The organism is Methanocaldococcus sp. FS406-22 (assembly GCF_000025525.1).
Classification (GTDB): domain Archaea; phylum AGJL01; class Methanococci; order Methanococcales; family Methanocaldococcaceae; genus Methanocaldococcus.
In genome coordinates, this window is the sequence record NC_013887.1 from 459,410 (window position 1) to 574,752 (window position 115,343).

Here is a 115,343-nt window from a genome sequence, read left to right on the forward strand (position 1 = left end):
ACAGGAGTTTTCCCACTCTATGAGATTGAAAATGGGGATTTCAGAATTACCTACAAACCAGCTAAGAGGAAACCCGTTAGAGAGTATCTAAAGATGCAGAAAAGGTATAGACACTTAACTGATGAAGATATTGAAAGAATTCAGAGATATATCGACGAAAAGTGTAAGTTATTGGGGCTTTAAATTAAAAATTCCCTTTTTTATTTGGATTATAAAATAATAATTTTTTGTGGTGATTAGGATGAAAAAAATAATAATGACAAACTTTAACTGTGACAACTGTGGGGATTGTGTTAAGGCATGCATGGAAAAGAATAAAGTTGGAAGAATAGCCATAATGGAGAAGGATGGAAAATATATTCCAATTATATGTCAGCACTGTGCTTCAGCCCCTTGCAAGGAGGTTTGTCCAGTTTCAGCAATTGAGCATAAAGATGGTTATGTGTATTTGAATGAAGAAATCTGTATAGGTTGTGGTTTGTGTGCCTTAGCATGTCCATTTGGAGCTATAATAATGGAAGACAAAGCTTATAAGTGTATTTTATGCAATGGGGATGAACCAGCATGTGTTAAAGCTTGCTCAAAGAGATGCTTAGAGCTTGTTGATGTAAATGACTTAATATTTGCTAAGAGAGATAAATCTTTGGATTTATTTAGTAAGATGACTCTTCCAACACAAAAAACAGATAACAGTTTAATTTCAAAAATAACCATAAATGCTAAGGTTCAACCTTAATTATTAATAATTATTTTTTGGTGAAATAATGGTAGTAGTTAATGTTGGCTCCTGTATTGGATGTAGAAGATGTGAGAGAAGTTGTCCAGTAAATGGAATAACTTTTAATGAGTTCCCAATAAAATGCATGCATTGCGATAAAAATCCCTGTCTATATGCATGTCCAGAGAATGCAATAGAGAGGATTAATGATAAAGTGGTTGTTATAAAGGATAAATGTATCGGCTGTGGTTTGTGTGCCTTAGCATGTCCATTTGGAGCTATAAGAATTGATGGAGTAGCAATAAAGTGTAATGGATGTTATAAAAGAGATGTTGAAATTTGCAAAGAAGTATGTCCAACTGGAGCTATAAATAACCTTGAAGAAATATTGAGTAATAAGTTGTGTAATACTCTTGATAAGTTCAGTAAGTTGTATGCCATATATGGAGGATTTAAAGGAGCTGCTAAGTGATATCATTAGTATGACTGTATTATGATTATTTTTCTTATTTTTATGATAACTTTTGGATTTTGTTTTTCGAGGTTTATTTTATTCAACATAATTGCCAGTTTCCATTCGAAAATCTTCCAAAAAGTATATAAATCCAAACTGTACTTAAAATAACTTGTTTTCAATTTAATATCAATAGATGCTTATTAATGAATTCAAATTAATGTTAAAAGTGTGATAAAAGTGATGTAAATGGAATGTGAAGACATGATAAAAACCCTTGAAATCCTAAAGAATGTAATTAAAGCAATTGAATTTTCTGATAAAGGTGAATTTGAAAATGCAATCAAATGTTTGGATGAAGTGTTATCTTTAGACCCAAAAAACACATTAGTTTTATATGTAAAAGGGATTATTTTAAAGATTATGGGAGATATGGACAAATCAATGGAACAATTTGAAAAAATAGATAATAATAAAGAGAAATCTCCACTTTCTTGGACGAATTTAATATGTTTAAATTTTGTTAAGGGAGATTATGAAAAGACATTGAAATACATTGATAAACTCTCAAAAATCTCCTCAAAATGTTATCTTTCCCCATTTCATAAAGCATTAATATTTATTGAGTTGGGAAAGTATGAAGAGGTATTAAAGTATTTTGATGAATTATTAAAAGTAAATGATAAGTTGTCCTCAATATGGAGACAAAAAGCTATTTTATTGGGAGATTTGGGAAGATTAAACGAAGCTCTTGAATGTTTAGATAGAGTTATTGAGATTAATAAAAATGACACATACGCATGGTATTTAAAAGGAAAGATGCTGAAAAAATTGGGAAATTACAAAGAAGCACTCAAATGCCTGTACACTGCTATAGGATTAAATAAGGACTGGATTCATACTTACAAAGATATTGGATATCTTGAGTTATTGTCAGGAAATTATGATGAAGCATTAAAATATTTAAGTAAATATTTACAAAAGTTTCCTGAAGATATTGAAGCGAAATTCTATAAGGCATTAGTTTATGAGCATTTAAACAAACTTGACGATGCCTTAAAAATTTATGATGAAATTATTTCAAAATTGAAGGACAATAACTTTATATTTAAAAGCTCGTTAATAAATAAAGCGAGAATCCTCGAAAAACTTGGAAAAATTGAAGAAGCAGTGGAGACCTATAATAAAGCTCTTGATAATAACATCTAAATAAAAAATAAAAAATAGTTTATCTTCCCCAGAATATGTTGTTGGTTAATTTTTGCATTAATTCCATGTATCTTAATAATGCTTCTTTTTCATCGTTTCTTAGTCTATCCATGTATTTATGGTAGAGTTCTCTAACATGGCTTTCTGGAACAGCCACATACATACAATCTCCTTCATCAACATGCCTTTTTAAAGTTATCCTACCATCTATAGCTATCGAAACTGCCTTCCCTGCCTTTGCTTCTTTAACATTCTCCCCTCTATCCTTTATCTCTCTAACATAACCTAACTGCATTCCATCCTCTCTCATTAGTGGAGCTCCAACTCTCAAAGTTCCACAGAGAACTTCAACTCCACAAATTGCAGGGTCTTTCTGTCTAAATATACAATCTGGTAAAATTCTAACAATTGCTGGTTTGATGAGTTTTTCAAACTCACCATATTTAATTCTCTCTTCCTCTTTCTTAACCCACTCTGTGAAGTCTTCAACTAACTTATAGATAATGTTATCTACAAATACTTTTATGTCATATTTCTCTATTTCTTTCTGAGCTTCTGGTAAAATTTTTACGTTAAAGGCAACTATCGCTCCATGTAATGGATTACTCTGCTTGTATGATGCAACTTCAATAACATCCTTCTTGGTTACATCTCCAACCTCTGCCTTCTTAATCTTAACTCCCGCCTTTCTTAACTCATTAGCTAAAGCTTCCAAAGAGCCGAGAGTATCTGCTTTTATTAAAATTCCTTCATCATCAACCTCTATCTTTGCCTCTTCAACTTCTTTCATAACCTCTTCTTTTGCTTCCTCTATCTTATCTTTTGGAACAATCCTTATTGGACATCCGGCTATAACTTTATCCAAATCTGGGGCGGCTATCTTAACCCCTGCAGCAGCTGTAACTTCATTTACTGGCTTAAACTTATCTCTTGGGTCTCTCATCTCATCCAATGGCTTTGGTTTTAATAAAGCTTTAACTCTTGTAACTAAAACATCATCAGGCAATCCCACAACTAAATAATCTCCCCTTCTTGCAATTCCATCATAAATTATGGCATCTATCGTTGTTCCTAATCCTTTCTCTTCCTTAACTTCCAATATTGTTCCCTTTGCATATCCTTCAACATTAAGCTTTAATCTATCCTCTAAAAACTTTTGGGCTAAACCTGCAACCATCATCAATAAATCAGGAATTCCTTCTCCAGTAACTGCTGAGACAGGGATGATACAGACAGTTTTTGTTACATCTTGAACTCTTGAATACAAGTCAGCATCAAAACCAAGCTCATTTAATGGTTTTATTATGTTTTCATACAACCTTATTTCAAATTCAGTTAAAGCATTTGGGTGTTGAGCCTTTTCATTAAAGTTTAAGATAAACGGCCCTTCCTTAGAATTCCATCCAGGGATTAAGTCAATTTTATTTGCTGCCACAACAAATGGGGTTTTACATTGCCTTAATATATTAACTGCCTCAACTGTTTGTGGCTTAAAGCCCTCGTTTATATCAACAACTAATATGGCTATATCAGCCAAAGCTCCTCCTCTTTTTCTTAAAGATGTGAATGCCTCATGCCCAGGGGTGTCTATAACTAACAGCCCAGGAATTTTTAACTCTGCTTTTAACATCTTTAATAAATCTCCACATAACCTCTTTATAACATCTATTGGAATCTCACTCGCCCCTATGTGTTGGGTAATTCCACCAGCTTCTCTTTTAGCAACTCTTGTTTTTCTAATCTTATCTAAAAGTGTTGTGTTATGCACAATTATACCATTTGCTATGAAGTTGTGTGTTTCTGTTGTTAAATCATAGACGTAGCCATCATAATCAATAACTTCAATATCTTCAACTTCAACAAATGCAATATTTTGTATTAATGATTTTATATATTCTATGTCTTCTTCTCCAAAGTCCTGGTTTTTCCAAATATTTAATGCTTCTTTACCCAGTTCAGTTAATTTTCCATCTTTTATTAATCCATCACTTTCAAATGCTTTTAAATAATTAACATCTTTTTCTTTTCCTTCTAATACCTTTATTTTTTTATCTAAGTTATTTGGTTTTAACGAGTTCAAAAACTTTTCAACAATCTCATAAGAAGGAATCTCTTCTCCATTCTCATATTTTGAGTAATATGAGATATTTACCTCATTTTTAGTCATTCCAAACAGGATTCTCAATCTTTTCATATCTTTATTTATTGGATATTTTTCACTTTTTTTACTCTTTTCAATGATTTTGTTTAAATTTTCTTCTTTATATTTTATTGAAAGTCCTATGTTTTTGAAGTTTTTTAAGTTTCTTTTACCTACGATATTTAATTGATAGTATTTCTTTTTAACTCCATTGTAAGATTTTTTAATCTCATAGATTTTTGATGTTATTTCAAATCTTAATAAAAGAACGGAAAGTCCTTCAATAAATTCCTTTGATGCACTTACTATTTCAATTCTGTTTTGTCTTAAATTCACATGCCCATCGGCATCAAAATAACCTCTGATAAACTCTGCAACGAGTTCTTTTGGAGCAACGTATAATATTTGTGGTATTTTTATGTTATAAGATTTTTTTTCACTTGGATAATCAAATAAGACTTTAATAAGATTAATTAATGCATTTTTCCCATTTTTAAATATTATTTCATAAGAACTTTTTCTTTTTATTCTCTCAACTTCAATTCCTAAGCTATTCAATGATTTTAATTTGTTAAATACCTCCTCATCGTTATTTGCTATTTTATCTTTACAACCGTCTCCAAACATAACTCCTGCAAGGTAAAACAAACTTTTCCATTCATCTAATGATTTTGGAAGTTTTATGTAATGCTTAGGTTTTCCACATCTGTGAATTCTCGGAGAAAAGGCAATTTTTTCAATATTTAGGTTATATTCTATAACATCTTCACTTCTGAAAACATTTTTCTCTTTTTTGTAGCTCTTTGCTGAAGGTAATTCAATATTTTCCAAATCACTTTCATCAACTTTTGCAATTAATTCACTATTTAATATCTTTGAATTTATAAATTCAATGAATTTCTCAAAGTTATCATTTCCATAAACTTTCCTTGGTATTGCAATGTAGGTTCCTTTTTTGATATTTTCTGCTTTTACCCACCCATTATTGGTTAAGAATGGATGTTCTGGAGTTGTAGTTATTGAATGCCAATTCTTTAATTTTATTTTTATCATCTTTCCTTTATGCTTTAATCTCCATACGTAAGGGGCATTTATTAACTCAATCTCTCCATTTTTATTTAAGCTACAAACTTTTATATCCAACTTTCTTATTTCTTTTAACTCATCTTCCTCAATAACTTCATTTCCTTTTTTAAATAACTCCTCAATCTTAACTTCTCCATGCTCAGTTAAAACCTTCTCATAAGGCATTAAGCACTTTCCATGGTCCACGTGTCCTAAAACACAAACTATTGGACATCTGAGATTCTGATTTCTATTATCCTTCTTAGTGTTTTTTTTAGCCATAATAATCCCTCTTAATGTGTTTTAATCACAATATATTAATAAATTTATAAATTCAAGTTGTCAGTATTATATTATGTTAGTGAAATTACTACTTCCTTTGATGTTTAACTTATATATATTTTATTTGCAAATTATTTAGCAAATAGAATTCTTATAATATAGTGATAGTTATGGAATTTAAAAATAAGAAATGTGAAATTTGTGGTGAAAAAGCAGAGATTTTTTTATTTGGGAGATTTTTATGCAAAAATGAAAAATGTATAGAGAAAGCTAAAAAGTTGAGCATGGCAAGGCATAAGTTGAGAGTAGTTGCTGTTGGATCTACAAATCCAGTGAAGACAGAGGCAGTTAGAGAAGGTTTTGAGAAAGTTTTAGGGGCTGTTGAAGTAGTTGGAGTTGATGTAAATAGCAACGTCTCGTCTCACCCTATTGGATTAGAAGAAACTTATTTAGGGGCGTTAAATAGGGCTAAAAATGCATTTGAAAAAGTTCAATGTTCTTATGGTGTTGGAATAGAGGCAGGATTAATAAAAGTGGGGGAACATTATATAGATGTCCATGTATGTGTAGTTTTTGATGGAATTAGGGAGACGGTTGGTTTATCTCAAGGTTTTGAATACCCAAAAATTGTAGCTGAAAAAGTTTTGGAAGGAATTGAAGGAGGAAAAATAGCTGAAAAAATTTCTGGTATTAAAGATATTGGGAAAAATATTGGTTTAATTGGTTACCTAACAGATAATAATATAACAAGAAAAGATTTATGTAGAGAGAGTGTAATAATGGCTTTAATTCCAAGGATGATGAAAAATGCCCATCTATATTAAAGGGGTGGAATCATTAACCTAAAAATCAGTAAAAAAGATGTTGTTGAATGGATAATATTCTTGGCTGTCTTGTTTTTAATTTGGAGCCATGTAAATGTTGTTGTCTCTGACAGTATGTATCCCATTATGAAGAGGGGAGATTTAGTTATAGTAGAGAATGCTGGCTTTGAATTTAATCCAAACGATGTTGATGTTGGAGACATAGTTGTTTATAAAGCTCACTGGCCTTATTATCAATATTTGCTTTCTGAGGCAGATTATAAGCTTAACTTAAACCCTTACAAAACTTTATGCATATTTAACGAAGGAGATTTTAAAGATATATCGATAAAAGTTTTGGGTGAGATAGAGACAGATAACGGTGATTATAAAATATTAGAGGCAGATATTCCAAAAAGTCCAACAAAACCAGTAATCCATAGAGTTATTGATAAGGTTGGGTTTAACAATAAAACTTACTTTATAATAAAAGGAGATAACAATCCAATCCATGACCCAGAACTTGTTTCAGTCAACCAAATAAAGCAGAGAGTTATAGTTATAGATGGACATCCTTTAGTAATTCCTTATGTCGGTTATTTATCAATATGGGTAAAAGAATATTGGTATCTAGTAGTTTTATTTATTCTGCTCTATTATACATACAATTATCTTAAAGGAGGGAGAAAATGAAAAAAATACTGTTAATTATTGGGATAATTGCACTAATAACTTCAGTGTCTATGTGTTTAAACAATAAGTATAATAGCTTAAATAACTTAAATTTAAAAAAAGAAATTGTGATTGAAGTTAATGGAACTCCAGTAGAAATCCCATTAAGAGCAACCATTGGTGAAGCAAAGGAAGTAAAGTTGGTAAATACAACAGATAAAGAGATTTATGATTATTACCACTCAAAGATATTAATTTACATCTATGGAAATATGAGTCTAAAGCCAGATGAAGGTGGGGTCTCAATAGTTGATTTAATAACGAAATTAGAATGGTTTAATCAATTTTACCCACATAATATAATTGTTGAGCTAAATAGAACAAACTCCACAGTAAATATAAAAGCCATTTTTGCAAATGGACAGACATCAATAACTAAGCTTAAGATAAACCAGAGTAAATATTTAATGCATAACAACAAAACGATGGTTATAGAGATTATAAAAACTCAAAATAATGCAACAATAACAAAAATAAATAATACATTTATAATTGAAGGAAATTCATTAAAAGAGATGGATAAAGCAGAGACGAGGTTTATTATTGCTCTGTTTAAAGGTGGTATAAATTAAATAGAAAGTGGGGTTGAACGAAGGAAGCCCCGCTCGTTTTGGTGAAGCTTTTACTAAAAGGTTCAAGTAGAGATAAGATTTGTTATTGCTCTATTTAAAGGGAGCATAAATTAAAACTCATAAAATATCCTTTTTTTGTGGTGTTTTTTATGTTGATTATCGATGTCAATCATGGAGCTTTAACGTTGGCTGAGGAGTATTTAAATTTGGGCTATGATGTTGATGTATGGGATATTTATCAAAAAATAAAAAAATCAGAAGATTTTAAAGTTAAATATCAAAGATTAAAAGAGAAATTTGAAAATAAGTTAAATCTATTTTTTGAACAACCAAATTTTGAAAAATATGATAGAATTATAGCTCCAATTCACTGCCCAATAGATGTTAATTTTATCCCATTTACAGATGCTGTGTCTGAAATATTAAAGGAGAAATTTGGAGATATCTACAAAAAAATAATAAATATTACTGGAGTTAAGGGAAAGACAACAACAACATCTTTAATAAATCACATTTTGAAAGATAAATATTCGACATATCTGCATAATTCAAACTCTGGTTCTATAGCTCCACCAACTATTTTAAAGATTTTGGATAACTTAGACATTGATAAATATGACTTTTTTATATTTGAAACATCTTTGGGATTAGTTAAATGCAAATATGGGGCTATAACAAATGTATTAGAAAATTATAAAACAGCTGGTGGAAGGAGGGATGCATTAACTGCAAAATTCAGCTCATTAAAAAATGCTGAGATGGCTTTTATAAATAGGAGAGATATTAAAAGATATAACTTAAATATAAGCCATAAATGCCTAAATGTTGTTAATGTTGATAGAGCAAAGATTTTGAATGAATATCCTCTAAAATTTGAATACTTTGATGAGATATTTGAGTTCAGTAAGAACATCTTTGGATTACATTTTGTAGAAAACTCATTATTTGCCATAGAGGTTTGTAAAAATTTGGTTGATATGGATGAGATAAAAGAGAGATTAAAAACATTTACTATAAAAAATAGAATGGAAATTAAGGAGATAGATGGAAAGGTTTTAGTTAAAAATATCAACCCTGGTTTAGATGTAAAAGCTATTTCCTATGCTATAAAAGATTTTTTAGAAGTATTTGGTGGAGATATCTATATTGGCGGGGATTTTGGAGTTGTTTGTGAAGAAATTGATGTAAAAAAGCTGGCTGAAATATTAAAAAACTTTAATTGTCAATACATATTTGTTGGAGAGATTGGTAGAGAACTTTTAAATTATTTAAATGGAGAATATATTGATAGATTTAATGAAAATAAAATAAAGAAGAATTCTTTAGTTATCCTTAGAGAAAAAATTGGTTAATTTAACTATTCTAAGATTTTTACTTTCAAACCAAACTTTTCAAACAATTTAAAATCGTTATCGTAGGTTAATAAAAGCACGTTGTTTGATATACATATTGAGGCTATTAATAAATCCTTTACTGGTGGAATTTTTCCTTCTTTTTTTAGTTTTTTAAATATACTACCAGCAATCTTTGCAGATTTGTTATCAAAATTTAATTTTGGTAGATTATCAATCATTATCATTTCATTTTCTTTTAGATTCCCACAATGTAGTTCAAAGACAGTTATAGACGTTATTTTGCAATTGTAATCACAAATTTGATATAGGGTTTGGAACAGTTTCTTAGTTTTTGTAGCATACCATAACATATAAATACTTAGTCGTAGCATTATTTTTATATTATGGTCGATGAGGAGGCTCTGCCTTCGAGACTAATGTAATTGTATTCAATTTGATAAAAAGTTTTACGGGGCTGTCTCCGTTCAGCCCGAAGTCCAATGAGTCTATAGTTGAGGGAACGGTGTTCCCGATGAAGCTATAGGTTGAGGACAACCCGTTTCCATAGCTTATCGGTTTGTATAATAAATTATTAAATGCTATGATAAGCTATGGAAATGGGAAACGGTATCTTTATTTCCTCTAAATATCTCTATTATTACACTTGTATCAATGACTGCATCCATTTTTCAACCTCTTTAAGTTCTTTCTTAAGTTTTTCTATCTCCTCCTCACTCCTTGAACCAAATGCAATCATAAACACATCTAAGTTTTTTCTCTTCCTCTCCTCCAACAACTCCCTTATGAATTCTGAAACCGATTTATTACCTTTCAATTTTAATAATTCTTTATAAACATCATCATCTATAGATATAGTTGCCATTTTATCACCATATTAAAATTTAATTATTTTATTCTTCAAAAATCTTTGGATTAATTTTTCTATTCTCATTTTGCAATAACGCCACTCTACTATCTTCACTATCATCAATTAATTTGTATGAGCTGTTTTCATCTAACATCTTAGCTAATTTTAGGATTTCATCATGTTGTAACATATCTTCTTTTTTCAATCTTTTTTGAGAATAGCCAACATGCATATAAGATTTTAGCTCAATGAAATGGACATTAGCTCTTTCATAAAGCTCTACAAACTTTAAGATATCATCATTACATCCCCTAATTAAAGTAGTTCTTATGCATGTCCTCTTCTTCTCTTTTAAAATGTCTAAGGTATTTAAGATACTATCCCAATACTCTTTCTTTCCTCCACATATTCTTCTATAGCTATCCAAATCATAGGCATCTAATGAGATATACAGTTGAGTTGGCTCTATTTTTTCAATAACCTCTGTTAAGATACCATTTGAGACAACAAATGTTGTAAATCCATTCTTATGGAAGATTTTTATTAACTCATCCAAATATGGGTATAAAGTTGGTTCTCCAGATAGAGATATAGCCACATGCTTTGGCTCTAATGCCTCTTTAAATTTTTTTTCTCCAACTCTATCTAACACTCCAGCATAACCCATAATTATTCTTCTATGCATAGCTAAAATTTTCTCATATACAACCTCTGGCTCTTCCCATTCTGGTTCTTTAATTTCTTTTATGTTTATGCCTATATCTCTTGGCAAGACTCTCCAGCAGAATATACAATTTTGCTGACACCAAATAACTGATGGTGTGCATTGGATACATCTATGTGTCTCAATACCATAAAATTTTGATTTATAGCAATTTTTATCTTCTAACATCTTTTTTCTAACCCATCCACATAGCTTAACTGCTGTGTGATTGTCTATTTGATATCTCTGCTTCCTCAAAATCTTGTAAATTTCTTCTGGAATCATAATCCCACTTTAAAAATTTTATTTAAAAATGATTATTTATGTTAATTTAATTCTTTTTAATAGCTTCCATGAACCTATATTTCAAAACAACAGGCGGAATTTCTATATTAGGACATTTTTCGTTATATGGGATTGCCTTAGCAATAATGACTTTACATTTCTCTTCATTTAAAGCCTTTTTAAACTCTTTTTCAAATTCTTCTAAGCTTTCTGTTGTTATTGCATCTAATCCACAGCCCTTAGCTATTTCCTCCAAGTTTGTATTTTTGCTGGTATGGGTTTTTTGATTACCTGTAGAACCATAAGCAGAATTATCTATTATAACCAATATATAATTTTTTGGATTCATATAACCAATTGTTGATAAAGAGCCGAGGTTCATCAATATAGAACCATCACCATCTATAACTATAACCTTATCTTCACAATTTAAAGCTAATCCTAAACCAATTGAAGAAGCTAATCCCATTGAACCGAGCATATAAAAGTTTCTTTCTCTATCTTTTACATAATACAGCTCTTTAGAAGGAATTCCAATATTGCTAACTATTATTTCTTTCTCTCCAATGTTTTCAACGATTTTTTTGATTATCTCTATTCTCTTTGGATACATGGTATCATCTCTTTTTACTCTTCTAAGTCATACTCCCAATATAGTGCATCAAACAACAAAGCTACTGGATATGAGATTTTATACATATAAGAGGAGGCATATTTTATTAATTTATAAGCTTCTTCTGGTGTTTTTGGTTTATAAGTTGGGATTTCACAAACATCTAACAATTTTTCAATCCATCTTCCCATAGGTATTTGGGCAGGTATTTGCTCTTTCAAATCCCCCCTATGGCTAATTATTAATAATGTAGGGATTTGGAAGGTTTTGTATAATGAGGCAATGGCATTTATTGAATTTCCAATACCTGAATTTTGCAGTAATATTGCTGTTTTCTTTCCCGCTAAATACGCTCCAGCACATATTCCAAATGCTTCTTCCTCTCTTGTTGTTGGTATGTGAGTCAGATTTTTATCTTCATCAATCAATTTTAGCAAATTTTTTAAGTTTGCACATGGAACAGAGCATATAAAATCTATATTAGCTTCTTTTAAAGCATTGTAGATTGCTAAGCTACCTCTCATCCTATCCCTCTATATTTTTACTATTTGGAAATAAATCACAAAACATATATATCATAATCTAATATCAATTTTTATAATTTTACACTGGTTTTATATTATGAGAAAATTTTTGTATAAGAAATTTCCTATAAGAAATAAGGTGATTATATGAGAGCATTTGAATTCTTATATGAGGATTTCCAAAGAGGTTTAACGGTTGTGTTAGATAAAGGTTTGCCACCAAAATTTGTTGAAGATTACTTAAAAGTTTGTGGTGATTATATAGATTTTGTAAAGTTTGGTTGGGGAACTTCTGCAGTTATTAATAGGGATGTTATTAAAGAGAAAATTAACTACTATAAAGATTGGGATATTAAAGTCTATCCAGGGGGGACATTATTTGAATATGCTTATGCTAAAGGTAAATTTGATGAATTTTTAAATGAATGTGAAAAACTTGGATTTGAAGCTGTTGAAATTTCAGATGGTTCTTCAGATATAAGCTTAGAGGAAAGGAAAAAAGCCATAGAGAAGGCAAAAGATAATGGATTTATTGTATTAACTGAAGTTGGCAAAAAACTACCAGAAAAGGATAAACAACTAACCATAGAGGATAGAATCAATTTAATAAACTTTGATTTAGATGCTGGGGCAGATTACGTTATTATTGAGGGTAGAGAGAGTGGTAAAGGTATAGGGCTGTTTGACAGAGAAGGAAAGGTAAAGGAGGATGAATTAGATATCTTATCTAAAAATGTTGATATAAATAAAGTTATATTTGAAGCTCCGCAGAAGAGCCAGCAAGTAGCATTTATACTAAAATTTGGCAGTTCAGTTAATTTGGCAAATATTGCCTTCGATGAGGTTATAAGCTTAGAGACGTTGAGGAGAGGGCTTAGAGGAGACACATTTGGAAAGGTTTAGTCAATAATCTCTATTCCTCTCTCAACTATTCTAAATCTTACTTTCTCCTCTCCAGCATGTAGATGTTTTTCTAATATGGCTAATCTATCTCCATTGAGTTTTTCCAATCTAACAATACACTTACTCCAATACTCTAACAACCTTCCTCCAGATGCTTCAAAGCCATTAACTGTTTCCCTAACTTGATTGGTTATTATAACAGCTAAGTTATTTGTTTTAGCTAACTTTAATAAGGTTCTTACTTGATTACCGAGCATTTTATTGAGCATGATGTTTTTATTTGCCTCATCACTTAACTCTAATCTATATAAAGATGTTATGTTATCAACCACAATTAAACTTGCGTTATTGGCAATTAATGGAAGCTCTTTTTGTATAATTTTGTCTTGCTCATAAAAATCAAAGACATTATATATAATCATACTTTCTAAAACTTTTTGGTAATTATCTGGAGCAATCTGTTTAATTCTCTCTATTGATAATCCGCCTTCAGTATCTATATAAATTACTTTTCCAAAATCAATGGCATTTATTGAGTTTATAATACATATATTTGTCTTCCCTACTCCTGGTAGGCCATAAATTTGAGTTATTATCCCTTTTTCAACATTTCCTCGTAAAATTTCTCTAAGCATATAAACCCCTAAATCTTATTTATTTATCTCTTCTAAAATCATCTCTATGGCTTTATCTACAGCTTTAGCAACTTCTTCAGACAATCCTGGCTTTATATCTGGCATTGTAAATTCTTTACCTTGGCAACCAATAACCACAACTTCTACTCCATTATCATGTAAATCTTTAAGGAATGGAGCTAATGGGACATTATGGGCATCAAAGGAATATTTTTTAATGTTTGGCAATTCATCAACATCTATCTTTTTTATTGTTCCAGGCTCTAAACCAAAATCAATGGCATCAACAACGATAATCTTCTTAATGTCTTCGTCAACTAAGGTCATTAGATAGTAAGCTCCACTAGCCCCAGCATCAATAACCTCAACATTATCTGGTAGTTCCATTTTTTCTAATTTGCTGATAACTTCACACCCAAAACCATCATCTCCAAACAACAGATTTCCACAACCAACAATTAGTATATCTTTTTTCTTCATTTTATCACTTGTTTAACATTTCTTTATATTTTTTAGCTGCTTCTTTTGGATTTTCTGATTGATATATTGCCCTTCCAACAATAACGTAATCGTTATCATCCAGAATATTTATTATGTCTTCGACCTTCCCTCCCTGAGCGCCAACTCCTGGGGTTATTATTGGTAATCCAGCAATATTTTTAATTTCTTTAAGCCTTTCAGGCCTTGTTGATGGAGCTACAATAGCATCAACTTTAAGCTTTTTAGCCATCTCTGCTAATTTATCGGCTATTGGTTGTAGAAATTGAATAGCTCCAGGGTGGCTCATTTCAGTAACCATTATTACTTTTTTGTTTAGCTTTTTAGCAACATCTTGCACAGCTTTAACAGAATCCTCTCCAACAAAACCATGAACTATTATTCCATCAGCATATTTTAGTGTTATTTTTGCTATCTTCTCGTTTGTTGCTGGGATATCTGCAACCTTAAAATCACATATAACTTCTTTATTGCAAAGTTTTTTTATATCTCCTATAATTTCTATTCCAGAAGATAAAACTAACGGGTATCCAACTTTTATGGCATCAACGTAATCCTTAACATCTTCAGCTATCTTTAAAGCTTCTTCTTTATCCAAAACATCGAGAGCCAACATTAACTTTGGCATCCTATCCCCGCAATTTTTTGCGTTATAGTTTGGATAAAATTTATATAAAAAAGTTGAGTATCTTATATCAACATAACTATAATGAATTTTAAGAATACTTTACCTTTTCGAGGTGAATATTTTGATAAAGGAAATCGAACTTTTAAAGAAAATAAGGGAATTTCTTATCTTAAATTTAGAGATTAAAAAGCTTATGCAAGAATTAGATGTAGATAAAGACATCTATGAAGCTTATGAAGAAGTAACAAAAATTGTTAGAGAACCAAATATTAAACTTTATAGACAGTATTATGATGCTATAAAAGAGATGTTTTATGAAGAATATGGAAAGAAGAGAAAAGATATTCCTTGGTTTCCAAAAATTGATTATAGTAAATGTAAAAATTGTAAAAAATGTATCTCTTTTTGTCCAAGAGGAGTTTATGATGTAGAAAATGGCAGGGTTGTTGTTAAATATCCATATAGTTGTATAGTTAATTGTAATGCCTGCTCTATAATGTGCTGTGAAAATAAAGCTATAACTTTTCCAGATGAAAAAATATCTTAATATCTTAATTTTTAATTTCATAGGAGGCAGATTTTTAGTCTAAATTTGTAATAATTTTTAATACTGGTTGGAAAATTTTCTCGGGATTTTTTCTTTTTCAGTATTACTAACTTAAATAGTTTGTTATATATTCAGATATATAAGTATTACTAAGTTTAAGAATAAAAATAGGTTTTTACTTTTGGTTTAATCCTTAAAAGAGAATGAAACATCTAAGATGTCTGATTTTAACTTTTATGCAGTAGTATATGGCAAGGCAAACAAGTGTAGTTTCTATCCTCCAAGAGGTCTGATTTTAACACTTATAGGAAGTATCATAGCAGCACAAGCCTTTCCGGGGTTTCCATCCTCTAAGAGGTCTGATTTTAACTATGATATTAGGTTAAATACAATCGAACCTACGGATTTAATGTTTCCATACCGAATCGGTCTTATTTTAACAGCATGTTAGGGAGACTGTAGATTCTGAAAAACTAAAGTTTCCATACCGAATCGGTCTGATTTTAACTCATGCTATTAAGTGTTTCTGCAAGAGCCTCAACGGTTTCCATACCGAATCGGTCTGATTTTAACGGAAGAGAATGACATAATTTATGAAAAGGTTGTTGAGGAGGAGGTTTCCATACCGAATCGGTCTGATTTTAACTTAAAGAACTTGACAAAATCAGAAGTCGTCATCTCATCGTTTCCATACCGAATCGGTCTGATTTTAACAGCAGAAAATTAAAGAATTGGAAGAAAGAGAAGCTTTAGTTTCCATACCGAATCGGTCTGATTTTAACTAGACAGTAAAGGAAATACAAAAATGTTTAAAAGCTTGTTTCCATACCGAATCGGTCTGATTTTAACATGCTAGATATTGACGTGCGATATGATAGATTTTTGTTTCCATACCGAATCGGTCTGATTTTAACGGAGGTTTTTCAACTGCAAATCTATATTGTTCTCCCCTGTATGTTTCCATACCGAATCGGTCTGATTTTAACAAAACTAACAACCTGCTCCTTATCCTTCACCAAATAATAAAAGTTTCCATACCGAATCGGTCTGATTTTAACTAAGTCATTCGGAGAGTTACAGAAAGCTCTAAATATCCAATCGTTTCCATACCGAATCGGTCTGATTTTAACGAGGGGGCAACAACATACATCTGGAAAACAACAGTAGATTCGGTTTCCATACCGAATCGGTCTGATTTTAACCTTATGAGCGTATGTTCGATTTTTCCAACTTTGCAACACTGTTTCCATACCGAATCGGTCTGATTTTAACTAGGATTAGAAGCGTTGGGGCTATTATTGGGGGATTCTTGTTTCCATACCGAATCGGTCTGATTTTAACAAAACCCCAATTGATTTTTTATCAATGGGAATGGGGGACTTCGTTTCCATACCGAATCGGTCTGATTTTAACAGGGCAATCATTCACAAATTATTTTTTATTATTCTTCTTATATTTAAGCTTTTCGGAGTCATATTTTTCTAAGTATAAATAACTGTGTTTATTTATAAACCTTCTGATATTTAAATCTTTCCCTTTTAACGAAATTAATTATTCTTATCTTTCTAAATTTGAAAATTTAACTTATTAGTTAGAGAAATCTCATTTAACTTACTATTCAATCTTAACTTTTAAAAATCTAAATAATTTAATAAACATAAATATTCCAAATAATTAAATCAATAAACCCTTAGAAATTAAATTTAAATCCTCTAAATTGATAAATACTATCTAATTAACAACCTCATCAAATTCCAAGCCTATTCAACAAGACAAACCCAACACCACAATAAAACAAATAAAAACATCAACAATAAAAATATAAAGAAAATCTAATATAAATACGTTGCTGTTATTCAATTTTAACTGCATGGGCACATTTTTCGGCCAATTCTCTCGCTTTTTCTACAGAATCGGCATAAGCTAAAGCAACACCCATTCTCCTACCAACTTTTGCATTTGGCTTACCAAACAATCTCAACTTAGTGTTTGGCACTTTTAAAGCTTCCTCTATATGGTATTTTGGAGCATATTTATTTATCTCTGCCTTTATTACATGGCTTGCCCCTGGATGAATAAGTTTTGTTGATACTGGCAACCCTAAAATAGCTCTAACATGAATCTCGAACTCACTCATCTCTTGGGTTATCATTGTAACCATTCCTGTATCGTGAGGTCTTGGTGAAACCTCGCTAAATATAACCTCATCCCCTTTAACAAACAACTCAACACCAAAGATTCCATATCCTCCTAATGCATCTGTAACCTTCTTAGCTATATCTTGAGCTTTCTTTTTCAACTCATCTGACATGTCATGAGGTTGCCAGCTTTCGTGGTAGTCACCATCTATTTGTATATGCCCTATTGGCTCACAAAACTTAGTCCCTTCAGCAGTTCTTGCAGTTAATAAAGTTATCTCATAATCAAAGTTTATAAACTCTTCAACAATAACTCTATTTCCTATTCCCCTTGCTCCTTCTTTAGCTATCTTCCATGCTTTTTCAATATCTTCTTCACTTCTAACTACACTCTGCCCCTTTCCAGATGATGACATGATTGGCTTAACTACACAAGGCAAACCAAGTTTTTCAACAGCATCTCTCAACTCTTCTAAAGAATCTGCAAAAGCATATTTAGCAGTTCTTAATCCCAATTTTTCAGCAGCTAATCTTCTTATTAACTCCCTATTCATGGTTATTTTTGTAGCTTCAGCTGTTGGGACAACGTTATATCCTTCTTTTTCAGCATCTATTAATGCATCTGTATTTATTGCTTCAATTTCAGGAACAATATAATCTGGTTCTTCTCTCTCAATAATTGCCATCAATGCATCATAATCTTTCATATCAATAACATAGCTTTTGTGAGCTACTTGCATAGCTGGGGCGTTTTGATACCTATCAACAGCTATACACTCAATCCCCAATCTTTGAGCTTCAATAACAACCTCTTTTCCTAACTCACCACTCCCTAACAATAAAAATTTCACACTTCCCTTTAAGAGAGGTGTCCCAATTGCCATAAATTCCACCAAAAAATTTTTAGCATCAAATTTTATTTTATATCTTTAGCTTTTAAAGGAATCCTTAATATAGTTTTTGTTAATTATCCCTTATGAGGATAAATCTTTTTAGGGATTGGCATGGAAGAAAACACTGCTTTGGTAGTTTATTATACAAAACTACACAAAAACAGTTTCAATGCATTGATTGGGGCTTTGGAAGTGGATGAATATTTTGATAACTTCCCAATATATTTTGCTAATAAAAAAGACATTTTTAACTTAGAGGGTATTTTAAAAAAGCATGATAAGGTTGTTATTGCCATATCTTTCTTTACAACTGAACTCTGGAAGACTTATGATTTAATTAATGAACTGAAATCTAAATATCAAAATTATAGAGACAAAATTATCTACTTAGCTGGGGGACCTCATCCAACAGGAGACCCAAAGGGAACATTAAAGTTAGGATTTGATGTTGTTTGTATAGGAGAGGGAGAAGAGACATTTCCAGAACTTATTAAAGCAGTTAATGAAAATGAAGATTATAAAAAAGTTAAAGGAATAGCATATTTAGATGATAACAAATTTATTTACACTGGAAAAAGAAAACATGTTGATTTAAATAAATATCCGCCATTTCCTGTAAAGCATAATAAATTTGGACATATAGAGATAACAAGAGGTTGCCCTTATGGCTGCTATTTCTGTCAAACACCAAGAATATTTGGAAAGAATGTAAGGCATAGAAGTATTGAAAATATCTGTAAATACGTTGAAATAATGGCTGAAAGAAATTTGAAAGACATTAGGTTTATAACACCAAATGCCTTTGGCTATGGTTCTAAAGATGGAAAAACATTAAATATTGATAAGGTTGAAAAGTTGTTGGAAAATATTAGAGAAATTTTAGGTAATAATGGGAGAATATTTTTTGGAACATTCCCTTCAGAAGTTAGGCCAGAGCATGTTAATGATGAAACTGTTGATTTAATTTTAAAATATGCTGATAACAAAAGTTTAGTTGTTGGAGCTCAATCTGGTAGCCAAAGAATATTGGATTTATGCCATAGAGGGCATACAGTTGAAGATATATATAACGCAGTAACTACTGCAATAAAAAAAGGTATTAGTGTTAGTTTAGATTTTATTTTTGGGCTTCCAGGAGAGACTGAAGAAGATGTAGAAAAGACGATAAAGGTTATGAAAGATTTAATAAAGATGGGTGCTAAAATACATGCTCATACTTTTATGCCATTGCCACAAACACCTTTTGCAAAGGCAAATCCTGGGGTAGTTAATAAAAAAATAATAAGAGCTATGAGACATGAGATTCCTAAAGGTATATTCTATGGAACATGGCACAATCAGCAAATATTGGCCGAAAAAATATCAAAATATTTGCAGACTGGGGAGTTATAAAAATCAAAATGGTAGATATTATGAGAATTGGTATTGTTGGAGCTGGATTGGGAGGTTTATTGGCTGGAGCTTTGTTATCCAAGAATCATGAGGTTGTTGTATTTGAAAAACTTCCATTTTTGGGAGGGAGATTTACAAACTTAGAGTATGAGGGATTTCAACTAACAACAGGAGCTTTACATATGATACCACATGGAAATGATGGTTATTTAGCTCAAGCATTAAGAAAGGCAGGAGCTAATGTAAAAATTGTAAATTCAGAACCAGATGGGACATTTTTAGTTAATGGAAAAGAGTATCTATATAGAGAGCTATTTTCACTCTTAGGATTTAAAGAGAAAGCAAAAGCAATTGCCTTAGCTACAAAATTAAAGTTAGGGAAGGTTGATAAAAATATCTCATTTGGAGAGTTTTTGGAGGATGTTGATTTAGCTCTAAAAGTAGGAAATGCATTTACTGGATGGGCTTTGAGTCTAACAGCTTACGAAACACCAATGAGTGAAATTATAGAGATAGCTAAAAACTACCACAAATTTGGAGGACCAGGAATCCCTATAGGAGGGTGTAAGGCAGTTATTGATGAGCTTTCAAGAATTATCAAAAACAACAATGGAAGAATTATTAAAGAATATGAGGTTAAAAGCATTGAGATTGATGAAAAAGCTTATATTGATGACTATGAATTTGATGTGGTTGTAAGCAACATCTCTCCCGTTGAAACACAAAAACTCTGCAACATTAAATTTTTAAAATCAAAACCAAAGCCATCTAAAGGAATAAAGATAAGCATAGCCACAAAAGAGGGGATTATAAAGCATAGTGGTGTTTTATTTACACCAGAATGTGAGAGAATAAACGGATTAAACCAGGTAACTAATGTAGATAAATCCTTAGCCCCTGAAGGATGGCATTTAGTCATGACTCACCAAACACAACTAACCAACAATATAAAAAAGGAAATTGATTTAGGATTAGAAGATATTGAGAATCTCTTTAAAGGAAAAGATTATAGAATATTGCATATTCAATCGTATAGGGATGACTGGCCTGTAAATCATGCCTCAAATGGAACTGATATTGACAATATTGTTAATGATAAGCTTTATTTGGTTGGAGATGGAGCCAAAGGAAGAGGTGGAATTGAAGTTGAAGGTATAGCTATGGGAGTTTTAAAGGTTGTTAATTATATAGCCTAAATTTTTATTCCTTTTTATATCAAACATTTCTTTATGATTATATCTTATTATATAAGCCATATTGACATTTAATCCCAACTTTATAGTTTTGTTTTATTAGACATAATTTGAACACGTATGACTATTTTTAACTATTAAATTACCAAAAACCGAAACTTTAAATACTTTGGATTGATTAAAAACGATTAAACACATACTTCCAAAAAAGGTGAATCGAATGAAGGTAATCACCAGAATCTACATCTATGACAATCGAGTAAAAAACATAACCTCCTTTATCATACAATTAGCACACTTTCGAAACATGTTAATAATTCTAATCCACAAGTTAAAAGAGCAATTAGGATATTATCCAAATAACGAGGCATTACTGTATTCGTTATTAGCTGAGAAACTAAACTTAAAAAGAACAAAGGACAAAAACAAAATTGAAAAACTAAACAAGTTGTTAGAAATTATAAAATCCGATAACTTTTTATCCGAATTATTAAACAGTATGAAAAAACTAAAAAACGAATTAAACAACAATCCTGCCCTTCAATCGATTATAAGGCAGGTTTGCAAGGATTTCAAATCTTATCGAAAAGCTTATGAAGAATACTTAGCAAACTCAAATAAATTCACTGGAAAACCGAAACCTCCAAAAGCCAAAAAACTAAAAAATATCGATAAATTTACTATCGAATTAAACAAAATGAGTTTTAAGGTAAATAATAAAATCTTACACGTTAAACTTCATAAGAACAAGCAAATTCGAATAAAACTACCAGAGTTTATTAAAAAACCAAGCAGTATTCGAATCACATACTACTTAGGATTTGCTTATGTTGATATAGTTCATGATAAGTACATCGGAGAGTTAAAGCCATTAAGTAATTATAAAGCTGGAATCGATTTAGGAGTTGAGAATTTTGCAACAATCGTTTCTACTAACGATAATATCCCATCTATTGTAATAAAATCCTCTCATCTTAAAGCATTCAACCAATGGTATAATAAACTATTAGCAAAACTTAGGAGTCGAATTGATAAGGTTAAAAACTTATTAAAAGAAAATTCAGAGGATAAGAATCTATTATCGGAATTAGAAGTTTTAACAAGGAGGATTAGAAAATTACATTTATATCGAAAGAAGTGGATGGAAAACGTGGCTCATCAAGTATCGAAGGCTATTGCTCTCTATCTGCATAAAACAGGGCATGATAAGGTTTTTATCGGTAAGAATATTTTAGAGGCTAAGAATGGCAGTAATTTGAGTAAAAGAGTCAATCAAAATTTTGTCCAAATACCGTTTAGGTTGTTTATCGATAAGTTGGCTTATAAGCTTAAATGGTTTGGAATTAAATTGGTAGAAGTGGATGAGAGCTTTACCTCTAAGTCAAGTTGTGTTTCTGATGATATTATCGAAATACAAAAAAGTAAAGGAAAAGTCTCCATGTCGGGAGACAGAATATGTAGAGGATTATATTTTGATAAAGTTATAAATCTAATATTTCATGCAGACGTTAATGGAGCTTTCAATATTTTGAGAGTCGGTTTAAAGAGGAAGAGGTTGTTTAAGAAAATCGATAGGATTGCTAAGGTTAAACTCTGTCGTCCTAAGACTGTTAGGTTGTTTGAGTTTTGTAGGGTTGTGTTAGGCAACCTCTGCCCCCCAAATTGGGCGGTGGAGGTTGGTCTGTCCCGTTAAGGGAGCGGGTGCCGATGAGACGACAATTCAGACCTATGTCGAATGTAATCGTTTGAAACGTCTAGTATAGTCTGAATAGGTTTCGAGGCACCTAAATAGTTTAAATACAGCAAATGAATAAATAGAACAACCACTAAATAAATATAATAAGATTAAAAGCAAAATCATAACTATTTTCTTTAAAATTTCTCTTTATAATTTAAAGAAATTGACTATAAAACACGATTTCTTTGTATGGGGATGTCAATATGGAATTGAGAGATGAAGATTTAATTTTAGAAGAAGTTAGGGATTATTTAACTGCCTATCTAAGAAATATTCATCAAGAGGATATTATATTAGACAGTGAAAGGGTTGTAGTGGATTTAAATCAGCTTTATAACTCTGGACTAATGGAATTTGTAGAATTTTTGATAAACAAGCCGCAAAAGGGAATTGATTTTATAAAAGAGTGCTATAATGAAGCATACTATACATTGAGGAATGAATACCCAACAAATGTAATAATTGCAGTAAAAAACCTTCCAGAAATTTTTAAAACCACAAAAAAAGGGAGAATTTTTACAATAGAAGACATTAAAAGTGATACTTTAGGGAGATTGATAGAGTTTGAGGGAATTATTGCTAAGGCATCAAAAATAAAGCCAATGTTAAAAAAAGCTTATTATATTTGCCCAAAATGTGGAAGAGAAGTTGTTAAAGAAATTGACATATTTATTACCAATCCTGAAAAAGCCCTTTGTGAATGTGGAGCTGAATTAAATTTAATTGATGATAAATGCAGTTATACAGATTTTCAAGAGATTAAAGTTCAGCAACCACCAGATTTAATGGAAAATCCTGACGACCCGCCAAAGTATATTACAACATTCTTAGAAAACAGCCCTGGAATATATGCTGGGAGGGTAAAGATAACTGGCATTCCAATAAGAGTTAAAAAGAGCAAAAAACTGCCAATTTATGACATTTATGTTAAGGCAATAAACTGTGAAGTTTTGGATGGGGAAGTGAAGATTGATTTAACAAATTCAGATATTGAAAAGATTAAAAAAATAGCTAAGAGAAAAGATGTTGTTGATTTATTGGCAGATAGATTAATTCCAGAGATTAAAGGGCATTCAGCAATAAAAAAGGCAGTTTTCTTGCAGCAAATAAAGGGGGTTAAAAAACCAGGAAAAAGGGCTGATATTCATATATTATTAATTACAGACCCTGGGATTGGGAAGACAGTTATTTTAAGAAAGATTGCAGAGATTCCAGGTAATTTATATGGTTCTGTAACCACTGCCACAGGAGTTGGTTTAACTGCTGCAGTTGTTAGAGAAAAGACAGAGATTGGTGAAGATACTTGGGTTATTAAGCCAGGTTTGTTAGTTAAAGCCCATAAAGGAACTGCATGTATAGATGAGCTAACTGTTAATAAAGAACTGCAGAGCTATGTTTTAGAGGCAATGGAGAGCCAGACAATCCATATTAGTAAAGGAGGAATTAATGCTAAATTGCCAGCTGAATGTGCAATTTTAGCCGCTTGCAATCCAAGATGGGGAAGATTTAATCCAGATGTTTCTGTAGCAGAGCAGATAAATATCCCGGCACCTTTATTAAGTAGGTTTGATTTAATATTCCCAATTAGGGATGTTTCTGATAAAGATAGGGACAAAGATATAGCCGAATACATTGTAGATTTGCATAGGGCTTATTTAGATGAGGAGATAAATAAAAAGATTGGATTAGATTACCTTGAGGTTGATGGAGTTAAAATAGATAAGGAGTTTATAATAAAATACATCTACTACGCAAGACAGCAGAAGCCAATAATTAGTGATAGGGCAAAGGAGTTGTTCGTCAATTATTATGTAGAGATGAGAAAAAAGCATCAGATAACTGCAAGGCAGTTAGAGGCTGCTATAAGAATAGCTGAAGCTCATGCAAAGGCAAAGCTAAAAGATGTTGTTGATGAAGAGGATGCTAAAGAGGCAATAAATATAATCACTGAATGCTTAAAAGAAATTGCCTATGACCCAGAGACGGGAATATTTGACGTTGATAAGATATTAGGAGTGTCTAAGAAGGAGAGGGATAAGCTAACAACTGTTTATGAGATAATTAAAGAGCTGTCTGAAAAATCTGAACTTGTTGAACATGAAGATATTGTTGAAATGGCTAAACAAAAGGGTATTAAAGAGGATGAGTTAGAGAATATTATTAAGAAGTTGGTTAAGTATGGGGATATAGATGAGCCAAAACCAGGGAGATATAGATTATTATGATTAGTTTTTTAATTGTTGATTATTAAATGGGATGTGGTATCATGCTGTTAAAAAACTGTAGGATAGTGAAAGATAACAAAATCATTGAGGGAGATATTTTAATCAATGATAATGGAGTTATTGAGAAAATAGCCAAAGATATTAAAGTAGATGATGAAACAATAGATATAAGAGGCTATTTAGTTATTCCGGGAGTTATTGACGCACATGTTCATTTTAGATGGGGAGAGGAAGAGAAGGAAGATTTTTTAAGTGGGAGTTTGGCTGGGATAAATGGAGGAGTGTGCTTTGCCATAGACATGCCAAATAATAAGCCCCCTATAGCAACTAAACAGCTTTTTTATAAAAAACTTAAAGACTGCAAGAGATACAGCAAAATAAACGTGTTTTTAAACTTTGGTGTTACAGAGAAAAACTATTTTGAGATTATAGAGGAGGCAAAGGCATATAAGATATTCATGGTTAAATCCGTTGGAGATTTGTTTATAGAGGATTATTCAAAATTAAAAGACATTTTAAACCAAAATAAAGTTTTTTGTATCCATGCTGAACATAAGGATATAATAAATGAAAATTTAAAAAAATACTCCTTAAATAGCTGGACAGACCACTGCAAAATTAGGGACAAAAAATCAGAGGTTGAAGCAGTTAAAGAAGTTATAAAAAATCTAAGAATTATTGATAAATATAATGATAAAAAGCCTCACATACACTTTTGCCATATCTCAACCAAAGAGGCATTATATTTAATAAAAAAAGCAAAAAAAGATCTAAAAAATATCAGAATTACTGTTGAAGCTACTCCTCACCACATCTATTTAAACAAAGACATGGCTGAAGAACTAAAGGGCTTTGGCAAGTTTAATCCTCCATTGAGAGATAAAGATGACAACATAGCTTTAATTAAAGGTATTATAAATAGAGATGTTGATATTATAGCCTCTGACCATGCTCCTCATCTGTTGGAGGACAAGCTTAAAGATGTTAAAAACTGCCCTTCTGGAATTCCGGGAATTGAGACTATTGTCCCTCTAACTCTAAATTTGGTTAATAAAAAGTTAATAACTTTATTTGATGCAATAAGGGTTTTATCACAAAATCCAGCCAAAATATTTGATATAAACAACAAAATTGAAGAAGACAATTTGGCAAACCTAACCATTATTGATTTAAAAAAAGAAGGAAAAATTAATGTTGAATTATTCAAATCAAAGGCAAAGTTCAGCCCGTTTGATAAATGGGAAGTTAAGGGCTTCCCAATCTATACGGTTGTTAATGGAAAGGTTTATGAAGCTTATGGGTTTTATTATTAACCATATTTAAAAATAGAAAAATATATAAAAATTAAAAGATAAAATTTTAATGTTAAATGTTATAAAGAAGAAAATTTTTGGTGAAAGATATGGTAAGTTTTGACCAGGAAAAAATGTTAAAACCAGCTATAATTGGGGGAATTATTAACATAGTTCTTGATGTTGTATGCTGTTTGGGGATTATAGTAGGTGGAGCTATTGCAGCCCATCTTTATGTTAATGCAGGGGGAGTTTGTGATTATGAAAATTGTGGATTAGTTGGAGCAATCTCAGGAGTAATTGGAGGATTCTTTGGGAGTATACTAAATTATCTATTAATGGCACAACTTATGGTAATGTTTGGAGGATATCATCCTTATGGTATGGGAACCTCTTTAATTATCTCAATGATTTCGGGTATAATCTTTGGAGCAATATTAGGAGCAGTAGGGGGAGTAATATATGTTGTTATAAAAAATAGATAAGTGATGCTATGAAAAAATATTATGTACTTATTCTTGTCTCTTTTCTCATTTTCTATTTAGGAATTTTTTTGGCCCCTTATTTTGCATTTTTAGGAGAACATTCAAATTTTTGGAAGTTAATTTCAATATGTTTTTATTCTATATACTCCCCCATATGTCATCAAATGCCACAAAGAAGCTTTTTTATTTTTGGACATAAGATGGCAGTTTGTGCGAGATGTTTTGGAATTTATACAGGCTTTTTAATTGGAATGCTTATTTACCCATTTTTCAAAAAATTAGATGATTTTAAAATCCCCAACAGATGGTATTTAATAATTTCATCAATTCCTATGGCAGTTGATGGAACTACCCAACTAATTGGGTTAAGAGAAAGTTTTAATGAGTTGAGATTTATAACTGGATTTATTGTTGGTTTTACTATAACTTTTTATATTTTACCGATATTCTTTAAGCTTCTATCCAAATATAAAATCAAACATGCCAATATAAAAATTTACAAATAATAGAAAATTATATATATAAGTTTTGCATTAGTTTAGGAGCTTCACGCTAGCATCTTTAGGTTTTAACTTCCATATCCAATATAAAACTGCAAAAGCTCTAAAGATAGGAGGTGATTTCAATGGAGGGTGTTAAAATTAAAGAAATTAAGAGAATAGATGTGTTATCTCTTGCAGTATTTGGTGGAGTATTTAACACACTTTTGGTAGTTATATGGTGGTTATTATTGATGCTAATACTTAGTCCGCTCTTAGCTTATTCTGGAAGTAATGTTGCTGTAGGTTTTTTAGGTTGGGGAATCCTTGGTCTTATAATATATTCCATTGTTGGTTTTGTATTTGGTTTTATAGGAGGGGCAATTACTGCTATTATCTATAATATTGTAGCATCAATAGTAGGTGGCATAAAAATAGTGTTAAAGTAATTTTGCTATTTTTAATAATTTTCAATTAATTATGTTATTAATAAATTATAAAATTTAAATAGAGTGGAATTTATGAACTACGACCAAAAAATAATAGAAAGGGGGAAATTATATTACAGAAACAATTTGGTGAAATACTGTATAAAATACAAAAATTTTTTGTTTGGGGAGGTTATAGGTTCAGAGACATACAAAGTTAAAGTTGATTTAGATGATAACTATTTTGGTTTATGCACCTGTCCATACAAATACAACTGCAAACACGCCTATGCCCTAATTGAAGCGTATAAAAACAACAACTACATAGATGCTGAAAAAATTTTTAAAGAAATAGAAAATAAACCCAAAGAAGAAATTTTAGAAGTTTTAAAAAATCTAATCATTAAATATTATCTATGGGATGAGTTTTTAGATACAAATAGTTTGTTAAACAAAGCTATTGGGTTAATAAAACTAATTCCATTAGAAAAAAAGAATATCCACACATTTAAATCATTTTTAAGGAATCAGTTTGTTAAAAATGCTGATGATGAGGAATTAATAAAAATTATTGATGAAATGATAAAGGCAGATTTGGATTTTAATAATTCTGATATTATAGAAGCATTAACAATAATATTAGACGAAATCTTCAAAAGAGAAAATAAAGGAATCATAAAAAAGCTTATAAATTTATATAGGAAGTATAAAAAAGAGTTATGGATTGTTGGAGATTATTTAATTATACATTACGATAATTACTTTGATTATGAGGGTTAGAGATAGAGATGTTGTGGAGCTTCCCTTCTATTACTTACAATCTTCTTTAAAGCCCATTCTAAATCTTCTTTACTAATATAATCTCTATCTTCTAATATAGCCTTATGTAGTGCTGGCTTTAAGAATTTCTCTTTAATATCTCTACCACTAAATCCTTTTGTTTTTTCAACGAATTCTTTTAAATTAGCTTTAACAGGAATTGGCATCTTTTTAGCATACAATTCCATAATCTTTAATCTCTCTTCATCATTTGGTAATTTGAACTCAATCTCTTCTTCAAATCTACTTCTAATTGCCGGGTCTAACATGGCTGGGTTATTTGTAGCCGCTATAGTTACAACTCCTTCATTTTCTTTAATTCCATCTAATTCAGTTAGTAGAGCATTAACTACTTCAGAAACATCTCCTCTCAATGATTGGTACTCTCTACTAAGTCCTATTGCATCTAACTCATCAATAAACACAATACATGGAGCATTTTCTGAAGCTCTTTGATAGAGTTCTCTAATCATTTTAGAGGCATCTCCAACATGCTCTCCAATAAGTTCTGGAGCTTTCACTAATATGAATGATGAGTTAGTCTCTGTAGCTAAAGCTCTCGCCATCAATGTCTTTCCAGTTCCTGGAGGTCCATAGAACAATACATTCTTTGGAGCCCACTCTCCAAAGAGCTTTGGATTTTCTAAATACTTCATGATAATCCTACATTTCTTCTTAGCCTCTTCCTGCCCAATAATCTCGCTGAACTTAGCTTTTTTAAACTGTGTTCTAAGGATTTTTTTAGGAGTTTGTAATTTAAATACTGTCTCGCTTGTAATCATACCTCCTTCTTTTGGGTAAGTTGAAATAACCTTGAAAGCATAATCTGGAAGGATTGAGTTATCAAATAAGTAATCTCCCTCTTTAACAATCTCGCCAATCCACTGGTCTCTCGCATAGATGTTGAATAATATAGGGTCATCAGTAGAAACTTTAACATTCTCGCTACTAACCCTAATTGGGAATCCCGCAGGCTCTAATACAACATACTTTAATGATGGTAATGTATCATCATAAGTTTTAATCTTTGAAAAAGATTTTATTTTTATTGGATTAAATCCAATTTTACTCATAATCTCTCACCAATTTAAATGATGATAGTAAGTAGTAAGGCAACTATATTTATATTCATGAAGTGATATTAATAATTTACTTTACCAAAAATGTAGGGGGATGGAATGACATCGATGGATATGCTTTTCTTCTTATTCATATTCCTATTGTTTATTTATCCAGAGATGATGTTGAGATATAGGATAATGAGAAGGTTGAGATGTATAAGGGAGATAGAGAGAGAAAGAGGAACGAGAGTTATAGCTATGATACATAGGCAAGAAGCATTAACATTCTTAGGAATACCGATATATAAATTTATCACTATTGAAGATAGTGAAGAGATTTTAAGAGCTATTAGATTAACACCAGAAGATATGCCTATTGATTTAATCATCCATACACCTGGAGGTTTAGCTTTAGCGAGTGAGCAGATAGCTTTAGCTTTAAAAGAACATAAAGCTAAAACAACAGTTATAATCCCACATTATGCTATGAGTGGAGGTAGTTTAATAGCCTTAGCGGCTGATGAAATAATTATGGATAAAAATGCTGTTATGGGGCCAGTAGACCCTCAAATTGGGCAGTATCCTGCCGCATCTATCTTAGAAGCATACTATAGAAAAGGAGAGAAGGTAGACGATGAGACATTAATATTGGTTGATATATCAAAAAAGGCAATTAAACAGATGGAAGAGTTTGTTTATGAGTTGTTGAAAGATAAATATGGGGATGAAAAAGCTAAAGAAATTGCAAAAAAACTAACTTCAGGAACATGGACACATGACTATCCTTTAACAGTTAATAAATTGAAAGAGCTTGGCATTGAAGTTAATACAAACGTTCCAAGAAAAGTTTATGAGCTGTTAGAGCTTTATCCACAACCAATGGGTGCAAAGCCATCTGTCTATTACATCCCTATCCCATATAGCAAAAAAGAAAGTGAAAAAAATGCAAAATAAGAAAATTAAAAAAGTTAGAGTTGGGGAATTAGAATTTGATGTTGTATTAGCAGATAATTTTATTAAAAGAGCTTTTGGTTTAATGCTTAGGGATATTGGAGATAAAGCTATGCTATTCCTATACAAAAGAAGAAAAATAGCTATGCACACATTCTTTATGCTTTATCCTATTGATGTAATTTTTATTGATAAAGATGTGGTTGTTGAAGCTGTAAGATTAAAACCATGGAAAACCTACAAATGCAAAAATTACTCAACGGCAATGCTTGAATTTAAGTGTAGAGATGTTGAGCTAAATAAGCTTATTGGGAAAAAAGTAGAATTTATGAGAGGATAATTATGGATTATTTAAAAATCTTAGAGGATTTAGTAAAAATCAGAACTGACAATAGAATTGGTGTTAAAAAGGCATTTAAATATTTATCTAATCTTTTTAATAACTTAGGAATAAAGAATACTACCATTGAGAATTGTTTTGTAGCTTATAAAGAAAAAGAAAACTTTGATTTGATATTAAATTCACATATAGACACTGTAAAAGTCCAATCAAATTTTAAAAAGGATGATAACAATTTTTATGGAACTGGAGTTATAGATGCCAAAGGGAATGTAGTTTTAATGATTCATGCTTTTTTAAATAGTAATAATTCTTTGTTGGTTATATCTCCAGATGAAGAAACAGAATCAAATGGAATCTATAATTTTTGTCAATATTTGAGGAATAAAAATAAAATTAAGAAAGATATTAAATGCATAGTTGGAGAGCCAACAGATTTGAAAGTTTGTATTGGACATAAGGGGAGGTTTGAGTATATTGTTGAGGCATTTGGTAAAGCGAGGCATGCTTCATCTCAAGGCCTAAATCCAATAGAAATCTTAAGCAGAGTTATCTTAGATTTAAGACAAATGCCTTTGGAAAAGATTAAAGTTGATAAAATCTACAGTTCTTCAATAACTCCAACCATAATAAAAGGCGGAATTCAAAGTAATATAATTCCTGACTATGCTTATGTCTTATTTGATGTTAGGAGTGTTGAGAAGGATATAATAAAAAAGATAGACAATTTTTTATCTCAAAAACATTACTCAAAGCATATAAAAAGTGGATTAAATCCAGGAAGACATTATGCTGATTTCTACATGCTTGAAAATAAAGAGTTGATAGATAAGTTGTCTAAACACTTTAAAATATCCTTTTTCAATGCCACCTGTGAAGCATATTACTTCAACAAATTTTTAAAGGCAGATACTGTTATTTATGGCGTTGGAAGATTAGAGCTTGCCCATTCTAAAGAAGAGTATTTAAATTTAAATGATTTTGACAAAGGAATTAAAGAAGTAGAGAAGCTTGCAGAATTGATGTTAAGTTAAATTTCTAAATTTGTAATTCTAATTCCTGTTCCTTTTGACTTATATTTTATATTTAATCCAATTAATAATGGTGTTATTGCCTCAATAATTCTTGATTTTTCTAAATTACCACAATCAATTGCCCTAACTCCATCTATTTGATTAGCTAAATCAATAACAACTTTCTTTGCCTCCTCATCATTTCCACAAACTAAGATATCACAATCAACTGGATTATCTAAATCTTCCAAAACAGCATGACAAACATTTTGAAATGCACTAACTACCTTACTCTCTTTTAATACATTTTGAACCATTTCAGCAACTGAGCCATCTGGAGGAAACAACAACCTTGTTGGTTTATCTCCAATAGCTGTTGCTAAAGGAACACCAATAGAAACTACTATCTTCCCCTTTAAATCTTCTTTCAATTGTTTTATTGTTGATAGAGTGTATTCATAAGGTATTGAAAGGATAACGACATCTCCTTCTTTTGCTGCCTCTTTATTTTCTAAGCCAATGATATCTGCCTCAATTCCTCTCTGATTTAATATTTCTTTAGCTTTTTTAGCGGCTTCTTCTGCTTTTTCTTTCTTTCTTGAACCTATGATTATCTTATTATTTTTAGCCAATCTTAAAGCTAAACCAAATCCTTGGTCTCCAGTTCCTCCCAATATCGCTATTTTCATTTTTTCACCTCTACAATTTCTTTTTTTATATCATAAACCATGAAATCTTCACTGATAATAATCTTAAAGCTCTCATTATACTGTTTAACGTTCATTTTATATAAGTTGAAATACTCCTCCTTATCATACCTTGCTGAGATATGAGTCAAAATTAAAATTTTTACATCTGCCAATTTTGCTATATTGACAGCATCTCCTATTGTAGAGTGCATATTCTCTTTGGCAATATCTTTGGAAAAATCATCAAATGTCGCTTCATGAATTAAGACATCACATCCCAACTCTTTCAAATATTTTCCAAAATCTTCTAATGGAATGGTATCTCCGCTGTAAGCTAAACAAAATCCTTTTTTTGGAGGTAACAAAACGTCTTCTGGCTTTACAATTTCTCCATAAATATTTTTAACAGCCTCTCCATTTTTTAGTTTTTTTAAATCCGGCCCTATCTTAACTCCAAGCTTTTTAGCTTTCTCAATATCTAAACGTGGTTTTTTTATCTCTTTAAATATGTATGCATAAGAAGGAATGCCGTGTTCAGTTGGATAGGCAATTATCTCATAATTTTCTTCATTATAAACAGTTATTGGCTCTTTTGCATAAATTTCATAGACTTTTATTGGAAATTCTATATAATGAGCTCCAAGCTTTAATGAGTTCTCTATAACTTCCTTTGTTCCTTCAGGGCCGAAGATTTTAAGCTCTTTCTCTCTTCCAAAAAATCCCATACTCTGTAAAAGTCCTGGAATGCCTAGTATATGGTCTCCATGTAGATGAGTTATAAATATATGGTTAATTTTCATTGGTGATACTTCAGTAAAAAGCATCTGCCTTTGAATATTTTCACCACAATCAAATAAAAAAACCTCTCCTCCAAATTTAAATGCTATCCCTATATGATTCCTATTTTTTGATGGAACTGCCGCCCCAGTTCCTAAGAATATCAGTTTCATAATAATCATCACTTATTCTTCATTTTCTAAATATTCTTTAACAACATCTTCAAATTCCAATTCTTCAACCCATTTTTTCATATTGTTGCACCACTCTTCCATGGTCTTTTTTATAATCTTTTTGGTTTCTTCAAATGGAATTGCTTCATAAACGTAATAATATCCTCCATCTTTTATATTTACTTGCTTTCTCTTAACTAAACCTGCATTCATTAAATTTTGGACAGACCTTTGAACCGTACTTCTATCCCTATTAATTCTCTCAGCAATGTCGTTTATTTTTGATGGGCCGTTTTTTAAAATATCGAAATAAACTTTAACATCAGAAACCTTTATACCAAAAACACATGCCATTAAGCTATCAAACGTCCAAGTTGTGCATGGAGTCTTTAATAAAAGTTTGCTCATATTACCACCAATCATAATTGTGACACTAACATTAACTATACTATATTCATATTTAAAATTATTCGTTAATATTGTCCATAATATTATTCATGAGAATTTTCACAATTTTCTCTCCACTCTTCCCATCTCCAAATGGATTTTTCCAATTTCTCTTTTTATTGAGCATTATTTCAACTGCTTTAATTAATTTTTCTTTATTATCACCAACTAAAATATTTGCTCCAACTTCAACTGTTTCTGGTCTTTCAGTATTGTCTCTCAAAGTTATGCATGGGATTTTTAAAATACATGCTTCTTCTTGAACCCCACCACTGTCTGTTAAAATTATCTTAGCATTCTTCTCCAACATTAAAAATTCCAAATAGCCAACTGGTTCAATAATTTTTATTTTTTTATTGCTCTTTAATTTACCAAATAGATTAAACTCTTCCAATCTTTTCTTAGTTCTCGGATGGATTGGGAAAATAATAGTTTTATTATAAATTTCAGTTATTTTTGCTATCCCTTCCACTATGTTCTTTAATCTTTCTTTATTATCAACATTTTCAGCCCTGTGTAGGGTTAATAGAAAATAGTCATTATCAACAATATTATTAAAAAAAGCTTTAATGTTTTCATTTTTTTCAGCAATCTTTAAATTTTGTAAGGTAGCATCGACAATAGTATTTCCAACAACAAAAATCTTATTTTCTTCAATTCCTTCTTTCAGTAAATTATTCTTAGCTATTTCAGTTGGAGCAAAGAGATAACTGCTTATATGGTCAGTTAAAACCCTATTTATCTCCTCCGGCATGTTCCTGTCAAAACTTCTTAAACCAGCTTCAACATGGGCTATATCTATCTTTAATTTAGAGGCAGTTAAAGCTCCAGCTAAGACAGTGTTTGTATCTCCCTGAACTATAACAACATCTGGCTTTTCATTTAAAAGGACTCTCTCTATCTCTATTAACATCCTTCCCGTCTGCTCTCCATGAGTCCCAGAACCAATATTTAGATTATATTTTGGTTTCGGTAAATTCAGCTCCTCAAAGAATATTTTATCCATGTTTTCAGAGTAGTGCTGATTAGTGTGGATGATATGCCAATCTATGTTAGTTTTTTCTAAAATCCTAATTATTGGAGAGAGCTTTATAATCTCTGGCCTCGTCCCTAAGATTATTGAAAGCTTCATGTTATCCCTCATATTCTGCTGTTAAAACCTCCCTAATCTTCTTAGCCCTCTCTTTTCCAACACCCTCAACCTTCATTAACTCTTCCTCTTTTGCTGTAAATACTCTTTCAACAGTTTTAAAGTGCTTTAACAGCCTTTCAGCTAACGCTCCACCAACATCTGGCAGACTTTCAACAATGAATTTCTGCTGTTCCTTTAAAGACATAGTAGTTTTTCCATATCTTACCATAACAGCCCTTTTTTCTTTTAATTGCTCTTTCTCTGCAATCTTTATTAACAAATCTGCTGTTTCTTCAGCATTTTTTGTAAATATTATTGGGATACCAAAATCCAATATTATTGATAAAATAGCTCCTCTAAGAGCATTTTCATGAATTCTACCAAAGTTATCTCCTTCAACTATCAATAATGGCTTTTCAACCTTTCTGAGGTTTTTTAGCTGGCTAAATAATCTTTTATCAATTATTGAATTTACAAAATCCTCGGCTGTTTTTCTCTCAACAACAACTCTATCACTCAAAACATAATCTCCAACTTCTAAGGTTTTTAGCTCAATGTTTGCATAGTTATGTAAAAGCTTAGCCATATTTTTTTCTCTAACATCTACAATAATTTTTATTGGTTTTTTTGGGACTTTTATATCTTGCTTTATTTTATCTTCCTCTGATTTAGATTTTTCCTTAACTTCAATCTGTTTAATAAAATCTAATATTGTTACTGGTTTTTTGGCTTTTTCTTCCTCTTTTTTAATTTCTTCTTTTGTTGCAGTTTTGAAAATTGGGTGGGTATCTTCAATATCTGCTTCTTTTATTTCTTTTATCTCTTTTTTTGTTTCTTCTTCTCTCTCTTCTTCAAATTTTTTCTGTAACCTCTTATTTAACAAATAACACATATTTTTTAATAATCTCTTCATCTCTTTCTCTCTGTATAAAGCACTTCTATAGTATGCTTCATCAGCCGTTCCCTTAGCTATTAAAACATAAACTTTTCCTCCTTCTCCTCTCATTGCCCTACCTCTTCTCTGAATAAATCTAATCTCTGAAGGAACCGGCTCATAGAATATAATGTAATTTACCGTTGGAATATCAATCCCTTCTTCAGAGACACTTGTTGATACCAAAACACTTCCCTCTTTTTTAAATTTCTCTATCGCTTCTATCTGCTCTTTTTGACTCATCCCCTTTCCTTCTTTATTTGCCTGCCCTATAAATCTTATTGCCTTAATCCCATTCTGGGTTAAGAGATTAACTATCTTCTCTACAGTATCTCTATATTGGGCAAAGATAATAATTCTTTCATCTTCATTTTTTTGTAAAATACCTTTAACTATATCAACAACCTTGTCTAATTTTGGATGCTCAACATTAGATTTCATTAATAAATTAACCGCCTCTCTAACTTTTTCATCATTAACAATAGATTTAGCTGATTTTGTTCTCTGCATGGATAATTTATTTATATAGTTTAGAAATACACTCTTTCCCTGACTTTCTAAAAGTTCTTTAGCATGCATCAACTTTAAAGCCTCTGAGCAAACTCTTATAAGCTCATACTTCACTTCCTCATCATAAGAAAATAGTTTATTATTTAATTCAATAAGTTCTGTTTTTGTTGTATTTGAGATAGAGTCTATAACTCCAGCATCTTTCAATATCTTTAATCTCTCCTTTAAAGCTTCATTTATCAATTTTAACGCTCTTTTAAATTCATCTGGTAAATCAATTCTAATTGGAGTTAATTTCACTTTAGCAATATATGGCTTTACATCCTCATCATCTTCAGTTCTAACTTCAACATGCTCAATCCCTAAGTTTTCACATATTTCCATTACTCTATCAATATCAGAACCTGGAGAGGCGGTTAATCCTAAAACATGGCACTTATCTTTAAATTTTTTTGCTACAAAGGCATAGGCATGGTCTCCTGTTGTGTGGTGAGCTTCATCAGCTATCAATAAAACAAACTCATCAATGTTTATTCTTCCAGCTATAATATCGTTTTCTATGACTTGGGGAGTAGCTATGAAGATTTTCCCTTTTTTATATAATTCAACTCTTTTTTTTGGCTGAATTTTTCCAGTTAGGGCAATTATTTTATCCTCATCAATGTTTAAAACCTCTTTTAGTCTGTTATAATGCTGCTCAACTAAGGGTCTTGAAGGGGCTAAGATTAAAATTTTCCCATCTTTTTTTGTTAAAATTCCTGCTATAACCAATATAGCTATAGCTGTCTTCCCTAAACCTGTTGATAAAACACATAATGTCTTTTTCTTTAAGGCATTTGCTGCTATAATCTGCTGATACAATCTTGCCTCCAAAGTTTTTGATTTTATTAATGGATGCTCAATAAACATAATCATCCATCTCTTTAAATTGTTGTGTTTTTATAGTGTCTTTTAAAATTAAAAAATTTATTATTTATTAATATTAGATTATAAAAAATAAAAATAAATTAATAATTTTTAAATTTCTTCAAATTCTTCAAACTCTTGACGTCTCTTTCTTTTTCTAATATATAAGATAAGTATTATAACAACAATTACTCCCCCAATTATATATATTGGTCTTAATGATTCTTGTTTTTCTACTTTTTCAACATGTATATTGAATGTCTCTGTAGTGTTATATTGGTTGTGGTAATCATCAAAGTATGTAACAGTTACCTTAATTGGAATATCTCCAAAATCATTTATTTCAAAAACTGACGTGTCATAATCATCTTCATCCAAATCTCCAATATACTTAGTATAATTTTTCCCATTCACAGTTAAAGTCATTACACAATGTCTAATCTTTGTAGTCCCTCTATTTGCAATTCCAATGGTTATCTCTACATAATCTCCTTTATTTTTTACATCATCTAAATAAATGTATGGCTGATTTTCATAAATTTTCTTCACAACTCTTATATTTAAAGGAATTGTTAAATTATACTGTCTACCATCTTCTCCAATCCAAAATAATTTTGCATTAATTGAATATATTCCATTTTCAATCTCTGGAACTGCATATATTTTTATAGGGATGATATATTGATTATTTGACTTTAAACATCCAATAAAAACTGAACCTCCCCCTAAGATATTGATTTTATCATTTCCAATTAAATATAAGTTTAAATATTTTGCATTTCCCGTTCCTACATTCTTTACATCCAATTTTACAGTTTTAGTTTTTCCTGGAATTATTGATGTATCGTTTATTTTCAATTGAAAGCTCGCTATTCCATAAACAGGTAGGTAATAGACCTTAGTAACTTCGTAGTGGTTTATGATTTCTTTGCCATTTTTATTTTCAACTTCATCATAACTAACTTTTACATCTATTCTATAATCTCTTGATGGGGCATTCTCATCAACGTGTAGTTTGAAATATGCAATATCTGATTCTCCAGGGTTTAAATGGCTAATTTTTGCTTTTCCCTTAACTGGATTAACTTGCTTTAACTCAAATGGGTAATGAGGAGATACCTCAACAACTACATTCCTTACCTCATTATCATAATTATCATTGGTTATTTTAATCCACAAATTTACATCATCCCCCGGATGAATAATATTCGGCTGATACTGAGGATTATCTATTTGAATGGCAGAGATGGAAGACAGCAAAATAAATCCAATTAAAATCATTAAAAATTTTTTAAACATATTATCCCCCAAAAGTTAATTTATATATAGAAGTTAAGATTATATTTATATATAAAGCTTTAGATGTTTTTGGGGAAGTCTATGAAAGTTGAGGATATTATTACATTTGCATTTAAAAACATGAAGCAAAAAAGAACTCAGAGCTTATTGACGATTGTTGGTATTGTGATAGGTGTTTTAGCAATAGTTAGCTTAATCTCTTTAGGATATGGTGTTCAAAACTACATACATGAGGAGATGATGAAAATAGGTTCTAATAAAATAACAATTCTCCCTATGAAACAATTTGGTGTTCCCCCCTCTCATTATTTCACAAAAAAAGAAGTTAAAGCTATTAAAAAGGTTAAAGGTGTCGATACAGTTATGTATGGTTGGTATGGAGGGTGTGAAATAGAATACAACGGAGAGAAAAAGTTTGTATCTTATTATTATGCAATCCCATCAAAATTAAGGGAAGTTTATAAAGATAGTGGTTACGATATTGAAAAAGGTAGGTGGTTAGAGGATAACGATAAATATGCATGTGTCATTGGTTATGGAACAGCTCATAACCTATTTAATAGAGAGATAAAGGTAGGAGATGTAATAAAAATTAAGGATAAAAAATTTAGGGTTGTTGGAATATTGAAGCAGGTAGGAAATCAGCAGGATGATAATTCAATTATTTTAAACATAGATGTTGGAGAAAAATTATTTGGAAATGAGGGAGAGTATAACTTCATTTCTGTAACTGTGAAAGAGGGGGAGGATATAGAAAAAGTTTCAGAGGAAATTAAAAAAGCTTTAAAAAAATCTTTTGGAGATGAAGAGTTTTCTGTTTTAACTGCTGAGCAGTTAGCAGAAACTGTTAGTTCAGTCCTTGGAGTTATAACCATATTCGTTGTTGGGGTTGCCGCTATATCTTTATTAGTTGGAGCTGTTGGTATCTCAAACACTATGCACATGAGCATCTTGGAGAGGAGAAAAGACATTGGGATATTAAAAGCATTGGGGGCGGAGACAACTGATATTTTGGCAATATTTGTTGTTGAGTCTGGATTTTTAGGTTTATTTGGGGGTGTTGTTGGTTTAGTTTTAGGGGTTTTATTAGCAGAGATTATTGAAGCATTAGCTCACAAAATGGGTTATTTAATGGTTAATGCTTGGATTTCTTATGAGTTGATTGTTGGTGTTTTGATATTTTCCTTTTTAGTTGGTGTTATAAGTGGATATTTCCCAGCGAGAAGTGGGGCTAAATTAGACCCAATAGAGACATTGAGAGGGGAATAAATTGATAGAAGCTAAAAACATCTGGAAAATCTATGGTAGAGGAGAAGCAAAAACTATAGCTTTAAAAAATATTAATTTGGAGATTGAAGAAGGGGAATTTCTTATGATTATGGGGCCGAGTGGTTGTGGAAAATCTACTCTATTAAATATTTTGGCTCTCTTAGATACTCCAACAAAGGGAGAAGTTTATTATAAAGGGAGAAGAACGAGCTCAATGAGTGAAAATGAAAGAGCTATTTTTAGGAGAAAGGTTAGTGGATTTATCTTTCAGCAATTCCACTTAATAAAAACACTAACTGCCTTAGAAAATGTGGAATTGCCAATGATGTTGGATGAGAAAGATAAAAGTTATAGGAGGAAGAGGGCAAAAAAGCTTTTGGAGATGGTTGGTTTGGGAGATAGATTAAATCATTATCCTTATCAATTAAGTGGAGGACAACAACAAAGAGTGGCTATAGCAAGAGCTTTAGCAAACAACCCAAAGATAATATTTGCTGACGAGCCAACAGGGAATTTAGATAGTAAAAGTGGAATAGCTGTTATGAATATTTTAAAGGAACTGAATGAAAAAGGAATAACTATAGTTATGGTTACACATGAGCAGGAATTGACAAAATATGCCTCAAAGATTGTTAAGTTGAGAGATGGGGAGATAGTTGAGATTGTTGAAAAATAATAATATTTAATAATATAAATTAAATATGGGAACTACAAAGGAAACCTTTATATATAAGTTTCGCAAAGGTATGTTTTGTTAAGATTAAAAAATGAAAGAGGTGTAAAAAATGGCTGAGATGATAATTCCATACCCACAGCTTAAAAAGATAATGAACACAACCTGTGAAATCGATTTGTATAAAACAGAAGCTGAAGACATGATGGATGTTGTTGAAAAGAAATTAGCAGATTTGTTTGAGGTGGCATACAAAAATGCAAAAGAAGAAAATGCCAAAATCATAAAGATGAGACACATCCCATTAACAAAAGGATTTTTAAACTCAATGGAGTTGTTTAGAAGCGTTATTGAAGAGGAAAATATAGTAGCTGAAACAATTAAAAAGTATGTTATGAAAAAAATACCTGGAGATTTACCTTTGGATGACATAGTTGTTGATAATCTTCCACTAATAACAGGAACAATATTTATTGTAGTTGGTAGAGTAATTAAAGCATTACACGAAGATATTGAAAGAATAAGAAAAGAGCATATCGAAGAAGCTAAGAAAGTATTGGACTACACATTATAAATCCATGTTATTTTTTATTTTCTTATTTTAGCTCATCTAATCTATTTGCCCATCTCATTAAAATTTCTCTTGCTCTTTTAAGTTTAGAGTTGCTATAATCCAGTAAAAATTTTAAGTAATCATTATCAACAAATATCTCCCCATCCTCACCTATTGGAGCATCTACCTTATAAGTTGTTAAAATCTCAACAATAACTCTTTTTTCTGAAACTGATTTTATAGAAGAAGCTTTTAAACCAGAGTGTATAGCAAGTTCAAGCATCTTTTTTGCTGAGCTAATGTCTTTACATGCAATATGTAGTATAGGAGAGTTCATAACAAAAACTATATAACCCTCTTTTCTATTTTTTAGTGCATCAAACATCTCCTCATAAGTCGCATAGTGATGCCACTTTCCAAGCCATCTCGAGTATAGCTTTGGATTCTTATCTTTAGGAATTTCCATTATTCCAACTCTGCCAATACAGCTCGAAGTTGTATAATAATTATCAATTTCATTGATTTTGTTTAGTATTGGAATTATCTCCTCATCTACTAAACCTTCTCTTATAGCAAGTTCTAAATTCATTAGAGTCCTTTTTTTATCCTCTAAAAACCCCATTATTTCCCTCAATTACGTTATATTTATAAATATAACTGTGCAAATTTATGCCACTATTGTTTTTCATACATTCTATTAGTAAATCTAAAATTACATGTTTTATATATAATAAGTTTAATTATGTATAATTGTGGCTAAAATACCACACAAACATACACAACAATACACAGGTGATAATATGGCAGAGTTCGTTCCAGCAGAAACCATGGAAGTTGTTAAGAAAAATTGCCCAGAGTTCTATGAAGCAGTAGCAAATCTACAAAAAGAAGTTTTTAGTGGGAAAAAGTTAGATGAAAAAATGCAAAGATTAGTTTTATTGGCAGTTGTTGCAACTTTGGGAGACGAAAAAGCAGTTAAAAGACAGACAAAAAAATTATTAGAAATGGGGGCTACAATTGAAGAGATTCAAGACGTTATGAAAGTTGTTTATATCGGAGCAGGTATGCCAAGATTCATAAAAGCAGTTGAGGCAATCTTAGAAGTTGCTGGAGACCAGTGCTAAATCTTTAAGGGCTATTTATCCATTCTATTTTTTATTATTTTGTTTTTATGGATATTTATATATTTAAATTAAAGAATATAATTTTAACTATAGCAAAAAGTTTTTAAACCCCTAATAAATCAAAATGAACATAAAAATAAATTATAATTATTAAGATTTCTAATTAAATATTCATTTCTAATTAAATATTCATTTGTTGGTGTTATTATGATACCGATGATATATAAAGAAATGTGTCCTAACTGTAACGGAGAAATAACAAGTGAAAGGTTAGCTATTGGAGTTTGTGAAAAATGTTTAAAAGAAAAAAATGTTTTTGAAAAGCTAAAATTATGTGAAAAACTTAGAGAAGAGAAAACTTTAAAGGAATTAAAAAGCTATTGCATCATTTGGAATGAATTTAAAGAGTTTGAGGAATTTGCTAAGAGTTTAGGATATGAGCTTTTAAGCATACAAAAGATGTGGGCAAAGAGGGTTTTAAAGAACAAGAGCTTTTCAATTGTAGCACCAACTGGAGTTGGAAAGAGTTTTTTTGGAATATTGATGTCTCTGTTTTTAGCTAAGAAAGGGAAAAGATGCTATATTATATTGCCAACAACACTCTTAGTTAAACAAACCTATGAGAAAATGCTATCCCTTGTAGAAAAAAATAATTTAAATATAAAAGTAGTTGCATATCATTCAGAACTATCAACAAAAGAAAAGAAAGAAGCAAAGGAAAGAATTGAAAACAACGATTATGATGTTTTAATAACAACATCCAACTTTTTAACAAAAAACATGCCAAACTGCAGATTTGATTTTGTGTTTGTTGATGATGTCGATGCATTGTTAAAGGCTTCAAAAAACATCGATAGAACTTTAAAGTTATTGGGATTTGATGAAGAGATAATAAATGAGGCATATAAAATCATCTACCTAATAAAGATTGGAAAGATTGAGGATGCAATGAAAAAGAGAGAGATTTTAAAAGAAAAAGTTGCCAAGATAAAGCATGGATGTTTAATTATTGCCTCTGCAACTGGAAAGAGTTATGGAGATAGGGTTAAGCTCTACAGAGAGCTTTTGGACTTTGAAATTGGATTTGGAATGAACAAGCTTAGGGATGTTGTTGATATTTATGATGAGGAGTTCAGCAAAGAGAAGATTTTAGAGTATATAAAATTATTTGGCTCTGGAGGAATTGTATTTGTTTCAATTGACTATGGTGTTGAGAAAGCCCAAGAGATTGAAAAATATCTGTTAGACAACAACATTAAAGCAAAATTGATCCATTCAAAGGATAAGAAAGGATTTGATGACTTTAGAGAGGGAAAGATTGATGTTTTAATTGGTGTTGCATCATACTATGGGGTTTTGGTTAGAGGTTTAGATATGCCAGAAAGGGTTAGATATGCTATATTTTATGGCATTCCAAAGTTTAAAATTAGGCTGAAGGAGTATATAAACAGTTTAAAAGAAAAAGGAGAGTTAAAGGAAGATATTGACATTGAAGGAAAGACAGAGGAAGAGATTAGGCAAATAATAACTGAAAAGTTAAAGATAAAGAATTTCTCTCTAAGGAAGGAAGATGATGAATATCTCCTATTAATTCCAGATGTAAAAACCTATATACAAGCATCTGGAAGGACTTCAAGGATGACAGAGTTTGGTTTAACTAAAGGAGCAAGCATTGTGTTAGTAGATGAAAAAGAGATTTTTGAAGCTCTCAAAAAGTATATGCTGTTTATGTATGAGAGTGAATTTAAAAGAATAGATGAGATAAACTTAGAGGAGTTAATCAAAAAGATTGATGAAGATAGGGAGAAGATAAAAGTCGGAAGGGCTAAAGGAAAAGTTCCAGATTTGCTAAAATCAGTTTTAATGGTTGTAGAGAGTCCTAACAAGGCAAGAACCATAGCTAATTTCTTTGGAAAACCCTCTGTTAGAAAGATAAACAACAGAAATGTCTATGAAGTCTGTATTGGAGATTTAAACCTAATTATAACTGCAAGTGGGGGGCATGTCTTTGACTTAGTTACAAAAGAAGGATTTTATGGGGTTAAGATAGAAGATAACTTATACATCCCAATATATACATCAATTAAAAAAGTAAATGGAGAGCAGTTTACTGACCAAAAGGATTTAGAGGAGTTGATAAGGCAGTTGATGGAGAAGGGAGAGAAAGTAAATGCAATGGATGCTAAAGAGAATGTAGAGATTATTAGGGAGATAGCAGATGAGGTTGATGCCATATTTATAGCAACAGATATCGATACAGAGGGAGAAAAAATAGGCTATGACATAGCTATAAATGCCCTTCCATTCAATAAAAACATCTATAGGGTAGGATTTAATGAAATCACAAAAAGGGCTATACTAAAGGCTGTAGAATCATTTAAGAAAGGAGATAAATTAGAGTTAGATGAAAATAAAGTTAGGGGGCAGATAGTTAGGAGAATAGAGGACAGATGGATTGGATTTAGGTTGAGTCAAAAGTTGTGGGAAGTATTTGATAAAAACTATCTGTCAGCCGGTAGGGTCCAAACGCCAGTATTGGGATGGATTATAGAGAGATACAACGAGCATAAAATAAAAGTACCTTATCTCTCTTTAAAATTAGAAAATGACATCTATATTGGAAAGATTTGGGAGGATGAGTTTGATAAGGATGAGGTTGAGGTTGAAGTAAAGGTTTATGAGAAGGAAATTCCTCCTCTCCCACCATTCACAACAGATACTTTGTTAGAGGAAGCTACAAAGAGATTTGGCTTAAGTACCGATGAAGTGATGTCTATAGCTCAAGAACTGTTTGAATTGGGTTTGACGAGTTATCACAGAACCTCTTCAACAAGGGTTTCATTAGATGGGATGAGGGTAGCAAGAGAATACCTAAAGCTAAATAATATGGAAGATTATTTAAAAAATAGAGAGTATTTCATGGAAGGAGCTCATGAGTGTATAAGACCTACGAAACCAATGGATACTGAGGAGTTAATAGAGTTTTTAAAGGAAAACAACATAAAACTAACCAAAAACCACATAAAGGTTTATGATTTGATATTTAGAAGGTTTATTGCCTCTCAGATGAAAGAAGCAGTTGTTGAATATGAAGAGATTTATATAAAAGATTTGGATGAGAAGGTTGAGGGTTATATTGATATAAAGTTTGACGGTTGGAGCAGAATTTATAATTTAAAGTTAAAAAAGCTTCCAAGGATTGAGAAAAGTACTTTAAAAGTTTTAGATAAAAAACTTAGAAAGATTCCAAAAGTTCCATTGTATGATGAGGGTGAGGTTGTTAAGTTAATGAAAGAGAGGGGTATTGGAAGACCTTCAACCTATGCTCAAATTATCAAAAAGTTGTTAGATAGGGGCTACGTCATAAAAAGTAGGGATAAAAATAAACTAATTCCAACAAAGTTGGGAATTGATGTCTATAATTATTTGATAAGTAATTATCCTCACTTAATATCTGAAGAGAGAACGAGGGAGTTAGAGGAAATTATGGATAAGATTGAGAATGGAGAAGTTGATTATTTAGAGGTTTTAAAAGCTTTACATGAAGAGATTTTGAGTATAAAATAATTGGGGTTATCCAACATAGTTTAATAGCATTTTCCCTTTTTCACTGATTCTTACATACTTTGACTTTCCAATTTTTTCTGGCTTTTCTATCAACTCCAACTCTAAGAGTTTTTCAACGACATTTTTATTAATCCAGACCAAATCACTCTGTTTAGTAGAATTAACTGAACTTCTACACTTTTTTCTCCAATCAATAATTTTCTTTAAATCATCAATATCACTGCCAACAATATCCTTTAACTCTTTAACTAAACTCTTCATTTTTTTAACAGAACCTCCTACCGCCTTAATTAACTCTTTTATACTCCTCTCATCATATACATCAGCATTCAAAAACTCTTCTTTTGTTAAAATGCTAAGCTCTTTTATTGTTAGCCCCCTACTTCCAGCCCTACCAATAAACTTTAAAAATATTAATAACTCTTCCCTCGGCAAACTAACTTCAAATGGATAAATCAACCTAATTCCCCTAACTCCAAAACTCCTCGGTAAATAAGAGCAATCATACTTTTCCTTATATTCCTTCCTTAATTTTTCCCTTTCTTTTTCAGAAATATCATCTAATAACCTTTCTGGAATTACATAATAAGGAATAATCTTCGAATTTTCTTTGTTTAATATCATTGCACAAGTTGTGCCAGCAATACATCCAATTGTAGAACCAGACGATACATTAATATAAAATCTAACGTCCCCAAACTCCTTCCTCTCATGAGCTATAATATCTTTCATCTTTTTAACAATATCATCCAAATCAAATAAATCTGCTTCCACAACCTCATAATTGACCCTTTTTTCTTCAAACTTTTTAATAATTGCATTTTTAAATGCTTTTCCCTGTTCTGAATCATTATTCTCAGGCATGCAAATTAAATAAACCTTTTCAGCTCTTCTCATTATCGGAACTTCAGTAATTCTATCCACTTCATAACCTTGAACTGCTATATGGACTCCTCCTCTTATTTTTTCTAAGTCATTCATCATTTCACTCACCTCATTAAAAACAGTAAGCATAGTATGCTTAATCAATAGTATGTAATATATTCTTTTTGCCATATATACATTATTGGCATCGTAATCTTCGAGATAAGAGGGATATCATGGGTTCTGCAAATGCTTTTATAATTGTTGGAAGGCCAGATTTCTTGCATAATGGGATTTATCCGACACACTGTTTAATTCTCCACGAGAATGACAAACCATGGTGGGTTTTAACTCCAATCATGAGATTTTCAAAAGATAAGTCTAAAAACTGTGACATAATCGTTTGGATTCCAACTGTTGAGCATATGCTTGAAGATGCCTTGCTAATGATTGGAATATACATAATTAAAGACAAAGAGCTCGTTTCACTTGCTAAAAAGTTCTTCAAAAATATGGAAGGGAATAGAATCTGGCTGTATGAGGATATAGAAAAAGAACATTTGGAAAAACTTAGGGAAGTTTGTAAAAAAGTGTTATCAAAGTATAATCTCAAAATTGTCATGGCAATAACTTTGGATAGCACAATACTACACCAAATTGATGTTTTAAAGGACTATAAAATTGAGTGTGAAGTTTGCACTACAAGATTTGGACGATGGAGGAAAGGTTGGAGGGGAGAATTGAAAGAATTTGAAGAATATGACATTTTAAACAAAAGTAGAAGGTTACTGGAGTAATGATAGTAAGCATTGTAAGGTTACTAAGGTAGTAAGTATTATTTATCACTTTGTATATTACATTATTCATGAGCATTACAAACCCCAAACAGTGATACTATGGAGTATGTGTTTGTCTATGGGAGTTTAAGAAAGGGCTTTTGGAATCATGAGGCTTATTTAAAAGATAGCAAATTCATTGGAAAAGGCAAAACCAAAGAGAAATATGCCATGTATGCCAATATCATTCCCTACGTTGTTGAAAATGAGAAAATCTCTCACATTGTTGGAGAAGTTTATGAAGTTGATGAAAAAACCTTGGAGAGGATTGATTGCCTTGAAGGACATCCACACTTCTATAGAAGAAAGAAAGTTCCAATAATTTTAGAATCTGGGGATGAAATAGAGGCTTGGATATACTTCTATCCGGAACCTTGTGGAGTTTTGGTAGAATCTGGAGATTATAAGGACTATAGGGGATAAATATGTGTGAGTTACTTGGAATTTGCTTTAATAAGAAAGTTAATGTTAATTTATCCTTGAATAGCTTTAAGCATAGGAGTGAAGAGCATCCGAACGGTTGGGGAATTGCATTCTATCCAGATGGCTTTGTTAGATTGATAAAAGAGCCGATTAAGATGAATGATGCTTTATTAGCTGAATGTGTTAGATGGACTAAGATAAAATCAAAGATATTCATTGCCCACATAAGAAAGGCGAGTGCTGGAAGTGAATCTTATGTTAATACCCACCCATTCATTAGAAGATTAGATGGTAGGGAGATTGCCTTTGCCCATAATGGGACTTTACTTGGATATGAGGATTTAGAGCTTGATGGGTATTATCCAATTGGAGAGACGGATTCAGAGTATGTATTCTGCTATCTGCTATCTCAAATTGGAAGGAGAGGGATTGAGTGGAATAAGGAGGGGTTTGATGAGTTATTGGATATATTAAGAAGGAAAATTAACAAATATGGGGCTTTTAATTGTTTATTCTCTGATGGAGAGTATTTGTTTGCTTATAGGGATTGTAAAGGTAGGAGAAAGTTGCATTTCTTAAAGAGAAAGCCACCCTATGGAAGAATTAGGTTGGAGGATGAGGATTATGTTATAAACTTGGGGGATGTTAAAAGTGCAAATGAAGAGGGGTTTATTATAGCTACAAATCCTCTAACTAATGAGAATTGGATGAGTTTTGAAAATGGGGAGTTGATAGTGTTTAAAAATGGGGAGATGATTTACTCTAATAAGAGATTAACTGACTTAGAATTGAAAATATTAAAAATCCTTAGAGAAAGCCCACATAGGGTTAGTTTAAGAAATATTATTAAAAATCTCAACCGTTTATCTCGAAATATAAGATATGATAGTTCTGTTGTGAGAATTGGGATTAGAAGTTTGTTGGATAAGGGATATATTAAGCAGAATGGTACGGATACTGTAAGTTGGAATCATTTAGATGCAACGTTTTATACAAAACCAGAGAAGAGGGAAGAGATTGATAGAAGGCTTAGAGAATTTGAATGGTAGGAAAGTAGGAGAATTTACATTGATTTATCAATAAAAATGGGGTGATGAGTTATGGATGAGATGGAGGCAATGCAGATTAAAGATTTTGTAAAGGATATGGATAAAACTCAGAGGATTGTTTATTATGAGCAGAAAAAGAAGAGTGTTGGCATTGCAGTATTGCTTAGCCTTGTAATTCCTGGAGCTGGGCAAATGTATCTTGGAAAGGTTGGAAAGGGGATTATAATACTATTAACATTTTGGCTTATCATACCATATCTTTATGGGATTTATGACGCCTACAAGTCTGCAAAGGATTATAATGCCCAACTTTATTCGATAATTTTTAGTAAGGAGAAAGATGAGGAAAATAAATCCTGATAAAGTGGAAGTATGGGCTACAGTTCTTTAAAAACTTTCTTTATATTGCTGACTTTGTCAATTATTGGGTTTATGTTAGGAGTTGCTGTGGGAAATTATTGGTTTTGGTTTTTGGCTGCAATTCCAACAATTGTATTGGAAGTTTGGATTGTTTATAAATTTATTACTTGGAAGCACTTCTGGAAGGTTGTTTCACCATTTCTAATAATCATGTTTATCTTCTGCCCAATAGATGCTATAATATTAGCCTTATCATTCTATATTCTAAGGATATCCCTCTTTGCTCTAAGAGAAGCGTTAAAAGGTAAAAATAATAGAATGTGATGATTATGAAGCTATGGAGTGAGAGGATTAAGGGGAGAGAAGTTCTTGAAGTTTTAGGGTGTGAGAGAGTTCCATTAACTGAGGCTTTGAATGAAATTATTGCCTTATCAATTGAATATATTGAAAAGGAGTTGTATGATATTGAATTGATGGATGATGTTTGTGATTACTACCAAAAGGATATTTTAAGTATTGATAAGCTTATTGAAGGTAGTGCAAGGATAAAATTAGGCTTAGATACAAGAAATCATGCTAAATATTGGTTGTTAGAGGTTGTTAATTGGTTTGCTGGAAATAGGTATGATTTGAAAGATGATGAGATTAGATTAGGCAATAGATTAAGGGATTGGATGAATATTGGTGTCTCTTTAGTAATTCCTAAGGAGTTAAAGCCAAAGTTTGATGAGTTTTATAAAATGGCTAAAGAATTTGATTGGGAGTTGGAGATTAGGGATAATGTCATGTTTAAAACAACATTGAATTGTAAGGAGGTTTATGTTGTCATGTTGATGGGGGATGTGGTTAATGAGAGGTTGGATAGCATTTTAGATGGTGGGGGAGTTTTTGATTTGGGAAAGAGGGTTGTTTGTGATGATGAATGGTTTAGTGGGTGGTTAGTTAAAGATATTGATGTTAATAAAAAGTATGTTGGAGGTTTTGGGAGTGTTGTGTTTGAAGAGCCGGGTAATTCTGGATATTTCAGTGGAGAGTGTTTTAATAAGAGGAAAGATTACAAAAATAGGAGGGATTGTGACGTTGATGATATACTTTGGCTTGTTGAACGTATTTTATCTCCAAATGGAATAAAATACAGAAATTTTGGTAATGGAATAGATGATTTGGTTAGAGATGTTGAGAAAATCATTGAATTGGTTGAAAAATTGTATAAAACCATTGAAAAACTAAAAAATGATGTAAAGGTTGGAGATATATCAAAAATTAATAAAAGTTTGGATGATTTAGAGTGGAATGTTTATAAGATTGAGGATTACATTGATTCAATTAAAAATAGGCGTTATAAACCAATATTTGAGTGCATAATCAATTCATTAGCAGATAATAATAAGATAAACAATGATACAATTAAGTGGGCTGAAAACAGACATTTGAGAGTTAATAAGAACCTTAAAATAGTTTATGATTTGTTCATTGCTATTTCAGAGGTTATTGAAGGTTGTAAAAATGTAGTAATGAATAAAAATCTTCCAGATTTCATTGTTCGTAGGTTGAATATAATAAATACCTTTATTGAAAAGCTATGCAACGATATTTTAAGCATAAGAGAAAATGAGGGTAAAACGTTGGGTTGTGTATTGTCAAAGTTGTATAATTCTGACAATGGAGAGAAATTAGCTAATGAGGTTAAGGAAATAGTTGATTCGTTGTATTTTGATTGCTATGATGCCTTTGTTAATACGATTGGAGAGTATGAGTTTAGATTTATAAAAAATTTGGCTTCAATGAGTTTGATATATGATTATGCAAAGGAGTTAAAGAAAGATGATGAAAAGGAGTTATTTAATCATATAATCTTTAAAATTTTAAAAATAATGGATTTGATGTTAAGGAGTATGATATTATTGAGACATTATTGAATATTAGGAAGAATTTATCATTATTTGATGATATGGAAGTTAGATACTTTGATATAGAGTTAATGGAGATTGTTAGGGGATTTTTAGAATGTTCTAAGAAAGAGGAGTTTTATAATAATGTAATGATGTTGAAAGAGTTTGTTGAGAATTTAAGGGATGTAGATATGAGGTTGAAAATGTTTAAAGGCAATTTTCCTATCAAATTTGAGGAAATTAAATATTTGTTTGAATAAAAAGAATAAAATTTATAAGTGGAAATATAGGGATAATATTAATTGTGAGAGAAGTAATAATCATAGGGGGATTGTTATGGAGGGGAGGGAGTTTTGGAAGTTGTTGGAAGAAGGTTTTTAGAGGAAGCAAATAGAAAAAAGCTGGATATTTCAGAGAATCAGTTAAAATCCGTAATCTGATTTGATAATAATTTTTGAGAGGTGGGATTGTGATAAATAAAGAAGCTCTAAAAGAAAAAATAATAGAATATTTTAAAAATAAACATAAAGATGAGTGGGAGCGTGATAAAGAGAGGATTATAAGAGATATTGACGCATTGATTAAAGATGGAGAGTTGATTAAAAGTTATAATGATGAGTCTATTAGAACATTAGGAAAAAATCTAAATGATAATGTTCTTAAAATGTTAGAGAGTGGAGAAATAGACAGAGCTAAGGAATTTGTAATGGAGATTATAAATCATCCAGAATATGAAAAAACTACAACCGTATACTATGCATTAAAATTGCTAAAAGAAGAAACCATTAAAAGAAATCTACATATAACTCCATATCAAAAAGATTCATACAAAAATGCCACATTTTTTGAAGTTTATTTAGATGATAAAATTTTATCAGATAGAAGATTGTTTATTTCATCATTTTCTAAACTTGAGAGGTTATTCTATGAGGTAATGTATATTGCTAAGGTAATTAGGAATAAAAGTGGGGCTAAATGGAGGGGAATTACTAATAAAGAACTTATAGGTATTGTTGCAAAAGTTGCGTGGTCATTTAATAGATGGAGAGGGATAAGCCAAGATTTAAAGGAATTTCATCTTAGAAATAGATACGGTTATGATTTTGTAAAAAAATTTGGATATGCTCATGAATTTTGGAATTTTAATGAGGAATTTGATTCAGAGTATTATTATGGATTCGTTCAAACAACAAATAATCCAGTTGAATTTATTGGAAAAAATGGGTTAATAGTATTTATATCAAAGAATGTTGTAGATGGGAAATGGTATTTTGTTGGATTTTATGGAATAGGAGAATACTTAAGAGATGAATATGACACTCAAAAAAGGATAATAGATTTACTTCCAGAAGAAATTAAAAAGAATATTAAAAACCATATTGAAGAATCAGAGGGTAAAGAAAGAGAATATCTTGAAAGAGTGATAAGTGGTGAAGAAACATATAAAGCAAATTTACGAAGTAAAAAAGAATATTCTACAGTTTTTGATGAGGATGCCTATGTGGAGATTTCTACAAAGGACATTTCAGTGGGGCAGGTAGGATTTTCATATATTGGACAAAATGAAAATATAAAACCAGAGACAATAAAAAGGATTCTAATGAAAGCAAAGGAAAATCATGAAAATCTTTTAAAACAGAACTTAGATGAAAATAGAAGAAAAGAAATAGAAAGAATTATTGAAAAAATAGACAAAGTTTTAGAATTGTATTTTAAAGATATTGAAAATAATAGTGGGGGTGGTACTATTCCAGAAGAATTAAAAGAGAAAATAGACAAAATTTTAGATAATAAAGGACAAATTATACTTTATGGTGTTCCTGGAACTGGAAAAACATGGTTAGCATGGAATTATGTTAAAGAAAAAACTGGAAATGATGATAGTAAGTATGAGTTTATAACATTTCATCAATCCTATTCCTATGAGGACTTTATTGAGGGCTTTAGACCAAAAAATGATAAAAATGGAAATATTACCTATGAAGTTGAAGACGGAATATTTAAGAAAATGTGTATTTTGGCAATTTGGGAGGTTTTAAAGGATAAAATTTTTGAGAATGTTAATTTTTACAAAGTATCATTAGGAGAAAAACATGAAAAAGAAATATTTGATTATTGCATTGAAAATAATGAAATAGCAGTTGGTTATAATGATGATACCGATTATACTGGATGTAAAACCATAGAAGAATTAAAGGAAAAAAGAAATAAAGATGAAGGATTTGAATCAATTAAAAATATTGTATTGGAAATGAAAAAAGGGGATATTGTATTAGTATCTTATGGTTTGGATAAAATACGGGCTATTGGTAAGGTTGTTGGTGATTATGAGTATAGAAAAGATTCACCACTTAATAAATATGGGTTTTATCAATTTAGAAAAGTGAAATGGCTTTGGATTGGGAAAAATGAGGATGAATACATTAATGTAAAAGACATACGGGATACCAACTTTTGGCAAAATACCCTATACAAATTAGATAAAAATAGTTTGAATATTGAATTCCTCAAAGAATTTATAATAAATAATCTTCCTTATAAAGAAATTAAAGAAATCGTTGTTAAAAAACTAAAAGAGCATAAAAAATCAAAAAATGTATTCAAAGAAGGGTACTTTGAAAATGCACCAAAATACTACCTAATAATTGATGAAATAAACAGAGGAAATATATCAAACATCTTAGGAGAGTTAATAACACTCTTAGAGATGGACAAGAGATTAACGGGCAAAAATGAGGTTATAGTTACATTGCTATATTCAAAAGAGCCGTTTGCAGTTCCACCAAACTTATACATTATTGGAACAATGAACACAGCAGATAGAAGCATTGCCTTATTAGATATTGCCTTAAGGAGAAGATTTGGATTTATAGAAATTGAGCCAGAAGGGGAATTATTAACAGAAAATAAGTTATTAGAAAATTGGAGAAAGATATGTAAAAAAATGAGGAATATCAAAAAATTGAAAATGAGATTAATGAATTATTTAATGAGTTAGGAAGTGCTGAATTCCTTAAAAATCTCTTAGAATCTATAAACAAAAAAATTGTTAAGTTAAGAGACAGAGACCACAGAATAGGACATTCATACTTCTTAAAAGTTAAAAATATTGAGGATTTAAAGTTTGTTTGGTTCTATGAAATTATTCCATTGTTGGAAGAATACTTCTACAATGATTGGAAGGGTTTAAATGATGTCTTAAAAGATTTTGTTGAGGAGGAGAGAGTTGATAATGAACCAATATATAGAATAAAAGGATCTGAAGAATTTGATGATGATAATTTCGTTGAAACCTTAAAAAAATTAATTTCGGAAAAATAACAGTAATCAATCATCGAACAGCCAATAAGGGGAGGGGAATGACTAACTTAATTACTTTTTATGAACATCAACTTATAAAGTTTGGAGATAAAGAGTTATCAAAGCTAAATTTGGGTGAAAATGAAATTATTGAACTTTTTAAAACAATAAATAGCAGAAATACTTTGGTTGAAGATGTTGAAGACAAAGAATTTGATAGCATATTTAGAATTTATCCCAATGGAATAAAAGCAAAACAATACGTTGGATTTGTAGCAGTTGATAATAAAGTTATTCAAGTCCTACCAAAAGTTTTCCAATATTGTAACTATGAAAATAAAGATAAAATACTTGCCTTTATAAAAATGATGAACTTTGCATACGATTTAAATATCAAAGAGCAAGAATTAGCAAAAGTTAAAGATATTGCTTCAACTCCAGTAATTTATGAGATTTTTATCTATCTCTTTGCCTATTCTCTATTAAATGAAATTAAAAGAGGATTTTATAAATCTTATATAAAAGTTAGAGAAGAGAAAAAATTCCTAAAGGGAAAATTGCTGATAGATAAGCAAATAAGAAAACTACCACATCAAAGGCATAAATTTTCAATAGAATATCATGAATTCACTGAAAACAACCTTTTAAATCAAATATTTTACTACACAACATATATTTCATTGAAAAAGACAAAATGGAGAGAGAATAAAAAGCTTCTTAGTGAGTTAATGTTAATCTTTGAGGGCATTAACCTAAGAAAGATAACTATCCATGATTTTAAGAGGGTGCATTTTACTCGGCTAAATGAAAGGTTTAAAAAGCCATTCAATTTGGCTAAAATTATCTTATCAGCATTTGGAGAGATTGATGGAGAAGATGCTATTGGATTCTTTGTAGATATGAATGATTTATTTGAAAAATTTATTTGCTCAATATTATCAAAGAGTTTAGGCTTTGAAATAAAATATCAAAGCAAATTTAAGTTGTTTAAGGAAGTAAAAGGGATAAAAAATATTGAACAAAAACCAGATTATGTTGTTTATAAAGATAACAAGCCAGTATTAGTTTTAGATGCAAAATATACTGAAATTAATAGAGAATATGAAAAACCAAAACTACCTTCCGATATGTTAAGGCAAATCTATACCTATGCAAAATACTACACTTTAAAATGCAATTATAAGATTAGATCAGTTTTAATATTCCCAAAATCTAAAAAATACAATGATTTTAATAGTAAAGCAATAATTGGAGAGGCAACATTCTTTGATAATGAAATAAATCTATATGTATTGACCTATAACCTTAAAAAGCTGATTGAAGGAGACGGAATTGATGAAGAGTTTATAAATTGCATTAAAAAATTAACTGAAAATAAAGGGGAGGGCTTAGAATGAAAATAACCATTTATGATGGAGCTGACACTATAGGAGGAAATAAAATCCACATAGAAGAGAATGGCAATGGATTATTCTTAGATTTTGGGATGAACTTTGTCAAATATTCAAAATACTATGAAGAATACCTTAGTGAAAGACCTGCAAGAGGCATCTATGACCTATGGCATCTCAACTTAATACCAAAACTAAACATTTATAGAGCTGATTTAATCCCAAAGGATTTAAATATAGCTCAATATCCAAAAATTCCTATTAATGCTGTTCTAATAAGCCATGCACATCTCGACCATGTTGGAAATATAGCAATCCTCAATGAAAAAATTCCAATAGTTGCATCTCCAATCACAATAACAATCTTAAAGGCATTAAGAGATACTTCAATCAGCAACCACTTAGGAATGGATTTACCATACTACAGCATTAAAAAACAGAAAGAAAATGGCTATGTCCTTGAATCAGATAGAAAATCACCATATCTTTCAAGAAAAGTTATTTTGACAGAAGATAACAATAAAGTTGAGGATTTTATCTTCTACAGACCCAGGCAGAATTCATCTTCAAGGGTAAAAAAGATTGAGAAGAATGATATTAAAACCCTCAGCGAAGAAGATTTAGGCTTTGAAATTAAAGCATTTAACATAGATCACTCAATCTATGGTGCTGTTGGTTATATTGTTGAAGGAGATACTGTTTTAGCATACACTGGAGATTTCAGATGCCATGGAAAGAACAAAAATGAAACAAAAAAGTTTATTAAAGAGGCAAAGAATGCAAGCATCTTAATTACTGAAGGAACAAGAGTCAATAGAGATAACGATACAAATATCACTGAAGAAGACGTTTATAACAATGCATTAAAGATTGTTGAAAATGCTAAGGGGTTGGTTATTGCCGATTTCTCACCAAGAAACTTTGAGAGATTAGAGATATTTAAAGAAATAGCTAAAAGAACTGGTAGAGAGCTAATTATAACTACAAAAGATGCGTATTTCTTAAATGCCCTAAAAGATGTTGCGGGCATTGATATAATTGATGAACATATAAAAATCTATAAAAATCTTAGAAGCACACAGCAAAAATGGGAGGAAGAGATATACAATTTATATGAAAGCCATTTTATCTCCCCATTTGAGATTAGAAATAACCAAGAAAATTACATTTTATGCTTCTCATTCTATGATATGCCTCATTTATTGGATGTCAATCCAAATGGTGGGGTTTATATTTATTCATCAAGTGAGGCGTTTGGAGAGGAGCAAGAATTCAGCTTCCTAAGATTATGGTACTGGCTTAAACACTTTGGCTTTGAGATTTATGGTTTTAGAGTTAATGAGTATGGAAAGCCAGTCTTTGATAAATCCCTACATACTTCTGGGCATATTTCAAAAGAAGGGCTAAGAAAAGTTATAGAAAAGATTGACCCAAATTACATTATCCCAGTTCATACAGAAAACCCAGAGTTGTTTAAATGGGCTTTTGGAGATGACGTTCTATTACTAAAAAATGGGGAAAGTTTAAAATTGTAAATAAAAATTTTCATAACAAATCTCTTAAAATTCTAAATCCTAATCCAATATTTAATGACTTTAAAACCTTTAATGCCAAAGATGCCTGTCTATCCATATCTCCATGCTTGTTTATGTAGTCAATTAAATCACTTCTTGCCAACTTTCCAATAAGCTCATCTAAAGTGTCATTTCCTAATTTTAAAAACAATTTCCTAACTAATAATCCATTCTTTATCTCATTTCCGAAACTCTCTTTCCATTTTTTATCATAGAGTGCCAAACTATTTATCTCTCCATTTAAATATTTGCTGATAACCTCTCCAGCTATCTTTCCTCCAATCGCACCAAAATACAGCCCTCCCCCACTTAGGGGCTTTATATGACAAGCGGCATCTCCAACAAGCAGAACGTTATCTTTAAAGGCTTTATCTAAATAACCAATTGGCAAAGAACCAGTAGAAAATTCTGTTATTATAGCATTTTTTAAAATTTCCTTTGCTATCTCATGTTCAGTTATAAATTTCATGAGTTTGTTGTAGCAGTTGCCTTTATCTATTAAACCAACCCTAACCCTATCCTTCCCCATTGGAATAATCCAAGTAAAAAATCTCTCTGAATATCTTCTATCTAAAAAGATATATACAAAGTCATCATCTACCTCAGCATTAACCATTTCAAACTGACAGCTTGACAAAATCTCCCTATTTTTGTTATTTACCAATCCCAATCTTTTACCAGTTATTGTTTTAGCACCATCAGCTCCAACAATAACTTTTGGTTTTAGAACTATATTTTCACCAAGATGAGTTATTTTAACTTTATAGCCGTCTTTATCTTTCTCAATTTCTCCATAAGCCTTTAACAAAAAATCACATTTTTTTGCTGCCCTAATGGCTATATCCTTATCCATAACCTTTCTTTCAAAAACATAAGCCCTAACTTTTTCATTCCCAATCTTTACCATATTGTTTTTTGTAAATATATAAGCCCCTCTAATCTTATTAACTACTCCTTTAGGATTTCCAAGCTCTTTAACTCCATTTTTGCTAATTAAGCCAGCACATTGTAAAGGGACTCCAATGCTCTGATGCTCTTCAACAATCAAAACCCTACCATTTTTTATATATTCTCCCGTTATACAACCAACTGGCCCCCCTCCAATAATTACAACATCATAATCGTTGCTATTCATTTCCTCACCAACGGAAAGATTTATATACTTTCTAAATGTAAAGTTAATGCCTGTATATTTGGATATCCAAGATTAAAGAATTGGTGAAATTATGGATACAGCGTTATTTCTTGGTTATTTGTCAATTCTTTTTGCTGGAGGTGCCATAATAGCAAAGATTGCTAAAAAGATTGGCATTCCAGATATCCCTCTCTTGTTGATATTTGGGCTCATACTATCTATATTTAACGTTATACCAAAAAATATTGTTGAAAGTTCTTTTGATTTTATTGGAAACTTTGGGTTGATAATTTTACTGTTTATTGGTTCTTTTGAGATGGAATGGAGTGTTATGAAGAGAGTATTGGATGTTATTGTAAAGCTCGATATATTAGCTTTATTAATTGTTTGGGTTATTTCAGGAATCGTATTTAACTTTGTGTTCCATCTACCAATTTTATCATTAATTGGTTTGCTATTTGGAGCTATCGTTTCTGCTACTGACCCAGCTACTTTAATACCAATATTCTCTAAGATGGACATAGACCCTGAGGTTGCAATAACTTTAGAAGCTGAAAGTGTATTTAATGACCCATTAGGTATTGTTGTAACATTAATATCTTTATCACCTCTAGGATTGGCTAAAGCAGAAAATCCTTTACTTGAGTTTATTTCACTGGCTGTTGGTGGAATTATACTTGGACTAATTGCTGGTAAATTCTATGAATGCATTATATCAAAAATCAGGTTTGAAGATTATATTGCTCCATTTACATTGGGATTGGCTATTGCTTTTTGGTATTTTGGTGAAAGTATCTTCCCATCAATAACTGGATATGAAATCAGCGGGTTCATGGCTGTAGCTATAATGGGGCTTTATATTGGTAATGTTATAGTACATAAAGAAGAACATAAAGAAGACATGGAAAAAGTTGCAATATTCTTTGATGAGGTATCAATATTTATTAGAATATTAATCTTCGTATTACTAGGAGCCAGCATTTCAATTCCATTATTAGAAAAATATGCTGTCCCTGCATTTATATGTGCATTAGGTTCTATACTTTTGGCAAGACCCGTTGGTGTTTTGATAGCTACAGCTATTCCACCAATCAGACCACTTGCTGAAAGGATATATTTAGCGTTAGAGGGGCCGAGAGGTGTTGTTCCAGCAACATTGGCGGCAATGGTTTATACTGAAATCATAAAACATCCAAATATAGTCCCAAAAGATATAGCAGCTTTAATGCCTCCAACAGAACTTGCTGGAACTATATTAGTAGCAACCTTTATGACAATAATAGTTAGTGTTATCTTAGAGGCATCATGGGCAAAACCATTGGCAAATATATTATTGAAAAAAAAGAACGTCTCAAGTTCCCAATAAATTTTTTCTAAATTTTTTTCTATTTTTAACCTAAAATTATCTAAAAGGGATATATTTGTGAAATTATGATTTATATAGTTGGAATTGGCCCAGGAGATAAAGAGTATTTAACCTTAAAGGCAATAAAAATCGTTGAAAATGCTGATTTAGTTGTTGGTAGTAAGAGGGCTTTAGAATTATTCAATATAGAAGATAGCAAAAAAATAATCCTAACAAAAAATTTAATTGATGAGTTAAAGGAGATAATAAAAAAAGATGAAAACATAAAAAATAAAAAGGTTGCCATATTATCAACCGGAGATCCATGTTTTAGCGGGCTATTAAAAACTCTATTAAAGATTGGAGCTAAAAAGGAAGATATTGAAGTTATCTCTGGTATTTCATCTATACAAATAGCAGCTGCAAAATTAAAAATCTCCTGGGAGGATTATTATATAATAACCCTACATGGAAAAGAAGAAAATAGGAAAAAGCTTTTAAATTTAATAAAAAGTCATGAAAAAGTCATCTTTTTACCAAACAATTTAAAGGAGGATGCAAAGTTTTTAATAGATAATGGCATAAATCCAGACGCAAAAATCTGGGTTTTGGAGAATCTAACTTACAAAAATGAGAAAATTAGTTTAAAATCTTTAAAAGAGATAGTCAAAGAAGATTTTTCCTACCTAACAGTTTGTGTTTATACTGGAGAAAACGATTAAAAAGACAATAGAGTTTAACTTTGTGGAAACATCTAAAAGCTTAACATCCTTTTCCTAAAAGGTTGAGGAGGAGAATATGATTAGAGAGCTGTTATTAATAGGAGTTGGGGGATTTTTTGGAGCTATTTTTAGATATTTAATCAGTGGGATTGTTCCAGTAAAATTTGGCATACCAACTGGAACATTAATAGTTAATTTAATAGGCAGTTTTATCTTAGGGTTTTTATTATATTGCTCTTTATTTGCTCCAATACCAACTGAATATAAGCTACTTATTGGAACTGGTTTTTGTGGAGCTTTAACAACATTTTCCACATTTTCTTATGAAACCTTTGTGTTAGTTGATGAGGGGTTGTTATTTAAAGCCCTACTAAATATATTAATCAATGTAGTTGGTTGTTTAGTTATGGTTTATTTTGGTAGGGTTTTGGCTTTAGCTATATTTAGGTAGGGTGGAATCGATGATAAAAGCAAAGATTCTAAAGATTTATTTGAAAGAAGGAGACAAATTTAAAGGAGAATTAATGTATAAATACATTATGAAAATACTAAAGAGGGAGAAAATTAGTGGAGCTACTGTTTATAAAGGAATATGTGGTTATGGGGTTAGAGGAATAGCTGAGTTTGATATATTTCGGTTATCTGTAAATCTCCCGGTGATTATTGAATGTGTTGATATTGAAGAAAATATAAATAGGGTTTTACCTAAGTTATATGAAGTCATAAAAAATAATGGGTTGATAGTAATAACTGATTGCTATGTGTATAAAGGTGAAACTCATGAGTAACGCATTAGAAAAAATAAGTAATTTCTTTAAAGAGAGAAATTGGATAAAAATCCTTTTAATAGTTTTAATGCTCATGTTTATGAGTTTTCAGTTAAGGGCTCAGACAGCAGATATGAAATTTGCCCAAAATAATGAATTTTTAAAGAAAATGTTTTCAGATGAACATGGAAGGATGTATCTCCTTGCTATTGATCCTTACTACTACTTAAGGTTGAGTGAAAATCTCTACGACCATGGGTACTGTGGAGACACAATAAAGATTATTAATGGGAAAGAAGTGCCTTATGATTTGTATCAATATGCTCCTCCAGGACATCCAATACCTTGGGAGCCACCAGTTATCTGTTTGGCAACACTAGCTATTTACTATATATGGCATTCTATTGATGCAACTGTAATCATTATGAACGCTGCCTTCTGGGTTCCAGCAGTTTTGGGGATGTTGTTAGGAATACCAATCTACTTCATAGTTAGGAGGGTTACAAATAGCAACATCGGAGGAATAGTAGGGGCTATAGCCATAATATCTGCTCCTGCTTTATTATACAAAACATGTGCTGGATTTGCAGATACTCCAATATTTGAAATTCTACCAATACTCTTTATAGTCTGGTTTATCCTTGAGGCAATACATAGCCAGGAAAAAACAGCTTTATTTAAAAAAGATTTAAAAAATCCAATATCTTTATTTGTAATAGCTGCATTAATAATTGAGTTAATATTTGGGATTTATCTGAATATAGCTTCAGGAGAAAGCATAGTCATCGCCTCAGTATTCTTTTATGCCATCTCCTTAGCGTTTGTTTTGGCAGGTTTAGTAATAGCAGGAATTAAGAAATTAAAAGGTAAAGATGTAGAGTTTGAATTATTTGCTCTATTGGCAGTGATATTAACAGCCGTAGCTCCAAAAATGTGGGGGGCTTGGTGGTATGGATTCGATGTAATTACTGGTTTCTTGATAACCTATATTATTGCCTTAGCACTGCTAAAATCACAGGTAAAGATTAAAGAGTTCATTGATATCGGAAACTTCAAAAATGTTGTTTGTTTATCAATATTTTACATTCTTGGGTCAATTATATTATTAACAGCAATATATGGAGTAGGGACAGCAATTTCACCAATTACCTCACCTTTAGGGTATAATAAAATACTTTCAAGTTACACCCTAACAACTGGTTGGCCAAATGTCTATACAACAGTTGCAGAACTTGCAAAGCCGAGCTCATGGGGAGATATATTTACAAACGCTATTGGTTCAAATACAATAGCAATTGTTGGGATACTTGGAATAGTTTTATCATTCCTATCTTTAAGACATGAAAAAATTAAGTTTGATATAAAATACGCCATATTATTAGCTATTTGGTTAGTAGTAACTTTATATGCTGCAACAAAAGGGATTAGATTTGCATCTTTAGCAACCCCTCCATTAGCAATTGGTTTGGGAATATTTGTTGGGCAGTTGGATAGGGTCTTAAAAATGAAAAACGATACTGCAATAGTCGGAATAGGTATTCCTGCCGGGCTATTTGGATTACTGATGCTTTCAAAATACTCTGCAAAAATCTCCCAAATATTGCTACCAACAACTTATGTTCCAGCAATTGCCTATGGATTTTTAATTGTCTTAGCTTTATTAGCCATTTACAAAATATCTGACATAATCTCAACAATAAATGATAAAAAAGAAACAATAATAAAGATATCTGCCTTACTGCTTTGTATTGGAGTTATTATCCCTCCATTATCTGCTGTAGTTCCATTTTCTGCTGCTCCAACATTCAATAATGGGTGGAAAGCTGGTTTAGATTGGATAAAAGAAACTGCTCCAAAAAATGCGGTTATAACTTGCTGGTGGGATAACGGGCACATCTATACATATGAGGCAAGGAGAATGGTTACATTTGATGGTGGTAGCCAAAACACTCCAAGAGCTTACTGGGTAGGAAGGATTTTCGCCACATCAAACGAAAATCTGGCTATTGGAATAATTAGAATGTTAGCAACAAGTGGAGATGAAGCATTTGAAAAAGGTAGCGTTTTAATGAACTTTACACATAACAATGTATCAGAAACTGTTAAGATATTGAATGAGATTTTGCCAGTAAATAGAAGTACAGCTTATGAAATATTAACTAAGAAATATGGTTTAAGTGATAAAGAGGCAGAATTAGTTTTAAATGCAACACATCCAGAGCATCCAAATCCAGACTATCTAATAACTTACAACAGAATGACAGATATTGCCCCAGTTTGGAGTATGTTTGGATTCTGGAACTTCTCTCTCCCACCAAACACACCAGACAAAAAAAGAGAAAAAGGAGCGTTCTTTAAAGGAACTTCATATTACTTAGGAAATGGCACAATCTTGACTAATGTGAATGTATATGGATATAGTTACGTTACATTGATAAATAATACAAATATCTCTACATATATTGTTCAAAAAATAAACGGTCAAACAAAGATTATAGGCACATTTAAGATACATAAGTTATATATAAAGACACCTTCAGGAGTCAGAGAAATAGTATTAAACAAAGATGGACAGTTGTCAGAGTTTATTAGACTGAACGCTAATGGAGAAGGATATGCATGGTTATCAACAAGAAACTTAGAAGATAGTATTTACGCCAGATTACATTTCTTAGATGGTTATGGATTGAAGCATATAAAGTTGGTTAAAGCAACAATAGACCCAACAGACTTTGGAGTTCAGCCAGGATTCAAGATTTATAAGGTAGATTATGGAACTGACTATCTTAAATAATTAGTTTCATTTTTCTCATTTTATTCTCTTTTGATAATATTTAAAAATGTAAAAGGGGATTTTTTATGTTTCTCTTAGACCCATTTTCAGGAATTAGTGGAGATATGTTTTTATCAGCAATGATTGATTTTGTTGATAAACAAGAGCTTATAACTACTATTAAAAAGGTTATTGACGTTGATATTGAGGTAAAAAAAGTCAAAAAATGCCATATATTAGCAAATAAGGTTAATATAATCCCAAAAGATATTGATTATAACGCAGATACATATAAAGACATTAAAAATATCATTAAAAACTCAGATATTCAGAGAGATATTAAGACAACTGCCTTAGATATTTTAAAGATATTGGCTAATGCAGAAAGTAGAGTGCATGATATATCCATAGAGGATGTCCATTTTCATGAAGTTGGGAACTATGATACAATTGCCGATATAGTTGGGGCAGCATATATAATAAATAAGTTAAAGCTAAAAGATAACTGCCTATATAGGCCAATAAATGTTGGTAGTGGTTTTGTAGAGACAGAGCATGGATTACTACCAGTTCCAGCTCCAGCAACGGCTGAGATATTGAAAGGGCTTAAGATATTTTTTTCTGATATAAAAGAGGAATTAACAACACCCACGGGAGCGGCAATTATAAAATACATAAACCCAAAATTAGTTGAGGGAAGTTTTATTATAAAAAATATCTCCTATGGAGCTGGAGATAAAGATTTAGAACTACCAAATGTTTTAAGAGTTTTTAGAATTGAGTATATAAAGATGGAAAAGATAGTTTTATTGGAAACAAATGTTGATGATATTCCAGCAGAGATTTTAGGCTATCTATATGAAGTTTTAGAGGGAAAAGTTAGAGATTTACACTTTATCCCAACATATATGAAAAAGAATCGACCAGCTTATACAGTTAGGGCTATTGTTGATAGGGATAAAGCTAATGAGGTAGCCAAGATTATAATGAGGGAGACTGGCAGTTTAGGAGTTAGAATATTTGATATAGAGAGGATAACTGCAGATAGAGACTTTAAAACTATAAAATTGTTTGATGAATATGTTAAAATAAAAATTGGAAAAATTGATGATGAAATAATCTCAGAAAAACCAGAATTTGAAGATTTGAAGAAGATAGCCAAGAAATATGGCATTCCTCTAAAAGATTTGTATAAGATTACTTTTTCAAAGCAGATAAGATAAAAGACAATCCAAGTAGGATTAGGAATATTGGGAATATATACTCCCATATTATCTCATAGTTTAAGATTATGGCTACTCCAAGAAATATAAAGAATAATCCCAATATTATCGGCCAAAATTGAAAAGATGTTGATTTGTTTGAGTTTTCATCAGTTTTTTCATCTTTATATTTTATAAAGGAGCTTATTATAAATCCAATACCCAAGCCTATTAAACATCCAGCTCCAGTTTCATTGAATATCATTCCAATACCAATTCCCAAAAGTGTGAATCCAACAAATACCTTTCCTCTTATCTTCTTTACTTCAACATAATTCACTGCAGATAACTCAGCCATTTTCTCACCACTTGATATTAATAATAAACACCATCTTAGGATTTAAGAATTGGAAATATTAAGATATATAAATAATCTATGAAGGTTGAGATATAAATAATTTTATGAGGGATTATCATGGTTGTTGAAGTTTTAAGGTTAGGACATAGAGGAGATAGGGATAAAAGGATTTCAACCCATGTAGCTTTAACTGCAAGAGCTTTGGGAGCTGATAGGGTAATTTTTACTACTGAAGATGAGCATGTTGAAAACAGCGTCAAAAAAGTTGTAGAAAGTTGGGGAGGGAATTTTGAATTTGTTGTTGAAAAGCATTGGAAAAAATACATTAGAGAATTTAAAAAGAGGGGGATTGTTGTTCATCTAACAATGTATGGGGCTAATATAAATGAAATAATGCCAGAAATTAAGGAGTTAAGCAAAGATAAGGATATATTGGTTGTTGTTGGAGCTGAAAAAGTGCCAAAGGAAGTTTATGAACTAGCAGATTATAACATATCAGTTGGTAATCAGCCACACTCTGAAGTTGCAGCCTTAGCTATCTTCTTAGATAGATTGTTTGAGGGCAAAACCCTCTATAGAGATTTTGAGAATGCCAAGATAAAGATAGTGCCTTCAAATCATGGAAAAGTAGTTATAAGAGAAAATCAAAAATAAATAATATTAAATTATGTGGAGTGATAGTATGGAAATCCAACTACCAGAGATAGAAGAGATAAAGTTAGAGGATGTTTTGGTAAAGAGGAGGTCAGTTAGAGAGTATAGCTCCTCTCCATTAACTTTGAGGGAGCTATCTCATATCTTATTTGCCGCTTATGGAGTAACTGATGAGAGAGGATTTAAAACTGTCCCCTCTGCTGGAGCTACATATCCATTGGAGATTTATGTAAATGTCAGAGATGTTATTGGAGTTGAGGAGGGGGTTTATAAATATATCCCTGAGAGGCATTCAATAGTTAGGGTTTTAGATGAAGAAGTTGGACATGAATTAGCTTTAGTAGCATTGAGACAGATGTTTATTGCTATAGCTCCAATAGTTTTAATTATAGCTGCCAATTATGAAAGAACAACAAGGATTTATGGGGATAGGGGCTTTAGATATGTTCATATGGAAGTGGGGCATGTTGCTCAAAATGTCTATTTGATGGCTACATCTTTAGGGTTGGGAACCGTATCAGTTGGGGCATTTTACGATGATGAGGTAAGAGAGATTTTGAAGATAAAGGAGCATCCTCTATTGCTGATGCCAGTTGGTAGGAAAATAGATTAAAATGAGGTGGAGGGGATATGATAGACACCCACATACACTCAGATACAAGGGGTTTGGAGGATTTGGAATTAATGGCAATGTGCTTAGATGCAGTTATAACCTTAGCCCATGACCCATTTGAGATGAAAAGCATAAAAGTTTGGGAGGCTCATGTTGAGAAGCTATTGATTAATGAGTTAGAGAGGGCTAAAAAGGTTGGATTGAATTTGTTTATATGTGTTGGAATGCATCCGAGGGCAATTCCTCCAGAGGTTGATGAGGCATTGGATAAAATAAAGAGCTATATAAACTATGATAGGGTTGTTGTTGGAATTGGAGAGATTGGTTTAGAGAAAGCAACAAAGGAAGAAAAAGAGGTTTTTATAAAGCAGTTAATGTTGGCTGAAGAGCTAAATATACCCGCAGTAGTGCATACTCCAAGGAGAAACAAGGAGGAGGTAACTAAAATAATATTAGATGAGATTTCAACTTTGGATTTGAAAAATAGGGATATTGTTATTGAGCACTGCAATAAAGAAACAACAAAATGGGTTTTAGATGAGGAGCTTTATGTTGGGCTAACAGTCCAGCCAGGCAAATTAACTCCATTAGAGGCTGTTGAGATAGTTAAAGAGTTTAAAGACTTTGCTGATAAAATTTTATTAAATAGTGATTGCTCTTCAAATGCTTCTGATGTCTTGGCAGTTCCAAGGACTGTTCTGAAGATGAAGGTTAACGATATTGAGAAAGATGTTATTAATAAAGTAGCTCATCAGAATGCTGTGGAGCTGTTTGGATTGGATATAGAATAAAATTATTTTTGCCCAATAAATATTATTATTTGTTTGTTTAGAGGATTAAAGGAAAAAGATAGAGTTAGGAGGTGGATTATTTAATGTTTGATTTGGAAGATATAAAAGTTTTTAATTAATTAGTGTATTAACATCAATATCATACTGTTTACTTGTAAGTGGAACTAATGTTATGTACACCACAGCATTTTCACTTTTTGGATCTATTATAGGGATTTTTATTGTTTCTACTGTGCTTGGATAAATTAGTAAACCCTCAAACTTGGCATTTTTAAAGACTTCAAATCTTCTAAGATCTAATACATATCCAAGAACCTTGTAAATATTTTCTAATCTGGGCAGTTTAGCATTTTCATCAACTCGAAATTTAACATCGCCAACAACTACCTTTTCAATGTCTTTATTTTCTAAATTTTCTACTAAGATGACAATATCCGGCTTTATTTCTATATTTTCAACGTTACTGATATTAAATGCCCTAATTAAATCACCTAGGTATGTAGAGTCAGTTGAAGGCTTAAACTTCATCTCCCAAATTACATAAACTCGCTTACTATCTTTTTCTAAAATAAATATCATCTTAGTTTTTCTTTTAAACTTATTATTTTTACCAAGTAATATCCCATTTTCAATGATTTCAAATCCATTTGCTCTTAAAGAATGTACAATCCTCCAAATAGCCCATGCCTCATAAATATATGCAAAATTTATAAGAGGATACTCCAAACCTTCCTCAATATTTTCCAACACTGTCTTCGAAAAGACTATTTTGACAATTTCTTTATATATACTAAAGATGAAATTGTAGTAAGGATTTTGCTGAGTTACAAGTTTTTCCTGAATATTAGCTAAGTTTAATGGTGGTTCATAAAAAAATTCCCAAAGATGATATTCATCTAGAAGTTTAATAGCTTTTATTTTTAGGTTTTCTAATTTTTCTTTGAGATCTTTGTCATCAATTACTAGTTTTAACAGTTCAGTCTCTAACACTATATAATAGAGAGACTGAAATACCATAATATTTAGAATAGTGCTGTAATTCATTGAACGCCTATAAAATGTTTGATATGGATTTATAAAAGAAGAATATGAATATTTTAGGCTAAAACCAAATGTAGATTCCTGTTTAATGATCTCCTTATGAATTGGCCCTTGTTGAAATAACAACCTTATATTATGCTCAAGTTTTGATAGATAATGCTCTAAAGCAATGACTATAAATTCAACACTTCGATGTATATCTTTTAAAATAATCTTAAATGCCTTATACGTCTGGATATCTTTATCTCCTTTACAATAAAGGTTATAAAATCCCTAATATCATTTAAAACTCTATGCTTTACAATATCATATCCCTCATCTGGATTGATCTCTTGATTATAAAATAATTTCTTTGGAGTAATCTTTAATATCTCCTCCTTATCTGGAAATTCCAATTTTAAATCTCCAAAGAAGTTTTTAAACGATATTATAATATTTTTTCCTTTGATATAAACTTTATTTGATTTTGTAACTTCAGATAATGGCTGATTATTAACTTTAACATAATCTAAAAGATTTATAGGAAGTGAAAGTTCTTCATCGTCCCAAATATACTTCTTATTCAAAGGCTTGGATTGCATTGTTGATCCTCCTCAATGCATTGATTGCACGTTCAAGGTTGTGTTCTTCAAGAACTTTCTTAACTTTCATATAGTTTATGTCATTTTCAAAGAATGGCAATATTATGTTGATAACAGCATTTTCAATGGCTTCATCTTTACTATATAAAGTTCATAGAGAACAGCAATAATTCTTTTAAAATCCCAATACCTAATTCTTTTATACTGTTAATTTCAGAGAATATTGCGAATAATTCTCTTGCAATATCTACTCTACTTAGGTCATATCCAATAATATCTAAGAATTCCTCGAAATTGTTCTCTATCCATTTAATAATTTCTGGAGTGGTAGTTATTTCAATAAACCTAAACCTTCTCCTCAATGCATCTCCAAGCTTAAAAAGAAACGTCTTATCATAAATGTTTAATGTCCCTATTATTCTAAAGAAATCCAAATTCTCAATAAATTCTTCACTATTAACTTTCAAATCCGTTTCTTTTTCTATTATATTGACTATCGTTTGGGCATCTTGTATTCTATGTTCTCTCTCCAAATATGTAAAGAAAATTCCAAGAGCGGTATCTATTTGAGTTCTATTAATTTCGTCCAAAATTAAAACTTTCTTTTCCATAATGGCATTAATCAAATATCTAGGTTCTTTTTTATAAACTAACCTCCCACTGTCGTCTGTTTGTGGGATGACTCTAGCGATTAAGTCGAAGTAGTCAGTACCTCCATGAACAGTATATAGCAAATATCCGTTGCCGTTATTTTGAGCTGAATATCTCTCAGCAAGGATTTTTGATAATACAGTCTTACCACTTCCTGGAGGTCCATAAAATAGGATATTTTTACCACGGTTCATTTCAGATAATGCTATTTCCAGTTCTTTTTTGTAAATTCTTTCAATGAAAGTTAGATATTTGTTTTCATATGTTTTAAATGTACGATTTTTTGGTTCATACTTTTTTAAGAATTCTTCATATGATCCATACTTTATTTTAATTCGCTCTACCTTTTCAGGATCTATTGGACTAAGTCCTTGTGGAATAAAATTCAATTTATAGCAATGCTCTAAATTAAAATCTAAAAGAGGGAGTTCTAACACTCTAGGTTTATCAAGAAAGTACATTAACTCCCAAGTATTGCCCTTTTTATCAGTCCCCCACAAAAATTCTGCCAAAGATTTATCTCTAATTTTATACACTACCTTTGCCCAGTATCCAAATTTTTTACCCTTAACATAAAATAAACATATATCCCCTTTTTGCATTTGAGTCCAATTTGACTCATTGTTTTTTCCTGGAACAGCCCCCCATAAATAATATTCTCCTTTTTCATTGATTGAAAGCAGTATTTTCTCAAGATCATCTTTAGCTATGTTTTTTCCACTCTCATCTACTGGATTTCCTAAATTATTGATTATTTCTTCAAGTTTTACAGGATTCTTTATAGTTCTTTCTAAATGCTTAGTTGGTTCATCTCCAGCAGCTGCCACTATCCATACTTTCATTTTATCATCCTCTTTTAATCTGCAAAATTTTATAAGTATCCTAAATTTATATATTTATTGATCTGGTAGGAATTATGGGTCGCATATTGTTATTGCTTTTTTGCTTACTTTTTCACAGGTTTTTATTGCCCAATTTTAATACACAAATATAACAAAATTCAACTAAACAATAATATATCCAGCATAACTTTCAATGCTACTTCAAAATAGAAATAGGAGCTAAAAGAGATATATCAATTAAAGGATTATTTAGTTCCCAAACAATTAGAAAATCATCTTACGAAAAAAATTATACTTAATTCATAAAAATATGAGATATTTAGAATATCAACTGTGCAGTAATTAAAACCTATTTTTTATACTTGCATCAAGCTCATCCAAGGAATAGACATTCAGTTCTCCAGTTTTCACGGCCTCTATTGCCTTAACTGCAGCTTTAGCTCCTGGAATTGTGGTTATATATGGAATCCCTAAATCTACTGCTGCCCTTCTTATATAATACCCATCTGACTTTGCCTTCTTTCCAGAGGAGGTATTTATTATCAGATGTATCTTTCCATCCCTCATTAACTTTAAGATATTGTCATTAGGGCTTTCAGATATCTTTTTAACAAGTATTGCTGGAATGCCATTATCTCTCAACACTTTGGCAGTCCCTTCTGTTGCATATATTGTAAATCCGAGCTCATGCAGTTTTTTAGCAACCTCTACAACTTGCTTTTTATCCCTATCCCTAACACTTATAAACACATTTCCAATAATTGGCAATTCCATATTTGCAGATAATTGGGCTTTATAGTATGCCCTACCAAAGTCCTTATCTATTCCAATTGCCTCTCCAGTAGATTTCATCTCTGGGCCTAAAACTGGGTCAACACCAGGCAGTTTTTGGAATGGGAACACTGCCTCTTTAATTGATACATACTTTGGTTTAGCTATCCAAACCTTTTCAGCAACTTTCTCAACATCATAATTTTTAATTAACTCCTCCAACTTCTTACCAAGCATAATCTTTGTAGCTAACTTAGCCAATGGTATTCCTACCGATTTACTAACATATGGGACAGTTCTTGAAGCTCTTGGGTTAGCCTCTAAAACATAAACTACTCCATCCTTAACTGCATACTGCACATTTAAAAGCCCTACAATATTTAAAGCCCTTGCTAATTTTGCTGTGTAGTCAATTACAGTATCAATTATCTCTTTAGGCAGTGTTTGAGGAGGAATTACTGTCGCTGAATCTCCACTATGCACTCCAGCCTCTTCAATATGCTCCATTATAGCTCCAATTAAAACACTCTCTCCATCACAAACAGCATCGACATCTAACTCAACAGCATCCTCTAAGAATTTATCAATTAATACAGGATGTTCCTCTGAAACTCTAACAGCTTCTTCCATATATTCAATTAATTCATCCTCACTATAAACTATTTGCATCGCCCTTCCTCCTAAAACATAGGAAGGTCTAACTAAAACAGGATAGCCAATTCTTTTAGCTATCTCTAAAGCCTCTTCCTTTGTAAATGCAGTCCCCCCCTCTGCTTGTGGGATATTTAACTTCTTCAAAAGCTTTGAAAACTCTTCCCTATCTTCAGCAACGTTTATATTTTCTGGAGTGGTCCCTAAGATATTAACTCCTGCCTTTTTTAACTTCATAGCTAAGTTTATTGCTGTTTGCCCACCAAATTGAACTATAACTCCTAAGAGCTCTCCTTTCTCTTTCTCTCTTTCAGCTATATTTAATACATCCTCAAAGGTTATTGGTTCAAAGTATAGTTTATCTGAGGTATCATAGTCAGTTGAAACTGTCTCTGGGTTGTTGTTTATGATTATAGCCTCAATTCCCATTTCTTTTAAAGCTAAGACAGCATGAACACTTGAGTAGTCAAACTCTATACCTTGTCCAATCCTTATTGGCCCTGAACCAATAATAATAACTTTCTTTCTATCTGAGGGGTTGCTTTCATCTTGCTCCTTATAAACATAGGTTTCATAGGCTGAGTAATAGTATGGAGTTTTAGCTTCAAACTCAGCAGCACATGTATCTACCATTTTATATAACGGGATTATGTTTAGCTTTTTCCTTAACTCTCTAACTTCCATCTCATCCATTCCCAATAAATGAGCTATCTGCTTATCAGAGAATCCCATTTTTTTAGCCTTTAATAATATTTCCTTTAATTTTTCCATGTTTTCCATATAACCACCATTTTAGGGATAATTTTTATTAAATTAAATTTTTAATTTTATTCCTCTTTAGCCCTCTTTAATGCCAAGAGTCCATTAATTATGCACACAACTCCAACTAAGGTAACCAACAACCTACCGGTTATTAAAGCAAATAATGTCAATGCTACAAGTATGAGATTCATTATGATTATTAGTCTTATTTTTGTCTCTTTTTTCATAATATCCCTTTTTTGAATTAGGCAATTTTTGCTTTATCTAAGTTTTTAATCTCCTTTAAAATGTTACCAATTACTTTTTCACCAGCATTCCATAGTTCTATACCAATTATGTTTCCATCTTTATCATACTCTATCCAAACGTCTTCATCAATCTCATCAGTATCACTAACATCTCCCTCTTTAATTAAAATATAGAGAATATCTGATTTTGGGTCATATCTAATCTTCATAATCTAATCCACCTCGCATTATTTACTCTATTTGAAACAATCTTTTCTAAACTTTTACTTGTATCTATAACTGTAACAACTTCAACACCTTCCCTAACTCTATCGTAGGCAATTATTAAATAATGCCCTTCTTTTTTCTCCCTTTCTCCAATTGCTATCAAATGTCTATTTCTTATATCATAAAATTTCATCTTAGGATTCTTTATTATATTAACGACTTCATTAAGTTCAATATTTCTTTCTTTTAACCTTAATTTTGCATGTTCGGTTAGATAAATCTCCATTCTTCCAGCCAATTCTAAGTTTATAGTTTTTCTGCTTTAATGCTTAGCTTATAAATATCTAACTCCTCATCTTCTTTTAATTTTTCAAGCTCTTTCTTCATATCAACAATATTCTTAATCTTCTTAATGAAGAATTCATCAATATCCGTTAGCTCAACTATTTTTTCAACACTCCATCCTTTTTCTAATGCCTTAGCAATAACAAAAATCCTCTCATCTGTTGGATTTTTCAATATCTCTTCTATCTCTTCATCACTGTAATCTTTATCCTTTCCATCTCCAATTAAACCAAATCTTCCAATGTCCAAACTTCTAATTGCCTTTTGTAAAGCTTCTTCAAAACTCCTACCTATAGCCATAACCTCTCCAGTAGATTTCATACTTGTTCCTAATCTCTTATCAACTGTCTTAAACTTATCAAACGGCCATCTTGGGATTTTTACAACAACATAATCCAAAGTTGGTTCAAAGCTTGCTGGTGTCTCCTTTGTGACATCGTTTAATATCTCATCCAATGTTTTACCAATAGCTATTTTAGCTGCTATCCTTGCTATTGGGTAGCCAGTAGCTTTACTTGCTAAAGCAGAACTTCTTGAAACTCTTGGATTTACCTCTATAACTCTATACTCAGTCATTTCCTTATTTACAGCAAATTGTATATTACAACCTCCCTCAATTCCTAAATGCCTTATAATCTTTATAGCCGCATTTCTTAGCTTTTGATAAAACTCATCTGGCAATGTTTGGATAGGAGAGACAACAATACTCTCTCCAGTGTGTATCCCCATTGGGTCTATGTTTTCCATACCACAGACAATTATACATGTATCTTTTCTATCCCTCATAACCTCAAGCTCAAACTCCTTCCATCCTAAGACGCTCTCATCAATCAAAACTTGGTGGATTATAGAGTATTTTAAACCCTTTGAAGCAATATCCATTAACTCCTCTTTGTTGTGGGCAATTCCCCCTCCAGTTCCTCCTAAGGTAAATGCTGGTCTTACAATAACTGGATATCCAATCTCTTCAGCAAACTCTATTGCCTCATCAACAGAATTAACTGCCTTACACTTTGTAACTGGCTCATTAATTTCAGCCATTGCCTCAGCAAAAAGCTCTCTATCCTCTGCTATCTCAATTGTCTTTATATTTGAACCAAGGAGTTTTATCCCATATTTGTCTAAAATCCCTCTTCTATGCAACTCTAAAGCTAAGTTAAGCCCTGTCTGCCCACCCATTGTTGGTAAAATAGCATCTGGTCTCTCTTTCTCAATAATCTTTTCAACAATTGTTGGATGTAACGGCTCTAAATAAACCTTATCTGCCATATCTGTATCTGTTTGGATAGTAGCTGGGTTAGAATTAACTAAAATAGTATAAATTCCCTCTTCCTTCAAAGCTTTACATGCCTGAGAACCTGAAAAATCGAACTCTGCTGCCTGTCCAATAACTATCGGCCCAGAACCAAAAACCATTACCTTTTCAATAGTTTCCATCAATATCCACCACAATAATATTTTACAATATTTATATATTTGACTATTATTATTCAGATTATCTTAATATTGAGGATGAGCTTTTAAAATTGCATAACTATATTTATGTTACTTAACTTTAAGTATCCTTTCCATAATAATCAGTTAAGGTTTTTAAACTTAATGGTGCATGAATGGTGAAAACATGGAAGAGAAGATTTTGGCTATTGCATTAAGAAATGCTATCAAATATAATGGAAAGGCAAATCCAAAGGCAGTTTTAGGGATATTTTTGTCAGAAAATCCAGAATATAGGAGTAAAGCTAAAGAAATACTGCCAATTGTGGAGAAGGTCGTTGAAGATGTTAATAAACTACCACTGGATGAGATAAAGAAAAAACTAGAGGAGTTAGGAGAAGATGCTAAAAAGAAAGAAAAAAAGGAGAGAGATTTAGAATTACCAAACGTTAAAGATAAGGTGGTTATGAGATTTGCTCCTAATCCATCTGGCCCTTTACACATAGGACATGCAAGAGCTGCAGTTCTAAACGACTACTTTGTTAAAAAATATGGTGGAAAGTTAATTTTAAGATTAGAGGATACAGACCCAAAGAGAGTTCTGCCAGAAGCTTATGATATGATTAAAGAAGATTTGGATTGGCTGGGGGTTAAAGTTGATGAAGTAGTTATACAATCAGATAGGATAGAGCTTTATTATGAATATGGTAGAAAATTAATTGAGATGGGAAAAGCCTATGTTTGTGATTGTAATCCAGAAGAGTTTAGAGAATTGAGAAATAAAGGAATTCCATGTAAGTGTAGGGAGAGAGCTGTTGAAGATAACTTAGAGCTTTGGGAAAAAATGCTAAATGGAGAGCTTGAAAATGTAGCTGTAAGATTAAAAACAGATATAAAGCACAAAAACCCATCAATCAGAGATTTTCCAATATTTAGAATTGAAAAAACACCTCACCCAAGAACTGGAGATAAATACTGTGTATATCCTTTAATGAACTTCTCAGTGCCAGTTGATGATTATTTATTAGGAATGACCCACGTTTTGAGAGGAAAAGACCACATTGTAAATACTGAAAAGCAAGCTTATATTTACAAATATTTTGGCTGGGAAATGCCAGAATTCATTCACTATGGAATTTTAAAGATAGAGGATATTGTTTTAAGCACCTCAGCTATGTATAAAGGAATTAAAGAAGGGCTTTATAGTGGATGGGACGATGTTAGGTTAGGTACTTTGAGAGCTTTAAGAAGAAGGGGGATTAAACCAGAGGCAATATATGAAATAATGAAGAGGATAGGAATTAAACAAGCAGATGTTAAATTTTCTTGGGAGAATTTATATGCCATAAATAAAGAGCTTATAGATAAAGACGCAAGAAGATTTTTCTTTGTCTGGAATCCAAAGAAGCTTGTTATTGAAGGAGCTGATAAAAAAGTTTTAAAGCTTAGAATGCATCCAGATAGACCAGAGTTTGGTGAAAGAGAGTTAATATTTGACGGAGAAGTTTATGTTGTTGGAGATGAGTTAGAGGAAAACAAGATGTATAGATTGATGGAGCTATTTAATATAGTTGTTGAGAAGGTTGATGACATTGCATTAGCTAAGTATCACTCAGATGACTTTAAAATAGCAAGGAAAAATAAAGCCAAAATTATACACTGGATTCCTGTAAAAGATAGTGTAAAGGTTAAAGTTTTAATGCCTAATGGAGAGATAAAGGAAGGCTTTGCTGAAAAGGACTTTAAAATGGTAGAGGTTGATGATATTATTCAGTTTGAGAGATTCGGGTTTGTAAGAATTGACAAAAAAGATGATGAGATAGTTTGTTGCTATGCACATAGATAAATAAATCTTTTATTTTTTAGATTTTAATTTCCTCATCTCTTTAATTTTTTTAGCTAATAATTCTCCATTTTCTTCATCTTCAACTTTTTTGACCCTTTTTATCTTATCCTCTTCTTCCCATTTTTTTCCAGTGTATCTCTTGGCTATAACATAAACCTCAGCACTTTCTTTTCTTGAAGCTTGAGGCTTTGTAATATAAACCTTCTCAAAGTATTTTTTAACTAAATTTACATAGTCATCTATCATATCTCCATAAAATACCTTAGCTACAAAATTTCCTCTCTCTTTTAGCATCTCAGTAGCTATTTGTAAGGCGGTAGTTACCAAGTCTATTGAACGAGCGTGGTCTATATCCCAATAACCACTTATATTTGGGGATGCATCACTTATAACCACATCCACCTTTTTTTCTTCGTTTGGAATTAGCTCTCTAATTTTATTTAAGCTCTCTTCCAAAGTAAAATCTCCTTTTATTGCAACTACATTATCATATTCAAACGGCTTAACTGGCTGTAAGTCAATGCCAATAATAAAACCCTTATCTCCTACAATCTCTCTCGCCACTTGCATCCATCCGCCCGGAGCACAACCTAAATCTAAAACTATCTTTCCAGGTTTAATAACATTAAACTTTTCATTTAACTGCATGAGTTTAAAAGATGCCCTTGAACGATATTTAAGTTTTTTAGCTAATTTGTAATAAAAATCCTTCTTTCTCTGCAAAATCCATCTTTTATCTTTTCTACCCATAGTTTCACCACAAATTTTAAAAATGTTAAACGTAATTTTTAAAGAAATGATTGTAATAAAACAAACCTTAAGAAAAGCTGATTCTTATGAGTTTGGGTAAGGATAGCATTTACATATTACTGTCAAATATATACTCAAAGGGAATGGCATATCTATTTTATTTTATAACTGCATTTTTGTTAGGAACTGAGGCATTTGGAATTTTAAAAGGTTTAATGCCAATAGTTGATACTCTAACAATATTTTTCTCTTCTGGCATTCCTCCAGCTATAGCAAAATTTTTAGCTGAAGAAAAAGAAGCAAATATTAACAAATATATCCCAATATTATATTTAATGATTTTGTTTTCAATTTTTGGGTTTATTCTAACCCCCTATGTAAAATATATATTAGGAGGGCATTATTTAAATTTAGATAACTCTTTATACTTAGCAATTGGGTTTTGTGTTGTAGCTTCAACATTAATTGCCTTTTCGAGAGGAATACTACAAGGATTGTTAAAGATTAAATATCTATCACTTACATGGATTGTTGAATATACAGTAAAGGTTATCTTAGTTTTTATTTTGACTTTATATTTTGGAATTTTTGGCTCTTTATTATCAATATCCTTATCTTATTTAATAGCAGGGATTTTTGGAGTTTATTTGATTTATAAGGCATTAAAAGGGAAATTCGATTTTAAAAAATTAATTGACATAAAAGATATAACAAAAAACATCTTTTCAAACTTTAACTTAGATATTTTAAAATACTCAGTCCCTATTGCTTTAACTTCATCATCCTACAGATTATTTGGAGATATTGATAACATTGTTATAATGTCTATTATGGGAGGATTTTGGAGTGGGATTTATGGCTATTCCTCCTTAATTTCAAGAGGAATATTTATGTTTGCTTCGGCTGTTAGCATCCCCCTCCTTCCAAGAATATCTAAGACAAAGGATTTAAGCTTATTAAAAGAAGGAATCATCCAAAATACTATCTTTTCATCAATTTTTGTTTTGGGTTGTTTGTTTTTCCCTGAAATTCCATTGATAGCATTTTTTAAAATAGCTAATCCAGAAGGAATTTTATGCCTAAGAATTTTAGCAATCTCTTCTTTATTTATGAGCTACTATACTTTAATATCCTCTGCCCTTCAAGGTTTGGGATATGCAAAAATTTCTTTCTACATAATTCTATTTGGGTTGGTGTTAAACATTGTTTTAAATTTAATTTTGGTAAATGCTTATGGAATCGTTGGAGGTAGCTTAGCCACTTTAATAACATCAATAACTGTCTTCTTAATTGGTGTTTTTGCTATTTTAAGAATAAAAAAGCATAAATAATTATTTAATTAGCTGATACTTATACTTTCCATTTAAAAGCTCAACTTTCAATCCTAATTTTGCTGGAATAACCTCTATGCCTGTATTTTGGGAAATGTATTCTGCCTCTATTTGAGGATTTGTCATCTTAACTCCCATGTGGTTCATTATCAATAACTCTGGCTTTTTACTCATTGAGTTTATTAAATCAATGGCATCATTAGAGCAGAGATGCCCTTTAATTCTCTCATTTTTCTTTCTAACAATATTTGCTATTAAAATCCTAACACCATCAAAGTCTTCAATCAATTCAGGTATTAATTCAGTGTCTGATGTATAACCAATATCCCCGTAAATTGTTGATAATCTAAATCCAATACCAAATGGGTCTCCATGTTTTGTATGCGTTGCCTTTAAAGTTGTGTCATATAGCTCTACTTCATCTTTAGGGTATAAAACTTGAACTTTTTCAAGCTTAGATTGATGGTATTTTGATACAACATGTTCATACTCTCCAAAACCCTCAACAACTGATAAACTACCTAAAAAAACTCCTCGCTTTTTTGTCATTCCCTGAGTTATAGCTTCAACAATAATCTCTCCATCAGTATAGTGGTCTGGATGGCAGTGGGATATAAATAAAGCGTTAGTTCTCCATGGAGATATCTTTAATTCATTTAATCTTACTATTGCTCCCGGCCCTGGGTCTACATGCATTCTAAGCTCGTTAGTATGTATTCTAAACCCTCCTGTTGCCTTTTTTTGTGTTATTGTTGCCCATCTTCCACCACCACATCCTAAAAAAATAATCTCCACCCTCAAAATACCACATCTCCTTTTTTGTGTTTTTGAACTGTAAAATTATTATATCCAGCTAATTATTAATCTTTTACTTTACCTCCTTACATTCTACTTTGTACGTTCCATTTACAGATAGTTTTATATAGGGATAGGTTATAACCATTGTCGCAAATTCCTTTGGAGGAATAACTTTATAATAAACTGTAATTCCGTGATTAGCTTCTGTTATATTTACTATCTCTATTTTATATCCAGCGGTTGGCATTTCACCCAAGTTTATGACTATTACAGTTTTATTCCCTTCATAGTAATAATAATATCCCCTATTTTTCTCTCCAAAAGCACCATAGGCAATTATTTCATAATTTAATGTTTTTGAGAGATTGGTTTTATTATTGGGTTTATTATTTGTATTATTGTTAGTGTTTTGGATGCTTTGATTTTTAGAAGTATTTAAGTTGGCATATAGGTTATTTTTTGTATTGGAATGTTCTGTTTTATTTTTTTCAGAGATATTTTTTTCAAAAGAGACACAGCCACACAAAGTTATAGAACAAAAAATAACCATAAACAGAAATAATATAATCATATTCTTTTTCATTTTCCAAACCTCCGCTGTCTTCTCTGATACTCCCTAACCGCTCTTAGAAAATCCACTCTCCTAAATAACGGCCAGTATATATCACAAAAATACAACTCTGAATAAGAACTCTGCCAAATTAAAAAATTGCTAATTCTCTCCTCCCCAGAAGTTCTAATAATCAAATCAGGATTTGGAAATGGCAAATCTGCAGTGTATAAATGCTTATCTATCAGCTCTTTATCAATATCTTCTGGCTTTATTTCCCCTCTTTTAACCTTTTCAGCTATCTTTTTTACAGCATCTATTATCTCTTGCTGTCCTCCATAGGCAATAGCTACATTAACAAAAAATTTATTGTAGTTTTTTGTCCTCTCTTCAGCGTATTTTATCGCTTTTTGAACATTTTTTGGTAATAGGTGGATTCTTCCAATGGCTCTAACTCTAACTTCATATTCATGAATCTCCTCATCATCCGCAATTTCATAAAACTTTTTTTCAAACAATTCCATTAATTTATCAACTTCTTCTCTTGGACGTTTAAAATTTTCAGTAGAAAAGGCGTATAAAGTTACAACCTTTATTCCCAAGTCCCTTGCCCATCTTAAAACATCTCTAACCTTTTCAGCTCCTAAGTAATGGCCATAATATCTGTCTCTTCCATAAATTTCAGCAGCTCTTCTATTTCCATCCATTATTATAGCTACATGTTTTGGTAGATTGTTTTTGTCAATTGATTCCTCTAAGATTTTCTCGTAAATTTTTAAAGCTCCAGAATTGTCTAAAAATCTATAAAAATCAATTATTGCTCTTTTTCCAATACTCTTTAATTTGTTTTTTATATTATCCAAAATCCCCACCTGCTAAAAATTTAACAGCATTGATAAGCATAGGGCTTCGCCCTATTGCTATGAAACTTTAATAAAGTCTCATCAAAAACTGACACCTCCTCGCTTACGCTCGGAGGTGTAAATTAAGCAAATTTGGGGTATACCCACAGGACTTTCACAGTTTTTAGATTATTAAGGAATTTAGATGCCAATGGCATCAATATTCAATAAGAAAAATTATTCCTGTGAAAGTCCTGTGCCAATAGGGGGCGTAGCCCCTATGGTGTTATACCCAGACCGGGGCTTCACTACGTTCAGTCCCACTTTCTATTTAAGTATACAATAGGGAGCTTTGTCCTTATGGGCAGATAAAAATTTAACAGCATTGTAATATCTCTCCCAATTAGCGTTTCTACTTGTATCTATAAAATTGATGTCTTTGTCTGATAAAATCACAGCTCCATAACCTGGAATTTTGCAAACTAAACCCAAACATCTAAAAATTATATTTCCCGTAATTCCATCTATGGCAATAATAATATTGTATCCATCTTTTAAATATTCCTCTATTAATATACCATTATGTATAATATCTAAGTTTCCTTTAAAATGTTTCACTATTTCCTCTGCTTCATATATTGTTTCATCCACTACTTTATTTCTTCCTAAATCCCCTAATCTTCCTCCAGAAAGGACAGCAACTTTTGGTTCAATATTATGATTTTTTAAAAACTTAGATGCAAATTCTATAATCCTTATTTTGTCTTTTATTCTTTCATTTTTATCTTCTGATATATCATCAATCCCTACTGGGGATAGTAAAAAAATTTCATTGGTAAATGGATTCTTTAAAACGGATGCTCTATAAAATTTTCCTATTCTTTCTCTTAAATAGAGAATTACTTTTGAAGATGATAAAGAGCCCCTAACGGCCCCCTCTATTTCTCCATTTATTAATTTATCTACTAAAAGTTTTGGATTGTCAATTAATTCAACTTCTACTCCTTCTTCTTTTAATTTTTCATAAGCTTTTAAAACTTCTTTTTTATTATCTCCTATGCCTATAGCATACATGGTTATCACTTAAACTCAACTTCTATACCTAAAATATCCCTTTTTCCTTTTAAGATATCTTCAGCTATTAGAGCTCCTCCAATTGCCCCACTTTCTCCATATAAAGCAAATATCTTTGCATCAACAAATTCCTTAATTCTTTTTGGGATATCTATTGGGTCCCTTAAAGTTCCTATAGAGCCTGCTAAAACCACTCTTCTTTTATTTTTATTTAAAAGTGGTAATAAGCTGTTAATTTCCATAGAAACACTTAAAATTAAGCTATCAACTGCCAGTCTACAATTTTCATCATTAAAATAGTTGTTAATTATCTCCTCCTTAGTGTTCTCAACACCTTTATAGAGCTTGGCTATTTTAACAGCTCCAGCTTTAGAAAATGCTTCATTTGCTGTAATTTTCCCAGCATCTATATCTCTAATCATCTCTAAATCTATTGGGCCGTGTAACATTCCAATAGCCCCAATACACGCATCAAATCCTCCAAAAATCTTACCGTTTTTTATCAATAAAGTTACAGTATTTGAAGAGATATCGGATAAAACAAAATCATTAAATCCAAATAGTTTGTGTGCATAATAAGCAATTGATACCTTTTCAGGGGATGCAATGTGAGAATATAATGCTCTAAATCTCTCATCTAAGCATTCTATTCCTCTATGCAATCCTGGAATAACTATAGCTGGCAATCCAGATTCTTTAATCTCATCATAAACCTTTGTTCCCCCTCCAACCTTCTCTCCAGCTCCTTCAATGCTTAAAACTCCTCTATTTTTAACCTTCTCTATTGGTAAAATTTTGTTTATGCCATCTCCCATGGAATAGGTTAGAGCAACCAAATCAATATTTTCCAATGGAATATGTTTTTTCAACTCTTCTAAGTAAGATTTTTCTTTAAGCTCAGTCCTTTTTAGTTTAAATATTATCTTTTTATCGTTATCTTTTATGCATGTGGTTATTCCAGATGTTCCATGGTCTATTCCAACGGTTATCATATCTTCCCCTCTTTTGTTTATTAATCTCAATTACCACAAATTTTATAAATGTAGGTGATTTAATTACGTTAAGGGGATAATATGGAGAAGTTTGATATTGCAATGTCAGTGTTTTTGGTAATGATATTTTTGTTTATATTTTTGCCTATTGTATATATGCTATCAAATCCAGGGGATTTAAGCCAATTATTAGATAAAGAAGTTATAGAAGCATTTAAAACAACACTATTAGCTGGGGCTGTTGCTACTCTAATTGCCTTAATTTTTGGAATTCCTACTGGCTATATTTTGGCAAGGTATGATTTTAAATTTAAAAGTTTTATTGAGGCTGTTTTAGATTTACCAATGGCTATTCCTCATAGTGTTATTGGGATTATAATCCTATCCTTCATTTATGGCATTGATATTATAAAATTTATTGGTAGATACATAGTTGATAACTTTTGGGGCATTGTTGTCGTCTATTTATTTGTAGGAATTCCATTTATGGTTAATAGTATAAGGGATGGATTTTTGAGTGTTGATGAAGAGATTGAGTATGTATCAAGAACATTGGGGGCATCAAAAATAAGGACATTTTTTGAAATATCCTTACCATTAATAAAAAATAATATCATATCTGGAATTATTTTAAGCTTTGCAAGAGGAATTAGCGAAGTTGGGGCAATATTGATAATAGCTTATTATCCAAAAACAGTCCCTGTCTTAATATTGGAGAGATTCATGAGCTTTGGATTGGATGCCTCAAAACCAATATCAGTTGGAATGATTTTGGTTAGCATAGCATTATTTGCATTGCTAAGAATGTTTGGAAAGATGAAAAGGGATAGTAATACTTAGATTATGCAATCTAATGCCTTATCTAAAATAATGGATATTAATTGGGGCTGAAAGCCCCAACTTATAACCAATTATCAAAGGAAATATTGTTTTATAATGAACTTAGAGGCCCTTTTGGGCTTCTACAAGTGCAATATTAAATTTTAAAACTTTGATAATTGGTTAGATAGACGAGTTTTGGTCAAGCTTTTTCTAAAAGGTTGAGGGGGAATCATGCTTAAAGTAGAAAATCTATCAAAAATTTGGAAAGATTTTAAATTAAAGAACGTTTCTTTTGAGATAGATAGGGAGTATTGCGTAATTCTCGGCCCAAGTGGGGCTGGAAAATCTGTCTTAATAAAATGCATAGCCGGGATTTTAAAACCAGATTCTGGTAAGATAATCTTAAATGGAGATAATATAACTAATCTACCACCAGAAAAGAGAAATGTTGGTTATGTTCCTCAAAACTATGCTTTATTTCCAAACAAGAATGTTTATAAAAATATCGCCTATGGCTTAATAATAAAAAAAGTTAATAAAATAGAAATTGATAGAAAGGTTAAGGAAATAGCTGAGTTTTTAAATATTTCCCATCTGTTGGATAGAAATGTTAAAACCTTAAGTGGAGGGGAACAGCAGAGAGTGGCTTTAGCAAGGGCTTTAATTTTAAACCCATCTATTTTACTTTTAGATGAGCCAACATCTGCTGTAGATATCAAAATTAAAGAAAATATCATCTCTGAGTTAAAAAAGATAAAGCATATTCCTGTTTTACATATAACTCATGATTTGGCTGAAGCAAGGACTTTGGGAGAAAAAGTAGGAATTTTTATGAATGGTGAATTAATAGCCTTTGGAAACAGAGATGTATTAAAAAAACCTAAGAATAAAAAGGTAGCTGAGTTTTTAGGATTTAATATAATAAATGATAAAGCCATAGCTCCGGAAGATGTAATTATCAAAGATGGAAATGAAGGGGAGGTTGTAAATATCATAGATTATGGAAAATATAAAAAGGTGTTTGTTAAATATAATGGCTATATCATCAAGGCTTTCACAGAAAGAGATTTAAATATTGGAGATAATGTTGGATTAGAATTTAGAGAAGAAACAAAACTATCATAAAATTTGGTGATAAAGATGATTATAGTATCAGGAAGCCAGTCCCAAAATTTAGCTTTTAAGGTAGCTAAGCTTTTAAACACAAAATTAACAAGAGTAGAGTATAAGAGATTCCCAGATAATGAGATTTACGTTAGAGTAGTGGATGAAATCAACGATGATGAGGCAGTTATAATAAATACACAAAAAAATCAGAATGATGCAATTGTAGAGACAGTTTTATTATGTGATGCCTTAAGAGATGAAGGAGTTAAAAAAATAACCTTAGTTGCCCCATACTTAGCTTATGCAAGGCAAGATAAAAAATTCAATCCTGGAGAGGCAATAAGTATTAGAGCTTTAGCAAAAATCTACTCAAATATTGTTGATAAATTAATAACAATAAACCCACACGAAACACACATAAAGGATTTCTTTACAATCCCATTCATCTATGGAGATGCAATCCCAAAATTGGCAGAGTATGTTAAAGATAAATTAGAAAATCCAATTGTCTTAGCTCCAGACAAAGGGGCTTTAGAATTTGCTAAAACTGCCTCAAAAATCTTAAATGCAGAGTATGATTATTTAGAAAAAACAAGGTTATCACCAACAGAAATCCAAATAGCTCCAAAAACCTTAGATGCTAATGGGAGGGATGTGTTGATTGTTGATGATATCATCTCAACTGGAGGAACTATGGCTACAGCAGTTAAACTATTAAAAGAGCAGGGAGCTAAGAGGATAATAGCTGCATGTGTGCATCCAGTTTTAATTGGAGATGCTTTAAATAAGCTTTATTCAGCTGGAGTTGAGGAAGTCGTAGGAACTGATACTTATTTATCAGAAGTTAGCAAGGTTAGTGTTGCAGAGATTATTGTTGATTTATTATAATTATCCTAAAAATCCAATAAACTTTCCTAAGCAATAGAACACACCAATAGATGCTCCTATATTTGAGAGAGTAGCAACCAATAAAACTCTAAATAAATTGTTGTTTAAAAGCTCTTTAATTGATTCAGCATTTATTATTCCCACCAAATCTTTATCTGTTATTTCTCTATATTTTAACTCTACAAGTCCTGCTATTGTCCCTACAGCCGCTAATGGTAATGGGACAAGAGTGGTTATAGGAGCTGAAAGAAAGGCAATTAATGCAGTTATTAACTTACCTCTTGCCAATATAACTCCCAACGCGGATAATCCTCCAGTAAATATTATCCATTGAAAAGTTATCATTTTCAACAATTCAGGATTGTTTAAGGCATAATATACAATATACAAAAAGATAGCAATTATTGCCAATGAAATACCATAAGTTAAAAGCTTTGTTAGAGATTTTTTTCTCTTTTTTACTTTTATTAGTTCCATTAAATCAATATCTTTTCCATTTTCAAGCTGTTTTAAATATCTCACAATTCCCTCAACGTGTCCAGCTCCAACTACTGCCACTAAAGAATTTTTACCTTTACTTAACTCAAACAATCTTTTAGCCATGAATCTATCTCTCTCATCTACCAAAACCTCATATATCGTTGGAGACATCTCCTTTAACAATTTAATAAATTTTTCTGGATTTTCAACCATCTCTTTTAATAAATCATCATCTACCTCTAAATCTCCCTCATCAGAATTTAATAGCTCCCAAAAAATCTTTATTTTTTCTTTAAATGTCATTCTATCCATCAATCTTGATAAGGTGATATTAATATCCCTATCAATTAGATATATTGGCAATCCATACCTACTCGCTATTTCTATAGCTTTTTTCATCTCACTACCAGGTTTTATTCCAAGACTCTCCCCTATCTTCTTTTGAGAATTAGCTAAAATTAAATATATGAAAAATTTTAAAAAATTCCCTTCCTTTAATACTTTTTTTAAATCCACTTTTTTCTCTTCATTTGAAATCAGTGAGAAAAATCTTCTATCATCAAGCTCTACAGCAACTCCTTCTGGAGAGACAGATGATATAATGTTTTCTACTTCTTCAATGCTATCCTTTGAAACATGGGCAGTTCCAATTAAATATATATCACATTCATTAATCCCATTAAATATCTTCACATGCTTCAAAACAACCACCAGCTTATAAGAAATTTTAATTTTTGTTTAATATTAAATTATGCCCTTAAATATTTAACACTAACTATTTGTTATTAATCTATCTCTTTCTTTTTTTAGTTTTTACTCCTAAGAAAGCCCTCTTTATTATAATTGTTGCGTAACTTCCCTTCTCCAATTCATAGCTTAAGGTTATTTTATACTTCCCTTTATTTAACTCATCTTCTTCAAACTCTCCAATTTTTAGGTTTTTAGGGACTGAGAGAATTTTCCTTTCATTGTATATGAATCTTCCTAAACCCCCTATATTGTTTAAATCTTCCATAGTAATACCTTCTCTCTTTAAGATTTCCTCAATAATTTCTTTTTCTTCTCCGCTATATTCAATATCTGGAGCTATTGTTGGGAATTTTTTATCTTTCAATAAATTAAAAACTTCTCTATCCATTTTTTTATAGAACATGAGAGTTCCACATTCGTATTCATAATAAACCCTATCTTCTTCTGGTATGTATTTCTTTAATAGCTCTTTTACACACTCATTCCATAGATAACTTTGATAAGCAGCGACAAAAATTTTCTTCAATCTATCATCAACATAACTTAAGGCTTTTTTGTAATCATTGCTTTTTTTAAGCTCTTTAACCATATTTACATACAACTTTGCCTTAATATTATTTTCCTTAATATAATTCCAAACTTTATCCCAATCTCCCCAGTTTTTAGATATAAATCTCTTCAAATCTTTTATTATCTTCTTCTCAGACTTTTTGTATTTTGTTAATAGTATTTTTACAGCTTCTTCATAATTGCCCTTTATAACCTCTTTTGCAATAAACTTTTTATCAAAAACACTTCCAAACCTCTGACTATCAAAGTAATTTGGAGCTCCAAATTCTAAGTATTTTAAATTTTCTTTTATTTTTGGGATATCGTCCTTTTTTATCCCTCTAACTGTTATTGTGAATCTGTTTCCTTCCAAATCTCCCAATAACAAAAATTTTGATTCTCCAACTAATTCCAACTTTAAATTTGGTTCATCTAAGCTTAGCTTCCCATATTTTTTTGGTATGGATATATATTGAGTGGTTAAAGCATGTCTATCTTTTAATCCACAATAACCAATATCTCTCAACGGAATTTTAAATTTCTTTGATATATAAGAAAATGCTTTCAAACTTTCTATGTTTCTCTTTGTTAATTTGTAGAGATAACACTTATTCCCAGATATTTTATCAAAATCGATAATTTCTTCAACGATAAAATCCTCTGGCTTCATTCTAAGTTTCATAAAAACACACCCCAATAAACTAAATAGTTTATTATTAAGTACCAGATAAATAAAAAAGATTTTAGTGTAGTAATATGACATAATAGATAACAGAAAGTAAAAATAACAACAATAAAATTAGTGGGCTCGGCGGGATTCGAACCCGCGACCACCGCCTTGTGAGGGCGGCGTCATAGCCACTAGACCACGAGCCCTCTTATAATTTTAACTATATTTGATAGTATAAAATTTTTATGGTATGTTAAACGAAAACTATATATATCCCTTTTACCCTATTAGTGTTTGCTTTTAGAGCGGGGGTGGCCCAGCCTGGTACGGCGCGGGACTGCTAATCCCGTTGGGCAACGCCCAGCCCGGGTTCAAGTCCCGGCCCCCGCGCCATACATTAATGTTCTATTTTTTAATACATTACAATCAATTTTCATTAATGCTAATGACATGGATAATATATTGAACAAAAGGCTATGTTTATGGATAACCAAACTTTGTTTATGATTATGGGACTGGCATCTTTTGGGATTAATTGTTTTATTTGTCGTTAACTTTGTATGTTTGGTATTTTAAATTGGGTGGTAAAAAACGTTAGAAACAAATTAAAGCTTTTTTGTATAAACGTCATACAATATCATAGTTATTTGTATTTTACTTTTAGATTTAAAAATTCAAATAAATAAATCTATATAGAGATAATTTTAAAGATATTAAAGTTAAAGAATTTAATAAAAAAAGAGCTGGGAGATTATGGGCTTAAAGAAATACTTTATAATTGCAATAGTTGCAGTTGCTGCATATCATTTTATAGGCAACTCATCTGTATTTCAGTTAGATAGCTTAGGGAATGAAATGTATTCAAAGCTTAATGAGGATGAAATTATAAATCTGCAGTCATGGGCTTATCATTTCCAAGGCAAAGATATGTATGAAACAATTTGGAATATAATCTTTTGGCAGGAAGATAATATTGGTTATGACTATAAGAAAATGTTTTCTCATAATCCTTATATCCAATCCCCTACTGAGACATACATGAAAAAATCAGGAACTTGTATTGACTATGCTCTATTAACAGCATGCCTTTTATTAGGGCTTCATAAGGATGCTTATGTATTCGTTATTGATAGCCATAACCCCTACTCTGGAGGGCATGCCTTTTGTGCTGTAAAAATTGGAGATAAATATTTTGCTATAGACCAACATGCCCCAATAACTGATGTTGATAGCCACATAAAAGAGTTTTTAAAGGAACATCCAGATCTAAATCCAAACTCAATAAGAGTTTATCATTTTTATATTCCTGTGGATGAGGTTTATGATGTCAAAGCAGAGATGTTTAGATGGCAATATAATCCAACCAACAAAATATTATCTCCAGAAGAAAAGAAAGTAATTGAAAATGCAATTATAGATTACTTCACTAAAAAATATAGGTTAAAACCAGACCAAAGAATTAATAATATGGAGAGTATGAAATATCTGCCTTATGGATTTCATGAAGGAATTTATGTTTATCAACCTTATGAGTGCAACTTATATCCAGAGTTTGGAGAACAGTATGGTAGATGGTTGGATAGGAGATTGAGTGGGCATTTAACTTTAACTGAAAAACTTGAAGGGAAGAAGTATAAGCCAATAGACTTTAAAAAGTATAGATACATCTGGATTAAAGTTGATGATAAGGGAGGCTATGGGAGAATTTATATTTATTTGGCCAAGTAACTCTTAATATTAAAACTTAAAAGTTTTTTCTAAAGCTTTCATCTGTTTTTCTACATCTCTAAGTACTTTTTTTAAAGTCTTTATCTTTTAAGGATTTGTTAATTGTTTTATAATTATTTTTGAATTAATATCACACCGTTGTCTCAGGATTTCTTATTTTAGAAGTGAGATATTAATTAATTTGAGAATAAAAATATAAGTGTTTATAAAAATAAAAAATTAAAAATTCTGAAATATAAGGGGTTTTAACCTAAATTATCCCCTCAACATATCTTTTTAACTTTTCAAGCTGTTCTTTAGTTCCAAAGGCATATATGGTATCTCCAATATTAATTACGGTATCTGGAGGTGGGCTTGTAATTGTTTTGTCTCCTTTTTTAATTGCTAAAATTGTAGCTCCAGTTTTTTCCCTAATACCCGAATCTTTTAAAAGTTTGTTATCAAGTTCTTTATTTTTTACAATGTATCTCCTAACTTCCATATCCTCTTCCGTAGCTACTAATGAGTGGATGAATTCAACAATATCTGGATTTATAGCTATTCTTGCAATTTCCATTCCTCCAACTATATATGGGCAGACAGCCCTATCAGCTCCTGCCTTTATTAATTTATCCAATGTTGATGGTTTTTCTGCTTTTGCTACTATGTAGATATTTGGATTCAGCTTTTTTGCCGATAAAGTTATGAAAACATTTTCAGCATCTGATGAAACAACTGAAATCAACCCCTTAGCTTTTTCAATCTTTGCCTTTTTTAGAATATCATCTGATGTAGCATCACCAACAATACACACAAGATTTGGGTCTTTTTCAATAGCTTCCTCTAATATTTTTTCGTCTGAATCAATGATAACAAATGGAATGTTAGATTTTTTAAATTCTTCAGCTATCACTTTTCCTAATCTTCCATAACCGCAGATTATGTAATGGTTATTCAGTTTCTTGATTTTGTCCATCATTTTTCTCAACCGAAAGTATTTTTTAAAATGTCCTTCAATGAAAAAACTTGCTATATTTCCCATGGTGTATGCAACTGCTCCTACTCCAGCAAATATATAGATTATAACTGAAAGTTTCCCAATAAATGTTTTTGGTGTGTAATCACCATAACCAACTGTTGAAATGGTAACAACTGCAGTATAAAAGGCTGTGAAAAAATCCCAGCCCTCAACAGTCATCAGTATTATAGCTTCAATTAAGATGAGTAAGATGATAACTATTACGCCAAGTTCTATTTTTTTAATAGTTTCCATTTAATCTCCCTTCAATGCCTTTTGTAATGAAGTTAGTAATCCAGAAATAAAGAAGAGGACGGAAAATATTATTATTAACTTTCCAGCGTCTGTTTTTGGTGTTATGTCTCCATAACCAACTGTTGTTATTGATATAGTAGTGAAATAGAAAGCATCAAAGAAATTGTTTATTGATGGATTCACATCTGATTCAGCAATCCAGATTAAGCATGAGGCAATGAAACAAATTGTTAGCAATGTTAGAAAGTTTATCAATGCCTGATTTTCCTCCAACTTCCTCAACTTGATTATTCTAAGTAATACTAAGATTCTTATTAGGTTTATAATTCTCAATCCCAAAAATGCTTTTGAATAGAATATCTGTAAGGAATATAGCAAGAAAGCAATAACAACAATGGCATCAACAATATTGTAAATGTCCTTAAAAAACCTTACCTTGTCCTCAACATAGTAAAAATTGTATATAAACTCAAATGTAAAAAACATAATTGAGATATAATCCAACCTTATTAACAAATCCTGATATGGTGGGTTGTATGTTGAAAGTATGAAGGATATAACTATCTCAAACGTAAAGATTAAGCTTAAAATTTCTATTATCTTCTTTAACTTCCTATCTTTTAAATTCATTTATATCCCAATTTGACATTTTTATAGCAGGTGGAATTATGGAAATTGGTATTTTGGATATTAAAGGGTCTCTTCCATTATTTGAAGATTTCGGCAATTTACCAACAAAAATTATTGATGAAAAGAACTACAAAGAAATTAAAGATTTGGATGTTTTGATAATACCTGGAGGTAGTTTAGTTGAAAGTAAATCGTTAAATGAAGGGATAAAAAATGAGATACTCAACTTTGCTGGCTACATTATTGGAATTTGCAGTGGATTTCAAATATTATCAAAAAAAATAGACATTGGAAGGAAGAGCAGTGTTCCAATAATTAGGGAAGGGTTAGGTTTGTTGGATGTCGAGTTTTACCCATTAGTTTGCACTGATAGAGTTGAGTTTAAGTTAAAAAAATCAATATTTGGAGAGGGTAGGGGAGAGGGTTTCCACTGCCACACTTATGGAGACATTAGGATAGTTGATAAAGAGACAAAGATATTAACAGTTTCAAAAGTAAAAAAACTAAATTATAAATTGGGTAAAGAGCAAGAGATTATATCTGGGGCTTTTAAAGATAAAGTATTTGGAACAATGGTTCATAACTTCTTGGACAATGAATTTGTTAGAGACAATTTTTTAAAACATTTGGGAGTTGCAGAAGATGAGAAAGAGGAGATATTTGAAAAAAATAAGATTATAAAAGACGAATTAAAGAAGAGAGCTTTAAAGTATAGGTTAAATCCAGAATTAATAGAAAATAACAAAAAAGATAAAAATAAAAAAAGAGGAATTATTTTATTGGCAACATCATCAAATAGTGGAAAAACATTTTTAACTACAGCAATATCAGCAAAATTAAAAGGAAGGGTTTTTGTAACTAAGATTGGTGGGGATGTTAGGGATATTGTGCCTGCTCTTTATTTATTGAGAGAGAAGATGACAAAATACAATAGTATAAAGATTGGAGAAAGAGGATGGGTTGATGTTAAAGAGTTTTTGGAGTATATAAAAAAGGCAGATTATGATTATATAATAGTTGAGGGAGTTATGGGAGCTTTTACTGCTTCATTAAAAAATATCTCATCCTATCAAATAGCCAAAAAGCTTGGATTTCCTGTCTATATAGTAAGCCCCTGTAATATAAGTGGGATAGAAGGGGCTTTTGTAGAGGCAATGGCATATTATAGTTTACTCAAAGATATTGGAATTAAAGTGGAGGGAATTATTTTAAATAAAGTTTATAGTTGGGAGGGTTTTAATAAATTAAAAAGTTTAGCTGAAAAATACAACATAAAGCTTTATGGTGTTGGAAAAGTAGCTAATGAGAGTAGAGGGCTGATTCCAGAGGTAGAGATTGATTATGAAAGCTTCTGCAAAAATGCCTTTAATGTTAATTTAGAAATAGAAATCCCAGAGATTGAGATAAATAACAATATAAATGATGAAGATGATAACTTTTTAGATAGAGTAGATAATTGGATAAAAAAGATAATTTAAGTGGGGGAGAGAATGGACATATTTAGTGGTTTTATTGGCTCGTTAATTTGGTGGCTTTTGTTCTTCTATTTAATTATGGCTCCTCAAATACAGTATAAGCAATTACAACTTGCAAGATTAAAAATCCTTAAAGAGCTTTCAAGTAAAAGAAATTCGACAGTAATAACAATGATACATAGACAAGAAAGCATTGGCTTATTTGGAATCCCAGTTTATAAATTCATAACCATTGAAGATAGTGAAGAGATTTTGAGGGCTATAAGAACAGCTCCAAAAGATAAGCCTATAGATTTAATTATCCACACTCCAGGAGGTTTAGTTTTAGCAGCTACTCAAATAGCAAAGGCATTAAAGGCACATCCAGCAGAGACGAGGGTTATAGTTCCACATTATGCAATGAGTGGGGGGACTTTAATAGCTTTAGCTGCAGATAAAATAATTATGGATGAAAATGCAGTTTTAGGTCCTGTAGACCCACAGCTTGGGCAATATCCTGCTCCAAGTATAGTTAAAGCTGTAGAGCAGAAGGGAGTTGATAAGGTAGATGACCAAACCTTAATATTGGCAGATATTGCCAAAAAAGCAATAAATCAGGTTCAAAATTTTGTATATAGTTTATTAAAGGATAAATATGGAGAAGAGAAAGCTAAAGAACTATCTAAAACATTAACAGAAGGTAGGTGGACTCATGACTATCCAATAACTGTTGAAGAAGCTAAAAAACTTGGTTTGGACGTAGATACAAATGTTCCTGAAGAGGTCTATATGCTGATGGAATTATATAAGCAACCAGTAAGACAGAGAGGAACTGTTGAGTTCATGCCATATCCAGTAAAACAGGAAAACAGCAATAAATAAAAGTTATTTTACACCTTTTATAACTTTTTTATTTTTTTATATAGTAATAATCTTATTTTAACAGTGAGAAAGATATTTTATATCGAATTCGTAGAGGTGTGTCGTTTCCATCCTCCAAGAGGTCTGATTTTAACTAGTCATAAAGATTAGGAATTTTAAGTTGTGATGTAACAGGTTTCCATCCTCCAAGAGGTCTGATTTTAACACGATTATTCAGATGAATTATTAAGCTTTTTAATCGAAGTTTCCATCCTCCAAGAGGTCTGATTTTAACTAGAAACAAAACACTACGCAGTTGTTAGGCAGAAAAAGTTTCCATCCTCCAAGAGGTCTGATTTTAACATTTGAGAGTTATAACAGATATATGTATGTTCATCGAGTTTCCATCCTCCAAGAGGTCTGATTTTAACTTAAGTATTTTAGAGAATTTATAAGCCCATATAACGTGTTTCCATCCTCCAAGAGGTCTGATTTTAACCACTTTCATAGCAGGGTCTACAACTTCAACGAATGTAAAGTTTCCATCCTCCAAGAGGTCTGATTTTAACAGGGCAATCATCGACAATATAATTTTAATCACTCTTCTAATATTTAAGCTTTTCGGAGGTATATTTTTCTAAGGGTAAATAACTATCTTTATTTATAAACCCAACACTATATAAGTTTTTCCATCATCAATAAAATAGAGCATTTTTATCTTCCTAAATTCAAAAATTTAACTTATTAGTTAGAGAAATTTTATTTACCTAATTATTTAACCTTAAATTTTAAAAATCTAAATAATTCAATAAACCTGAATATTCCAAATAATCAAACTTACAAACCCTTAGAAATTAAATTTAAATCCTCTAAATTAACAAATACTATCTAATTAACAACCTTATCAAATTCCAAGTCCATTCAGCGAGACAAACACAACAATATAATAAACACCTAAAAACACCTTAATCAAAATTATCAACAAGCCCATATAAATATTTTTTAACGCGTAAATTATTTAAGCTTTTTGTATTTACAATATTTTTAAACAAAGTTTCAACCAAGATGATGAGTGTGATGGATTATGATAAATCAAATAAAAACCTACTTATTAATGGCCCTACTTGTGGGGTTAATTTACACATTTTGTATAATGTTACATATACACCCATTGATAGCCATAATTTTCGCTTTAATTCCAAATGTTATTGCCTATTATTTCAGTGATAAACTTGTGTTAATGAGTTACAACGCAAGAATTTTGGATGAACATGAAATGCCATGGTTACATCAAATGGTTGAAAGAGTTGCGAGAAAAGCTGGACTACCAAAACCAAAAGTGGCAATAGTTCCAACAATGACACCAAATGCATTTGCTACAGGTAGAAATCCAGAAAATGCTGTTGTGGCGGTAACTGAGGGAATACTGCAATTATTATCACCAGAAGAGTTAGAAGGAGTTATTGGGCACGAAATATCACATATAAAGCACAGGGACATATTAATAAGCACGATAGTAGCTACATTAGCTGGGGCTATAATATACGTTGCCGAATGGTTAAAATGGGGATTGTTTTTTGGTTATAATGAGGATGAAGAAAATCCATTAGAGTTAATTGGAACAATTTTGTTATTAATATTAGCCCCAATTGCAGCTACATTAATCCAATTTGCAATTTCAAGACAGAGAGAGTTTTATGCAGATGAAGAGGGAGCTAAATTAACACATCCACTGTGGTTGGCTAACGCATTAGCTAAGTTAGAGAGAGGAGTAGAGCTATATCCATTGGAAAGAGGAAACCCAGCAACCGCCCACATGTTTATAGTAAATCCATTTAAAGAGGATTTTGTTATGAAGCTTTTCTCAACACATCCACCAACTGAGGAGAGAATTGAGAGATTGTTAGAGATGTGTAAAAGAATGGGAAGATAAAAAGGTGGCACTGTGGAAAAAGAATTAAAAGTAATAACAATAGACGAGCTAAAGAAATATATCAGAAATAATGAAGAGGATAAAATAGATGAGGTTGATGTTGTAACATCAGCAACTTGCGGAATAATGTCTGGAACTGCTGGAATCTTCCACATCCCTTTTAATAATATTTTTAGAAGGGCAGAGGAGATTTATTTAGATGATATTAAAGGAGTTGTTGGCATCTGCCCAAACGAATTTTTGGGTAAGGTAGATGCAATATTTTATGGGGAAGTGGGATTTTTATTTAAAGATTTGGTTAAAGGTAAAGTTGTAGAAGCTAAAGCAGTAAGTGAAGGAAAAATTTACAAAAATGAGATAACTATAGATGATTTGCCAACTGCAAAGATGATTGGGACAAGATTGGCATTTAAAAACTACTCTGCAATAACTAATCTATCCGATAGAGAAGTTAAAACCATATTCCATAGATTGCCTTTAAAGAATGGCGAGGCATCATTCTCTGGCTGTGGGATGTTTAACCCATTGGAGAATATGGTTATCAAAGATGAAAAAGACGTTGTTGGAAAAAAAGCTCTATTAAATGGTGCTGAAGCTATTATATTAGGCTTTGGAACAAGGTCATCAATAGAGAAGCCAAATTTAATGATGTCTGCAGATATGAAGGATATGAATGCCTATTATCTTGGAGGATTTATAACCTCAAATGGAGTAGAGATATATAATACAATAGCTGTCCCTATTAATGTGAAAGAACATAAAGAAGCTTTAAAGAAGCTTGATAAAGATATTGCTCTGCCTTTGGTTAATATATTTGGTAGGGAGATTATAGATATTGGCAATTATGCAGAAGTTTGGGAGAATGTGGATTTAAGGCCAAAAATTTATTTAGATAGATGTAAAAACTGCAGAGAATGCTTAGCTGAAAAATACTGCCCAACTTTAGCTATAAAGAGAGAAGGAGGAAAAATAAAGATAACTGAGGATTGTTTTGGCTGCGGAATCTGTAATATCTGCCCCCACGGAGTGTTTGAAACAAAACTTGGTTCTATATGTGGCATTCCAATAACTTGTAGGCAGTCAGACAGAAAGAGGGCTTTAAAGTTGGCTAAGGAGTTAAAGAAGAGGATAGAGAAAGGAGAATTTAAGATATAGATTCATCTTTTTTTCTTTTACTTAAGGTTACAGATTTATATACTATTTTAAGGAATTATCACTCTCTATTTAAAGTATATAAAGATAATTTTCCGTTAAATTCCATTAGGTTTATATGTTATTACAAAAAAACCAATAAGCAGAAAGAAAGGCTAAAAACTGATAATCAAATGCCAAAACTTCGCAATTTTGAAACATAAAAATAGAAAAGTCTGAAGTATTATATTTAAATATATTAGAGATAAGGTTGTGATAGTTATGGATGAGAAAAAACAGCTCATATTTAATGCTATCTTTGATATTTACAAGATATTTCTCGGTGCGGGATTAACCTTATTGGTTGCAGTCATTGTTAAGGTTGCATTTTCTGAAGGAAGTTTTGCTACTGGTTTAACATTGTGTTTAATTGACATTTTGGCAATGTTTTATCTTAGTTGGATATTTGGAAGTATCCTGTATGATATTTATAAAGAATTATAGTTACTCTTTTTGATGAATTAACTTTCTTCCAAATTTCCAATACCATATAGCCAATAATGTTGAAAATACAACCATAAAGCCAATTACAAGCAATACTAATATAGCAAATGCATCAAATTGCATAACCACCAACTCCCTCTTTTAAGCCTATACAATATTATACATACACGCACTTATAAGGGCTTTGTCTATAAAAATCAATATATTTAAGATAATAATATCCCTACATAATTATTTATAACTCTCCACGATATCCTTTATTGCATTAACGACATACTCAACCTGTTCCCATTCTAAGCCATAGACACTCATCTTAATTTCTTTAGTAACTCCAGCCCTTATTCCTCCTATTCCTCTCTTCTTCAACTCATCATAGAAGAAAAAGCCCTTTCTTTTATCTTTCTTAGCAATCTCATCTAATACTGGTGTTTCAAATTTAATTAAATCATGTTCCTTTGGTTTAATTCCTAATTGCTTAAATCCAATTTTTTCAAGTTCATCAACAACGTATCTTGTTTTTTTAATCTCTTCATCCCATCTTTTTACTCTCTCTACAACATGAGGAAAGCTCGCCATTAATGTTACTATTGGTAATCCTCTACTTGTGCATCCAAGCATCTCAACCTCTTTAACTGGGAATCTCTGTGAGGTTTTTGTTATTTTGTCGGCAAATTCTTCACTAAATGCTAAAATACCACAAGGGGCAGAGGCTGCCATACTCTTATGCCCAGACGCAACTATAAAGTCAGCTTTAACTTCTTTTCCATCAACTGGCATCCTTCCAACTGTGTATGCACAGTTCAGCAGGAATGGAATTCCCTTATTTTTAGCAATTTTACCAACTTTTTTAGCATCGTTTAGGTTTCCATACTCTCCATCTACGTGGGTCAATAAAATTAATCCAACATTTTTTCCCTTATCCTCTAAGTTGTCTATAACCTCCTTATAGCCTTCCAAGTTTATCTTGTAGGTTGGATACTCCTCCTCATAGCCAACCTCTGCAACATTTAATTTAGCCCTCTCAGCAGCAACATAGCTTGTGTAGTGGGCATTTTTATCTAAGACAACATAATCTCCTTCATTGCAGATTGCATGCATGACAATAAACTTTCCTTCCCTTGCTCCATGTGTAGGTCTTGCACAATCCATGTTTAGAAACTTGGCTATATCTTCCAAAAAGTCCTTTATTGGAGGGCATGTAACCTCATCCAACCTTCCATGGCAGTAATCACATACGCTGTAACCATCCCAATACTCATAAACTGCTTTTTTGGATTCTTTTGGTAAAATTCCTCCTCTTTGTATTGGGTTTAGGTTGATAAACTCCCTTGTTAAGGTTCTTGTTAAGTTTTTATACTTATCCAAGTTTATATCCAAGGCAATCACCTCAAAGTTTTATAATAAAGCCCCTTTAATTCCATTGACTATCATCTGCACAGCTATTGCTGTCAATATTAAACCCATCATTCTTGTTAATATTCTAATCCCTAATCTACCAATCTTATCTAAGACCTTTTCAGCTGATAGTAATGTTAGGTAGGTTATTCCAAGGGATAATAGTATAGCCAATATAACCAAAAACCTATCTCCAATGTCTGATGCCTCAGCCATTGCAACCATACAGGCAGTTATTGAACCCGGTCCAGCCAATAGAGGGGTTGCTAAAGGCATCAATGCTATCTCATCAATTTCATAAGCAGCTTCTATCTCCTTTCTATGGATTTTTGCCTCTTGCTGACCCCTAACCATGTCTAAAGATATTAATAGCAACAAAATACCCCCAGCAATCTTAAAGGCATCTAAAGATATGCCAAAAAACTTTAGTATCCACTCTCCAAAAAGTGTAAATGCCAATAATATAGCTAATGCATAAATAACTGTTCTCTTTGCAACCAAATCTCTCTCCTTTTTTGGATAGGACTCAGTTAAAGTTATAAATACAGGAACAGCACCAAATGGGTTTAAAATTGAGAATATTGATGTAAATGCTAATATGAAGTATTGCAACTCCATAATCTCACATTAAAATTTTACTCTTTTCCTAATCCCCTCATATAAATCAATTACATTTCCATTTAAGAATGCTGACATAGTATATATAACTCCTGGTGGGATGATATTTATCTCTTCCCCATTTTTGACAAAGCATATTTTATCAAAGCTCAATAAACCACCATAGATAAGGCAGGCTAATTTTGGGATATCTTCAAGCTCTTCAACAGTTATAACAACCACTGGATCATCACTCTCAGCTCCGGTATATCCAATACCAGGGATCTTTATTGGCTCATTAGAGACAGAGCAACCGACGTCATAGCCAAACTTCTCCCCTATCTCCTTAACAAATAAAGCCATCTCATCTACAAAGCTCTCTCCACCGTAGGTATCAAAAGCTATTATTAAGGCATCTCCATACTCTGATGCAGATTCAGCTATAGCGTAGGATAAGCCCTCTCCAGCTTTATCTTTATCTTTAGATATGCCTTTTAAATCATCAAAGCCTTCAGCATATTTATTTAGAATTTCAAAGATTATTCTGTTGTTCTCTTCAATTAAATTTTCTGGGACAAAGGATGTTATAACTATATCGTCCCCAGTTATGTTTGAGATACAGCTTTTTATGCCTAATTTTGATAATTTCTCTTTAACTTCTCTATTAACCAATTCATTAACCTTGGGGTTTGTTTTTACATCATTATCTGAGATATCAACTCCAATACTTATGATATATTTTTTCATCCTCTCAGCCTATTAATAGCTATCAGCAAAAGGTTTAAATTTTGGTTAATAAATATAACATTATAGCTATAAAAATGCCCCGGGAAACCGCGGGGGATGAGCGACATCCCGGCAAGCGATGAGTCTCCTTTGCTCCCCCGGGGCACACTTAAATAAACTCCAATACTGTTTTTGCTATACCTAACTTCATAACTTGCAATTTAAAGAACTCTTCCCAATACTCTTTAAATTTTCTTATTGAGTAGTTGTCATATATATAATCAACATCTACCTTGGCCTCAACAAGTATTAATCCATCTGGTGGAAATGTTGGAACTCCTTCTCTATGATTCTCATCTAAAAGCTTACCAATCCAATCTACTGGCTTTTTTCCTCTACCAACTAAATCTAATGCTCCAACTATCTTCCTAACCATATTCCATAAAAAGCTCTCTCCAATAATGTCTATTGTTAAATAAAACTCATTTTCAGAGATTTTTATATCGTATATGGTTCTTATTGGACTTTTTTCTTTTGATTTATCTCTCTTTGATAGGTTGTGGAAGGAATGAGTGCCAATCATCTTCTTTGCTCCCTCTTTTATTGCATCTATGTTATAGTTGATATTTGGCAGTATATACCTATAATGTCTGTATTTTACTTTTGGTATTTCATCTATTTCTCTATATCCCAAAACCCAGATGCCTTTATCTTTTAATTTTGCATTTATGTATGAGAGGATGGGTTCTTTTTTTAGCTCTACAATAACAAAATTTCCTAAGGCAGAGACTCCTTTATCTGTCCTTCCTCCACTGTAGATTATTTTCTTTTTAGCTAAAAAATCAATCTCTTCTAAGGTATCTAAGAGGATATCGCAAACTGTCTGTTTATGTGGTTGTTGTTGGAAGGAGTATCTTCCGTCATAAGCTATTTTTAATATGTGCATAGTTATCACCATATTAATATTTCCAAATTAATAAAATAGAAAACTATTTATACAACTTTTTTATTATAGTTAAGGTTCTACAAATTTCTGAGGTGGAATGTTGAAAGTCCTCATCTCCCCTTTAGGTGTTGGAGACACAAAAGCCAATGTTCGTGAAAGGCAATATCAGATGGCAAAATATAAATTTGGTAATGAGATAACTGAAGAGCCATTTATTTTATCAATTTTAATTAAAAAGTTAAAGGTAGATAAAGTTATTGTTGTGGGGACTGCTAAATCAATGTGGGAAAGGTTATATGAATATTATGCTAAAAAAGTTGATGAATTTGATGAAGAATACTGGATAGAGATTGGAGAAAAGGTAGGAAAGTCAAAATATGACAATTATGAACTTTCTGAAAGTGATTTAAAGAGAGTGGGGGAGATTATTGACAAATATTTGAAAAAAATTAATCCTAATGCTGTTGGCGGTTCTAAGTGTAAGATTATTAAGTATGGAATCACTGAGGAAGAGATTTGGGAGAATTTTGATTTATTTATGAACTTAATAAATGAGGTAAATGATGGAGATGAGATTTATTTAGATATAACTCACTCATTTAGGTCTATCCCATTGTTTATGTATGTTATGTTGGAGTTTATGAAGTATTTTAAAAATGTTAAGCTAAAGGGAATCTTTTATGGGATGTTTGATGTAAGATGGGAATTTGGTGGCATAGTTCCAGTTGTTGATTTAAGTCCAATATTTGAAATATCAGAGTGGATTAGGGGAATGTATGAATTCACTACTTATGGAAACAGTTATTTAATTTCAAAGCTTTTGGAAAAAGAAGACAAAGAAATAGCTGAGAAATTACAAAAAATTTCGAGATATATTGATGCAAATTATTTAAAAGAACTGAGAGAGGAAGTTAAAAACCTAAAACCATTATTAGATGATAAAAAAGACAAAGGGAAATTTTTAAAATATTTCATCCCTGAGTTGTATAAGTTTATTGAGAGATTGAAATATGAAGATTCTGATTTTGAGTTTCAAATATCTATGGCAAAATGGAACTTTGACAATAAAAAATACAGTTCTGGTTACTTATGTCTAACTGATTCAATATTTTGGAGATTGTGCGAGCTTTATAATTTGCCACCAATTCACGAGAATAGGGAAACAATGAAAGGAATAATATACAATCCTTGCTTAAATAAATATCCTGCATTTGGGGCTATAAAGGATATACATTATAGAAGATTAAGAAATATAAGAAACAAAATTGCTCATGCAGACGTTAGCAAGAAAGGAGATGAGTTCAATCCTGAAAATGACTTAAAAGATGTTATTGATTTATTAAAAAATATAGAATTGCCAGATTTTGATAAAGTAATTGAGGAGCTAAAGCTTAGTGTTAAAAACAATCCGAATGAAAAAACATTAAAACTGCTAAAAAATATTTTAAATATGCAAATAATTAAAAAAATAATTAAAGCGTATAATTTTGAAGATAATGAGGAATATTGGAATTTTGTAAGGAACTATCTGTTAAATAGAAACAGCAGATGTAATAGTGAAAAACTGAGAGAAATTATCAATATATTCCACAAAAACATAAATAGTGTTGATGAATTGGAAGAAGCTTTTGACATGTTAAATAATACAAAAGATGAGGAATTATTGGATAGTTTAGCACTACAAAATGCAATTATGCATTATGCCAAATCTAAGCTTTCTAATGCCTATAATGTTGAAGATAAAGAGGATAAAGAGATGTTTAGATGGATTTTGTTGAACAAAAATCTTTGCTCAAAAAATAATATTCTAAGCGAGATAAATGCCAATTACTTTAAAATATACTCAAATAGGTTTAAACCTATATCTAATGAAGTAATAAATGCCTCTAAGGAGATAATTAATTTGCTAAATAAAGATTTATCAGAAATATCAGAAGATATACCTTTCGATGTAATAAAAAGAGAATATAACAAATTTTACAATAATAGAAGGTGAAATTATGCCGAGAATGTTTTTGTTATTTTCCCATAAGCTTACAGAAGAGCAAATTAAGGATGCAAAGGAAAGTCTAAAAGTGGATGAATTCATTTACTTACCTAAAGAACTTCAAGAATTATGGTCTAACATTCCTCCAGATATCGAAGATATTGAAGATTATATAAAGCCAATAAAAGATTTTTTGAAAAAATATGCCAAACCAAAAGATTATGTTTTAATCCAAGGGGATTTCGGAGCTACATATAAGATGGTAAATTTTGCAATTGATAATGATTTAATACCCATATACTCCACTACAAAACGAATCGTAAAAGATATATATAAAGATAGGAAAATAATTACCATTAGAAAATTTGAACATTGTAGATTTAGGAAATATGAGGCATATTAAGTTGTTAGTTTAGAAATGTAAAGTTGGGGGATTTGGATGAAAGAATATGATGAATACACTGCCTTAAAAATTGGGGCATTACTCCATGACATTGGAAAATTTTTGCAAAGAACAACAAACAAAGAATTTAATGGAAATCATCAAACTGTTGGAGCAAATTTCGTTGAAAAAAATTATGAAAAGTTTGGAATAGATAAAGATATTGTGAAGGATGTTGTTGATTTAATTAAAGAACATCACAATAAAAATAAAAAAACTGGATTGGTGGGCATATTAAGATTAGCCGACTGGTTAAGTAGTGCTGAAAGAGATGAAGTAGAAGAAGGAAACAACAATATATATAAAATCCCAAAAGAAGAGCAGAGATTATTATCAATTTTTGAACTTATAAGATTGAATGAGAAAGATAGAAAAAATATTGAGGACAAAATATCCCAAATATACATTAAAGGAGGAAAGTATGGATTACAGCCATTGGCAATAAATAATTATACAATCTTTCCGTATACATCTCCAAATCCTGACTACAATACTTTGTATGAAAAATTTTCCAAGGAATTAGAAGAAACAAAGATAGATAACTTTAAAAAACTTTATCAATTAATCCAAAAATACTTCTGGTGTGTTCCATCTGCAACAAATTGGAAAAAAGTTAGGGGGTATTTACCAGACATCTCCCTTTATGACCATTTAAAAACAACTTGTGCAATTGCATGCTGTTTATATCAAATCTACAAAGAAAATGCAAGTAAAAATGAAAAAGCTGATGCAATATTAACAGATGATATGCTAAATGAACTTTTAGACAAACTTCCAATAGGTGAAGATGGTTTATATGATGAATCGAATCCTTCCTGGGAAAAATATACCTTATTCTCCCTTATTCATGGAGATATTTCTGGAATACAGAAATTTATATTCAAAATTACATCAAAATATGCTACAAAATCATTAAAGGGAAGAAGCTTTTATCTCGACTTTTTAACTGAAATTGTTGCAAAATGGATATGTAAAGAGCTAAATTTACCAATAACGAATATATTGTTTTATGGAGGAGGGCATTTTTACATTCTAAGCTATAAGATAAAGGATAATGTAATTGATGAATTTGAGAAAAAGATTAATAACCTTTTATATGAGATGTTCAGAACCGATTTATACATAACTATTGCAAAAGTTGATATAAAACCATATGAGTTTTTATCTCAGGAAAAATCAAACTTTTCAAAAAAGTGGAAAGAGGTTGCTGATGAAACAATTCAGAAAAAACTAAGAAGGTTTTATTATAAATTTAGTGAGGAGCTATTTGAACCGTATGGCATTGGAATTGAAGAAAGATGTGCTATTTGTAAAAACGAGATAACTGAAAGTGAAATGCATAAACTATATGATGATGAAGATGGAGCAAAAATTTGCAAATACTGTGCTTCATTTGTAGAATTAACAGAATTCCTGAAGGATTATTATACAAATGGTAAAATTGACTTCAATAAAACAAAAATAAAAAGGACAGACATCGTTATAGAGGACAGGCTAAGATTAAAAGATATTCCAGCCATTGCATCTTTAATAAAAGGAATTAAAGAATATGAGGGATTAAATATCAACTTCAACGATGACGAATATTTTTTGAATACTTACAACCTTCCAGATAAAAATGGGGAGCTAAAAATTCCATTCAAAATTTGGAGTATTGCATTTCCATTAAAAGAAGTTGAAGATGAAAATGGAAAAATCAGAAAGGAGATAAAGGACTTTGATACGTTAGCAAAGCAGGCAGAAGAAAGAACTGGGACAAATAAAATAGCTATCTTAAAGATGGATGTTGATAATCTTGGGACTATATTCACTGAAGGTTTGGGGAACAGAGCTTCTCTTTCAAGATTAAGCACTTTAAGCTCTATGTTAACCTTATTCTTTACTGGTTATATCCCATATTTAATCAAGAAGGAAACATTTAAAGGGACAGTTGAAGGAAAAGAGGTTGAGCTTAATTACAAAGATAATATCTATTTAGTTTATTCAGGAGGAGATGATACACTGATAGTTGGTGCCTGGGATGCCATTTGGAATTTAGCTAAGAAAATAAGAAAAGAATTCAAGAGATTTGTGTGCTACAATCCAGATATAACGCTAAGTGCCGGAATCGTCATAATTAATCCTAAGTTTGAATTTAAAAAGGCTGTGAATATGGCTGAAAATGAATTGGAGACTGGAAAAGAATATGTCATTTATGAAAATGAAGAAAAAGACGAAAAAATTGACAAAAATGCTTTGACAATATTCAACTGCCCAATGAATTGGGATTTAGAGGTTTGCTATGATAAAGAGGTATGGGAAAAATGGCATAAATTGAAGGAAATTAATGCTCTACCAGAGATTTACGAAAACATCTTACTTAAATCAAAAATTGAGCAATTAGTGGAGAAATTCAACGAAGAAAAACTGGAAGAGAAATTTGAAAAAGCAATTAAAAACACAGGAAAGAAGAGATTACTGCATATCTCTCAATTCGTTGCGGAGAGATTAGAAAAAATTGTTGAAAGAAATAAAAATGGAGAGATTGTTATTAACCTCCCATATTATTGGAGAACTTTATATTACTTACATAGAAACTATGAGAAAAACTTTGATTATGTGAAATTCTTAGAAGAATATCTTAAGGATAAAGTAATGGCACTGATTAAATCCGATGAACAAAAAATAAAATTCAGTTGCAATGACTTAAAGGTTTCTGCCAAAATAATAGAACTTAAAAATAGAAAAGGGTGATATTATGAGCAATATTGGAAAATGCATCTTAACAGATGAAAAAATTGACACAATATTAAATATCAACAGTGAAAATGCGAATGAAGTTATTGAGATTGCTGAAGATTTAGCTAAAAAATTAGAAGAGATTCCATCATCAAAAATGAGGGACTTTTATGACTATGTTTTAAGAATTGACGAAACTGGGGATTGGTATAAAGAACTCGTTTTATTAAAACCAAAATTAGCTTATAATTTTGGTAAAGAGACCAATAGAAGAAAAAAAGAAGCTTTAGAAAAATTAGCAGGAACATTTAGTAAAATAATAGACGAAATAAATAACGATAAAGACAAATTTAAAAATTTCAAGACATTCTTTGAGGCATTGGTTGCTTATCATAAAATCCATGCAAAATCACAATAAATAAAAACTTTTTGGGGGGATAGGGTATGGAAGATAACATCTTAACTTTAAAAGGAAAAGTTATATTAGAAGGAGTTATTGAATTAAAAACTGGGATGCATATTGGAGGAACAAAAGAGACATTAAAAATTGGAGGAACTGACAACCCTGTTATTAGAGATGCATTTGGAAATATATTAATCCCTGGAAGTTCTTTAAAGGGAAAAATTAGGGCCTTATTAGAAAAAAAGGATGGAAAATATAAGACAGATGTTAGAGGAAATAATTTGCCATGCAATTGCGGGGAGTGTGAAATCTGCAAAATCTTCGGGCCTCATGATTCAAAAGCTATTCAAGAGCCAGTTAGGATTATGGTTAGAGATGCCTATTTACAACCAGAAGGTGAAAAGAAACCTCATGATTACTTAGAAATTAAAGTAGAGAACACAATAGATAGAGTCAAGGGAACCACTATAAAAGGTGGAATTAGAAACATGGAGAGAGTAGTTGCAGGAAGTAAATTTAAATTTGAGATTGTTTTTAACGTCTATAAAAAAGACGATATAAAATTAATTAAAAAATTTATTGAAGGTATGAGATTATTAGAAGACGATTATTTGGGTGGCTCTGGAAGTAGAGGTTATGGAAAAATTGAATTTAAGGATTTAAAGATAATAAATAAGCCAAAAGAGTACTATGAGATGAAAATAAAAGATGTAAAATTAGAATCTGCCAGTAACTTAGATGATTTGATGGCCAAATTAGAGGAGATTTGGAGCTATTAGCATCAATTATTTCTTAATTTTTAAATGTTAATTAAAATCTTTTGGTGAGCAATGATGGAGATGATTGTATTAAAACCAAAAATAAATAGCAAATTCCATTTTGGGGAAGGGAGTTTAGAAGGAAGCAATTATATTTTTCATTCGAATAGCTTATTCTCTGCAATAGCAAATAATTATATAAAAATATATGGAGAAGATGAAGATTTCGAAAAGATAAAAAACATAAAGCTATCATCATTGTTCTTAAAAGTGGATGATATTTATTTAATCCCAAAACCAGAGCATCCGAGATTTTACATATTGAAAAATAAGGTAGAGGGAGTTAGACCAAAAGATATTAAAAAAATTCAGTTTTTTTCAATAAAAGCTTATAAAGAACTTTTAGAAGGAATATTAAATTGGAATGAAAATAGATTAAAAGAAATTATCGATAATCAAGTGATAAATAAAACTATACTCGTATCTAATGAAGAAGTTGAAAAGTTAAAAAATATTTTTGAAGTTGGAAACAAAAAATTAATTTCAAGAGTTATTGAACAAAAAGTAGCGATAGATAGGTTAAAAAACACTACCTTAGAAAAAGATGGTAGAGGACAACTATACAATATAGAGTTCATAAAACTCCATCCAAAAGCCGAATTTTACTTTTTAATTGATTATAATAGCGATGACGGTGAGTTTATTAAAAAAGTAAAAGCATCAATCAAATTAATTGAAGATGAGGGATTGGGGGGAAAGAGAAGTATTGGAGCCGGTTTCTTTGAAAACGTTGAGTTTTTGGATATGCCGAAGGACTTCAAAGGATTGTTCGAAAAAGATGAAAAATATTCAGTGTTATTGGGAGTAGGAATCCCAAAAAATGACGATATTAAAAAAATAGGATATTATAAACTGATAGAGATTGGAGGCTATATTTATCATCCAAAATGTTTAACAAAACCAAAAAGAAATGTTTTAGCTTTAGCAGAAGGTTCTATTGTTAAAAAGGAATTTGAAGGAGATATAAAAGATATTACTCCAGAAAATTACAAAATTAGTAAGGTATATGCTCATGGAAAGCCAATATTACTCCCATTTAATTTAAAGGGGGATAAAAATGAAAGTAAAATGTAAAACAATAAGTCCATTGTTTATTGGTTGTGGGGAAGAATATTCACAGCTGGATTATTTCATAGAAAATGATACTGCTTATATAATTGATTTAGAAAAGGCAATTTCTGAGTTAAATGACTTAAAAAAAGTGGATGAGATTAGCAGATTGATTATCTCCAACACTACAAACAATAGATTAAACCTCAATGCAAAGGACATCTTAGAAAGTATCGGTTTAAATGCTGAAGATTATGTTGTAAAAAAAATAAAATGTGAAATAAAGAGCGATAGTAAGACAAGAGTAAAAAGATTCATCTACCAAAATAATAACTATTATGTTCCAGGAAGTTCTATTAAAGGTGCTATAAGAACTGCTTATATATTCAATTACTTTGATAGAAACTTTACTGAATTAATTAAAATATTAAAAGATGTGAAAATTAGTGATAAAGGAAAAGAAGTTGTTAATAGAGCTATTAGTAAAAACATTCATGATGATTTCTTTAAATATCTGTTAATTTCAGATAGTGATTTTGTAGATGAGGATTTCAGGTTCATAACAACAAAAAGATGGAAATTTGCCAATAGAAGATTGGGAGTTAAAGTAGATGCTGAAGTAATGATGAATAAAAACGAGTTTGAGGTAGATATAAAAATTAACGATGAATTTTTTGAAAAAATGAAAATAAAATTAAATAAACCAAATAATGACATTGAAAAATTTGAAAAATTAAAAGATTTATGTAATGAGTTTTCAAAAACCGTTGTTGAGTTCGAATTAAAAAGAAACAATCCTGTTCATGTTGAAAAATTTTATGAAAAACTCTTAGCTGATATAAGAAAAGGAGATGCATTATATTTAAATTTAGGATTTGGAGGAGGGTTTTTAAGTAAGACCGTCTATCCGTTGATATGGAAGCACGATAAAGAAAACAGGATGTTTAAAGAAATTAAAAGAGTATTTCTATATTTGGCAGGAAGAAACACAAAACTAAAAAATGCATGGTATAGAGCAAACAGCTATTTAGATTTCCCTACAACAAAAACCTTCTATGTAAAAGATAAAAGTGTTATTGCTCCATTAGGATGGATTAAGATGGAGTTGGTGGAATAATGCAAAGAATATTAATTGCCCCTTGGGGAAACTTTGTAACATGGAAAGAAGTTATATACTCATTTGATGGCATTGAAAAAGAGTCAAAAAGTTCAATATCTGCAATTTGTGAAAAAATAAATCCAGATAAGGTTTATATATTGGTTTTAGACACTTTATCTAATTTAGAGTCAGAAAATTATGAAGATATTGTAAAAGAAGTTAAAGAAAAGACAGAGAGTTTTATAAAAGAAAATTTAAACATTGACAACTACGAAATAATTGTATGTCCAGGCGTTGGAACATTTCCAAACGGGAAATTTTATGGGAATTTAGTTGATTATTATTCCTTTGCTCTTTATGAATTGTCTAAAAGATTTGATGGGGACTTAGAGGTTCATTTAGACTTAACACATGGTTTAAATTACATGCCCGTCTTAACTTACAGAGTAGTTAAAGACCTTTTAGAGATTCAATCAATTAAAAACAAGGTTAGATTAGTTGTTTATAACTCCGACCCATATGTTGGAAGAGAAAAAGAAACATTAAATATTCATATTGTAGAGAATAAAACTATTATTCCATCCCTAAACTTTGATGGCGTAACAACAAACTTTTTAAATACTACCAAATTTATTGATAAAAAAGACATTGGCAAAATAATGAAGGAAATCAATCAAAATAAAAAGATAAGAGAGTTAAAGTTAATGAAACAAAATATAAATGCATTTTTAGCATCTTTAGTTTATGCCCTACCGTTAGTTTATTCTACATTTTTTGTTGATGAAGAAAAGATTAACGATAAAATAAACGAGATAATCAGTTTCTTTATTTCAAATATTAAGATAGATACAGAAAATAAAGAATTAAAAAGATATCTAAAATTCGAAGATGGATTTAATGCGTTAGTTAAAGCATACTTTACCTCAAAAATTTGCAAAATTCCAGAGTTAATAAAAGATGAATTATCTTTAAAAGAAATTGAAGAATTGAAAAATACTTTGTTTAAAGAAAATCCTAATGCTCAATTTATAAAGAACGAAATTGCATCCCTCTATAACATAGTCAATACTAAGTATAAAGCAAATGAGCTTAGCGAAATAATAGAAAATTGGATTCCAATGTATAAATTTAGAAGAGAGGGAGTTGATAAATTCAATATAAGAAACTTTTTAGCACATGCTGGATTTGAAAAAAGTGTGACTGAAATTTATATTTCAGCAGAAAATAAAGATGGAAAAATTGAACTCAATGAAAAAACTTCGCTTAGATATAATAAAGATTACATAGAAGAAAAAGATGGAATTAAAAGATTTGTATTTAAATACAAGGACAAAAATGGAAGAATAGAGGAGATAAATATCTTAGAAAAAATCGAAGAAATATTTCTTAATAAATAAAAACTCTTTATAAATAAATTTATTTTACTTGGAAACTTTTTTAATTAGATGGGGCATAATAGTTCTCATCATCCTATCCCTAATTTTAAAATTTACAAAGTTTATTCATAAACCAAATATTTATATTTTATCGAATCACTTAGGTAATCTAATTATGACCAAAAAAATATTTGAAAGTGATAACCATGTTCAGACCAGAAGAAATCATTGAAACAATCAAAATGATTAAGATGGAAAACTTAGATTTAAGGACAGTTACCTTAGGAATAAGCTTAAGAGACTGTGTTTCAAAAGATTTGGATGAATTAAAAGAGAACATATACAGCAAAATAACATCCTCTGCAGAGAATTTAGTTGATGTAGCTAACAAAGTCTCTGAAAAGTATGGAATCCCAATAGTTAATAAAAGGATAGCTGTAACTCCAATATCATTAGTCATTGGTGGAGCTATAAAGGATTTAGATAGAGAGGAACAGATAAAAGCATGTGTTGAAGTTGGAGAGGTTTTAGACAAAGCTGCTAAGAAAGTTGGAGTGGATTTCTTAGGAGGATATTCAGCTTTAGTTCATAAGGATGCAACAAAGGAGGATAAGGCTTTAATTGACTCTATCCCATATATGATGGAGAAGACAGAGAGAGTTTGCTCTTCAATAAATGTTGCCTCAACAAAGACTGGCATTAACATGGATGCAGTTAAAAGAATGGGAGAAGTTATTAAAGAAACTGCCTTTAGAACAGAAAAAGCAATTGGATGTGCTAAGTTGGTTGTATTTGCCAATGCACCAGAAGACAACCCATTCATGGCTGGGGCATTTCATGGAGTTGGAGAGGGAGATAAAGTTATCAACGTAGGAGTTTCAGGGCCTGGAGTTGTTAGGGCAGTTATTGAAAAACTGCCAGATGCTGATTTTGGAACTTTAGCAAATGAAATTAAAAAAGTTGCATTTAAAATCACAAGGGTTGGAGAGTTGATTGGTAGAGAGGTTTCTAAAGAGTTGGGCGTTAAGTTTGGAGTTGTTGATTTGTCATTAGCTCCAACACCAGCAAGAGGAGACAGCATTGCCAACATCTTAGAGGCCATGGGTTTGGAGAAGTGTGGAACTCATGGTTCTACAGCGGCATTAGCTTTATTAAATGATGCAGTTAAAAAAGGAGGAGCAATGGCTACAAGCTATGTTGGTGGTTTGAGTGGGGCATTTATCCCAGTTAGTGAAGATAGTGGAATGGTCGAGGCAGTTGAGGCAGGGGCTTTAAGTTTAGAAAAATTAGAGGCAATGACGTGTGTTTGCTCTGTAGGTATAGATATGGTCGCCATTCCGGGAGATACACCAGCATCAACAATCTCTGCAATAATAGCTGATGAGATGGCTATTGGAGTTATAAATAACAAGACAACTGCCGTAAGAATTATCCCAGTGCCAGGTAAAAAGCCGGGAGAGTATGTTGATTATGGAGGTCTATTAGGAAGAGCTCCAATCATGAAGGTTAATAAATACTCATCTGAGAAATTCATTAAAAGAGGAGGTAGGATTCCAGCTCCATTGCAGGCATTAACTAACTAAATGCCAAAAATCTCTTTTAACTCTTTAAAAATTCTATTTTTCTCTTTCTCAATCAATTTATCAAGTATGTAAATGTTGTATTCTTTAAAAATGTCTTCCTTCTTTAAATTTCCATGAAAACTCTTTGTTGATGCTAAAATTCCAATGTTGATGTTTAATATTTTCATAATCCCATAAAGCTTTAGAATGGCATTTGAGCTGATGTATCTGTTCTTACATTCAAAAATAAAGTTTTTTCCAAAAACATCAACAAATAAGTCAATTTCAGTGAAAACTTCTCCTTTATAACTAACCTCTAAGTTTCTAACGACCTTTGCGTCGATGTTATTTTCTTTAAAGAACTCTATTACTGTGTAATACATAAATAACTCAAATAGGGTTCCAGCATCTAAAGAACAAAAATCTTTAAAATCCTTTTTTATTTCGTCTATAAGCTCTAAAAAGTATATATCATTTTCTTTAATTTTTTCAGTTATTCCTCTATGTTTATGGCTTTCTTTAATTTTAGGCAGGTGAAAATTATGCTCTAACATGGCTTTTCTATATCTTATCTTTGATAGAGTCAGGTTAAAAAGTTTGTAAAGATTATTTCCATTATCACAAGAGAATCCAGTAAGTTTATATTCGCCAAAATTAATCCTAACTTCTTTTTCATCTTTTAGCTTTAACTTATTCATTATTCATCAACTCTTCTATTGTATTTATGTTTTTAAAAATTCTCTTATTTTTGTCTAATTCTTCAGCTTTTATGTATAAGGGATTTAGATGGGAGATAAAATATCTAATGGATAAGTTTTTATTCTCCATAATAATTTTATTTAAAATGTGTAATGAGTCCCTCTTATATAAAGCAAAGAGTGGCTCTATATATCCATTTTCATGTTTTGGAATTATACAGAGGTTGTTATTTTTTTCAGCAATATCTATATTGGATATTAACTTTTTTAAAGCCTCTTTACTTACATAAGGGCAATCACAAGGTAAAACAATAAACCACTTAGCATTTAAAGCCCTCATCCCACATAAGATGCCCATTAACGGCCCCTTACCTTCAATCAAATCAAATGATATTAGGCATTTGTATTTGGATAAATATTTTTTCTCCATGTCTAAATCTATGGAGTTTTTTGCAAAAACAGTAACAAAAGGGATATTTAAGCTTTTTAAAATGTCTGAGGGATAGTTTATTAGATATTTGCCATTAAAAACTCTGAATGGCTTTTTCCCACCAATCCTCTCTCCCTTACCACCAGATAAAATTATGCCAGCAATGATGGTTACCACCTTAAAGCTTAAAACTCTCGTAGGCTTATAAGATATTAAAATTATTTATAATTAATGATAATAAGAATTGGTTACATCAGCAGTATTGTGGGGGTATTTATGAAGATTAAAGCCATTGAAGTTAAGAATTTGTTTTCCTATGATGATTTTAAGATTGAATTTAATGAAGGCAATATTGCAGTTATTGTAGGGCCAAATAATGCTGGAAAGACAAATTTATTTAGAGTTTTGAAATTTTTGAAGGATGTGATAAATGATAGAATAAAATCTGGTAAAGAAATTAGAAATTATCTTCATAAAGAAGATAAACCAGCTAAGATTATAGTAGATATTAAGTTTGATGAAAATGAAAAACATCTTTTAGAGACATTTATTGAATGTT

The 115,343-nt window shown here is 31.1% G+C and carries 114 protein-coding genes, 2 tRNA genes and 2 CRISPR repeat arrays (2 of these 118 running past the window's edge); of the genes, 69 read left to right on the plus strand and 47 right to left on the minus strand.

Features of this window, described 5'->3' with window-relative positions:
• From porB to MFS40622_RS02385, 4 genes are all read left to right on the plus strand, one after another.
• Nucleotides 1–183, plus strand: partial view of a pyruvate synthase subunit PorB gene (gene porB / locus MFS40622_RS02370; protein ID WP_012980079.1) — the 3' portion only. It extends 705 nt beyond the left edge of the window; 183 of the gene's 888 nt are visible here — the last part of the coding sequence; the start codon falls outside the window, past its left edge; the stop codon is at nt 181–183.
• Between the two features lie 58 nt (nt 184–241).
• Nucleotides 242–736 (plus strand): 4Fe-4S dicluster domain-containing protein, encoded by a 495-nt coding sequence (locus MFS40622_RS02375; protein ID WP_012980080.1) that lies wholly within the window; start codon nt 242–244, stop codon nt 734–736.
• Between the two features lie 28 nt (nt 737–764).
• Nucleotides 765–1,190, plus strand: coding sequence for a 4Fe-4S dicluster domain-containing protein (locus MFS40622_RS02380; protein ID WP_012980081.1), 426 nt, complete (start codon nt 765–767; stop codon nt 1,188–1,190).
• 231 nt (nt 1,191–1,421) lie between these two features.
• Nucleotides 1,422–2,381 (plus strand): tetratricopeptide repeat protein, encoded by a 960-nt coding sequence (locus MFS40622_RS02385; RefSeq protein ID WP_052292123.1) that lies wholly within the window; start codon nt 1,422–1,424, stop codon nt 2,379–2,381.
• Nucleotides 2,382–2,400: 19 nt separating this feature from the next.
• Here the strand turns inward: MFS40622_RS02385 and infB are convergent, their stop codons facing one another.
• A complete protein-coding gene (gene infB / locus MFS40622_RS02390; protein ID WP_012980083.1) occupies nt 2,401–5,868 on the minus strand; it encodes an intein-containing translation initiation factor aIF-2 in 3,468 nt (1,155 codons plus the stop codon).
• Between the two features lie 170 nt (nt 5,869–6,038).
• On the opposite strand from infB, the gene yjjX reads away from it, so the two are divergent.
• From yjjX to cfbE, 4 genes are all read left to right on the plus strand, one after another.
• Nucleotides 6,039–6,692 (plus strand): inosine/xanthosine triphosphatase, encoded by a 654-nt coding sequence (gene yjjX / locus MFS40622_RS02395; RefSeq protein WP_012980084.1) that lies wholly within the window; start codon nt 6,039–6,041, stop codon nt 6,690–6,692.
• A gap of 114 nt (nt 6,693–6,806) precedes the next feature.
• Nucleotides 6,807–7,364, plus strand: a complete 558-nt coding sequence (locus tag MFS40622_RS02400; RefSeq protein WP_012980085.1) for a hypothetical protein — start codon at nt 6,807–6,809, stop codon at nt 7,362–7,364.
• Entirely contained in the window at nt 7,361–7,975 is a 615-nt protein-coding gene (locus MFS40622_RS02405; protein WP_012980086.1) for a hypothetical protein, read from the plus strand. The genes MFS40622_RS02400 and MFS40622_RS02405 overlap by 4 nt, the downstream gene beginning before the upstream one ends.
• 149 nt (nt 7,976–8,124) lie before the next feature.
• Nucleotides 8,125–9,327, plus strand: coding sequence for a coenzyme F430 synthase (cfbE, locus tag MFS40622_RS02410; RefSeq protein ID WP_012980087.1), 1,203 nt, complete (start codon nt 8,125–8,127; stop codon nt 9,325–9,327).
• A 5-nt stretch (nt 9,328–9,332) separates the two neighbouring features.
• On the opposite strand, the gene MFS40622_RS02415 is transcribed toward cfbE, so the two are convergent.
• From MFS40622_RS02415 to comD, 5 genes are all read right to left on the minus strand, one after another.
• A complete protein-coding gene (locus MFS40622_RS02415) occupies nt 9,333–9,680 on the minus strand; it encodes a type II toxin-antitoxin system VapC family toxin (protein WP_012980088.1) in 348 nt (115 codons plus the stop codon).
• 287 nt (nt 9,681–9,967) lie between these two features.
• A complete protein-coding gene (locus tag MFS40622_RS02420) occupies nt 9,968–10,192 on the minus strand; it encodes an antitoxin VapB family protein (protein ID WP_012980089.1) in 225 nt (74 codons plus the stop codon).
• A 28-nt stretch (nt 10,193–10,220) separates the two neighbouring features.
• Nucleotides 10,221–11,165, minus strand: a complete 945-nt coding sequence (gene twy1, locus MFS40622_RS02425; protein WP_012980090.1) for a 4-demethylwyosine synthase TYW1 — start codon at nt 11,163–11,165, stop codon at nt 10,221–10,223.
• A 46-nt stretch (nt 11,166–11,211) separates the two neighbouring features.
• Entirely contained in the window at nt 11,212–11,778 is a 567-nt protein-coding gene (gene comE, locus MFS40622_RS02430; protein WP_012980091.1) for a sulfopyruvate decarboxylase subunit beta, read from the minus strand.
• Between the two features lie 14 nt (nt 11,779–11,792).
• Nucleotides 11,793–12,302 carry a sulfopyruvate decarboxylase subunit alpha gene (gene comD, locus MFS40622_RS02435; RefSeq protein WP_012980092.1) on the minus strand — a complete coding sequence of 170 codons (510 nt, stop codon included), beginning with the start codon at nt 12,300–12,302 and terminating at the stop codon, nt 11,793–11,795.
• A 147-nt stretch (nt 12,303–12,449) separates the two neighbouring features.
• Between comD and comA the strand changes: the two genes are divergently transcribed.
• Complete coding sequence (gene comA, locus MFS40622_RS02440) at nt 12,450–13,205, plus strand: phosphosulfolactate synthase (protein ID WP_012980093.1); 756 nt, start codon at nt 12,450–12,452, stop codon at nt 13,203–13,205.
• Here comA and radB read toward each other — a convergent pair.
• The 3 genes from radB to pyrF are packed head-to-tail and all read right to left on the minus strand — an operon-like array spanning nt 13,202 to nt 14,966.
• Nucleotides 13,202–13,840 (minus strand): DNA repair and recombination protein RadB, encoded by a 639-nt coding sequence (gene radB, locus MFS40622_RS02445; RefSeq protein WP_012980094.1) that lies wholly within the window; start codon nt 13,838–13,840, stop codon nt 13,202–13,204. The genes comA and radB overlap by 4 nt on opposite strands.
• Nucleotides 13,841–13,855: 15 nt before the next feature.
• The gene (frhD, locus tag MFS40622_RS02450) at nt 13,856–14,320 is read right to left on the minus strand and encodes a coenzyme F420-reducing hydrogenase, FrhD protein (protein ID WP_012980095.1); all 465 of its coding nucleotides are present in this window, start codon (nt 14,318–14,320) and stop codon (nt 13,856–13,858) included.
• Nucleotides 14,321–14,324: 4 nt separating this feature from the next.
• On the minus strand, nt 14,325–14,966 hold the full coding sequence (gene pyrF / locus MFS40622_RS02455; protein ID WP_012980096.1) for an orotidine-5'-phosphate decarboxylase: 642 nt from the start codon (nt 14,964–14,966) through the stop codon (nt 14,325–14,327).
• Between the two features lie 121 nt (nt 14,967–15,087).
• Between pyrF and MFS40622_RS02460 the strand changes: the two genes are divergently transcribed.
• Nucleotides 15,088–15,513, plus strand: a complete 426-nt coding sequence (locus MFS40622_RS02460; protein ID WP_012980097.1) for a ferredoxin family protein — start codon at nt 15,088–15,090, stop codon at nt 15,511–15,513.
• Between the two features lie 202 nt (nt 15,514–15,715).
• Nucleotides 15,716–16,926: a CRISPR direct-repeat array (repeat unit 30 nt; unit sequence GTTTCCATACCGAATCGGTCTGATTTTAAC).
• A 439-nt stretch (nt 16,927–17,365) separates the two neighbouring features.
• On the opposite strand, the gene purT is transcribed toward MFS40622_RS02460, so the two are convergent.
• Nucleotides 17,366–18,535: a phosphoribosylglycinamide formyltransferase 2 gene (purT, locus tag MFS40622_RS02465; protein ID WP_012980098.1), complete on the minus strand. Its 1,170-nt coding sequence runs from the start codon at nt 18,533–18,535 to the stop codon at nt 17,366–17,368.
• A gap of 120 nt (nt 18,536–18,655) precedes the next feature.
• On the opposite strand from purT, the gene MFS40622_RS02470 reads away from it, so the two are divergent.
• From MFS40622_RS02470 to MFS40622_RS02510, 9 genes are all read left to right on the plus strand, one after another.
• Nucleotides 18,656–19,936 carry a TIGR04013 family B12-binding domain/radical SAM domain-containing protein gene (locus MFS40622_RS02470; RefSeq protein ID WP_012980099.1) on the plus strand — a complete coding sequence of 427 codons (1,281 nt, stop codon included), beginning with the start codon at nt 18,656–18,658 and terminating at the stop codon, nt 19,934–19,936.
• Nucleotides 19,937–19,956: 20 nt separating this feature from the next.
• Nucleotides 19,957–21,132 (plus strand): NAD(P)/FAD-dependent oxidoreductase, encoded by a 1,176-nt coding sequence (locus MFS40622_RS02475; protein WP_048197557.1) that lies wholly within the window; start codon nt 19,957–19,959, stop codon nt 21,130–21,132.
• A gap of 217 nt (nt 21,133–21,349) precedes the next feature.
• A complete protein-coding gene (locus MFS40622_RS02480; RefSeq protein ID WP_012980101.1) occupies nt 21,350–22,822 on the plus strand; it encodes an RNA-guided endonuclease TnpB family protein in 1,473 nt (490 codons plus the stop codon).
• A gap of 248 nt (nt 22,823–23,070) precedes the next feature.
• Complete coding sequence (locus MFS40622_RS02485) at nt 23,071–25,092, plus strand: minichromosome maintenance protein MCM (protein ID WP_012980102.1); 2,022 nt, start codon at nt 23,071–23,073, stop codon at nt 25,090–25,092.
• Nucleotides 25,093–25,133: 41 nt separating this feature from the next.
• Nucleotides 25,134–26,405 (plus strand): amidohydrolase family protein, encoded by a 1,272-nt coding sequence (locus MFS40622_RS02490; RefSeq protein ID WP_012980103.1) that lies wholly within the window; start codon nt 25,134–25,136, stop codon nt 26,403–26,405.
• Nucleotides 26,406–26,494: 89 nt separating this feature from the next.
• On the plus strand, nt 26,495–26,869 hold the full coding sequence (locus MFS40622_RS02495; protein WP_012980104.1) for a hypothetical protein: 375 nt from the start codon (nt 26,495–26,497) through the stop codon (nt 26,867–26,869).
• A gap of 8 nt (nt 26,870–26,877) precedes the next feature.
• Nucleotides 26,878–27,375, plus strand: a complete 498-nt coding sequence (locus tag MFS40622_RS02500; RefSeq protein WP_012980105.1) for a DUF2085 domain-containing protein — start codon at nt 26,878–26,880, stop codon at nt 27,373–27,375.
• Between the two features lie 119 nt (nt 27,376–27,494).
• Nucleotides 27,495–27,797 carry a hypothetical protein gene (locus MFS40622_RS02505; RefSeq protein WP_012980106.1) on the plus strand — a complete coding sequence of 101 codons (303 nt, stop codon included), beginning with the start codon at nt 27,495–27,497 and terminating at the stop codon, nt 27,795–27,797.
• A 72-nt stretch (nt 27,798–27,869) separates the two neighbouring features.
• Complete coding sequence (locus MFS40622_RS02510) at nt 27,870–28,556, plus strand: SWIM zinc finger domain-containing protein (RefSeq protein WP_012980107.1); 687 nt, start codon at nt 27,870–27,872, stop codon at nt 28,554–28,556.
• Here MFS40622_RS02510 and MFS40622_RS02515 read toward each other — a convergent pair.
• The gene (locus MFS40622_RS02515; protein WP_012980108.1) at nt 28,553–29,668 is read right to left on the minus strand and encodes an AAA family ATPase; all 1,116 of its coding nucleotides are present in this window, start codon (nt 29,666–29,668) and stop codon (nt 28,553–28,555) included. The two genes, MFS40622_RS02510 and MFS40622_RS02515, sit on opposite strands and share 4 nt — an antisense overlap.
• A 105-nt stretch (nt 29,669–29,773) precedes the next feature.
• On the opposite strand from MFS40622_RS02515, the gene MFS40622_RS02520 reads away from it, so the two are divergent.
• From MFS40622_RS02520 to MFS40622_RS02530, 3 genes are read left to right on the plus strand one after another with little or no spacing between them, the layout of a single operon-like run.
• Nucleotides 29,774–30,610: an ATP-dependent Clp protease proteolytic subunit gene (locus MFS40622_RS02520; protein WP_012980109.1), complete on the plus strand. Its 837-nt coding sequence runs from the start codon at nt 29,774–29,776 to the stop codon at nt 30,608–30,610.
• Nucleotides 30,600–30,947: a DUF192 domain-containing protein gene (locus tag MFS40622_RS02525; RefSeq protein WP_012980110.1), complete on the plus strand. Its 348-nt coding sequence runs from the start codon at nt 30,600–30,602 to the stop codon at nt 30,945–30,947. Before MFS40622_RS02520 ends, MFS40622_RS02525 begins: the two co-directional genes overlap by 11 nt.
• Nucleotides 30,948–30,949: 2 nt before the next feature.
• Nucleotides 30,950–31,981, plus strand: a complete 1,032-nt coding sequence (locus MFS40622_RS02530) for a M20 family metallopeptidase (RefSeq protein ID WP_012980111.1) — start codon at nt 30,950–30,952, stop codon at nt 31,979–31,981.
• Here MFS40622_RS02530 and npdG read toward each other — a convergent pair.
• The 6 genes from npdG to MFS40622_RS02560 form a co-directional block, all read right to left on the minus strand.
• Complete coding sequence (gene npdG / locus MFS40622_RS02535) at nt 31,978–32,649, minus strand: NADPH-dependent F420 reductase (RefSeq protein ID WP_012980112.1); 672 nt, start codon at nt 32,647–32,649, stop codon at nt 31,978–31,980. The two genes, MFS40622_RS02530 and npdG, sit on opposite strands and share 4 nt — an antisense overlap.
• The gene (gene rnz, locus MFS40622_RS02540) at nt 32,646–33,599 is read right to left on the minus strand and encodes a ribonuclease Z (RefSeq protein ID WP_048197417.1); all 954 of its coding nucleotides are present in this window, start codon (nt 33,597–33,599) and stop codon (nt 32,646–32,648) included. Before rnz ends, npdG begins: the two co-directional genes overlap by 4 nt.
• Nucleotides 33,600–33,611: 12 nt before the next feature.
• Nucleotides 33,612–34,007 (minus strand): helix-turn-helix domain-containing protein, encoded by a 396-nt coding sequence (locus MFS40622_RS02545; protein ID WP_012980114.1) that lies wholly within the window; start codon nt 34,005–34,007, stop codon nt 33,612–33,614.
• A 58-nt stretch (nt 34,008–34,065) separates the two neighbouring features.
• Nucleotides 34,066–35,178, minus strand: a complete 1,113-nt coding sequence (gene wecB / locus MFS40622_RS02550; protein ID WP_012980115.1) for a non-hydrolyzing UDP-N-acetylglucosamine 2-epimerase — start codon at nt 35,176–35,178, stop codon at nt 34,066–34,068.
• Between the two features lies 1 nt (nt 35,179).
• On the minus strand, nt 35,180–37,531 hold the full coding sequence (locus MFS40622_RS02555; protein ID WP_012980116.1) for a DEAD/DEAH box helicase: 2,352 nt from the start codon (nt 37,529–37,531) through the stop codon (nt 35,180–35,182).
• 108 nt (nt 37,532–37,639) lie between these two features.
• Nucleotides 37,640–38,827: a COG1361 S-layer family protein gene (locus MFS40622_RS02560; protein ID WP_012980117.1), complete on the minus strand. Its 1,188-nt coding sequence runs from the start codon at nt 38,825–38,827 to the stop codon at nt 37,640–37,642.
• 81 nt (nt 38,828–38,908) lie between these two features.
• Here MFS40622_RS02560 and MFS40622_RS02565 point away from each other — a divergent pair, with 81 nt between their 5' ends.
• From MFS40622_RS02565 to MFS40622_RS02575, 3 genes are all read left to right on the plus strand, one after another.
• Nucleotides 38,909–40,096 (plus strand): ABC transporter permease, encoded by a 1,188-nt coding sequence (locus MFS40622_RS02565; RefSeq protein ID WP_012980118.1) that lies wholly within the window; start codon nt 38,909–38,911, stop codon nt 40,094–40,096.
• Between the two features lies 1 nt (nt 40,097).
• Entirely contained in the window at nt 40,098–40,772 is a 675-nt protein-coding gene (locus tag MFS40622_RS02570; RefSeq protein WP_012980119.1) for an ABC transporter ATP-binding protein, read from the plus strand.
• A gap of 109 nt (nt 40,773–40,881) precedes the next feature.
• A complete protein-coding gene (locus MFS40622_RS02575) occupies nt 40,882–41,343 on the plus strand; it encodes a DUF1931 family protein (RefSeq protein WP_012980120.1) in 462 nt (153 codons plus the stop codon).
• A 22-nt stretch (nt 41,344–41,365) separates the two neighbouring features.
• Here the strand turns inward: MFS40622_RS02575 and MFS40622_RS02580 are convergent, their stop codons facing one another.
• A complete protein-coding gene (locus MFS40622_RS02580) occupies nt 41,366–41,944 on the minus strand; it encodes a hypothetical protein (RefSeq protein ID WP_012980121.1) in 579 nt (192 codons plus the stop codon).
• A gap of 178 nt (nt 41,945–42,122) precedes the next feature.
• Between MFS40622_RS02580 and MFS40622_RS02585 the strand changes: the two genes are divergently transcribed.
• Both MFS40622_RS02585 and rgy read left to right on the plus strand, forming a co-directional pair.
• Nucleotides 42,123–42,446: a carboxymuconolactone decarboxylase family protein gene (locus MFS40622_RS02585; RefSeq protein ID WP_012980122.1), complete on the plus strand. Its 324-nt coding sequence runs from the start codon at nt 42,123–42,125 to the stop codon at nt 42,444–42,446.
• Nucleotides 42,447–42,653: 207 nt separating this feature from the next.
• The gene (rgy, locus tag MFS40622_RS02590) at nt 42,654–46,013 is read left to right on the plus strand and encodes a reverse gyrase (protein WP_012980123.1); all 3,360 of its coding nucleotides are present in this window, start codon (nt 42,654–42,656) and stop codon (nt 46,011–46,013) included.
• A gap of 6 nt (nt 46,014–46,019) precedes the next feature.
• Here the strand turns inward: rgy and MFS40622_RS02595 are convergent, their stop codons facing one another.
• Nucleotides 46,020–46,997 (minus strand): DUF6293 family protein, encoded by a 978-nt coding sequence (locus MFS40622_RS02595; protein WP_232217821.1) that lies wholly within the window; start codon nt 46,995–46,997, stop codon nt 46,020–46,022.
• Between the two features lie 116 nt (nt 46,998–47,113).
• Between MFS40622_RS02595 and MFS40622_RS02600 the strand changes: the two genes are divergently transcribed.
• The 11 genes from MFS40622_RS02600 (at nt 47,114) to MFS40622_RS02645 (ending at nt 57,663) form a co-directional block, all read left to right on the plus strand.
• On the plus strand, nt 47,114–47,674 hold the full coding sequence (locus tag MFS40622_RS02600; RefSeq protein ID WP_012980125.1) for a hypothetical protein: 561 nt from the start codon (nt 47,114–47,116) through the stop codon (nt 47,672–47,674).
• A 99-nt stretch (nt 47,675–47,773) separates the two neighbouring features.
• On the plus strand, nt 47,774–48,136 hold the full coding sequence (locus MFS40622_RS02605; protein WP_012980126.1) for a gamma-glutamylcyclotransferase: 363 nt from the start codon (nt 47,774–47,776) through the stop codon (nt 48,134–48,136).
• Between the two features lie 2 nt (nt 48,137–48,138).
• Nucleotides 48,139–49,185, plus strand: coding sequence for a class II glutamine amidotransferase (locus tag MFS40622_RS02610; protein WP_012980127.1), 1,047 nt, complete (start codon nt 48,139–48,141; stop codon nt 49,183–49,185).
• A gap of 51 nt (nt 49,186–49,236) precedes the next feature.
• Nucleotides 49,237–49,545 (plus strand): TM2 domain-containing protein, encoded by a 309-nt coding sequence (locus tag MFS40622_RS02615; RefSeq protein ID WP_048197420.1) that lies wholly within the window; start codon nt 49,237–49,239, stop codon nt 49,543–49,545.
• Nucleotides 49,546–49,557: 12 nt separating this feature from the next.
• Nucleotides 49,558–49,869, plus strand: a complete 312-nt coding sequence (locus tag MFS40622_RS02620) for a hypothetical protein (protein ID WP_012980129.1) — start codon at nt 49,558–49,560, stop codon at nt 49,867–49,869.
• 5 nt (nt 49,870–49,874) lie between these two features.
• Nucleotides 49,875–51,464 carry a hypothetical protein gene (locus MFS40622_RS02625; protein ID WP_156769984.1) on the plus strand — a complete coding sequence of 530 codons (1,590 nt, stop codon included), beginning with the start codon at nt 49,875–49,877 and terminating at the stop codon, nt 51,462–51,464.
• Nucleotides 51,461–51,697 carry a hypothetical protein gene (locus MFS40622_RS02630; RefSeq protein WP_048197422.1) on the plus strand — a complete coding sequence of 79 codons (237 nt, stop codon included), beginning with the start codon at nt 51,461–51,463 and terminating at the stop codon, nt 51,695–51,697. The genes MFS40622_RS02625 and MFS40622_RS02630 overlap by 4 nt, the downstream gene beginning before the upstream one ends.
• 209 nt (nt 51,698–51,906) lie before the next feature.
• Nucleotides 51,907–54,435 (plus strand): AAA family ATPase, encoded by a 2,529-nt coding sequence (locus tag MFS40622_RS09785; RefSeq protein WP_052292124.1) that lies wholly within the window; start codon nt 51,907–51,909, stop codon nt 54,433–54,435.
• A 155-nt stretch (nt 54,436–54,590) separates the two neighbouring features.
• Nucleotides 54,591–54,758, plus strand: coding sequence for a hypothetical protein (locus MFS40622_RS09570; RefSeq protein WP_198003853.1), 168 nt, complete (start codon nt 54,591–54,593; stop codon nt 54,756–54,758).
• A 38-nt stretch (nt 54,759–54,796) separates the two neighbouring features.
• Complete coding sequence (locus tag MFS40622_RS02640) at nt 54,797–56,134, plus strand: McrC family protein (protein ID WP_012980132.1); 1,338 nt, start codon at nt 54,797–54,799, stop codon at nt 56,132–56,134.
• Nucleotides 56,131–57,663 (plus strand): MBL fold metallo-hydrolase, encoded by a 1,533-nt coding sequence (locus MFS40622_RS02645; RefSeq protein ID WP_012980133.1) that lies wholly within the window; start codon nt 56,131–56,133, stop codon nt 57,661–57,663. Before MFS40622_RS02640 ends, MFS40622_RS02645 begins: the two co-directional genes overlap by 4 nt.
• A gap of 10 nt (nt 57,664–57,673) precedes the next feature.
• On the opposite strand, the gene MFS40622_RS02650 is transcribed toward MFS40622_RS02645, so the two are convergent.
• A complete protein-coding gene (locus MFS40622_RS02650) occupies nt 57,674–58,837 on the minus strand; it encodes a geranylgeranyl reductase family protein (RefSeq protein ID WP_012980134.1) in 1,164 nt (387 codons plus the stop codon).
• Between the two features lie 91 nt (nt 58,838–58,928).
• Here MFS40622_RS02650 and MFS40622_RS02655 point away from each other — a divergent pair, with 91 nt between their 5' ends.
• From MFS40622_RS02655 to larC, 6 genes are all read left to right on the plus strand, one after another.
• On the plus strand, nt 58,929–60,203 hold the full coding sequence (locus tag MFS40622_RS02655) for a sodium:proton antiporter (protein ID WP_012980135.1): 1,275 nt from the start codon (nt 58,929–58,931) through the stop codon (nt 60,201–60,203).
• A 65-nt stretch (nt 60,204–60,268) separates the two neighbouring features.
• A complete protein-coding gene (locus MFS40622_RS02660; RefSeq protein WP_012980136.1) occupies nt 60,269–60,904 on the plus strand; it encodes a cobalt-precorrin-7 (C(5))-methyltransferase in 636 nt (211 codons plus the stop codon).
• A 76-nt stretch (nt 60,905–60,980) separates the two neighbouring features.
• Entirely contained in the window at nt 60,981–61,355 is a 375-nt protein-coding gene (gene crcB / locus MFS40622_RS02665) for a fluoride efflux transporter CrcB (protein WP_012980137.1), read from the plus strand.
• Nucleotides 61,356–61,365: 10 nt separating this feature from the next.
• Nucleotides 61,366–61,692 (plus strand): DUF190 domain-containing protein, encoded by a 327-nt coding sequence (locus MFS40622_RS02670; RefSeq protein WP_012980138.1) that lies wholly within the window; start codon nt 61,366–61,368, stop codon nt 61,690–61,692.
• Nucleotides 61,685–64,465 (plus strand): STT3 domain-containing protein, encoded by a 2,781-nt coding sequence (locus MFS40622_RS02675; protein ID WP_012980139.1) that lies wholly within the window; start codon nt 61,685–61,687, stop codon nt 64,463–64,465. The genes MFS40622_RS02670 and MFS40622_RS02675 overlap by 8 nt, the downstream gene beginning before the upstream one ends.
• A 65-nt stretch (nt 64,466–64,530) precedes the next feature.
• On the plus strand, nt 64,531–65,667 hold the full coding sequence (gene larC, locus MFS40622_RS02680) for a nickel pincer cofactor biosynthesis protein LarC (RefSeq protein WP_012980140.1): 1,137 nt from the start codon (nt 64,531–64,533) through the stop codon (nt 65,665–65,667).
• Here larC and MFS40622_RS02685 read toward each other — a convergent pair.
• Nucleotides 65,642–66,004, minus strand: a complete 363-nt coding sequence (locus MFS40622_RS02685; RefSeq protein ID WP_012980141.1) for a hypothetical protein — start codon at nt 66,002–66,004, stop codon at nt 65,642–65,644. The genes larC and MFS40622_RS02685 overlap by 26 nt on opposite strands.
• Before the next feature lie 117 nt (nt 66,005–66,121).
• On the opposite strand from MFS40622_RS02685, the gene MFS40622_RS02690 reads away from it, so the two are divergent.
• Genes MFS40622_RS02690 through MFS40622_RS02700 form a run of 3 tightly spaced genes read left to right on the plus strand, consistent with a single transcriptional unit; the run spans nt 66,122 to nt 68,062 of the window.
• Entirely contained in the window at nt 66,122–66,658 is a 537-nt protein-coding gene (locus MFS40622_RS02690; protein WP_012980142.1) for a tRNA (cytidine(56)-2'-O)-methyltransferase, read from the plus strand.
• 28 nt (nt 66,659–66,686) lie between these two features.
• A complete protein-coding gene (locus MFS40622_RS02695; protein WP_012980143.1) occupies nt 66,687–67,271 on the plus strand; it encodes a SagB/ThcOx family dehydrogenase in 585 nt (194 codons plus the stop codon).
• 17 nt (nt 67,272–67,288) lie between these two features.
• Nucleotides 67,289–68,062, plus strand: coding sequence for a TatD family hydrolase (locus tag MFS40622_RS02700; protein ID WP_012980144.1), 774 nt, complete (start codon nt 67,289–67,291; stop codon nt 68,060–68,062).
• A gap of 111 nt (nt 68,063–68,173) precedes the next feature.
• Here the strand turns inward: MFS40622_RS02700 and MFS40622_RS02705 are convergent, their stop codons facing one another.
• From MFS40622_RS02705 to carB (MFS40622_RS02740), 8 genes are all read right to left on the minus strand, one after another.
• Nucleotides 68,174–69,106 (minus strand): nuclease domain-containing protein, encoded by a 933-nt coding sequence (locus MFS40622_RS02705; RefSeq protein WP_012980145.1) that lies wholly within the window; start codon nt 69,104–69,106, stop codon nt 68,174–68,176.
• A 200-nt stretch (nt 69,107–69,306) separates the two neighbouring features.
• A complete protein-coding gene (locus MFS40622_RS02710; protein WP_012980146.1) occupies nt 69,307–69,684 on the minus strand; it encodes a hypothetical protein in 378 nt (125 codons plus the stop codon).
• Between the two features lie 140 nt (nt 69,685–69,824).
• Entirely contained in the window at nt 69,825–71,177 is a 1,353-nt protein-coding gene (locus MFS40622_RS02715) for an AAA family ATPase (protein ID WP_012980147.1), read from the minus strand.
• A gap of 342 nt (nt 71,178–71,519) precedes the next feature.
• Nucleotides 71,520–73,379 carry a carbamoyl-phosphate synthase large subunit gene (gene carB, locus MFS40622_RS02720; protein WP_012980148.1) on the minus strand — a complete coding sequence of 620 codons (1,860 nt, stop codon included), beginning with the start codon at nt 73,377–73,379 and terminating at the stop codon, nt 71,520–71,522.
• Between the two features lie 47 nt (nt 73,380–73,426).
• On the minus strand, nt 73,427–73,588 hold the full coding sequence (locus MFS40622_RS02725) for a hypothetical protein (protein ID WP_012980149.1): 162 nt from the start codon (nt 73,586–73,588) through the stop codon (nt 73,427–73,429).
• 17 nt (nt 73,589–73,605) lie between these two features.
• Nucleotides 73,606–73,818, minus strand: a complete 213-nt coding sequence (locus MFS40622_RS02730) for a DUF2283 domain-containing protein (protein ID WP_012980150.1) — start codon at nt 73,816–73,818, stop codon at nt 73,606–73,608.
• Nucleotides 73,815–74,102 (minus strand): DUF4258 domain-containing protein, encoded by a 288-nt coding sequence (locus tag MFS40622_RS02735; RefSeq protein ID WP_012980151.1) that lies wholly within the window; start codon nt 74,100–74,102, stop codon nt 73,815–73,817. Before MFS40622_RS02735 ends, MFS40622_RS02730 begins: the two co-directional genes overlap by 4 nt.
• 20 nt (nt 74,103–74,122) lie before the next feature.
• Nucleotides 74,123–75,598 (minus strand): carbamoyl-phosphate synthase large subunit, encoded by a 1,476-nt coding sequence (gene carB / locus MFS40622_RS02740; RefSeq protein WP_012980152.1) that lies wholly within the window; start codon nt 75,596–75,598, stop codon nt 74,123–74,125.
• 184 nt (nt 75,599–75,782) lie between these two features.
• Here carB (MFS40622_RS02740) and gltX point away from each other — a divergent pair, with 184 nt between their 5' ends.
• Nucleotides 75,783–77,441, plus strand: a complete 1,659-nt coding sequence (gene gltX / locus MFS40622_RS02745) for a glutamate--tRNA ligase (protein ID WP_048197424.1) — start codon at nt 75,783–75,785, stop codon at nt 77,439–77,441.
• A 9-nt stretch (nt 77,442–77,450) separates the two neighbouring features.
• Here gltX and rrmJ read toward each other — a convergent pair whose 3' ends face one another.
• Nucleotides 77,451–78,191 carry a 23S rRNA (uridine(2552)-2'-O)-methyltransferase gene (gene rrmJ, locus MFS40622_RS02750; RefSeq protein WP_012980154.1) on the minus strand — a complete coding sequence of 247 codons (741 nt, stop codon included), beginning with the start codon at nt 78,189–78,191 and terminating at the stop codon, nt 77,451–77,453.
• An 86-nt stretch (nt 78,192–78,277) separates the two neighbouring features.
• Between rrmJ and MFS40622_RS02755 the strand changes: the two genes are divergently transcribed.
• Nucleotides 78,278–79,522, plus strand: coding sequence for a flippase (locus MFS40622_RS02755; protein ID WP_012980155.1), 1,245 nt, complete (start codon nt 78,278–78,280; stop codon nt 79,520–79,522).
• Here the strand turns inward: MFS40622_RS02755 and MFS40622_RS02760 are convergent, their stop codons facing one another.
• The 5 genes from MFS40622_RS02760 to MFS40622_RS02780 all read right to left on the minus strand — a co-directional run bounded on the left by MFS40622_RS02760 (nt 79,523) and on the right by MFS40622_RS02780 (nt 83,778).
• A complete protein-coding gene (locus tag MFS40622_RS02760) occupies nt 79,523–80,323 on the minus strand; it encodes an MBL fold metallo-hydrolase (protein ID WP_012980156.1) in 801 nt (266 codons plus the stop codon).
• Nucleotides 80,324–80,390: 67 nt separating this feature from the next.
• Entirely contained in the window at nt 80,391–80,903 is a 513-nt protein-coding gene (locus MFS40622_RS02765) for a protease complex subunit PrcB family protein (RefSeq protein ID WP_012980157.1), read from the minus strand.
• A complete protein-coding gene (gene uppS / locus MFS40622_RS02770; protein ID WP_012980158.1) occupies nt 80,900–81,733 on the minus strand; it encodes a polyprenyl diphosphate synthase in 834 nt (277 codons plus the stop codon). The genes MFS40622_RS02765 and uppS overlap by 4 nt, the downstream gene beginning before the upstream one ends.
• Nucleotides 81,734–82,039: 306 nt before the next feature.
• Nucleotides 82,040–82,786, minus strand: a complete 747-nt coding sequence (gene mtxX / locus MFS40622_RS02775) for a methanogenesis marker protein Mmp4/MtxX (RefSeq protein ID WP_012980159.1) — start codon at nt 82,784–82,786, stop codon at nt 82,040–82,042.
• A 5-nt stretch (nt 82,787–82,791) separates the two neighbouring features.
• Nucleotides 82,792–83,778 carry a methanogenesis marker 12 protein gene (locus tag MFS40622_RS02780; protein ID WP_012980160.1) on the minus strand — a complete coding sequence of 329 codons (987 nt, stop codon included), beginning with the start codon at nt 83,776–83,778 and terminating at the stop codon, nt 82,792–82,794.
• Between the two features lie 81 nt (nt 83,779–83,859).
• Here MFS40622_RS02780 and wtpB point away from each other — a divergent pair, with 81 nt between their 5' ends.
• The 3 genes from wtpB to MFS40622_RS02795 all read left to right on the plus strand — a co-directional run bounded on the left by wtpB (nt 83,860) and on the right by MFS40622_RS02795 (nt 86,595).
• Nucleotides 83,860–84,618, plus strand: a complete 759-nt coding sequence (gene wtpB, locus MFS40622_RS02785) for a tungstate ABC transporter permease WtpB (protein ID WP_012980161.1) — start codon at nt 83,860–83,862, stop codon at nt 84,616–84,618.
• Between the two features lie 213 nt (nt 84,619–84,831).
• Entirely contained in the window at nt 84,832–85,725 is an 894-nt protein-coding gene (locus tag MFS40622_RS02790) for an ATP-binding cassette domain-containing protein (protein ID WP_012980162.1), read from the plus strand.
• A 15-nt stretch (nt 85,726–85,740) separates the two neighbouring features.
• Nucleotides 85,741–86,595 (plus strand): ribose-phosphate diphosphokinase, encoded by an 855-nt coding sequence (locus MFS40622_RS02795; protein ID WP_012980163.1) that lies wholly within the window; start codon nt 85,741–85,743, stop codon nt 86,593–86,595.
• On the opposite strand, the gene MFS40622_RS02800 is transcribed toward MFS40622_RS02795, so the two are convergent.
• From MFS40622_RS02800 to MFS40622_RS02810, 3 genes are all read right to left on the minus strand, one after another.
• The gene (locus MFS40622_RS02800; RefSeq protein WP_012980164.1) at nt 86,596–87,777 is read right to left on the minus strand and encodes a TraB family protein; all 1,182 of its coding nucleotides are present in this window, start codon (nt 87,775–87,777) and stop codon (nt 86,596–86,598) included. It lies immediately after the preceding gene.
• A gap of 88 nt (nt 87,778–87,865) precedes the next feature.
• On the minus strand, nt 87,866–89,056 hold the full coding sequence (truD, locus tag MFS40622_RS02805; RefSeq protein ID WP_012980165.1) for a tRNA pseudouridine(13) synthase TruD: 1,191 nt from the start codon (nt 89,054–89,056) through the stop codon (nt 87,866–87,868).
• A gap of 121 nt (nt 89,057–89,177) precedes the next feature.
• Nucleotides 89,178–89,250, minus strand: a tRNA-Val gene (locus MFS40622_RS02810).
• Nucleotides 89,251–89,349: 99 nt separating this feature from the next.
• Here MFS40622_RS02810 and MFS40622_RS02815 point away from each other — a divergent pair.
• Together MFS40622_RS02815 and MFS40622_RS02820 are read left to right on the plus strand one after the other, a co-directional pair.
• Nucleotides 89,350–89,437: transfer RNA gene (locus MFS40622_RS02815), tRNA-Ser, on the plus strand.
• 360 nt (nt 89,438–89,797) lie between these two features.
• Nucleotides 89,798–90,772 (plus strand): transglutaminase-like domain-containing protein, encoded by a 975-nt coding sequence (locus MFS40622_RS02820; protein ID WP_012980166.1) that lies wholly within the window; start codon nt 89,798–89,800, stop codon nt 90,770–90,772.
• A 250-nt stretch (nt 90,773–91,022) separates the two neighbouring features.
• On the opposite strand, the gene mjk1 is transcribed toward MFS40622_RS02820, so the two are convergent.
• Both mjk1 and mvp read right to left on the minus strand, forming a co-directional pair.
• Nucleotides 91,023–92,024, minus strand: a complete 1,002-nt coding sequence (gene mjk1 / locus MFS40622_RS02825; RefSeq protein ID WP_012980167.1) for a potassium channel protein MjK1 — start codon at nt 92,022–92,024, stop codon at nt 91,023–91,025.
• A complete protein-coding gene (gene mvp, locus MFS40622_RS02830) occupies nt 92,025–92,654 on the minus strand; it encodes a hyperpolarization-activated voltage-gated potassium channel (protein ID WP_012980168.1) in 630 nt (209 codons plus the stop codon).
• Nucleotides 92,655–92,692: 38 nt separating this feature from the next.
• On the opposite strand from mvp, the gene MFS40622_RS02835 reads away from it, so the two are divergent.
• The 5 genes from MFS40622_RS02835 (at nt 92,693) to MFS40622_RS02855 (ending at nt 98,537) form a co-directional block, all read left to right on the plus strand.
• The gene (locus MFS40622_RS02835; protein WP_012980169.1) at nt 92,693–94,132 is read left to right on the plus strand and encodes an AAA family ATPase; all 1,440 of its coding nucleotides are present in this window, start codon (nt 92,693–92,695) and stop codon (nt 94,130–94,132) included.
• 12 nt (nt 94,133–94,144) lie between these two features.
• On the plus strand, nt 94,145–94,990 hold the full coding sequence (locus tag MFS40622_RS02840) for an ATP-dependent Clp protease proteolytic subunit (protein ID WP_012980170.1): 846 nt from the start codon (nt 94,145–94,147) through the stop codon (nt 94,988–94,990).
• A gap of 103 nt (nt 94,991–95,093) precedes the next feature.
• Nucleotides 95,094–95,538: a CRISPR direct-repeat array (repeat unit 31 nt; unit sequence GTTTCCATCCTCCAAGAGGTCTGATTTTAAC).
• Nucleotides 95,539–96,053: 515 nt separating this feature from the next.
• Nucleotides 96,054–96,902 carry a zinc metalloprotease HtpX gene (locus MFS40622_RS02845; RefSeq protein WP_012980171.1) on the plus strand — a complete coding sequence of 283 codons (849 nt, stop codon included), beginning with the start codon at nt 96,054–96,056 and terminating at the stop codon, nt 96,900–96,902.
• A 12-nt stretch (nt 96,903–96,914) separates the two neighbouring features.
• Nucleotides 96,915–98,057 (plus strand): methanogenesis marker 16 metalloprotein, encoded by a 1,143-nt coding sequence (locus tag MFS40622_RS02850; RefSeq protein WP_012980172.1) that lies wholly within the window; start codon nt 96,915–96,917, stop codon nt 98,055–98,057.
• Nucleotides 98,058–98,315: 258 nt separating this feature from the next.
• Entirely contained in the window at nt 98,316–98,537 is a 222-nt protein-coding gene (locus MFS40622_RS02855; RefSeq protein WP_012980173.1) for a hypothetical protein, read from the plus strand.
• Here MFS40622_RS02855 and MFS40622_RS09770 read toward each other — a convergent pair whose 3' ends face one another.
• The 5 genes from MFS40622_RS09770 to truA all read right to left on the minus strand — a co-directional run bounded on the left by MFS40622_RS09770 (nt 98,538) and on the right by truA (nt 102,201).
• Nucleotides 98,538–98,666: a hypothetical protein gene (locus MFS40622_RS09770; RefSeq protein ID WP_255348620.1), complete on the minus strand. Its 129-nt coding sequence runs from the start codon at nt 98,664–98,666 to the stop codon at nt 98,538–98,540.
• Between the two features lie 102 nt (nt 98,667–98,768).
• On the minus strand, nt 98,769–99,914 hold the full coding sequence (gene pscS / locus MFS40622_RS02860) for an O-phospho-L-seryl-tRNA:Cys-tRNA synthase (RefSeq protein WP_012980175.1): 1,146 nt from the start codon (nt 99,912–99,914) through the stop codon (nt 98,769–98,771).
• 18 nt (nt 99,915–99,932) lie between these two features.
• The gene (locus tag MFS40622_RS02865; RefSeq protein ID WP_012980176.1) at nt 99,933–100,550 is read right to left on the minus strand and encodes an NAAT family transporter; all 618 of its coding nucleotides are present in this window, start codon (nt 100,548–100,550) and stop codon (nt 99,933–99,935) included.
• A gap of 9 nt (nt 100,551–100,559) precedes the next feature.
• On the minus strand, nt 100,560–101,276 hold the full coding sequence (locus MFS40622_RS02870; protein WP_012980177.1) for a hypothetical protein: 717 nt from the start codon (nt 101,274–101,276) through the stop codon (nt 100,560–100,562).
• A gap of 148 nt (nt 101,277–101,424) precedes the next feature.
• Entirely contained in the window at nt 101,425–102,201 is a 777-nt protein-coding gene (gene truA / locus MFS40622_RS02875; protein ID WP_048197427.1) for a tRNA pseudouridine(38-40) synthase TruA, read from the minus strand.
• A 97-nt stretch (nt 102,202–102,298) separates the two neighbouring features.
• On the opposite strand from truA, the gene csx2 reads away from it, so the two are divergent.
• From csx2 to MFS40622_RS02920, 9 genes are all read left to right on the plus strand, one after another.
• Nucleotides 102,299–104,197 (plus strand): TIGR02221 family CRISPR-associated protein, encoded by a 1,899-nt coding sequence (gene csx2 / locus MFS40622_RS02880; protein ID WP_012980179.1) that lies wholly within the window; start codon nt 102,299–102,301, stop codon nt 104,195–104,197.
• Nucleotides 104,198–104,201: 4 nt separating this feature from the next.
• The gene (gene csx20, locus MFS40622_RS02885) at nt 104,202–104,591 is read left to right on the plus strand and encodes a CRISPR-associated protein Csx20 (RefSeq protein ID WP_012980180.1); all 390 of its coding nucleotides are present in this window, start codon (nt 104,202–104,204) and stop codon (nt 104,589–104,591) included.
• A 36-nt stretch (nt 104,592–104,627) separates the two neighbouring features.
• Nucleotides 104,628–107,363 carry a type III-A CRISPR-associated protein Cas10/Csm1 gene (gene cas10 / locus MFS40622_RS02890; RefSeq protein ID WP_012980181.1) on the plus strand — a complete coding sequence of 912 codons (2,736 nt, stop codon included), beginning with the start codon at nt 104,628–104,630 and terminating at the stop codon, nt 107,361–107,363.
• A 4-nt stretch (nt 107,364–107,367) separates the two neighbouring features.
• Nucleotides 107,368–107,766 (plus strand): type III-A CRISPR-associated protein Csm2, encoded by a 399-nt coding sequence (gene csm2, locus MFS40622_RS02895; RefSeq protein ID WP_012980182.1) that lies wholly within the window; start codon nt 107,368–107,370, stop codon nt 107,764–107,766.
• A 26-nt stretch (nt 107,767–107,792) separates the two neighbouring features.
• Nucleotides 107,793–108,530, plus strand: a complete 738-nt coding sequence (gene csm3 / locus MFS40622_RS02900; protein ID WP_012980183.1) for a type III-A CRISPR-associated RAMP protein Csm3 — start codon at nt 107,793–107,795, stop codon at nt 108,528–108,530.
• A gap of 54 nt (nt 108,531–108,584) precedes the next feature.
• Nucleotides 108,585–109,643, plus strand: coding sequence for a type III-A CRISPR-associated RAMP protein Csm4 (csm4, locus tag MFS40622_RS02905; RefSeq protein ID WP_012980184.1), 1,059 nt, complete (start codon nt 108,585–108,587; stop codon nt 109,641–109,643).
• A complete protein-coding gene (csm5, locus tag MFS40622_RS02910) occupies nt 109,627–110,736 on the plus strand; it encodes a type III-A CRISPR-associated RAMP protein Csm5 (protein WP_012980185.1) in 1,110 nt (369 codons plus the stop codon). Before csm4 ends, csm5 begins: the two co-directional genes overlap by 17 nt.
• A complete protein-coding gene (gene csx1 / locus MFS40622_RS02915; protein WP_012980186.1) occupies nt 110,736–112,115 on the plus strand; it encodes a CRISPR-associated CARF protein Csx1 in 1,380 nt (459 codons plus the stop codon). The genes csm5 and csx1 overlap by 1 nt, the downstream gene beginning before the upstream one ends.
• Before the next feature lie 185 nt (nt 112,116–112,300).
• A complete protein-coding gene (locus tag MFS40622_RS02920) occupies nt 112,301–113,677 on the plus strand; it encodes a PFL family protein (RefSeq protein WP_012980187.1) in 1,377 nt (458 codons plus the stop codon).
• Here the strand turns inward: MFS40622_RS02920 and MFS40622_RS02925 are convergent.
• Together MFS40622_RS02925 and MFS40622_RS02930 are read right to left on the minus strand one after the other, a co-directional pair.
• Nucleotides 113,674–114,354 carry a hypothetical protein gene (locus tag MFS40622_RS02925; RefSeq protein WP_012980188.1) on the minus strand — a complete coding sequence of 227 codons (681 nt, stop codon included), beginning with the start codon at nt 114,352–114,354 and terminating at the stop codon, nt 113,674–113,676. The two genes, MFS40622_RS02920 and MFS40622_RS02925, sit on opposite strands and share 4 nt — an antisense overlap.
• Nucleotides 114,347–114,961, minus strand: coding sequence for a molybdenum cofactor guanylyltransferase (locus MFS40622_RS02930; RefSeq protein ID WP_012980189.1), 615 nt, complete (start codon nt 114,959–114,961; stop codon nt 114,347–114,349). Before MFS40622_RS02930 ends, MFS40622_RS02925 begins: the two co-directional genes overlap by 8 nt.
• A gap of 99 nt (nt 114,962–115,060) precedes the next feature.
• On the opposite strand from MFS40622_RS02930, the gene MFS40622_RS02935 reads away from it, so the two are divergent.
• Nucleotides 115,061–115,343, plus strand: partial view of an AAA family ATPase gene (locus MFS40622_RS02935; RefSeq protein ID WP_048197432.1) — the 5' portion only. The gene runs 773 nt beyond the window's last position; only the first 283 of its 1,056 coding nucleotides appear in the window; its start codon is at nt 115,061–115,063; its stop codon lies beyond the right edge, outside the window.

Bases quoted from the DNA above. Each gene is read 5' to 3' on its own strand.
- gltX (WP_048197424.1), top strand. From the start codon at position 75,783: ATGGAAGAGAAGATTTTGGCTATTGCATTAAGAAATGCTATCAAATAT.
- mtxX (WP_012980159.1), bottom strand. From the start codon at position 82,786: ATGTATGCTATAGGCATAGGAGATAATAAAAAAGAAGTTTTAAAAGCT.
- MFS40622_RS02650 (WP_012980134.1), bottom strand. From the start codon at position 58,837: ATGAATAGCAACGATTATGATGTTGTAATTATTGGAGGGGGGCCAGTT.
- MFS40622_RS02715 (WP_012980147.1), bottom strand. From the start codon at position 71,177: ATGAAAGTATGGATAGTGGCAGCTGCTGGAGATGAACCAACTAAGCAT.
- purT (WP_012980098.1), bottom strand. From the start codon at position 18,535: ATGGCAATTGGGACACCTCTCTTAAAGGGAAGTGTGAAATTTTTATTG.
- MFS40622_RS02795 (WP_012980163.1), top strand. From the start codon at position 85,741: ATGATTATAGTATCAGGAAGCCAGTCCCAAAATTTAGCTTTTAAGGTA.
- MFS40622_RS02695 (WP_012980143.1), top strand. From the start codon at position 66,687: ATGGAAATCCAACTACCAGAGATAGAAGAGATAAAGTTAGAGGATGTT.
- MFS40622_RS02765 (WP_012980157.1), bottom strand. From the start codon at position 80,903: ATGAAAAAGAATATGATTATATTATTTCTGTTTATGGTTATTTTTTGT.
- MFS40622_RS02515 (WP_012980108.1), bottom strand. From the start codon at position 29,668: ATGAGTAAAATTGGATTTAATCCAATAAAAATAAAATCTTTTTCAAAG.
- comD (WP_012980092.1), bottom strand. From the start codon at position 12,302: ATGAGAGGTAGCTTAGCAATCTACAATGCTTTAAAAGAAGCTAATATA.
- MFS40622_RS02530 (WP_012980111.1), top strand. From the start codon at position 30,950: ATGGATTATTTAAAAATCTTAGAGGATTTAGTAAAAATCAGAACTGAC.
- npdG (WP_012980112.1), bottom strand. From the start codon at position 32,649: ATGAAAATAGCGATATTGGGAGGAACTGGAGACCAAGGATTTGGTTTA.
- MFS40622_RS02375 (WP_012980080.1), top strand. From the start codon at position 242: ATGAAAAAAATAATAATGACAAACTTTAACTGTGACAACTGTGGGGAT.
- MFS40622_RS02555 (WP_012980116.1), bottom strand. From the start codon at position 37,531: ATGTTTATTGAGCATCCATTAATAAAATCAAAAACTTTGGAGGCAAGA.
- MFS40622_RS02400 (WP_012980085.1), top strand. From the start codon at position 6,807: ATGTATCCCATTATGAAGAGGGGAGATTTAGTTATAGTAGAGAATGCT.
- MFS40622_RS02615 (WP_048197420.1), top strand. From the start codon at position 49,237: ATGGATGAGATGGAGGCAATGCAGATTAAAGATTTTGTAAAGGATATG.
- MFS40622_RS02780 (WP_012980160.1), bottom strand. From the start codon at position 83,778: ATGATAACCGTTGGAATAGACCATGGAACATCTGGAATAACCACATGC.
- MFS40622_RS02640 (WP_012980132.1), top strand. From the start codon at position 54,797: ATGACTAACTTAATTACTTTTTATGAACATCAACTTATAAAGTTTGGA.
- MFS40622_RS02735 (WP_012980151.1), bottom strand. From the start codon at position 74,102: ATGGAGATTTATCTAACCGAACATGCAAAATTAAGGTTAAAAGAAAGA.
- crcB (WP_012980137.1), top strand. From the start codon at position 60,981: ATGATTAGAGAGCTGTTATTAATAGGAGTTGGGGGATTTTTTGGAGCT.
- carB (WP_012980148.1), bottom strand. From the start codon at position 73,379: ATGGAAAACATGGAAAAATTAAAGGAAATATTATTAAAGGCTAAAAAA.
- MFS40622_RS02385 (WP_052292123.1), top strand. From the start codon at position 1,422: ATGGAATGTGAAGACATGATAAAAACCCTTGAAATCCTAAAGAATGTA.
- cfbE (WP_012980087.1), top strand. From the start codon at position 8,125: ATGTTGATTATCGATGTCAATCATGGAGCTTTAACGTTGGCTGAGGAG.
- MFS40622_RS02840 (WP_012980170.1), top strand. From the start codon at position 94,145: ATGGACATATTTAGTGGTTTTATTGGCTCGTTAATTTGGTGGCTTTTG.
- truA (WP_048197427.1), bottom strand. From the start codon at position 102,201: ATGCACATATTAAAAATAGCTTATGACGGAAGATACTCCTTCCAACAA.
- comA (WP_012980093.1), top strand. From the start codon at position 12,450: ATGAGAGCATTTGAATTCTTATATGAGGATTTCCAAAGAGGTTTAACG.
- MFS40622_RS02610 (WP_012980127.1), top strand. From the start codon at position 48,139: ATGTGTGAGTTACTTGGAATTTGCTTTAATAAGAAAGTTAATGTTAAT.
- MFS40622_RS02870 (WP_012980177.1), bottom strand. From the start codon at position 101,276: ATGAAAAAATATATCATAAGTATTGGAGTTGATATCTCAGATAATGAT.
- MFS40622_RS02380 (WP_012980081.1), top strand. From the start codon at position 765: ATGGTAGTAGTTAATGTTGGCTCCTGTATTGGATGTAGAAGATGTGAG.
- MFS40622_RS02700 (WP_012980144.1), top strand. From the start codon at position 67,289: ATGATAGACACCCACATACACTCAGATACAAGGGGTTTGGAGGATTTG.
- csx2 (WP_012980179.1), top strand. From the start codon at position 102,299: ATGTTGAAAGTCCTCATCTCCCCTTTAGGTGTTGGAGACACAAAAGCC.
- MFS40622_RS02685 (WP_012980141.1), bottom strand. From the start codon at position 66,004: ATGGCTGAGTTATCTGCAGTGAATTATGTTGAAGTAAAGAAGATAAGA.
- carB (WP_012980152.1), bottom strand. From the start codon at position 75,598: ATGGAAACTATTGAAAAGGTAATGGTTTTTGGTTCTGGGCCGATAGTT.
- MFS40622_RS02580 (WP_012980121.1), bottom strand. From the start codon at position 41,944: ATGGGGTTTTTAGAGGATAAAAAAAGGACTCTAATGAATTTAGAACTT.
- MFS40622_RS02690 (WP_012980142.1), top strand. From the start codon at position 66,122: ATGGTTGTTGAAGTTTTAAGGTTAGGACATAGAGGAGATAGGGATAAA.
- MFS40622_RS02920 (WP_012980187.1), top strand. From the start codon at position 112,301: ATGTTCAGACCAGAAGAAATCATTGAAACAATCAAAATGATTAAGATG.
- MFS40622_RS02500 (WP_012980105.1), top strand. From the start codon at position 26,878: ATGAAAAAATATTATGTACTTATTCTTGTCTCTTTTCTCATTTTCTAT.
- MFS40622_RS02510 (WP_012980107.1), top strand. From the start codon at position 27,870: ATGAACTACGACCAAAAAATAATAGAAAGGGGGAAATTATATTACAGA.
- MFS40622_RS02600 (WP_012980125.1), top strand. From the start codon at position 47,114: ATGGGTTCTGCAAATGCTTTTATAATTGTTGGAAGGCCAGATTTCTTG.
- MFS40622_RS02755 (WP_012980155.1), top strand. From the start codon at position 78,278: ATGAGTTTGGGTAAGGATAGCATTTACATATTACTGTCAAATATATAC.
- csx1 (WP_012980186.1), top strand. From the start codon at position 110,736: ATGCAAAGAATATTAATTGCCCCTTGGGGAAACTTTGTAACATGGAAA.
- MFS40622_RS02645 (WP_012980133.1), top strand. From the start codon at position 56,131: ATGAAAATAACCATTTATGATGGAGCTGACACTATAGGAGGAAATAAA.
- cas10 (WP_012980181.1), top strand. From the start codon at position 104,628: ATGAAAGAATATGATGAATACACTGCCTTAAAAATTGGGGCATTACTC.
- MFS40622_RS02405 (WP_012980086.1), top strand. From the start codon at position 7,361: ATGAAAAAAATACTGTTAATTATTGGGATAATTGCACTAATAACTTCA.
- wecB (WP_012980115.1), bottom strand. From the start codon at position 35,178: ATGAAGCTTTCAATAATCTTAGGGACGAGGCCAGAGATTATAAAGCTC.
- MFS40622_RS02725 (WP_012980149.1), bottom strand. From the start codon at position 73,588: ATGAAAAAAGAGACAAAAATAAGACTAATAATCATAATGAATCTCATA.
- MFS40622_RS02415 (WP_012980088.1), bottom strand. From the start codon at position 9,680: ATGTTATGGTATGCTACAAAAACTAAGAAACTGTTCCAAACCCTATAT.
- csm4 (WP_012980184.1), top strand. From the start codon at position 108,585: ATGGAGATGATTGTATTAAAACCAAAAATAAATAGCAAATTCCATTTT.
- MFS40622_RS02495 (WP_012980104.1), top strand. From the start codon at position 26,495: ATGGTAAGTTTTGACCAGGAAAAAATGTTAAAACCAGCTATAATTGGG.
- truD (WP_012980165.1), bottom strand. From the start codon at position 89,056: ATGAAACTTAGAATGAAGCCAGAGGATTTTATCGTTGAAGAAATTATC.
- MFS40622_RS02865 (WP_012980176.1), bottom strand. From the start codon at position 100,550: ATGGAGTTGCAATACTTCATATTAGCATTTACATCAATATTCTCAATT.
- MFS40622_RS02730 (WP_012980150.1), bottom strand. From the start codon at position 73,818: ATGAAGATTAGATATGACCCAAAATCAGATATTCTCTATATTTTAATT.
- MFS40622_RS02670 (WP_012980138.1), top strand. From the start codon at position 61,366: ATGATAAAAGCAAAGATTCTAAAGATTTATTTGAAAGAAGGAGACAAA.
- csm2 (WP_012980182.1), top strand. From the start codon at position 107,368: ATGAGCAATATTGGAAAATGCATCTTAACAGATGAAAAAATTGACACA.
- MFS40622_RS02585 (WP_012980122.1), top strand. From the start codon at position 42,123: ATGGCAGAGTTCGTTCCAGCAGAAACCATGGAAGTTGTTAAGAAAAAT.
- mvp (WP_012980168.1), bottom strand. From the start codon at position 92,654: ATGAATTTAAAAGATAGGAAGTTAAAGAAGATAATAGAAATTTTAAGC.
- wtpB (WP_012980161.1), top strand. From the start codon at position 83,860: ATGGAGAAGTTTGATATTGCAATGTCAGTGTTTTTGGTAATGATATTT.
- MFS40622_RS02835 (WP_012980169.1), top strand. From the start codon at position 92,693: ATGGAAATTGGTATTTTGGATATTAAAGGGTCTCTTCCATTATTTGAA.
- MFS40622_RS02545 (WP_012980114.1), bottom strand. From the start codon at position 34,007: ATGAGCAAACTTTTATTAAAGACTCCATGCACAACTTGGACGTTTGAT.
- MFS40622_RS02705 (WP_012980145.1), bottom strand. From the start codon at position 69,106: ATGAATTACAGCACTATTCTAAATATTATGGTATTTCAGTCTCTCTAT.
- csm3 (WP_012980183.1), top strand. From the start codon at position 107,793: ATGGAAGATAACATCTTAACTTTAAAAGGAAAAGTTATATTAGAAGGA.
- MFS40622_RS02710 (WP_012980146.1), bottom strand. From the start codon at position 69,684: ATGCAATCCAAGCCTTTGAATAAGAAGTATATTTGGGACGATGAAGAA.
- rgy (WP_012980123.1), top strand. From the start codon at position 42,654: ATGATACCGATGATATATAAAGAAATGTGTCCTAACTGTAACGGAGAA.
- MFS40622_RS02675 (WP_012980139.1), top strand. From the start codon at position 61,685: ATGAGTAACGCATTAGAAAAAATAAGTAATTTCTTTAAAGAGAGAAAT.
- MFS40622_RS02605 (WP_012980126.1), top strand. From the start codon at position 47,774: ATGGAGTATGTGTTTGTCTATGGGAGTTTAAGAAAGGGCTTTTGGAAT.
- comE (WP_012980091.1), bottom strand. From the start codon at position 11,778: ATGTATCCAAAGAGAATAGAGATAATCAAAAAAATCGTTGAAAACATT.
- csm5 (WP_012980185.1), top strand. From the start codon at position 109,627: ATGAAAGTAAAATGTAAAACAATAAGTCCATTGTTTATTGGTTGTGGG.
- MFS40622_RS02565 (WP_012980118.1), top strand. From the start codon at position 38,909: ATGAAAGTTGAGGATATTATTACATTTGCATTTAAAAACATGAAGCAA.
- MFS40622_RS02660 (WP_012980136.1), top strand. From the start codon at position 60,269: ATGATTTATATAGTTGGAATTGGCCCAGGAGATAAAGAGTATTTAACC.
- frhD (WP_012980095.1), bottom strand. From the start codon at position 14,320: ATGAAGAAAAAAGATATACTAATTGTTGGTTGTGGAAATCTGTTGTTT.
- twy1 (WP_012980090.1), bottom strand. From the start codon at position 11,165: ATGATTCCAGAAGAAATTTACAAGATTTTGAGGAAGCAGAGATATCAA.
- MFS40622_RS02595 (WP_232217821.1), bottom strand. From the start codon at position 46,997: ATGATGAATGACTTAGAAAAAATAAGAGGAGGAGTCCATATAGCAGTT.
- MFS40622_RS02560 (WP_012980117.1), bottom strand. From the start codon at position 38,827: ATGTTTAAAAAATTTTTAATGATTTTAATTGGATTTATTTTGCTGTCT.
- MFS40622_RS02925 (WP_012980188.1), bottom strand. From the start codon at position 114,354: ATGAATAAGTTAAAGCTAAAAGATGAAAAAGAAGTTAGGATTAATTTT.
- MFS40622_RS02525 (WP_012980110.1), top strand. From the start codon at position 30,600: ATGCAAAATAAGAAAATTAAAAAAGTTAGAGTTGGGGAATTAGAATTT.
- rnz (WP_048197417.1), bottom strand. From the start codon at position 33,599: ATGAAACTGATATTCTTAGGAACTGGGGCGGCAGTTCCATCAAAAAAT.
- MFS40622_RS02820 (WP_012980166.1), top strand. From the start codon at position 89,798: ATGGGCTTAAAGAAATACTTTATAATTGCAATAGTTGCAGTTGCTGCA.
- MFS40622_RS02620 (WP_012980129.1), top strand. From the start codon at position 49,558: ATGGGCTACAGTTCTTTAAAAACTTTCTTTATATTGCTGACTTTGTCA.
- MFS40622_RS02490 (WP_012980103.1), top strand. From the start codon at position 25,134: ATGCTGTTAAAAAACTGTAGGATAGTGAAAGATAACAAAATCATTGAG.
- MFS40622_RS02855 (WP_012980173.1), top strand. From the start codon at position 98,316: ATGGATGAGAAAAAACAGCTCATATTTAATGCTATCTTTGATATTTAC.
- MFS40622_RS02505 (WP_012980106.1), top strand. From the start codon at position 27,495: ATGGAGGGTGTTAAAATTAAAGAAATTAAGAGAATAGATGTGTTATCT.
- MFS40622_RS02520 (WP_012980109.1), top strand. From the start codon at position 29,774: ATGACATCGATGGATATGCTTTTCTTCTTATTCATATTCCTATTGTTT.
- MFS40622_RS02655 (WP_012980135.1), top strand. From the start codon at position 58,929: ATGGATACAGCGTTATTTCTTGGTTATTTGTCAATTCTTTTTGCTGGA.
- radB (WP_012980094.1), bottom strand. From the start codon at position 13,840: ATGCTTAGAGAAATTTTACGAGGAAATGTTGAAAAAGGGATAATAACT.
- yjjX (WP_012980084.1), top strand. From the start codon at position 6,039: ATGGAATTTAAAAATAAGAAATGTGAAATTTGTGGTGAAAAAGCAGAG.
- MFS40622_RS02480 (WP_012980101.1), top strand. From the start codon at position 21,350: ATGAAGGTAATCACCAGAATCTACATCTATGACAATCGAGTAAAAAAC.
- MFS40622_RS02790 (WP_012980162.1), top strand. From the start codon at position 84,832: ATGCTTAAAGTAGAAAATCTATCAAAAATTTGGAAAGATTTTAAATTA.
- MFS40622_RS02625 (WP_156769984.1), top strand. From the start codon at position 49,875: ATGAAGCTATGGAGTGAGAGGATTAAGGGGAGAGAAGTTCTTGAAGTT.
- MFS40622_RS02470 (WP_012980099.1), top strand. From the start codon at position 18,656: ATGGAAGAAAACACTGCTTTGGTAGTTTATTATACAAAACTACACAAA.
- MFS40622_RS02475 (WP_048197557.1), top strand. From the start codon at position 19,957: ATGAGAATTGGTATTGTTGGAGCTGGATTGGGAGGTTTATTGGCTGGA.
- MFS40622_RS02575 (WP_012980120.1), top strand. From the start codon at position 40,882: ATGGCTGAGATGATAATTCCATACCCACAGCTTAAAAAGATAATGAAC.
- MFS40622_RS02420 (WP_012980089.1), bottom strand. From the start codon at position 10,192: ATGGCAACTATATCTATAGATGATGATGTTTATAAAGAATTATTAAAA.
- MFS40622_RS02485 (WP_012980102.1), top strand. From the start codon at position 23,071: ATGGAATTGAGAGATGAAGATTTAATTTTAGAAGAAGTTAGGGATTAT.
- mjk1 (WP_012980167.1), bottom strand. From the start codon at position 92,024: ATGGAAACTATTAAAAAAATAGAACTTGGCGTAATAGTTATCATCTTA.
- MFS40622_RS02845 (WP_012980171.1), top strand. From the start codon at position 96,054: ATGATAAATCAAATAAAAACCTACTTATTAATGGCCCTACTTGTGGGG.
- larC (WP_012980140.1), top strand. From the start codon at position 64,531: ATGTTTCTCTTAGACCCATTTTCAGGAATTAGTGGAGATATGTTTTTA.
- csx20 (WP_012980180.1), top strand. From the start codon at position 104,202: ATGCCGAGAATGTTTTTGTTATTTTCCCATAAGCTTACAGAAGAGCAA.
- pyrF (WP_012980096.1), bottom strand. From the start codon at position 14,966: ATGCCAAAGTTAATGTTGGCTCTCGATGTTTTGGATAAAGAAGAAGCT.
- infB (WP_012980083.1), bottom strand. From the start codon at position 5,868: ATGGCTAAAAAAAACACTAAGAAGGATAATAGAAATCAGAATCTCAGA.
- rrmJ (WP_012980154.1), bottom strand. From the start codon at position 78,191: ATGGGTAGAAAAGATAAAAGATGGATTTTGCAGAGAAAGAAGGATTTT.